The following is a 97,405-nucleotide window of genomic DNA, read 5'->3' as shown; positions in this document are numbered from 1 at the left end:
GGGAAAGTCGGGGCGTTGTCATAAAAAAAGAGGGTATGCATTTTGACACACCCTCTTTTTTTTATGCCCTGACGGGGCACAAGGAACGGTGGGTTAGGAATGATGTCCGAAGGAGTCCTTGGGCGCGGCAGCGTATAAACTTGCGGCATTTGTTGGTCAAGCATAAGTTTTAACCGGCCGGAATAGGAAGGATACGGCCTCCGGCTCAGGAAAGGCCATTTCGCCACGGTGTTCCTTTCGCTTTCTTCTTTCTATGTGGTACACTCCGGAAATGCTGTCTTCTTCGTGGCGGAAGGAGCCTCCGCTGGAGATTCTCGGATGTGGATTCTTTTTTAGCTGGCATTAGATACTTCCTGTATGTTTTGCAGACGCGATTTCTTGCTGATGGGTGAAAATAGGGAAACTCGTGTCTCTTTTATCCAGCTTCTAAAGCTTATATTATCTCCAAACACTATTTTAAAGCCTTCTCGGCAATCTTTTGACGCTTCTGAGGACTGGTATGGAATGTGCAGAAATCTTGGGTCTGAGAGGAAATAAAAGGTATAAAAAAAGCCGGAATGAAAAATCCCGGCTTCTAATAGTGTATGTGGTAGCTTATTTTTCTGCTTCACTCTTGGCTGCATGTGGATAATCAATCGTGTAATGGAGTCCTCTACTCTCTTTTCTTTCCATGGCCTGACGAGTAATCAGGTAGCCCACGTTAATCATGTTACGAAGCTCGCAAATTTCTCTGGAGGCCTTTACACGCTTGAACAGGCGTTCTGTTTCTTCGTACAGAATGTCCAGACGGTTCCAGGCACGTACCAGTCGCAGATTGCTTCGAACGATACCTACGTAGGCTTCCATGATTTGGTTGACCTCTTTCATACTTTGGGTAATTAGGACGCGTTCTTCATTACTGATGGTACCTTCTGCATCCCATTCCGGAATGTCCTCGTTAAAATCGTAACGGTCGAGTACGCTCAGGGCATGTTTGGCAGCTGAATCCGCATATACGATGGCTTCTATCAGTGAATTGGATGCCAAACGGTTTCCTCCATGCAGTCCGGTGCAGGAGCACTCTCCAAGGGCATACAGCCGCTTGATGCTGGACTGTCCGTCCAAATCCACCTTGATACCTCCACACAGATAATGTGCAGCCGGCGCTACCGGAATGTAATCCTTGGTTATATCGATACCCAGGCTCAGGCACTTCTTGTAAATGTTCGGGAAATGTTTCTTGGTTTCTTCCGGATCTTTGTGAGTGACATCCAGATATACATGATCTTCTCCACGTTGTTTCATTTCACTATCGATAGCGCGGGCTACAATGTCACGTGGTGCCAGAGACAAACGCGGATCGTATTTCTGCATGAATTCTTCACCGGCGAGGTTTCTCAATACCGCACCGTATCCACGCATGGCTTCTGTAATCAGGAAGCTGGGACGGTCGCCCGGGTGATACAGGGCGGTAGGATGAAATTGAATAAATTCCATGTCTTTTACCACTCCTTTGGCACGGTATACCATGGCAATGCCGTCTCCGGTAGCTACCAATGGGTTGGTGGTATGGTTGTAAACGGCTTCACATCCGCCGGTAGCCATCACCGTTACTTTAGACAGGAAGGTATCGACCTCTCCCGTAGCTTCATTCAGCACGTAAGCTCCGTAGCATTTGATGCCCGGCGTATGGCGGGTGACAATGATACCTAAATGATGTTGAGTGATGATTTCTACGGCATAGAAGTTGGTGAATACCGTAATGTTGGGATGACGTTTTACTTCTTCAATCAGGCTGGTCTGGATTTCTGCTCCCGTATTGTCTTTGTGATGAAGAATACGGAATTCGGAATGTCCGCCTTCTTTGTGCAAGTCAAATTCTCCGTTTTCTTTTTTATCGAAATTTACTCCCCATTTTATGAGTTCCTCTATTTGAGAGGGTGCGTTGCAGATTACTTTTCTGACAGCGGCAGGGTCGCTGATCCAGTCTCCTGCAACCATAGTGTCGTGGATATGTTTTTCAAAATTATCCACCTTCAGATTGGTCACTGAAGCGATGCCACCTTGTGCATAGTAGGTATTCGCTTCTTCCAGTCCGGCCTTGCAGATCAGTGCAACCGAACCTTTATGCGCTACTTTCAGCGCAAAGCTCATTCCGGCAATTCCTGAACCGATAACGAGAAAATCGAATTTTCTTATCATAACGTTGGATATTATGACACAAAACTACAAAAAAGTCAGTTAGATGATGCTTAAAAGCATCCTTTTTTATAAATGCTTTGTAAGTGGACTTTTAAAATATTTAAAGTTGCATTTGAGATGTTTTATTTTCAAGCAGAATTTCTTATCTTCACGGGAAATTAATATAAAAATCAGACAATGAACCGTACTTTTCAATCAAAAGTGGGTTGGTGGTATTGGATTGTCATAGGAATAACTTCCGTATTGTTGTTCTTTTTCTTTTGGGAACACTATTTGCTATGTACAATTCTGTGTGCAACCCTTGTGATTTTTGAAATCGAGATGCTTATTCATACACAGTATATCCTAACGGGAGACGGTTGGCTGAAAGTGGAGACCGGACGCTTTGTACCCAATGCTTCGGTAGAGATAGCAGAGATTCTTCGAATACGGAAAGTCCGTTCCATGGCTTTCTGGGAACCTGCATTGTCGTTTGAACGCCTGGAGGTGGTGTTTAAGAAGCATGGAAAAGTACATTCTATATGCCTTTCTCCCAAAAATCCGGAGGATTTTGTCCGTTGCTTGCTGAAACAGAACGAGACAATCCAATTTTACGACTGAAACTATTTATTAACTGAAGAAAAATACTATGGTACGTGAGTTTAAAATCCGCAGAACCCCTTTTAAAGTGTGGCTAGGGGTTATCATTTTGATTGTGGCCATCGTGTTGGTGGCGTTGCACACTGAAAATTACTGGAGTCTATTGCCGATTGTGTTTCCTATCCTTTTGTTGATTGACGAGCAGATGACTCATATTTTAGTACAGGAAAACGGTGATATTTGGTTGAAAAGAGGGTTTAGTGGAAGTGTCAAAGCATACGGTGTCATGCGGATTGTATTGCGTAAAAAAGATTCTTTGTTGAAAGGCCGGGTGACGGTGTATTATACCAAAGGATTCCTTAATTTTGATCCGGCGGATTTGAAAGGTTTTCTGGCATGTGCGAAAGAACGTAATCCTCATGCAGATTATCGTGAAGAATAATCACTCTGTAAATTAAAGACATATGAAATATCAACTGGCGATTATTGGTGGAGGTCCAGCGGGATATACTGCCGCAGAAGTGGCAGGAAAAGCGGGACTGAGTGTCGTGTTGTTTGAAAAGAATAACGTGGGAGGTGTTTGTTTGAATGAAGGGTGCATCCCCACCAAAACTTTATTATATTCGGCAAAAGTGCATGATACGGCACTGCATGCCTCCAAGTACGGGGTCAACGTAAAAGAAGTCTCTGTCGACTTGGGAAAGATCATTGCCCGAAAGACTAAGGTGGTGAGAAAGCTGGTACTGGGTATCAAGGCAAAGCTGACTGCACAGCATGTGACACTGGTACAGGGAGAAGCCTATGTGCAGGATGCACACACTATCCGTTGTGGAGAAGAAACCTATACTTGTGAACATCTGCTACTTTGTACAGGTAGTGCAGCTTTTGTACCTCCGATTCCTGGTCTTGATACAGTGAATTACTGGACGCATCGGGAAGCGTTGGATAATAAGGAATTGCCTGCTTCGCTGGTGATTGTGGGTGGCGGTGTCATCGGTATGGAATTTGCTTCATTCTTCCACAGCTTGGGAACACAGGTTACTGTCATCGAAATGATGGATGAGATTTTAGGAGGATTGGATAAGGAACTGTCCGGACTTTTGCGGGCAGACTATGCCAAGAGAGGAGTGAAATTCCTGTTGGGAACTCAGGTAACCGGAATTCATCAGTCAGGAGAGGAAATAGAAGTCAGTTATGTATATGAGGGGCAGGAAGGAACGGTCTGCGCACAGAAACTGTTGATGAGCGTCGGACGTCGGCCTGTAATGAAAGGATTCGGTCTTGAGAATCTGAACCTGGAACTGACTCCACGAGGCACTGTAAAGGTAGATGAGTTCTTGCAGTCTTCTATACTGGGTGTTTACGTCTGTGGCGATTTGAATGGAGTCTCTTTGCTGGCTCATACGGCTGTGAGGGAGGCAGAAGTGGCAGTACATCATATTTTGGGCGAAAAAGACGCCATGAGTTATCGGGCAATTCCGGGAGTAGTCTATACCAATCCGGAAGTTGCTTCGGTGGGCTTTACGGAAGAAGCTTTGAAGCGTGAAGGTCGTGCTTATCGTGTGGTTAGCTTGCCGGCAGCCTATTCGGGACGTTTCGTAGCCGAAAATGAAGGAGTAAACGGTGTTTGTAAGGTTCTGGTAGGAGAGGATGAAGAAATTTTGGGCGTACATCTGCTTGGAAATCCGGCTTCTGAATTGATTATTCAGGCAGGAATGATGATAGAGGACAGACGCAAGCTGTCAGATTGGAAAAAGTATGTTTTTCCACATCCTACGGTGGGCGAGCTGTTTCGTGAGTTATAAATAGAGATTTTAGATGAAACGGATAAACGGATTATTGTTTTTTTTATGCTTTTGGGTAGGAAGTATCTATGCACAGGCTTCATTGACAGATAAGCTGGATGAGTTGATAACTTCCGACCCCTTGTTGAAAACTTCGGAAGTGGGTATTGTAGTCCACGATTTAACCACTGGAAAAGAGCTTTATAGCCACCAGGCAGATAAATTGTATCGCCCGGCTTCCATTGAAAAAGTGGTAACGGCGGTAACAGCACTGGATGTGTTGGGCAGCAAGTATCAGTTTCAGACCACACTTTCGTATGATGGAGTCATAAAAAACGGTATTCTGAAAGGGAACCTATATGTAAAAGGAGGTTTCGATCCGGAATTTATGGATTTGGACATGGATTTTCTGGTCCGGGCCATTCAGGAGGCAGGCATACGTACTATTTCCGGGAAACTGGTGGGAGATGTATCCTTGATGGATTCGCTGTACTGGGGAGCCGGATGGTCGTGGGACGACACACCGGAGTCTTTTCAACCCTACTTGTCACCGTTGATGCTGAACAGGGGATGTGTGGATGTCAAGGTTTCTCCTTCGTCCAAAGGACGGGCCGGAAAGGTGGAAATCACGCCTGAATCCGATTATTATCAGGTGAACAACCGTTCCGTCAGTTTGCGTCCGGATGCCGGAAGTTTGAAAATTACACGTGATTGGCTGGTGAACGGCAATACGATTGATATTTCCGGTTGTGTGTCTTCTGTCCGGAAAAAAACGCTGAATATGTACGATTCCAAGCGTTTCTTCATGGATACATTCTGCTATAAACTCAAGAAAGAAGGGCTTTCTGTGTCGAAAGACAGCATTTTCTTTATGGAAGCTCCAGACAGTACAAAATGGATTTATACTTGTCAGCGTCCGTTGGAGATAGTCTTGAAACGTGCCCTGAAAGAAAGCGATAACCTGTCGGCCGAGGCCTTGTTTCGTCAGTTGGGTCGGATGAATGGTAAACATACGTCACACCTTTCTTTTGAGGACTGCCAAAAAGTCGTCAAACGGTTTATGCGTCATTCGCTTGGATATGATCCGGAAGATTATCAGATTGTAGACGGAAGTGGAGTTTCCCTGTATAATTATGTCTCTCCCCGTTTGATTTTAGCTTATTTGAATTATGCCTATCGGCATCCGGCTATTTTCCAGCCTTTTTACGAGTGTCTTCCCATAGCAGGAGTAGATGGTACGCTGAGAGGAAGGATGCGGATGGGAAAGGCTTTCCGGAATGTAAGGGCAAAAACTGGTACCGTGACGGGGGTTTCTTCGTTGGCCGGTTATGTGACATCGGTAAAGGGACATAAGATTTCGTTCGTCATCATCAATCAGAACGTGTTGAAGGCCCGTCAGGCCCGCAACCTGCAAGATAAAATCTGTGAATTATTAGTCCGGATGAATTGAGTAAAAAAAGAGCTTCAAACGTATTTCAGATAAAAAGGAGGATGAAAATTCCAAAAGTCGTACGATTTTGTAGATTTTGTGAACGAATATTGTATCTCAAATTCTGATGGCTTTTGTATTTTTGTTTGCGTAAGAGAGAAAGAATTTGAAGTAATAACATAAATGTTGTTTCCTGTGTGGCAGGAAATGACGGGTGCATTTAAAATTATAATGATTATGGTAAACTTTTCACTTGAAGGTAAGGTAGCCCTTGTGACAGGTGCTTCTTACGGGATTGGCTTTGCAATTGCTACAGCCTTTGCACAAGCTGGTGCAACCATCGTATTTAATGATATCAAACAAGAACTGGTGGACAAAGGTCTGGCCGCTTATAAGGAAAAAGGCATTGAGGCACATGGTTATGTATGTGACGTGACCGATGAAGCAGCGGTCAATGCTTTTATTGCACAGGTTGAAAAAGAAGTGGGTGTAATTGATATTCTGGTCAACAATGCCGGTATTATCAAACGTATCCCGATGTGCGAAATGACGGCAGAACAGTTCCGTCAGGTAGTGGATGTAGACTTGAACGCTCCGTTCATCGTGTCAAAGGCCGTGATTCCCGGCATGATTAAGAAAGGTCACGGAAAGATTATCAATATCTGCTCCATGATGAGCGAATTGGGGCGTGAAACCGTTTCTGCTTACGCAGCTGCCAAAGGTGGTTTGAAGATGCTGACTCGTAACATCGCTTCCGAATATGGTGAATACAACATCCAGTGCAATGGTATCGGCCCGGGGTATATCGCGACTCCACAGACCGCTCCGTTGCGTGAACGTCAGCCTGACGGTTCTCGTCATCCGTTCGATGCGTTCATTGTGGCCAAGACTCCAGCTGCCCGTTGGGGAACTCCGGAAGATTTGATGGGTCCAGCCGTGTTCCTGGCTTCCGATGCTTCCAATTTCGTAAACGGTCACGTATTGTATGTCGACGGTGGTATCTTGGCGTACATTGGCAAACAGCCTAAATAAATAATGGTGTAGAGGTAGAAATAAAAAAATCATCCTGAGAGGGAAGATTCTTTCTCAGGATGATTTTTTGTGAAACAAGAAAAGATAATATTATGAGAAAGACTTTATTGGCTGTCGCCGCTTTTTCCACTGCCTTGTTAGTAGGATGTGGTAACTCAGAATCGGTCACCGTGACGATATCGAATCCTTTGGACATGGAACGGACGGGAGAGATGGTAGAAGTCCCTGTAGACGATATTTATGAGCAGTTGAACCTGGCCGATACGGCCCAGTTTGTCATTTACGATGAAAAAGCCCAGGAAGTTCCTTATCAGCTCACTTACGATGACAAAGTGGTATTTCCGGTTTCTATAGCCTCCAATGCTTCTGTGAACTATACCATACAGCAGGGTACTCCCGGTATCGTCAATACGGTGGTATATGGACGTTATTATCCGGAACGCTTGGACGACATTGCCTGGGAGAATGACCGTGCCGCCTATCGGGCATACGGTCCGGCCTTGCAAAGAAGTGGGGAAAAAGCCTATGGATACGATGTCTTTACCAAAAATACAGAAGACTTGGTGGTAGAAGACCGTTATGCCATGGAACTGGATTCTATGGCATGGGTGCAAATCAATGCACTACGTGATGCGGGCAAGAAGGAAGCAGCCGACAGCCTGGTGCGCACGATTTCCTATCATGTGGACCATGGTAACGGAATGGACTGCTATGCGGTAGGTCCTACGTTGGGAGGTGGCACGTCTGCCTTGATGCCGGATTCTACGATTGTCTATCCGTATTGCTACAAGGATTATGAGATTCTGGACAACGGACCGCTGCGTTTCACGGTCAAGTTAGTGTTCAATCCGCTGGTGGTGAAGAATGATTCGAATGTGATAGAAACCCGTATTATCCAGTTGGATAAAGGTTCTCAGCTGAATAAGACTACGGTGACTTATGATTATTTGACACAAATTACTCCCGTGGCCGCCGGGCTGGTGTTGCATGCTGCCAATCCGAAAGGTTATGCGTATGATGCTTCAGCGGGATATATTGCTTATGCCGATCCTACCACAGAACCCCATTCAGACAATGGGATTGTATATGTAGGTGCCGTGTTCCCTGAAGCAGTACAGACTCGCGTACAGCTGTTCGATAAACCCGTGGGCGATGCCTTAGGGCATGTGTTGGGAATATGTGACTATGAAGCAGGCAATGAGTTTGTCTATTACTGGGGTTCCGGATGGAGCAAATACGGTTTCCCGAAAGCCGACGACTGGAACAAGTACCTGAAAGACTATGCGCAGAAGGTGCGCAATCCACTGACGGTGACTATTCAGAAGTAACAGACTGTCCTTCTTAGGAAGAAACAAATATAAAAAAGCGCAGGGTAAACGTGGAGGTTTGCCTTGCGCTTTTTCTGTATTCAGGGAAATACCTTGAATTCGTATCCTTGCTTCAAGAGCCATTCAATGGAACGGGGAAGGGCATATTTCAGGTTGTTTTCCGACTTCAGGGAATCGTGAAACGTGATAATGGAACCGTTTCGGACGTACTTTTTGACTTTCTCAAACACCTGCGGACCGTTGAGCCGCTTGCTGTAATCGCGCGTCACCAAATCCCACATCACAATCTGGTATTTCTTTTTCAGCACGTGATACTGCATCCAGCGCATGTGTCCGTGAGGAGGGCGGAAAAGGTTCGTGTGCAGGTAAGCGTCGGCCTTGTCCGTATTGGCCAGGTAATTCTGGCTCAGAAATTCAAATCCCCGGATGTGATTGAAGGTATGATTGCCGATGCGGTGTCCCCGTTCCACCACCATCTGGTATTCCTTCGGGTGTTTCCGTACGTTGTCGCCTACCATGAAGAAAGTCGCTTTTATGTGGTATTTGTCCAACAAGTCGAGCACCCAGGGTGTGATGTCGGGTATCGGACCGTCGTCAAACGTCAGATACACCGCTTTCTCGGTCTTGTCCATGCGCCATAGAGCCTTTGGGTACAGCAGACGGATGAATTGGGGAGGTTGTTCGATGAACATGCTTTCGTTCTTTTTTAAAAGGTTGTGTAATATCCAGAAGCCAGCCGAAAAAAATGTCATCCTGAACCCGCAGAAAGTAATTTTGCTTTTGCTGCGTTCAGAATGACATTTTGTATCTGAAGTGACACAGCGGTCAGTAACGGTTACTGAGCCTGTCTACTGGTTCCTACCCGTTGTTCCAACAGTTTGTACAGCTGGTCGAATTTCTGTGCATAATGCACGGCAGAATCGATTTCCTTTCCTGTCTTGCTGTCTTTAATGGTAGCCAGCGTCTTGCATACATCATCCAAAATGTAGAAATAACGCATGCAGTTCTCGTAAGAGCTGGTAAAGCGGGCATCATCCAGACTCAGGTACCAGGTGGCATATTCTACCGCATTGTTGGCCAGTTCGTTGAGAATCTTTTCCGCCTTCTGAGTCTGTCCCAATGCCAGGTAGTTGTCGGCCATCTCCTTGGAGCTGCTCATCACGTAATCGTGAGGAACGGTAGTAGACGGAATGACCTTCTCGCAATAGTCGAGGGCTTTCAAAGCCTTATCCTTCTTGCCTTCCTTGATCAGCTGGCTGGTCAGCTGCACGAACATGCGGCGGTGTGTGTCGCACATGCGCAGTACCGTTTCATCCAGATAGATGTTTGGATTGTCGATGCCGCCGAACTTGAACTTGTGCATCAGGTTGTCGTACATCTTTTCGCTGTCCAGACGTCTGCCCAGTTGCGTATTGTTGAACGGAGTAATGCGGTAGGCCAGACCTTCCTGCAAGAAGTTGTCGGTCAGGTTCAGGTGGTTTTCAGAGCCTACGGTGATGGCCATGTACATCGGGCGTTCCCAGTTGGTATTGGCCAGCATTTCCAGCATCATCAGTTCACTCTTGTACAGCACCCGTTTGCCTTTCAGCGAAATGTGCATATAGTCTGGAATGGAATCAGGCGTCAGCATGCCCGAGCGTTTGATGGCTTCCTTGTCCAGCTTGATGACGATGCTGTCGGTCGGAATCATCTGCAAGTCTTCTTTCGGTGAGCGTACCCAGTGTTCCAGAATGTTCTTCAGTTCGTACGGGTTGTCTCCGAACTCCTTGGCAGCTTCTTCCGGGTTCTTTTTGTAGAATTCCAATACCGTAGGCATGGCATCCGGGCGTATATACACGGCTTCGTTGTGGCCGGATACATAGTCGATTCGTTCCCAGTTGATAGGTACTGATGGAGAATCGTAGGCCGGACGGCGCATCTGGTCGATGTACCAGTCGGTCTGCAGGTAACTCAGGTTGCAGACACGTACATCCGTGCGCACGCCTTCTGTTTCCTGGTTGTACCACAAGGGGAAAGTATCGTTGTCACCGTTGGTGAAGAGAATCGGATTTCCTTTGTCCGGTACTGAGTTCAGGTAGTTCTGTCCGAAGTCACGGCAAGTATAGCGGCCGCTGCGGTCGTGGTCGTCCCAAGTCTGGCTGACCATCTGTATCGGTACCAGCAGGCATACCACGCTGGCCAGGATGGCCGCAGGCTTTTCGTTGATTTTCTTGCTCAGATATTCCGCGATAGCCGCTACTCCTAATCCAATCCAGATGGCGAACGCATAGAAGGAGCCTGCATACGCATAATCTCGTTCACGCGGCTGTTGCGGTGTCTGGTTCAGGTAAAGCACGATGGCCAGTCCGGTCATGAAGAAGAGGAAGAATACCACCCAGAATTGCTGGATACCTTTTTCGCCTCTGTAAGCCTGCCAGAACAGACCGATAAGTCCCAAAATTAACGGCAGACAGTAGAACACGTTGTGACCCTTGTTGTTCTTCAGCTCGCTCGGAAGCAGAGACTGGTCGCCTATCAGCATGTTGTCGATGAACGGGATACCAGTAATCCAGTTGCCATGTTCAATTTCTCCCTGGCCCTGGATGTCGTTCTGACGTCCGGCAAAGTTCCACATGAAGTAACGCCAGTACATGTAGTTCAGCTGGTAGATGAAGAAGAACTTGATGTTGTCCCACTGCGTCGGAATCTTGACCATAATCATCTCGCCGCACTGGTCGTAAGGCACCTGACGTCCTTCCACGCCGCCCAGCCAGTCTTCGTAAGCCTGTGCGTGTACATCACTGTACATACGTGGGAACAGCATGTTCTGCGCATATTTGTATTCCGTCTTGTGACGTACGATTTCGTAGCTGTCTTTTTCGTCCGGACGTTCTTTTTCTTTCCGCTGGTAAACCGGAGCCCCTTCTTCCACGTCGTACACGCAGCCCCCTTCCGTCGGTTTCAAAGCCGGTTTGGAAGCATAAGTCTGTCCGTAGAACAACGGGCGGGTACCATACTGCTCACGTCCCAGGTATTCACCCAGTGTGAAGATATCCTCCGGAGAGTTCTGGTCCATCGGCGTGTTGGCCGAAGAACGGATTACGATAACGGCATACGAAGAATAGCCCACTACAATCATCATCATGGCCAGCAGGCTGGTGTTCAGTGTACGGGCACTGACGCGGTATTTCTCGCTGAGGTTGGCAAAGAGGTAAATGGCCAGAATCGCCAGCACGATTACACCGATGAATACACTGCTCCATCCGTGTCCGTAGAACGGAATACCCAACAGGCCTACCGTAGTGAGGAAGGAGATGTTCATCCGCTTGCGGCTTTTCACCGTGTAGCTTTCGTATACGCCCCAGATGATGCTTGCGGCCAGGACAATCATGTAGATGATGACACCCGTGTTGAAAGGCATGCCGAAGTCGTTGACAAACAGCAGTTCAAACCATCCGCCTACTTTCACGATGCCCGGTACGATGCCGTAGAGTACTACCGCAACCAATATCATGGAGCCAATCAGGGCAATCAGGCTGCCCTTCAGGTTGGCATTGGGGTTTTTCTTGTAGTAATATACCAGTACAATGGCCGGAATACAAAGCAGATTCAGCAAGTGTACGCCGATAGACAATCCTGTGAGATAGGCAATCAGAATCAGCCAGCGGTCGCTGTGAGGTTCGGTAGCCCGGTTCTCCCATTTCAGAATCAGCCAGAATACGAGGGCCGTGAACAGGCTGGAGTACGCATAAACTTCTCCTTCCACGGCACTGAACCAGAAGGTGTCGCTCCACGTATAAGCCAGGGCACCTACCACTCCCGAACCCATGATGGCAATCAGTTTACCCGTTGTCATCTGGTTTTCATCGGGGCAAATCAGTTTCTTGGCCAGGCAAGTGATGCTCCAGAACAAGAACAGGATACACGCGGCGCTCATCAGGGCACTCATGGTGTTGACCATACGGGCCACTTGCGTGGCATCACTGGCAAACTGACTGAACAAATTAGCGGTCAGCATGAAGAAAGGTGCGCCGGGCGGGTGTCCCACCTCCAGCTTATATCCGGTAGTAATGAATTCCGGACAGTCCCAGAAGCTGGCTGTCGGTTCGATGGTCATGCAGTAAGTGAATGCGGCCACCGCAAAAGTGAGCCAGCCAACCAGGTTGTTAATCTTGTTGTACTGTTTCATGAATTATTTTAGTTTCTCGTTAAAATTCAATGCGGCAAAGATAGCAAACATTTACTAATCAAGTCCCAAAAGTAAATGATAATGTTGCAAAAGGCGTTAAAAGCGGTCCATTACTCCTCATGGTGATGGCATTTCAGGATGCGATGAGGCAGATTGCCATGCCCTAACAGTTCGATGGGGCATTCAAAATGCGTTTCCAGCCATTCGGCGGAGACCTCCGTATCCGGATGATAGTCGAGTGTGCCGTTCACGCACGCCACACTTTTCACGTTTTGCAGGATGGTGCCGATGTCGTGGCTCACCAGTACGATGGCCCGTTCCTTGTTGATTTCCTCCAACAGGGAGTAAAGCCGTGCTTCGAATCGCTTGTCGATGTACGTGTTGGGTTCGTCCAGAATCACTACTTTGGGGTTGGAAACCAGTGCGCGGCCCAGCAATGCCCGTTGCAGCTGTCCGCCGCTCAGTTGGCCGATGGCCCTTTGCTCCAGTCCTTCCAGTCCCATGCGGGCAATGATGCGTCGTACCTCCTCGTGCTGTGCCTTGGTGAAAGAACGGAACAATGATTTCTGTTTGTTCAGTCCGGACAGCACCACTTCGTAGACCGAAATCGGGAATTTCTTGTCGATGCGGTTGTATTGGGGCAGGTAGCCCATGGCGATTTCGTCCACCTCTTTTCCGTCCTCAAAAAACTGGATGCGGCCGGCAGTGGGTTTCAGCAGGCCCAGTATGATTTTCATCAACGTGGTTTTTCCTCCTCCGTTGGGTCCGATTACTCCCAAGAAGTCTTTTTCGGCAATTTCCAGGTTCACATTTTCCAAGACCTTCTTTTGGTCGTAGGCGGCGGATATTCCGGTCAGTCTGATAAGCGGTTGGTTCATGGGCGGATCGTGTTATTGCTCGTTTTTGCTCAGTGATTGGGCAATGTGAATCATTTCCTTGGCCCAGTCGTAGGTGAGCGGGTTGATAGGCACGATTTTCAGGTGGAGCTGCTGTGCGATGACCTCGGCGTTGCGCTGGTCAAACTCCTGCTGCACGAACACCACCCGTACCTGTTTCTGCCGGCAGAGGTTCATCAGTTCCTGTAGATGCGTGGGCGAAGGTTCTTTTCCCCCTTCCTCGATGCTGATTTGCTGCAGGCTGTAGTCGCGGGCAAAATAGCTCAGTGCCGGATGGTAAATCAAGAAACTCGGGTCGGCATTCGACAGGTAGCGCTGCATTTCCCGCTCCGTACGGTCAATCATCCGCTGCACACTGTCCAGCCGGTGGCGGTAATATTCCTGGTTGTCCGGGTCAATTTCTGAAAGCGCTTTGCAGATATTGGCAGAGATGATGTGGGCATTCGGTATGGAATTCCAGATATGCGGTTCCACTCCATCGTGGTTTCCCTGCGTGTGGGCATGCGGATGTATTTCATGAATGAGGTCTACCCCTTGCGACATGTCGTAGAATGGCAGCTGGGGGGTATTGGCTTGTAGCCTTTCTATCCAGGCCTGCTCAAATCCGATGTGGCCGATGCGCAGGTAGGCTTTGCTCCGTGCCAGGTCGACCAGCTGTTGTGGGGTAGGGTCGTATGTTTCCGGGTTCCCCCCCTTGGGCACGATGCTTACCACCTGAAACTTGTCGCCAGCAATGGCTTCCGTGAAGTAGCGCAGCGGTTCGATGGTGACGGTGAGGGTTTGTGTCCGGTTGTTTTCCCCGTTTCCTGCGCAGGCTGCGAGTGTCAGCGTTGTCAGCAGCAGGAAGATATATTTTTTGATGTCCATATATTCAAATGTTGGATAAGTATTCTTCGCAAAGCTACAAAATCTTTCCGAAGTCTGGAAACAAGGGTTGAAGTTTCACACTATTAAAACTTAAGCCCTAATTTGTGGGTTGGAACCAGATGTCGGGCTGTTTACGGTTCAGAGAGTGAGGTGAAGAGGCGGTAATGAATAAATCTATCTGTGTAGATGGGAAGAGGTTCCTTTGTTTTCTATGTTTCTCACGGCGGAAACGTAGGTTTTCCTTACGCGAAACGTACGTTTCTCATGAGGGAAACATACGTTTTCCGCAAGGAAAACATAAAAAATGACAAGGAATTTTGCTTTTGAACGTACGGCGTTTTCAGATTCAGGCCGGTTTGCTGGCACGAAGAATCTCCCGTTTGCCTCCCGGAGGGCCTGGAAGCCGTTCTACGGTGAATCCGGCCGTCTGAAGCATTCTCCGCACCACGCCTTTAGCACAGTAGGTGGTAAGGATGCCACCGGGCGCTGTTTGCCGGTACAGACTGTCGAAAAGGGGCTGGCTCCACATTTCCGGTTGTTTCTCTGGGGCGAAGGCATCAAAATAAATCACGTCGTAGTGCGACTGGAAGTCGAAGTGGGTGAAGTCGCCTTCTATCTTGTGCAGGGTGAACCAGGGAGAGAGACGGACGGGCTGATTCCAGGGAGCAGCATGCAGGGCATAGAATTTTTCGCTGGCTTCCGGGGCAATGGTTTCCGGATAGCCCAGTTGGTGCACGATGTCTTCGGCCAGTGGATAGCGTTCGATGCTGGTAAAACAGACTTCTCTTTGCTGTTTTTCTGCCTCCAACAGGGTGAGGAAGGCATTCAGTCCGGTGCCGAAGCCGATTTCTAATACGCGGGGGCTTTCAGCCTGTGAGTGGTTGAGGCCCATCTGAATAAAGATGTGTTGCGATTCTGTCAAGGCTCCTTTCACGGAGTGGTAATGCTCATTCAGTTCCGGCACAAACAGGGTGTTGCTTCCGTCGGCGGTAGGTTCAAGTGTAATCATGTGATAACTGTCGGTTGTGTGGGAGCAAAGATACGCATATCTTTCAAGCGGGGAAAGCGGAAAGTGATTTCTTAGTGGAGATATTGGAATACGCCTAGCGCCGTAGCCACAATAATGGCATAGCGCGCTAACTTGCCGACGGTCATGGCCACGGTGGTAATCCAGAAGTTGCCCCGCATGAAGCCCAAGGCGATGAGCAGGGCATCGCCGATGACGGGCAGGAAGGAGAAGAAGGCCATCCACGAGCCTCGTCCGTGGATGAAGCGGATGGCCCGGTCCATCTGTTTCTTGTCTACCTTGAAATATTTCTCAATCCATTCGGTCTTGCCCATCCGGCCTATCCAGTAGCAGGTTACGCCTCCCAAGGCATTGCCGGCCGTGGTGAAAAGGGTAGACCACACCGGGTCCAGTCCCAGCCCCACGCAGGCCAGCAGGACCACTTCCGAGCTGAAGGGCAGGATGGTACCGGCCAGGAAAGCCGAGAGAAACATTCCCCAGTATCCCCAGTCTATTAGAAATTGAATAAATGCATCCATACATTAAATATACATACGCCCGTCCAGAGGGCAAGGGCTGCCCACAGGAAGATACGGGTAAAACGGTTGAAAGTCAGTGCCAACAGGTGTCCTCCTAAGATGGAGCCTACAATGAGGGTCATGGTGAAGAAGGTGTTGAAATGTGAAGGGATAAGTGCCATGCACAGCAGGGTGGCCACTCCTGTGATGAGGAGGATACGCAGCATGACACGGGTCTGCACCTTGTCCTGATAGATGTGCCACAGGCTTTCTACACCGCAGATGGCGATAATCAGAAGGGCGGCTCCACCGGATACCAGCTGTGATAGCGACAACACGGAATAGTCTATCGGGGGAAAGCTGGACAATTGCAGGAACGGTTCGCCGATTTTTTCGGGCGTACCTGTGTACAGGTGGTAACAGAGCATAATCCAGTAGGGGGTAAAGATGCCTGTGAGGCCTGCAAAGAAGGTGCGGAGTGTGAACGCACGGAGCCCCACCATGTAAAAATAAATCAGCGGAATGAAATAGAGGGTCTGGGGCAGCAGGAAACTGCTGATGCCGAGGCAGAGGAAAGCATGAAAGATGGGAGTGGACGCGTAGGGTGATTCATAACTCCGGAACAGGTAGCCGAAGCTGATGACAAACAGCAACGGAATCCACTGTTCGTGCGAGTAGGTGTGCAGAAAGGGAAGCCCTCCAAAGAAAAAAAGGAATAGTGCCGCATGAAATGTGGTACGGGTGCGGATGAGTGAGAACGTGGTGTTCAACTCAATCAGTAAGTAGGTAATCAGGCCGTAAATGGCCAAAGAAATGAAATCCGTCTGTTCCTGGTAGGTGATGCCGAACAGGAGCAGACAGAAAACTACGGCAACAGGAAGAGTGATTCTTCCCGTTGCCAGTTCATATTGAAATTTGTTTCGTGCAAGCATGTTTATAGGTCGAACCCGATGTCAGAACGGAAATATTTCTTCTCGAAATGGATTTTTCCAGCATTGCGGAAAGACTGTGCCAAGGCTTCGTCTTTGTTGGCACCGTAAGAGCTGACCGCAATGACACGTCCGCCTGAGGTGGCTACCTGTCCGTCTTTCAGGGTTGTACCGGCATGGAACACGATGCTTCCGCCTGCTTTGGCTTCGTCAATGCCCGTAATCGGGAATCCTTTCTCGTAGGCTTCCGGGTAACCGCCGGATACCAGCATGACGCAGACAGCCGAACGCGGGTCGATTTCCAGCGTCTTTTCGTTCAGGTTGCCCTGAGCTACTCCCTCGAAGAGGTCTACCAGGTCGCTCTTGATACGAAGCATCACGCTTTCTGTTTCAGGGTCGCCCATGCGGACATTGTATTCAATGACCATCGGGTCACCTTTCACGTTGATGAGTCCGAAGAAGATAAAGCCTTTGTAGTCGATGCCTTCTTCTGCTAAGCCTTCTACTGTAGGACGGATGATGCGGTCTTCCACCTTTTTCATCCATTCCGCATCTGCAAACGGAACGGGAGAAACAGAACCCATACCGCCGGTGTTCAGGCCCTTGTCGCCTTCGCCAATACGCTTGTAGTCTTTGGCTTCCGGCAGAATCTTGTAACTCTTTCCGTCGGTCAGCACGAATACCGAGCATTCAATGCCACTCAGGAATTCTTCAATTACCACGGTAGCTGAGGCGTTGCCGAACATACCGCCCAGCATTTCCTTCAGTTCTTTCTTGGCTTCTTCCAGGGTAGGAAGAATCAACACGCCTTTTCCGGCGCAAAGTCCGTCGGCCTTCAGCACGTAAGGAGCCTCCAGCGTTTCCAAGAAGGCCAGTCCTTCTTCCAAGTTGGCTGCGGTAATGCTCTTGTATCCGGCTGTCGGGATGTGGTGACGCTGCATGAATCCTTTGGCAAATTCCTTGCTGCCTTCCAGTACGGCTCCGGCTTTCGACGGTCCGATGACCGGAATCTGCTTCAAGGCTTCGTCGTGCTTGAAGAAATCATATACCCCCTTTACCAGCGGGTCTTCCGGACCTACCACTACCATGTCGATGCCGTTGTCGATGACAAACTGTTTGATACCTTCAAAGTCGTCGGCCTTGATGGCTACATTTTCGCCCACTTCGCGTGTGCCGGCATTTCCCGGAGCGATGTACAACTTTTCAATTTTCGGGCTTTGTGCGATTTTCCATGCCAATGCATGTTCGCGTCCTCCTGAACCTAACAGTAAAAGTTTCATATATGTATCTGTTTTTTAGTCGATTATTTCAAATGATCTTCAAAATAGCGGGTGATGTGTTCGTGCAGGTGTACACGGTCGCGCCCCATCATGTTGTGTCCGTCTTCCGGATAGATGAAGAGGTCGGGATGTGCGCCTGCCTCGATGCACGCTCTCAGGAACGTGTAGGTGTGCTGCGGCACACAGGTCGGGTCTGTTCCGCCGATGATGATTTCCAGACGGCCTTTCAGGTTGCCGGCTTTCTGTTTCAGGTCGGAGCCTTTGTAGCCTTCTGGATTCGTCTGTGGCGTGTCCATGTAACGCTCGCCGTACATCACTTCATAGAACTTCCAGTCGATGACCGGTCCGCCAGCCACACCTACCTTGAAGATGTCAGGATAGGAGAGCATCAGGTTGGTGGTCATGAAACCACCGAAGCTCCAGCCATGTACGCCGATGCGGTTGCCATCCACATACGAAAGTGATTTCAGGAATTCCACTCCCTTCACCTGGTCTTTCATTTCTTCTACTCCCAAGTGGCGGAAGGTGCAGTTTTCAAACGCCAGTCCCCGGTTGTCGCTTCCCCGGCTGTCTACCGTCAGCATGACATAGCCTTTCTGTGCCATGTACAGGTCCCATCCTCTGGCATCGTAGAAACGGGAGTTGTGGATGAGCTGGGCGTGCGGTCCTCCATACACATAGATGATGGCCGGATATTTCTTGTTCGGGTCGAAGTTTACCGGTTTGACCAGACGATAGTACAAGTCGGTCTTTCCGTCGGCAGCCTTGAGGGTACCGATGGTGATTTCCGGCAAGTTGAACTGACTGCGCATCGGGTCGTCCGCTTTCAACAAAACGGTTCCCTTCTTGCCGTTGGTAGGCAGCAAGGTGATTTCCCGCCCTACGGTGAAAGATGAGAAGTTATCTATCAAATACGTACCGCTGGCAGAGAGAGAAGCCCGGTGCATACCGTCTTTTTCTCCTAATAACGTACGTTTCCCGGTTTTCACGTTGAGGCAGAACAGGTTGGTCTGCAACGGAGAGATTTCCGTGCTGCCGATAATGATTTCCTTCTTTCCGGCATTGAATCCTAAAATATCCTGTACCAGCCAGTCGCCCTGAGCCAGCGGAGTGACTTTCAGATGCTCCAAGTAAGTACTGCCTTCCAGTTTGCCGTTTTTCCAAACTCCTTCTCCTTTGGCTTTCGTATCCATCAGGTACAGATGGTTGAAACCGTCGCGCTGGCTTTGGTAGATGAATTGAGTTTCATCCCACGGCAGGAATACCAGCGGGTGTTGAGGCTCTACGTATTTCGGATGCTTTTCTTCATACAGGATGCCTTCCTTTTCGCCGGTAGCAGCCTGGTAGCTGACCAGCTGTGCATGGTTCTGGTCGCGGTTCAACTCGATGACGTAGATGTGCTGCTCATCGGGTGACCAGCTGACGTTGGTGAAATAACGGTCGGTAGGGTCACCTGCCTGCAAGTAAATGACTTTTCCGGTTTTTACCTCATATACGCCTACGGTCACTTTATGGCTGGTCATGCCCGCCATCGGATATTTGTCCGGTTCAAGAGTGGCGATGCGGGTAGAGGTATTTACCTGCGGATAATCGGTCACCATGCTCTGGTCCATGCGGTAGAAAGCCAGGTAGCTTCCCTTCGGGCTCCAGAACGTACCTTTATAAATACCGAATTCGTTGCGGTGTACGGCCTGACCGTAAACCACTCCTTCTTCGGTCTGTGACGGATTGATTTGTCGGCTTTCTTCTCCCTTGTCGGCCACAAACAGACCATTGCCGACGGTGTAGGCCACTTTGTCATTGGCCTTGCAGAAATCTAAGTTGGCTGCCTTTTCGTTCAACCGGAACAGGTTGGTAATCTTTTTCTGTCCGAAATCGTATTCCACCCAGTAGTTGCTTTGTGTGAATGCTATCACTTTCTTTCCGGCCCAAGGCAGGGATGCGGACATCAGGCTGCGGAGTGGTTTCAGTTCATGAGAAAGCTGGAAAGGCTTTTCTCCTTTTTCAAGGGCCTGGTTCACTTCATCCGGGGTAACCAGTACGGTTTCCTTGCCGTCTTTCAACTGGATGCTGCGGATGTTCTCCACATCTGCCCGTACGCATACGTCGCCCCACCATTGCAGTCCCGGAATGTTTTTGGGGACCAAGTTGAAATAATTGTTTCCGCCCGGAATGACATCTTCCAGCGTAAACGCTTTCTTTTCCTGGGCAAAGGTGGTAGAGACGGTCATACTACATAATAAAAAGAATAACAAAAATAGACGTTTCATGTGTGACTTGTCTTTAATCTTGTGAATTTTCTTCTTCCTCGCTACGGCGTTTGTGCATGTAGCGTGGAGCTGGAGCAGCTTTTGGACGTCCGTCGTCTGTAGAAGGACGCGGGTTACGCGGCTTCGGTTCCTCTTTGTATTTGAATTCCTTACGGCGTTCGCGGGTAAATTCTTTTCCGTCGCCGGCTTTCCGTCCGCGGAATACTTCTTTGGAATCGGAATCCCTGCGGAAACCTTCTTTCCGGTCATTGCGGAAGCCTTCTTTCCGGTCTCCCCGAACACCCTCTTTGCGTTCCTTGCGCGCGTATTCCACTTTTTCTCCGTGGTGACGCGGACGGGCCGGTTTTTCTTCGTGCTTCGGCTTGAACTCCTTGTCACTGTTTTCTGAGCGGAATTCCTTATATTTCCCGTCAAAAATCTGGTATTTGCGGAACTGGCATTCCAACGCACCGTTAAACAACGGAATCTTTACGGAAGCCTTCAGTCCGATTTGGTCGAAACATTCGTCGCGGTAGCTCAGAATCCAGGCATCGTTTCCGGCAAACGCATGTTTCAAGCGCTCTCCAATCATCTGGTAAAGTCCTAACAGGTCATCGGAAGAAATACGTTCGCCATACGGCGGATTGGTAATGATGATGCTTTTCTGTTCCGGCTTTTCAAACTGCTGGAACGGTTGGATTTTCAGGATGACATCTTTGCTGACTCCGGCTGCCTTCACGTTGTGCTGGGCAATTTCGTTGGCTTTCGGATTGTTGTCGTATCCGTAAATCTTATGTGTGAATTCACGCTCTTGTGAATCATCGTTATAAATGGCATCGAAAAGTTCCTGGTCGAAATCTTTCCATTTTTCGAATCCGAACTCTTTGCGGAATACTCCCGGGGCGATGTTGCGGGCAATCAGGACTGCTTCGATGGGGATGGTACCTGAACCGCACATCGGGTCAATCAGGTCGCATTCGCCTCGCCAGCCGGTCATCAGAATCATGCCGGCAGCCAATACCTCGTTCAGCGGTGCTTCTACCTGTTCCTGACGGTAGCCTCTGCGATGAAGTGATTCGCCGGAGCTGTCGAGTGCTAGTGTACATTCTTCTTCTGCAATATGGATATGGATGGCCAGGTCCGGATTGCTGATGCGTACAGAAGGACGGTTACCGGTCTTTTCACGGAAGTAGTCAACCACTGCATCTTTCACCTTGTAGGCCACAAACTTGGAGTGGCGGAATTCGCTGGAATAAACCACGGCATCCACGGAAAAACTGCTCATGTTGTCGAGGTATTTCTCCCATTCGATGCTTTTTACGGCATCGTATACCTCATCGGCAGTCTTGGCAGTGAAATGTTTGATGGGTTTTAAAATACGGATGGCGGTGCGCAGGCAGAAGTTTGCCTTATACATCATGGCCTTGTCGCCGGTGAAAGAAACCATGCGTCGACCGATTTCAATGTTGCTGGCTCCCAGCTCAGTGAGTTCTTGTGCCAGAACTTCTTCCAGTCCCTGGAAGGTCTTGGCGATAAGCTCGAATTCTTGATTCATCTTGATAAAATTACGTAATTTCAATTGATAGGGGCAAAATTACGAAATTTCGGTTTGCTAATCAACTGTTTGACTTTGTTTTCTGCGGAAATGTCTTTTTGTTCTGTGGACGATATTTTAGAAAGGGCTTTGAAGGGAGCTTGTGGAATTCTGCTTTTAATGAAAAAATAGAGCCCCTCTCAAGGTACATCTGAGAGAGGCTCTATAATAAATTATTTTACGATATCTTTCAGTTTGATGCTTTGGAATGTCATGTGAGCCACGCTGCTCTCATACAATATACCGATGGTTTCTTTATCAATCATAGTCAGGCAGGAATAGCCCCAGTTGTATCCTTCGTCCAGCAGAAGCTGATGTTCCGGACTCCAGGTATTTCCACCATCCAAACTGATCTTAATAGTCATGTCCTTCCGGGCATTGGTGGAATTAGGATTGGAGAAAATCAGCAGGTCTTTTCCTAACACGTTGTCTTTGGCTTTCACGCTGATCAGGCTGGCCATACATACAGGTTCTATCAGGGCCGTACGGGAAGATTCATGCTCTTTCCACGTCTTGCCTAAATCTTGTGTGGTATATACCGCCCGGCTTCCTCCCCGGTTGTCACGCATGTTCAGCATGAGGGTACCAGGTTCAACTTCGGCCACTTGTGCTTCTGTGGTATTGGTGCGTGCATGGTGATGGATGGTCCAGGTCTTTCCATGGTCCTTGCTGTACATGATGCCTGCATTCGGGATACGGGTCTTGTCGATAAACTGGATAGGGAATACTAAGGTACCATCCTCCATGGTGATGCCTCGTCCCGGTCCCTGAAGCAGGAAGTACCATTCCGGAAGCTTCACCTGCTCGGTGATGTTGATGGGTTCAGACCAGGTCTTTCCGTCATCCGTACTTTTGGCAAGTACCAGCTGGGCCGTATGGTTCATGTCCATGCCCGGGTGGGAACTCCACCAGGCTCGTTGGTTACCCATTCCGTGTGTCCAGGCTGCCACAATCCATACCGTATTGGTTTGGGTGTCTACCAATATAGAAGGGTCGCCGACTCCATTTTGTGCGGCAGGCAGTCCTCCATATTCTTTAAAGGCCAGTGGCAGACGCATCTTTTCCCATGTCTTTCCACCGTCGGTACTACGGCTGAGGCCGATATCGATGTGTTCCTGCAGGTCTACACTGCTGTTGTAGCGTACATCGTATACACCCAAAAGAGTACCTTTGTTCGTAGTAACCAGGCCAGGAATACGGAAAGCGGCAGAACCGTCATCACCTGCGTGACGTACACCGACTCCCATTCTTTGAACCACTTTCTGTTGTGCTACGTTTTTGGTGGGGAGGACTTTTCCGTCTGCTTTCACTTGCGTGATTTCTGCACTGATTTTGGTTTGCAGTGAGGCGTTGGGCTGCATCTCGATGCTGACCCAGAAGAAATTGTATCCGGGGAACAGGTTCTGCTTGCCCTCCAAAGTAAGAGTGTTGGTTTTAGGTGTTACTTCCGATTTCTTGATGGAATAAGAAGGATTTGCCGATAATGTCTGGCCAGGAGTCTGGCTGGAGATGTATTCTACCGGGGCAAACCGTTTTTTCTCTCTGTCTTGGGAAGCATCCGTACCACTATAATAGAGTTTGACTGCTTTTATTTGTGAAAGAGGTACATCTTTGTCAAAGGTCAGTGTGACATTTTCCAGTGTCTGAGTCTCTTTGGCGTCAAGACGCAGGTAAGCCAGCACATTGTCGTGTCGTTCTATCAGGATGGGCACTTGTGGGGTTTTCACGAATACCGTGTCTGCTGCCTGCAGCCCGATAGCAATCATTCCGATACATAGGGAAAGTAATTTTCTCATAATTGGTCGGTGGTTAGGTTAGATTTTTACTTTAGCGATTAGTTTTCTAATGTTTCCTTCTCCGATGATGGGAGCATGAGGGTCTTCCGGATAGACAATCATGAACTGTCCCGGAAGCAAGTCTACGAAGGAGGTTGGAGTGTCTGCATAGAGGGCGCAATCTCCTTCTTTTTGGTAGGCTTGTTTCAATTGACTGACATCTTCAAGGGCTTTCCAGCCGATACGTTCTTTTCCCTCCAGCAGGATGTGTACATCAATATAGTCACGGTGTACTTCGAGTACCTGCTCAGACGCTTTTATACAAGTCGGGTTCACATTGTTGATGAACAGGTTGCTGCCGTCCAGTTCGATTCTTCCACATGGAGTATGCAGCAGGTCGTGATTTTTTACATAGTCAAACAACTGTTTGAATAAAGGGTGAAGTGCTTCGATTCGGGCACTGTTTTGTAGGTTGGATACAATCATATCTTCAAATTTTTATTATTCCATATTGTCTGTCTTGGGCCGCAGGAAGTATAACTGCACGAAGAGTGCAACGGCCACTACGATGGCGAGCATGGCGAAACCAATTCCTAAATTACCATTGTCGCCCCATCGGCCTAACAGGTGCGTAATAAAGGCACCGGCAGCAACTCCTATCATGTTCATCACCCCGTAGGCAGTAGCTCTTTGTTTGCGTGACACAAACTGGCAGAGAATAGGCATGTTGTTGGTGTCGAAGATGCCATAGCCGATACCAAACAATAATCCGGCTGCTACTACGGCAATCAAGTTATGTCCGAATCCCAATAAAAGCAAGGAAGGGATAGTCAGTCCCAGACCGATTGCTCCGGTATATACACGTCCGCGCAGATTTTTCTGAACCCATCTGTCGGATAACGGTCCCCCGATAATGACACCGATAAAGGAAGAGACCGCAATCGTAATGGTAGAGAGGGGACCTGCCTGTGACATTGGTAAATTAAGGTTTTCGGCAAACAAGGTTGGGAGCCAGTTCTTTGTTGCCCATCCGGGAAGGCTGGGGGCAGCAAAATAAAGCAGGATGACCCAGAAGGCTACGTTGGTCAGCAAGGATTTCAGACTGATGAGTACGCCTTCTTTTTCATGTGGCTTGGCTTGGAGCTTTTCTGTCGGAATTGTTTCTATCTTCTTGTCATGCAGGAATAACATCAAAATCACGGCATATGCTATTCCGATGATTCCGAACCAATGGAAAGTGGTGTGCCAGGAGAAGGCAGCAGCGACAGTGGCTCCAAATCCACCGATGGCTTGTCCCATATAAAGTCCTGTCATGTGGATACCCACAGCCAGAGAACGAGATTTTCCCGTGTGGTAGTCTGCAATGAGGGAAAGTCCGGCAGGGATGTAGAGTGCTTCACTCACTCCCATTAAGGCACGCAGCCAAACAATCTGATTGAAGGTGTCGGCAATTCCCATCAGGTAAGTTACGGAAGACCATACGAACAGACTTCCAACAATCAGCCATTTACGGCTCAAACGATCGGCGATGATACCTGAAACTGGACTCATGAGGGCATAAATCCAGAGAAAGATTGCCATCAGATATCCGAAATTAGTGGCTGATTGTAGTTCCGTGATGTCCACTTGCATGGCTTCCTTCATGGTGCTGAGCATTTGCCGGTCCATATAGTTGAGCAATGCCACGCCCCAAAGCAGTCCTACTACAACCCAAGGATAAATCTTAGAGTTTTTCATAATATTATTATGGTTATTCAGTTTGCGATGAAACTTGCCGGATTATTCTCCGGCAAGTATTTCTTTACATAAAGTGTATCCTTTGACCATCATTCTTGGAATATGGAAAGGACCTTTGAACAAGTTACCTTTTGCGGGTTGGGCTACTGTACCGTCGCGGTGCAGGTATCCATACCATTCGCCAAACTCGTTATCCGGGAAATGGGCATACGTCCATTCACTGATTTGTTTGTGGCGTTTCAGGTACTTCTCATCCTTGGTCAGCTTATAAGCATACAGGTTGGCGATGATGGCTTCGGTTTGCGGCCACCAGAACTTCATATCCTGTGAATAATCTTGTGGCGGATAGTTCTTGCAGTCCTTGAAGTTGATGATACCGCCGTACTGCTCGTCCCATCCCCAGTCCCATGACCAGTCGAGGATAGTCAATGCCATGTCAATGAGTTCTTTGTTGCCACCCATGCTACGTGCCACATCAAACAGGAACCAGGATGTTTCGATGCAATGTCCCGGGTTAATGGTACGTCCGCTCATGGTATCGATGAATTCTCCCTTAGGGCCAACCATTTCTAACAGTGCCTTGAATTCCGGATGCATGAAATAGTGTTTCAGGGCATAGATGGATTCTTCTATCTGGGCATCCAGTTCCGGGTCGGAAATCACTTTCTTGATGCAGGAAGCCACGTTGACCATAATCATGGTGATGGAATGGCCCTGTGCCTGGAGAGTCGGAAGGTATTTCGGCTCCAAAATGCCGGGAGTATTCAGGAAATGACGCATCCGCTTGAACAAATCAAGTGCTTTCTTTGCATATTCCTGGTTGCCAGTAGCCAGTGCATATTCCGACATGGCAATGGCGGCGAAGCTTTCAGAAAAGACATATCTTCTTTTCCGGAGCGGAGTGCCGTCGGCCATGACTTCGAAATACATTCTTCCATCCGTATCGAAGCAGTGGTTTTCAATGAAATCCAGCGTCAGTTTGGCTGCTTCCAACCATTCCGGATTCTTTTCCACATGGTTGTAAGCAAAAGAGCAGATGAAGGCAAAACGTCCCTGGAACCACACCGATTTGGTGGTGTCGAACAGCTGTCCGTCGCGGGCTACACAGGTATATACGCCTCCGTGTTTCTTGTCAAGACCATATTTCAGCCAGAAAGGCATGATGTTGTGGGTAAGATCTTCCTTGTAGTTCTCAGCCCAGTACTTTGCGTAGGTATCTATGCACATCATAAGGCCGACGATTAGAATTTGTTGCAACGGTCAAAGAAATGGATAGCTTCCAGTTCCGCTTTCATGCGGGCCTCTTCTTCATCAGTCATATTTTGGAACGGAGTACGGTTCTTGCCCAGATCCAGTCCGATCAGTTTCATGATACGCTTTCCGGCTACGATGTTGCCGCGGTAGTGACAAATTACATTGATGACATCTTGTGAGAAATTTTGCAGTTCACGTGCCTTTTCAATGTCACCAGCTTTCCAGGCATCGAGAATACCTACCAGATTGATGCCGTTATAGTTTGTGGTTCCACCGATACCACCCTGTGCACCGCCCATGGCCAGTGAAGGAAGAATGGTTTCATCCTGGCCGTGCAGCATGTCGAACTTGCCGTTCTTGTACAGGCGGCACTGGTTGTATTCATAAATGCTTTCGTACGTATATTTGATGCCGGCAAAGTTAGGGATACGTCCGTCTACCGCTTTCAGCAATTCCACCATCGGCAGGTAGGCACCGTTGAATGCCGGAATGTGGTAATAATAGAATGGAAGATTTGGCGCTCCAGCTGCGATTTCTTCGCAGTATTTCACCAGTTCTTCGATGCGGCCGATTTTCGGGAAGGGAGGAGCCATGGCACCGATACCCCATGCCCCGATTTTCTGTGCATGTTCGGCCAGCATCTTACTTGCCTTTACGCAGCAGCTTCCTACGTGGACAATCACTTTGAAGCCTTTGGGGGCTACTTCAATCCAACGTTCAGCCAGTTTCATACGTTCTTCTTCCGTCAGCATGTAGCCTTCACCAGATGAACCATTGATGAACACACCTTTCAGGCCGTTTTTTGCCAGCATAGCCGCATATGCAGCAATCGGTTCATAGTTTACCTCGCCATTTTCATAAAATGGGGTAAACGGAGCATCAATTAAGCCAATGATTTTTTCCATAATATTGAATTTAGTAAATTGATTTATTTAATAACTACAAAAATAGCGATATAATTTTTATATTACAAAGATTTTCCGCCTATTTCAGAAAATATTTTCTTATTTAAGAGGATAAACCGTAATCTTTGGTGTGCGTATTCCCGGCTTTATTTCTCCACAGACCATGTATAAGCAATGTTGGTGTTGGAGGAGGATACCTCCTGCGCGGGCCATGCCGGAAACTTGAGGGTCCACTGTCCATTTCTGGCTGGTAAAGTCAAAATAGAGGATGTCGTCATTGAACTGATACCAGGAAGGGGCATGGGTCATGTAATCTTTTCCAGCTTTTCCATCCAAAGCTTTTTTGAAGATGGTATAATTGACTCCTCCCGTAAGAATGAGGTGGGTAGATGTTTGTGTGCCACTTCCTCCTGCCATGCAGCGCTTCTCTCCATTGGCTTCTGCGGGTATATCTGCTTCGTATTTCCAAGTGTTTGTTTCGGGGAGATAGCATAAGATGTCATGCGACAGGATGCTTTCCGAGGCTTTAGCTGGAGCCTGATATCCCCCTATCAGATAAAGCTTGTGTCCGTCGTGAAGCAGAATGGGTTGCACCCGTTGAGGCCCAGGGTAGCTGGATAGTTTCTGCCAGGCGGTTCCCTGTTTCAAATCGAGTTTGTATAAGGCGTTCTGCTGGTGCTGCTGGTTTCCTCCGGTGAGGTAAATAGCCCCGTTGAGCAAGGTAGCTGCAGCATTGTCTATGGCCTCAGGTAATGAAGGAAGTTGTTTGACGGCAAACCTTTGTGAAGAGTCGACGAGTTGAATACAGAATACATTGGTTAGGCAGGAATCTGCATTGGCCCCTCCGATGCAGACCAGTCCCTGCGGAGTTTCTACACTACAGCCATAAGCCACTGGATAGGGAAAATCTGACAAGGAAATCCATCGTGGGGATGCAGACTGAAGGTTGAGTGCATAGCATTGATTATAAAACACTTTCTTGCCCCCTTCTGCCGCGGGTTTGCCTGGAAAATTGCATCCTCCACCTACTACCAGCCAGTCATTGATAAAGCCGGCAAAAGGAGCAGATACCCCTTGAGCTACTGGATAATCAGGAAGCTGTTGTGGGTATGAGGGAGTGGATTGGGCCAGGATTACTGTGTATTGTAATACAAGGATTCCCCATATCAGGAGTTGTTTTTTCATACGTTTTTTATTTGGTTAAAATGATAGTGAAGTTTCTTTTGCTAAAATAAGCATAAAATTTAAATCATGCATAGTTTAATGAATAATTTTCCTGATTTTCGCATTGATAATTAATATTTTGATTTTGTTGTTTTGTATGATTAAATTTATTATCTTAGCAAACGCTTGACTGGACTATGTGTTTTAGTAAATAAAATACGTTCTATAGGTTATCAAACATAAAATTTTCAAATGATTTGTTGGAAAAGAAAAGGGTTGTTTGTTATTTTAGCATGCTGTTTTAGGTTTAATTAAAGAGTTTTGTCATGATAGTGCAAAGATTAATCGAAGGATTAGGAAATGGTACGAAAAATATGCTGACTCAAAAAAGGATTCTGACTTATTTGATGCATAATCATTCTTCTACTATTCCTGATCTGGCGAAAGACATTGATTTGAGCATTCCTACCGTCACTAAGTTTGTGATGGAATTGGTGGAAGAAGGATATATTATCAATTACGGAAAGCAAGAGACAAGCGAGGGGCGGCCTCCCAATCTGTATGGTTTGAATCCAGATTCGGCTTATATGGTGGGGGTGGATATTAAGTCTTTTTGTTTGAATATCGGTTTGATGAATTTTACAGGTGATATGGTTGATATTCAAATGGGGACAGAATGTCATCTCGACAATACGTTGGAAAGTCTGGATGTGCTGATTCATCATATTTCCACATTCATTGAGAAACATAAGAATGTCAGGGAAAAGATTCTTCAGGTTGGGGTGAACATCTCCGGGCGGGTCAATCCGGAGGAAGGTTACAGTTTCAGCATGTTTAATTTCGAGGAACGTCCGCTGGCTGAGATTCTGACCGAAAAAATCGGCATTCCGGTGAGCATTGACAATGATACCCGTGCCATGGCTTATGGCGAGCTGCTGAAAGGGGTGGTCAAAGGAGAAAAAGATGTGGTGTTCATCAATCTTAGCTGGGGACTTGGTTCGGCCTTTATCATTGATGGAAAAATCTATACGGGACGTTCGGGTTTCTCGGGAGAATTCGGTCATTTCAATGTGTTCGACAATGAAATCATCTGCCGTTGCGGAAAAAAAGGATGTCTGGAAACCGAAGTTTCCGGTTCGGCGCTGCATCGGATTCTTTGCGAGCGGGTGAAGAGCGGACAGACTTCCATCCTTTCTAAGCGAATTCTTACGGGGGATTCTCCGCTTACCTTGGAAGAGATTGTGGAGGCCACCAATAAAGAAGATATCCTGTGTATTGAACTGGTAGAAGAAATCGGTCGCAAGCTGGGACGTTATCTTGCAGGACTGATCAACCTGTTCAACCCGGAACTGGTGGTCATCGGCGGAACGCTGGCGTTGACGGAAGATTATATCTTGCAACCCATCAAGACCGCCATCCGCAAATATTCTTTGAATCTGGTAAGTAAGGATTCGGCTGTGGTCTTGTCGAAGTTGCAGGCAAAAGCAGGAGTGGTAGGTGCTTGTCTGCTGTCCAGAAGCAAATTGTTTGAATGGTAAATCATAGAAAATAGGTGAGCCTGTCTGGAATGATTCATTTCAGACAGGCCTGTTTTTTGTGTATACATTTGTTGTTTTTCTATTCTTCCGCCCGATATTCCAGTATGTCCCCCGGCTGGCAGTCCAGTTCCTTACAGATGGCCTCCAGGGTAGAGAAGCGTATGGCCTTGGCTTTTCCTGTTTTCAGGATAGAGAGGTTTGCCGGTGTCAGGTCAATCCGTTCGGCAAGCTCTCCCAGCGAAACTTTCCGTTTCGCCATCATCACATCGAGATTTACGATAATCGGCATAAATTATTCAGTTTAGTTTTCTTTTTTCTTCAGTCAATACCTTCCACCAGCAAGTGTAGCGTCTTATCAATACGTGGTGCAGGTACATTCCACCATAAATCATTCCCATCATGACTAATACACGATGGGAACGTGTCTCTATCAGTCGCTCGATGAATAACCAGTAAATGACGGTCAATAGCATCAAGGTGAGTATCTAAAATTAAATCGTCAAATCGTTTTCTTGTTTCAAGCGTACGGCAACTACGAAGACCTCCGTGAGAAGTATCAGGAGTATGAGGCTCATCCAGCTGAATTCAAAGGGAGAAGCAGGCTGAATGACATACCCCGGAACGGTGAGTTGGGTCATGGCATCGTGAGATTCACACCATGACTGGAAATATTTGGCCAAAGTGTAGGCGGTGGGAGGATAGACTCCCCATCGGATACGCCGGATATTGGCGGGTGTGAATATCTCTTTACGGATGACGGAGATAAATAAGCGGATAAGGCTGTAGAATCCATATAGGGTAAACAATCCCGTAATTGCCAGCAGCACATAAGCGAAAGTCGTAAGACCACTGGGAGTGATATATGCATGGCATTGTATGAATCCGGCCGGTACACGAGTGCCGGTTTGCAGGTTGGTTACTTGTTGGGCTGACTGTGGCAGTACATCAAAGGTCACCGCAGTCACTTTGTCGAAAGCGGGATGGGTACGTTCTATGCGAATGGGAGCCAGTTGGTCGGGTTCATTCCAGCCGTCGATGAACCCTCCTATCGATTCGAACAAGATGCCAAGGAGGGCGATTAATGCAATGATTTTAAATGTTTTCATCGTGTGAATGTGTTTGTGTGGATAATGTCTGGTCTTCTATTTCAATCGTTTCTGCCTGGGCAGGCTGATACCATGAAGCCGGTTGCGGAACCAGCTTCTTTTGGATGAACAGTATGCAGAGGACGGTGAGGACAAATCCTCCGGCTGCCATGAGTGCTGCTCCGGTGGCTCCATAAGTAGAAACCATGGTTGCATTCGGGTCGTCTGCCGATAAGAAAGCAATCACAGCCGCACTGTTATTGACAAAGTGCATCAAGATGCCGGGTAGCAGGCTACCCGTGCGGTAATACATCCATCCCAGTGCCAGTCCGGTGACAAAGGCGAAAGGTGCCTGTACCCAGTTGCCGTGTACCAGTCCGAAAATCAATGAAGAAAGTACGATGGCCCCTGCCGGATGTTTCCATTTGCGGAGCAGATGTCCCTGAATGGCACCACGGAACAGCAGTTCCTCTACGAGGGGAGCCATGATGACGATGGCCACGATACCTAAGGGATGGTGCATCATCATGTCAAAGGCAGCTTCCATATTGTTGGGTAGGTCGGCCAGCTCGTTGAAGTAATTGGTCCAAAAGCCCATCGCTAAAATGAATATCACCGATGTAACTAACAGTTTGGGGGAGCAGTGATATCCCCAAGTCTTCCGGTCCAGTTCCACATATTTACCTGCCAGCAGATGGATGCCTACTGCGGCGGTAGAGAGTACCTGTGCCAGCATAATCAGGTTTGTATACAGACTGTCGGGTGTCTTCGGCAATTCGAAGGTGTGGCGATACAGCATGTATCCACAGATGGTTACCCCCATGAAAGCCAGTTGGTAGGCAAAGAAATACAGTAATAATTTGATGGCGCGTCCCATAATCGTGTACGTTTTAAAAAGTTTGTTTACTTGTTGGTTGAAAGTTTCTGAAGAGCCGGACCTTCAGCGCCCCAGGTCAGCAGATAAGCCGGATTCCAGGTTTTTCGGTCCGCATCCCAGCGGTAAGCCTTTTTTTCGGTCAGGGTTCCCTGTGTGTCGTATCGGTATTCGTACTTCCACTTGGGAGTGAGTGTTTTGCCGTCTTCATTCAGGGTAGATACCGTCAAGCTTTGGTGGTTTTGTCCGTAAATGAAGGTTTCTTTTGCGTTTGCGTGTGTGGCTGTCAATGTCATCAGTGCAGCGGCGATTCCTGCTGCCAGTGTTTTTTTTGTGAATGTCTTTTTCATAACTGTACGTGTTTGTGTGTAAATAGTGTGTGTCGTTTGTTTTCGATAAATATTTATCGTTTTTCGATATGCAAATGTAGGTATTATTTTTGAACTCCAAAAGAAAAACAGAAATATTTTATCGAAAAACGATAAATTTTTCTGTTTTTACGGGAAAAATGAGGCTTAAAGGCCTGGAAAAGGAGAAAAGAGGACTTTGCAGGCTTTAAGGAGCATAGGTGTATGGTAAGGTCTGAATTTTGGAAAACCTAAGGATATGGATGGAGAAATGCAGTGGCTTATTTTACGTTTCCATTACGGAAAACATACGTTTCTCAGTGCGGAAACGTACGTTTCACGGTAGGAAAACGTATGTTTCCGTATAGGGAAATATAAAAAATGCCCTGTTTCTTAGGAAATAGTGTATTGTGGTTTTATAGTTATTGCTTTTGCGTCGTATATAACTGAGAGCTTTGTCGGTTTGTTTTATTGTGTAAAAAGAATTGACTGATTGTGTTTGGAAACCTTATAGTATAAGAATAATTGTAAGGAGAATTCCTGAAAATAAGAAGAAAATCTTTAATTTTGCTCGCTACGAATTGAATTTGGAATCATAATGGAAAAACAGCTGATAGAAGGTCTTAGGCGTGGAGATGAATCTGTATTCAGATGCATTTACGATCGCCACTATGAATCTCTATGTCGTTTTGCAGATTTGTTTCTGCACGATACGGCGTTGGCGGAAGAGATAGTAGATGACGCCATTTTCTATCTGTGGGAACACCGTGCGGAGGTGGAAATTGTGTATTCTTTGAGGGCATATCTGATGAAGTCTGTTCGCAATCGTTGCCTGAATGAGTTGAATTCTCTTTCCCATCGTGAAGAACTCCGTTTTTCTTCTTTTTCGCTTCCGGAAAATGTGGAATTTCTGGATACCTTATTTGTAGAAAAAGACCATCCGCTGGGATATTTGCTGGAGCAGGAACTGGAGGATGAACTGGCACGCAGCATTGAGGCTTTACCAGAAGAATGCAGGACCGTATTCAAGAAAAGCCGTTATGAACAAAAGAAATACGAAGAAATTGCTCAGGAGCTGAATATTTCTATCAATACGGTTAAATATCACATAAAGAATGCATTGTCATTTCTTCAGAAGCACATGTCTGGCTATCTGAAACTTCTTTTATGCTATATTTTTTGGGGAAATTGAAAAAAGTTCTTTTTTGACTACCCTGCTTTTCCTCTTTTTTGTCTTACTTATAAACACAGCAAATTATGCAGCACGAAAAAATGAAAAATGAACGGATTGATGGGTTGATTGCGGAATACCTTTCCGGCCATCTGACGGCAGACGCTTTTCAGGAATTGAAAAGTTGGAGCCGGGAGTCGGAAGAAAACCGTAGGTATGTCCGTGACAAGATTGAAGTTTGGTTTTCTTCAGGTGCTGCCGCCGATGAAAAAAAGATGTTTGATAAGGAAGAGGCTTTTGCCCGCTTCCAGAAGAGAGTGGCAAATGAACGTCCAAGAGTTTATCGGATTCCGTGGAAGATTGTCTATCGGGTAGCAGCTGTAATCTTGATATTGCTGCTTCCGTTAGCAGGTTACTGGAAAGGACAAGAAACCCTCCGTCAGACCTTCTCGGATATGGTAGTGGAAGCTCCGCTGGGAGCACGAACCAAGTTGTATTTGCCCGACGGCACATTGGTATGGCTAAATGCGGGTTCTAAAATTACCTATTCGCAGGGATTTGGCATGGACAACCGGCAATTGAATTTGGAAGGAGAAGGATATTTTGAGGTAATTCATAATCAGGAACTGCCTTTTGAGATTCATACACGTGAAGTGGATTTGCGGGTAATGGGTACCAAGTTTAATTTCAAGAACTATTCGGACGATGAGGAAGTGACGGTAAACCTGCTGGAAGGGAAAGTAGCCTTGCACAATGGTATGAAATCCATGCCGGAATTGTATCTTTCGCCTAATGAGAAGATGGTGATGAATAAGCGTACGGGAGAAATGAGGAAACTGAAGAGCTGTGCCGAAAATTCCAGGTTGTGGACGAACGATGAATTGTTTTTTGATGAAGAATTGTTGCAGGATATAGCCAAGAAGCTGATGCGTAGTTATGACGTGAAAATAGAGATTGCCGACAGTCTGAAGAACCGTCGTTTTTACGGTAGTTTCAGGGTGATGGGCAATACCATAGAAGAAGTGTTGGAAACTATTGCTTCGACCAATCGCATGAAGTATCGATACGAAAATGAGAAATACATTCTTTATTAACTGATTTGTCAAACCTTAAAAAGAGAAACACCATGAAAATGAAACCTTCCAGCTGACAGAGCTACAAGGCGAAGACATAAAAAACAAGGAAGATGCGGGCACATCCTCCTTGCAAGTTTACAAGTCTTTTGCATATAGGGCATAATAACTTGAATCAAAGATACTGCAAAGATAGGTATTCTTCGATTCTTACAATTCCAACTTTTAGTTATTTAATTAAAAATCAACAGAATTATGAGATATTTCAGTAAGGCTATGTTAATAGCCTCGGCAGCGCTTTGCCTGAACTTATCGGCTTTTTCTCAGAATATTACGTTGAAAACCGGTAATGTGACAGTAAAAGAGGCAATGGAACAATTGAAGAAGTCGTCGGGTTACTCGTTTGTATTTTCATCGGTCGATGTGAACACGCAGAAACGGGTGTCTGTATCGGTACAGAATGCCAGTATCGAGGAAGCGGTGAAACAAATCCTGGCCGGACAGAAAGGCTTGAATTATGAAGTAAAAGGAAAAAAGATTATTATTCAGAAAAAAGAAGTAGGCTCTTCTTCGAAGGTAAGAAAAGTTTCCGGACGTGTAGTAGATGTAAATAATGAACCTGTTATTGGTGCAAGTATCCAAGTTGAAGGTACTGGTGTGGGGACGATTTCTGATTTTGATGGAAATTTTACACTGGAAGCGGCAGAAGGTAATACTTTGGTATTTTCTTTTATTGGTTATAAGAAACAATATATTCCTGTAAAAGGACAGAAGAAATTGTCGGTAGTTATGCGCGAGGATTCTGAGATGCTGGACGATGTGGTAGTGATTGGTTATGGAACCGTGTCCAAAAAAGAACTGACCAGTGCGGTATCACATGTATCCAGTAAAGACATGTTACAAATAGGAAGCGGCAATCCAGCCATGCAGATACAAGGAAAGGTATCAGGCCTTGCCATTGAAAATTCAACACCTTCTGATCCGAACTCTTCGCCAAGTATTCAGGTACGTGGAGTGTCTTCCCGTTCTGCCGGATTAGGTCCGTTGATTGTGATTGACGGTGTACCAGGGGGAAGTTTGGATAATGTGAACGAGAACGATGTGGAATCTATTGATGTATTGAAAGATGGAGCTGCCTCTGCCATTTATGGGACACGTGGATCGAATGGAGTGATTGTAATTACTACGAAAAAAGGGAGTACAGATGGAAAGATACATACTTCTTATTCAGGTTTTGTCAATATTTCTACACCTATCAGAGAGCTGGACGTACTGTCGGCTGATGAATTCCGTGAATATAAGCGTGGAGAAGATTATGGGGCAAACACTAATTGGTTTGATGAACTGACTAAAGTGGCAGTTTCACACAGTCATACCTTGCAGGTGATGGGGGGTAATTCGAAGAACAATTATAAAGCTACAGTGGACTATAAAAATACGGAAGGTATAGATTTGCGCTCCGAAAAGAAACAGCTTGGAGCACGTCTTTCTTTAAATCATACCGGAAAGAATGATTTGTATAATGTGGTTTTAAATGTAGCTCCTCGCGTTATCAATTACCAGGATGCAGATTATGATACTTTCCGTTCGGCCTTGATGATAAATCCTACGATTCCGGTGATGGACCCGAACAATCCTGGATATTATACCAAAATAACCACGTACTCAACAAATAATCCAGTAGAAATATTAAAGCTGGAACAGAGTGGAGGTGAGCAGACTATTTTAAGCTGGGATGGGACATTCAAATTGAACTTGTTGCCATTGTTTAGTGCTAATAAAAGCCATTATTTGAGTACCCAGGTTACATTGGCACAACAAATTATAGAAACAGATTATAGCTGGTTTCGTCCGTCGGTGTCCACAATTGAACAAGATAATGGCTTTTCGGGTGAGGCGAGCAGAAGTTATAGTAAGAATAAGCAAGAATCGTTGGAATGGCTTGTGAATTATGGATACGATACAGGTAGTCATCATCTTAAATTTATGGGAGGATATTCTTATCAGTACTTTGTAAACGATGGACTGAGTGCGGAGAACAAGAATTTTGCATCCGATCTTTTGGGAGCAAATAATCTGGGCTCTGGTACATACAATAGTGATGAGATTGGACGCTTGGGTATGGGTTCCTATAAGAATGATTCTAAGTTGATTGCCTTTTTCGGGCGTTTAACTTATAATTATGGAGATAAATATTTTGCTACTTTTTCATTACGTCATGAAGGTTCGTCAAAGTTTGGGGTAAATCATAAATGGGGTTCTTTCCCGGCTGTATCTGCCGGATGGCGTATTAGTGAAGAAAGTTTTATGAAAGATATAAAGTGGATCAGTGATTTAAAATTGCGTGGAGATTTTGGAGTGACTGGAAACCAAGATTTTAGTAGTTATCAATCATTGGCCTTGATGTCATCGTATGATTTGATTTACTATCAGGGGTCTTATATAAAAGGATGGGGTTCAAGTTCAAACCCTAATCCAGATCTTCGTTGGGAAAAAGGAAAAAATTGGAACGTCGGTCTTGATTTCAGCTTGTTTGATTATCGGTTAAGTGGTAGCATCAACTATTATCACCGTAAACAGCAGGACTTGTTAGGTACATACGATGTTCCGCAGCCTCCTTATGCACATCCTACTACATTTGTAAATGTAGGAACCATGAAAAATACTGGTGTGGAAATTGAACTCAACTGGAATGCTGTGCATACCAAAGATTTTGATTATACGGTAGGCTTTGTGGGTTCTACTTCCAATAATAAGTTCGTTTCCTTCTCAAATGATACCTATGAAGGACAGTCTTTCTATTGGCTGAGTGGTTTCCCATTGTATCCAGGTAACCCAGGATCATTGCAACGAATTGAAGAAGGAGAGCGTATCGGTAATTTTTATACATTTGAATATGCCGGTTTAGATGAAGATGGAGGATGGCTGGTTTATTCTAAAGATGGAAAGAAGATTCCTATTACAGAAGGTACTGATGCAGATAAAAAAGTTGTAGGGAATGGCTTGCCTAAGTTTTCGATGTCCATGACTCATTCATTCCGGTATAAGGATTTTGATTTGAATTTGTATTTCCGTGGAAACTTCGGCTATCAGATTTATGATGCTCAAGATTTGTATTATGGTTTGCAGAATGCAGCTCCTAATACTAATGTGCTGGAATCTGCTTATAACGAAAATAAGGATATAACTGGAACAAATGTGCATAGTAGCTATTTTGTACACAATGGCAATTTCTTGAAATTGGATGTGGCTACATTGGGATATACCTGGAATTGTGGAAGTAAATGGTTGGAAAAGGCTCGCTTCTATATAACAGGGCGTAACCTGTTTACTATTAGCGGGTATCATCGTGGGTTGGATAAAGATGCTTATTGTATAAACGGAATGGAACCTGGAGTACCTTATAGTAAAAATGGATATTATCCGTCTTCTCGTCAGTTCTTGTTTGGTGTTCAACTTAATTTTTAATTTGGTATATTATGAAAACATCTAAGATAAAAAATATTTTCTGTGCACTAGGTTTGTTGGCTTCTGTGGGATGTACAGATTTGACTGAAACTACATATGATATAATTCCTCAGGACCAGTTCTATCAGACGAAAGAAAATGTGCTTCAGGGGTTTGTACGTCCTTTTGGACACGGTTACTGGCTATGTAGAGGGGCGATGTATTGGATTGGAGAGTTATCAGCCGACCATTACATGACCGTACAACGGGAGGAACATTGGTATAATGGAGGAGAATTTTTTCGTTATCACTATCATACTTGGACAATTGATGATTCTGCTGTAAGTGCTATTTGGGAAGATACTTATAGGGGGATTATGCAGTGCAATGCCAGTATTTATGACTTAAACCGCCTGAATCCGGAGGATTATGGTTTTACACAGCAGGATTTTAATGATTTTATTGCACAGACCCGGGTATTACGTGCCTGGATGTATATGACACTGTTTGATTTGGTACATAATATACCTGTTGTGACAGATTATCCCTCTACAGAATTGCCTCTTCAGTCTACTCCTCAAGAAACCTTTGCTTTTCTTGAAAAAGAACTTACGGAATCTTTACCTTTACTAAAGAAAAAGGAAGGTTCGGAAGGAAATGGCCTCAATCAGGGACAATGGACGCAAGGGGGATGTGCCGCTTTGCTGGCAAGATTGTATATGAATGCCAGTTGGTGGATTGACGAGGACAAGACTGCGGAGGCTGAGAAATATTGTGAAGATATCATTAATGGGGAATATGGTTTCTATGACATTGATACTCGTTGGGACGCTCCTTTTGATTGGGATAATGACAAATCAAATGAATTGTTGTTTGGATATCCTTCTTCATTTGGGGGTATGCATTGGTTGTATGATACAGAAATGTTCTGGCAGGTGGCTCCTTTCTTGTCGCCTAAATATTTTAGATTTACCGATTGGGGAAATTGTAACCCGAAATATGCTTTGCAGCCGGGACTGGATTTGCAGGGTAATGAGTATACATTTGCCAATGGGAAGCCTGTTCGTAAATTTATGAAATATCCGGATGACGTCCGTTTGAAAAAATATGTAAATTTGGCTGATGGAACTCGTGAAGGTATGTTTTTGTATGGATATTTACCTTATACAGAGAATGGAGAAACAAAGTATGTGACGTCGGATAATGGGGCTTATACTTTGTATATTCGTGACCAAGTAGGTGTATTCCGTGATACAGATCCGGATAATCCTTCCCCAAATCCCTCCAATGGTACCAAGACGACTGAGTCGACCATGGCAACAGGTGATCAGAATTCGGGTTGGTGTTTGATTAAATATCCGATTTATGCGTCAGACAATCCTCACAAGATTGAGTCAGACTATGCTTTAATCCGTTTGGCTGAAATTTACTATTATTTGGCTGAGATCCGGTTTCATCAAGGAGAAAAAGCTGAAGCTGAAAGGTTGTTGAACAAAGTTCGTAAACGCTATTATCCGGCGGGGTCTTCCAGTTTATACCCGGAAGACGGAAGCGCACTGACGGAGCAAGAGCTTTTGGATGAATGGGGACGTGAATTTCTGGGTGAAGGTTTGCGGCGTCAGACGTTATGTCGTTTTGGAGTGTTTACCACAGGTACCTGGTGGGATAAACAGCCGGATGAAGATGATCATACAATGTGGTTGCCTATCTCGCGAAAAGCCTTGAATACAAATCCGAACCTAAAACAGAATCCGGGTTATCCGTCTATTTAATTGGTGAAAAATATCCTTTATACCCGTTGACAGACTTGCTGTAGAGATTAGTCTGTCAGCGGGTAGTAACAAAATAGATTCAACTAAAATCTGTACTTACCATGAAAACTCGATTAAGAATGTATTGTGTAAGTTGTCTGGTAACCTTAGGGGCCGTACAACTTTCTGCACAAACTTATCACTGGATACATAGCAGTGAGAATGAAACTTGGCAACAATCCACTGTCCGCTTGAAAAGCGAAGTAAATACCCTTCCGGATGTGTCTGTGGACGAAAAGACTAAAATTGCTACGTTTAAGACCTGGGGAGTCACTTTCAATGAGCTTTGTTGGGATGCACTGGGTGTGCTGACCCGCGAAGAGCAGGATGAAATCTTGAAGAAGGTATTTGCTCCGGATGGTGATTTACGTGTCGGGCGGGGACGGATTTCATTGGGTGCCAATGACTATGCCCGTTCCTGGTACAGCTGCGATGAAGTGGAAGGAGATTTTGAATTACGCTATTTCAATATCGACCGGGATAAACAGGCGATTATTCCTTTCATCCGGGCAGCACAGAAGTATAATCCGGCACTTACCTTTTGGATTTCTCCCTGGTCTCCCCCCAGCTGGTTGAAAATAAATGGAGATTATCCGGTGTTGAGTAGTCCGGCCAACCATCTGTCGCCGAAGTTGGATTACCTGCTGTATGGAAATGTAGGCGGAACAACCGATCCGGACGAGATGAAGCTGGTAGGAGAACGCAAAGGAAAATTCCCCCGTCAGCTGGCTACTACCGACTATATGATACAAGATCCTCGTTATTTGCGGACGTATGCCAATTACTTCTGTAAGTTCATCGATGCCTACAAGGCAGAAGGTATCCCTATTGATATGGTGATGTATCAGAATGAGGCGTACAGCTATACGCCCTATCCCGGATGTGCATGGACGGCAGAAGGGACTATTCTCTTTAATCGGGATTACCTGGCTCCGGCATTGAAAAAGGCGCATCCCGAGGTGAAGTTGTATTTAGGCACACTGAATACGAACCGACAGGATCATGTGGAGACGATTCTTTCGGACAAACAGTTGCAGGCTTGTATTTCCGGAATGGGTTTTCAGTGGGAAGGACGCGAGATTCTGTCAGCCATCCGGCAGCAGCATCCCGACTGGAGTTACATTTGTTCCGAGAGTGAATGTGGTTGGGGAAGCTTCGACTGGAAGTCGGGCGAACACACTTTTGAACTGATCAATCATTATTTGGGGAATGGATGCAACGAGTATAACCTTTGGAATTTCATTCTCTCGGATGAGGGAACAAGCACCTGGGGATGGAAACAGAATGCCTTGATTCGGGTTGATTCAAAGACACGTACGTTTACGTATACACCTGAATACTTTGCGGTGAAGCATTATGCCCACTACATTGTCTCCGGTTCGGAAGTACTGGCTTATAAGCCGGAAGGAGACGACAAGAAACCGGTGCTGGTGGTAAAGACTCCGGCACAGAAATATGTGGTGATAGCTGGAAATTTCAAGGAAGAGTCACAAAAGCTGACCGTAAAGTTGGGCAAGCGGTATTTGGAGGTGGTGCTGGCTCCTCATTCCATGAATACGTTTGAAATGAAATAATACAGAAAGGCATTGAAAATTTGGAAGCAAGATCATGAAACAGGCTATGGTGGGGAAGCACTTATTTATCGCAATTTTGTTGGGAATCATATTGTCGAGCAATACATATAAAAAAGAGTCTCCTTCTTTGGCAGGGATGACCGTAGAATTAGCTGAGACTCCTCTTGGTGTAGACACTCCCGCTCCGAGGTTTGGCTGGCAGCTGACGGCCACTCCGCAGGAAAGGGGAATCTATCAGACGGCCTATCAGCTGATTGTGCAGGATGAGGCTGGAAAGCGGGTATGGGATTCCGGAAAGGTGGCAGGAGATGCGTCCCAGCAGGTGGTGTACCAAGGAGAAGCTTTGCAGTCGATTACCCGTTATACGTGGAAGGTAAAGGTATGGAACAATCAGGGAAAGGTGCAGGAAGGAACGTCCTGGTTTGAAACCAGTCTGCTGACGGACCATGAGGCAAATGGCTGGCACGGAGCCCGCTGGATTGGGGGAGACGATGAGGATATGGTGCTTTATTCTCCCTATCTGCCTGTGTTCCGCTTGGATTTCTCTTTCCAGATGAAGGAGCAGGCCGAGTCTCGGAAGATTGCTTTTGTGTATGGGGCGAATGACGAGCGCTTAATGGATGCAAACAAGAACCTGTATCATCTTTCCAACGGGAAGGATGCTTCTTATATAAAGGTAGAGTTTGACTTGACGCCGCTGAAAGGAGGCGGAAACGCATGGATACATCTTTATCGTGCAGGTTATCAGCCCGATGACAAACCCTCCGTACCGTTGAAATCTTTTTTGATACCGAGTGAGGTATTGAATGCCGGGAACCAGTATCGGGCGCATACTTTCTCTCTGTATTCCAACTTGGGCTTTACGGTCTTGAAAAAAGGAGACGTGCAGTTAGGGGAAGTGAATGTGAATCCCTTGGGACAAGGAGGTGATTTCATTGCCTTTCCTGTAGTGGGTGAGGTAGGCTTTGCCTTGGAGGATGCGAAGGCCTTTTCGAGGGTGAAGACGGATATCCGTAATTTCCGGAGTCCGGAAAACCGACTGACTTCCGTGAAGCTGGATGCGTCCCGATTGAAAGGGGGGAGGAAATGGTATGTGCAAGACCCGAGCCGCAATTCCATGCCGATGTTGCGTACGGAGTTTGCGACTTCCTCCAATAAAATCAAGAAAGCACGGCTGTATGTCACCTCCCGTGGTATTTATGAGATGTATCTCAACGGGCAACGGGTAGGAAAGGATTATTTCAATCCGGGCGTGACACAGTACAACAAAACGCATCTGTATCAGGTGTACGACGTGACGCAGCTAATACAAGCCGGGAAGAATGCATTGGGTGCGGTGCTGGCTGAAGGATGGTGGAGCGGAGGTGCCACTTATGCCGGAGAAAACTGGAACTTCTTCGGCGACCGTCAGTCGTTGCTGGCCCAGCTGGTAGTGACGTACGAGGATGGACAGCAGCAGGCGGTGGTCACTTCGCCGGACACATGGAAGTATTTCAACCAGGGGCCGGTGGTGTATGGCAGTTTCTTTCAGGGAGAAGTCTATGATGCCCGGAAGGAACAGGCAATCGCCGGATGGTCTCGCCCGGGTTACGACGACTCGGCGTGGAAACCGGCGGTGGAAGTGACGCTGGAAAATCATGTCAGTCAGGTGGGAGGAGGAAACGTGCCGAAAGTGAACGATTATTCGGCTTTTCACCTGAAAGCCCAGTATGGTCAGACGGTACGGGCCATTCAGCAACTGACGGCGCGGTCGGTGGAAGAAGTACGGCCGGGTATCTTCGTGTACGACATGGGACAAAACATGGTGGGAGTGCCTGAAATCACACTTCGCGGCATGGAAGCGGATCGGGAAATCAACCTGCGTTATGCCGAGGTGAAATATCCGGACCTGCCGCGTTATGCCGGCAACGAGGGAATGATTATGCTGGAGAATATCCGTGCGGCGATGGCGCAGGATAAATACATCACCAAGGGAGGGGAGGAAACAATTGCACCGAGGTTCACCTATCACGGCTATCGGTATGTCGAGATTACGGGCATTGACAAGGCTTTGCCTTTGGAAAGTGTGAAGGGTACGGTGCTGAGCTCGATTGACGGGCTTGCTTCTCAGTATGAAACCTCGAATGAGAAAGTGAATCAGCTGTGGCACAACATCGTGTGGTCTACCTATGCTAACTTCTTCTCTATCCCGACCGACTGTCCGCAGCGGAACGAACGCTTGGGTTGGGCGGGAGATATCTCGGTCTTCTCCCGGACGGCGACTTACTTGGCCGATGTGCCGCAATTCCTTCGCCGTTATTTGCAGGCCATGCGTGATGTGCAGCGGGAAGACGGACGTTTCCCCGACGTGGCTCCGCTGGGTGTAGGCTTTGGGGGCCTGTTGTGGGGTAGTGCGGGTATCACGGTGCCTTGGGAAGTGTACCAGCAGTACGGCGACAAGACCTTGCTGGCGGAACACTATGCGGCGATGGGCCGTTACATCGATTATATACTGGCAAAGACCATCAACCCGGAAACAGGTATCTTGGAGCAGGAGAAGGTGTGGGGGAATCTGGGCGACTGGCTGGGGCCGGAGGACAACAAGAACGACAAGACATTGATGTGGGAGGCTTATTTCTTGTACGACTTGGATATCATGGTGAAAGTGTCCAGGATATTGGGAAAGGAAAGTGAGGCACGGAGGTATGCGGATTTGTATCAGAAGCGGAAGGATTTCTTCCTGCGTACGTATGTAGATAAGGCGACGGCCTAGACGATTTCTTCCGGAGCCGACGGACCCGAAAAAGGGAAGCGGGTAGACATACAGACTTCGTACGTGCTTCCGCTGGCGTTCGGCCTGGTTCCGCCGGAGCTTCGGGAAGAGTTTGCAGCCCATCTCGCCCAAACGGTTCGGCGGGAAAATGTGGGTGACGACAGAAAGACGTATCCGGCGTATTCTCTGATGACGGGATTCATCGGGACGGCCTGGATTAGCAAGGCGCTTTCGGACAATGGCTACGACGACGTGGCCTACAAGTTGTTGCAGCAGACCACCTATCCTTCGTGGTTGTATTCTGTGGAACAGGGAGCTACGACCATCTGGGAGCGGTTGAATTCGTATACCCATGTGGATGGATTTGGGGAAAACAACCGGATGAACTCGTTCAATCATTATTCATTCGGGGCCGTAGGGGCTTGGATGTATGCCTATTCCCTGGGGATTATGCGGGATGAGAATCATCCGGGATTCAAGCATTTTGTGTTGTCGCCGCGGGTGGACCCGACTGGACAGATGACATTTGCCCGTGGGCATTATGATTCTTTGTACGGACGGATAGAAAGTGCGTGGGAAGTGAAAGACGGGGAAGTGAGGTATTCATTCACTGTTCCGGCCAATACGAGTGCCACACTTTATTTACCGGCTGCTTCAGCAGACAAGGTGACGGAAAACGGTCGTGTCTTGCAGGCTGGAAAAAATGGGGTGAAGGAAGTGGTGTGGCAGGAGGGTATGCTCCGGGCAGAAGTGTTGTCGGGTACTTATCAGTGGGTGGTTCAGGTTATACCATGAATTCTATTAAGAAGATGGGCTTGAGTGTATCAGATGAAAAAGAAAAGGAAAAACTGTGAAAACCTTTGCCTTTACCAAGGGAATTTTTGTAGCTTTATGGCCGATTTAAACATTTATATTTCTGGTATAAGTTTGGAATTTAACTAAGGTCCCAGGCTTCCGGATAAATTTCAGTTTAACCTTTTAAACCGTAAATCTATGTACAGAATGATTTTGAACGAGACCTCTTATTTTGGAGCCGGATGTCGTGAAGCAATTGCCACAGAAGCTGCTCGCAGAGGTTTTAAGAAAGCTTTTTTTGTGACAGACAAAGACCTGATTCGTTTTCATGTAGCCGATAAGGTGATTGAAGTGTTCGAAAAGGCAGGTATTCCTTACGAAATATACAATGATGTGAAGGCGAATCCGACCATTGCCAATGTGCAGCATGGGGTGACCGCTTTTAAAGCTTCCGGAGCTGATTTCATTGTGGCACTGGGTGGCGGTTCTTCCATTGATACTGCCAAAGGTATCGGTATCGTAGTAAATAATCCGGATTTTGCGGATGTACGTTCGTTGGAAGGAGTAGCCAATACGCGTCACAAAGCAGTGCCGACTTTTGCTCTTCCTACTACAGCTGGAACGGCTGCCGAGGTAACGATTAATTATGTGATTATCGATGAGGCGGCTACCAAGAAAATGGTGTGTGTAGACCCGAATGATATTCCATCGGTAGCTATCGTTGACCCTGAACTGATGTATTCCATGCCGAAGGGACTGACGGCAGCTACAGGGATGGATGCTTTGACTCATGCTATCGAAAGTTATATCACTCCGGGAGCTTGGGTCATGTCGGATATGTTCGAACTGAAGGCCATTGAGATGATTGCCAAACATTTAAAGGCCGCGGTTGACAATGGTAGTGATCCGGTGGCTCGTGAGGCCATGTCGCAGGCACAGTACATTGCCGGAATGGGGTTCAGCAATGTCGGACTGGGAATTGTTCATTCTATGGCACATCCCTTGGGGGCACATTATGACACTCCGCATGGAGTAGCTAATGCGTTGCTGTTGCCTTATGTCATGGAATACAATGCGGAATCTCCGGCTGCACCTAAATACATGGATATTGCCAAGGCTATGGGAGTGGATACCACCGGCATGAGCGAAGCGGAAGGGGTAAAAGCTGCTGTAGAGGCGGTCCGTCGGCTTTCTTTGAGTATTGGTATTCCACAGAAGTTGCATGAGATTGGAGTGAAAGAGGGTGATTTGCACCAGCTGGCCATCGATGCGTTCAATGATGTCTGCACGGGAGGTAATCCGCGTCCGACTTCGGTAGAAGAAATTGAAGCGCTTTATCACAAGGCTTTCTAAGTATCACTATAATTTTATATACAAAAACGTCCGCTGTTTCCGGTGAGTTTTCCGGGACTGCGGACGTTATTTTTTTGAAGATTCCTTCCAAGTAAAAAACGCCTTTACGTTTGGATTGAAACGCAAGGGCGTTTTAGATGAAATGTACTTGCGTTTTGTTTCAAACGTTCTTGTGTTTTGGAGTAAACGTAAGTGCGTTTTTGAGCAGGCATTTTTTCCTTAATTTTCCTTGCTCTTCCGCTGTACGATGCGGGCACCGGCAGGTACACTTTCTGTTACCCAGATGTTACCGCCGATGGTAGCTCCTTCACCAATAGTGATGCGTCCAAGGATGGTGGCGTTGGAATAGACAATCACATTATCTTCCAGTATTGGGTGGCGGGGAATACCTTTGATGGGGTTCCCTTGTTCATCGCAGGGGAAACTTTTGGCTCCCAAGGTTACTCCTTGATACAGCTTTACGTGGTTACCGATAATACAGGTAGCCCCGATGACCACACCCGTGCCGTGGTCAATGGTGAAGTGGTGTCCGATTTGGGCGCCCGGATGGATGTCGATACCTGTTTCGGAATGGGCCATCTCGGTGATGATGCGTGGGATAAGCGGCACGTTAAGCCGGTAAAGTTCGTGGGCAATCCGGTAGTTGGTTACGGCCCGGATGACCGGATAGCAGCAGATGATTTCCCCAAAGCACGTAGCGGCGGGGTCACGGTAGTGGGCAGCCTCTACGTCGGTGGCCAGGATGCGGCGGATTTCCGGCAGATGGCTGATGAATTCTGCCGCCAGTTGGGTAGCTGTAGCTCGGCAGGGAGACTGACAATTGCATTGTCCTTCGTTTTCCACGCCGAAGCACAATCCGGCCTGTATTTGTTCAATCAGTAGGGAAAACAGCTCTTCGATGTTCACCCCGATGTGATAGTTGATGGTCTGGCTGTTGATGGTCGAGTTACCGAAATAGCCGGGAAACAGGATGGCGCGTGCCAGTTCCACAATCCGTTCCAGTGATTTTCCCGAAGGGAGTGGTTCTCCTTCCCGGTGCTGATGGAACAGTCCCCGGTAGGATTGGTTGTCGGAAAGTTCGTCAACAGCCTTTGTCAGTATATGCGTGTAATCAGTTGGGCTCATGGAGTTTTCATTTTGATAATGGACAAAAGTAGCGATATTTTGTGATGAATCCAATAAAATCCTATTTTTGTAGAAAAATCAGTGCAGCATGGTAGTGAACAAGAAGAATCCTTTTGCTTTCAAAGCGAAGCAAAACAATAAGAAAAAGGCGAGTGGGAAACGGGTAGGAAAATCCCGTCCGGAAAAAGCAAATAACCAGTTGAACCGAAGGGTGAAATAAAAATTTTTATATGAAATTAATGAAAAACACAGTCATAGCTATAATCTATTTTCTCTTGCTTAGTATTATCCCTGGGATGTCTCAGGATATTTTGTCCAGTCCGATGCCTTTCTATTCAGATTTGGTTTCCAATGAAATTTGGGATATATATCAAGATAAATGGGGATATTTATGGATTGGAACCTCTAATGGGTTAGCCAGATATGACGGACATCAGGTTCGCTCATTTAAGAATGACTATCGTTTTCCCCATTTATTAACTGATAATAGAATTACAAGTTTTGCGGAAAGTACGGATTTTTTGTGGATTGGTACTCATAAAGGAGTAAATTTATTTGAGAAGTATACAGGTAAGATTTTCCCTATTCCAGAAAAGAGTTTGCAAGACAAGGATATATCTTTCATGCTTACCACAAAAAACGGGCAGGTTTGGATAGCATCCGAGGAGACTCTTTATCGTTGTAAGGAGGATGGAAGCCTGGCTCGTAAATATGACATGCGGCATATTCTTAAAATTGATGGCCAGCAAGCGATTATACTTAATAGCTTATATGAAGATAAATCAGGAGTATTATGGGTGTTAATGGGAAAGGGGGGAATATGTCGTTATGATTCTCAGTCAGATATGTTTTCTTATTATCCTTATATGATTGATGTAGATTATTATACAATGTATCAAGATAGAGCTGGTAATTATTGGATTGGTACATGGGGAAATGGATTATGGAAATTTCAACCTGATTCACCCGAAAAAGTTTATTTTGTAAATTGTTCTTTTTTGATGGGGGAAGCTGGAGATATAGCTGCGGTATATAGTATAGTTCAAGATGATGTGTACCATTATTTATGGTTTTTGTCATATAATAAACTCTATGCATTGGATATATCTCATGATGATATGAAGTTAGTCGACATAGAAGGTTGTGTGGATACTCAAAAGATGTATACTCGTATTGTAAAAGATAGAGAAGGGAATTTGTGGCTGAGTTCTTACGATTTGGCGAATATCGTTCGTTTTGACAAATCGGGCATTAAATATTATTCATTGCCTCAAGTAAAAAGTGATTGGGGATGGGATACAAATATTTTGCATTTGTGCGTAGATGAAGATAACGTGGCATGGGTAAACCAAGATCGATTAGGCTTGTGCCTGTATGAATTGGATACAGACCAGTTTCATTATGCGAATTTGAGTGGACGCATTAAAGAAATTAATTTGATGGTTAAAGCTCAACAGCCTTTGTCTGTGTGGGTGAATGGAAGAGGAGATTCTCGTCTTATGAAGATAATTAGAAATGGTAGCAGATTGTATGTGTCAAAGGAAATCAATTTGTCTTTATATGCGGATGATTGTGGAGGTGTGCTTCAAATGATGGAAGATTCAAATTTAAATTTGTGGGTATTAACCACCAGTCATTTATTTGTCATACCAGCGAATGAACACTTGACTGTTATTTGTGAACCGCTGGAAAAAAGAAGTATCACTCATTTATGTGTAGATACCCATAGAGAAATTTGGGGAATTTCTACTTCTAATAATGTATTCTTCCTGAAATATGATGAGGGGGAAATTGTGGCAGTGCCCAAAAATATTTGTTTTACTTCCAATATGGAAGATGCTCCAAAATTTTCTTGTATAGATTATTCTGATTGCATGTGGATTGTATCTTCTTTAGGATATGTGTATCGGTCAACTCCTAAAAAAGATAAGTTTGAACTGGTGGAACTTAATGAAACATTGAGTGACTGCATTGTATTAAGGTTATTGGTCGACCGTAGGAATCTGTGGGTTATTACAAATAAAAAGATTTTGAAATATAATCTGCAAACGAAGCTTTATACGGAGTACTCTACTCGAGACAGTAATGTACGAGTTCATTTGTTTAGAGGGCAGGCGGCTTGTCCGGATAATTCGGGAGGAATTTATGCTGGTGGACACAATGGGTTTATTCGTTTGCTTCAGTCAGGTAATCAGTGGGGGGAGAATGGTAATTTTGCTCCTATGGTGACAGATATTAAAGTAGATGGGAATAGTGTGTTTTTTGACAAGGCAGAAATGGAGAATACCATGTCCCATGTGTTTTTGACAAATCATGACAGGAATATAGAACTATCGTTTTCTACATTGGAATATGGACTTCAGAGAGAAAAGCAAATAGCCTTTAAACTGGAAGGGATAGATAAGGACTGGGTTTATCCTGAAATAAATAAATTTACTGCATTTTATAATGAATTGCCTAAGGGTGAATTTCACTTTAAATTGAAATACATAGATAATGGAAAGTGGGTAGAAAGTAAATACAGATTGACTATCACTCGACTTCCTGCATGGTATGAAACATGGTGGGCATATTCTTTTTATGTTATTTTGGGGATAGTGCTATTATATCTGGCACAGTTTTTTTACCTACGAAAAGTCAAAAGGAGAAATCAGATAAAGCTTAAGGAAGAATTGGCAAGGACCAAGATTGATTATTTCACTAATATTTCTCATGAGATATTAACTCCTTTGACGGTCATCTCTACGGTGGTTGGATCTCTTGACAAAGAGTCTTTTCATGACCGATATGGGAAACAGGCTGATATATTGAAAAGAAATGTGCTAAAAGTGCGTCATTTAATTCAACAAGCATTAGACTTCCGTAAAATTAATATGCAAACTATGCCTTTGCATATTAGTTACGGCCGGATAGATTCATATATTAAGAATGTTTGTGTTGCCTCTTTTATGGCTTTAGCTAATAAGAAACAGCAACAATTTGATGTGGAAACTTCTGTATCTATTGAAGGCTATGTGGATTTTGAGAAATTGGATCAGATTTTATATAATTTGCTTTCTAATGCCATAAAATATACTCCTGAGGGGAAAAGAATTGAATTGCAAGTTTCTGAGAAAACAGATCATAGCAGAAGATTTCTGATAATAAGGGTATCGGATCAGGGAATAGGGATAAAGTCGAAAGACTTGAATTTTATTTTTGATCAGTTTTATACAGGTAAAAATACGTTTGATAATGAATCGAATGGAATAGGTTTGTTTCTGACAAAGTCACTGGTTCAACTTCATCATGGAGAGATTTCGGTAGAGAGTGTTTATGGAGAAGGCTCTGTGTTTACAGTTTCTCTTCCGTTGGATAGAGATGCTTATGCTTTGGAAGAGATGGTTAGTCCTTCTGATGGGAATAAACAAATAATAGATATTTCAGCCGATACAGCTCCCGTGGTGGAAACTGAAGATATGGTGACAGAAAAAAGTAAGGTTTTGTTCATTGATGATGACAAAGAGTTGCTTTATGTATTGCAGCAAACTTTTTCAAGTAAATATGGCGTATTGTTAGCAGAAACGGCCAAGTGTGCTTTGGCGCAATTGTCGCACAACGATATTGACATAATTGTGTGCGATATTACGTTGCCTGATATGATTGGATGGGATTTATGTAAAAAAATAAAAACAGATTATCGATATATGCATATACCTATTATTATTCTTACGGCCAAACAAGGAGTGGAAAATCAGGTGGTAAGTTATAATATTGGTACTGACGGTTTCTTGACCAAACCATTTGAAATAAAAGTTCTCGAGGCGCGTATTGATAATTTGATTTTAACTTATAAGCGATTGCAATACATGTTTCGTAAAGAGCAAAGTATGGATTTTTCAATACTTCCTTATCGGATTGCAGACAAGAAATGGCTGGAGAAAATAACATCTATTATTAGGGAACATTTAGAAGAGACAGAATTTGATTTGGAAATGTTATCAAAAGAACTAGGCATGTCGAAATCTACCCTGCATAGAAAAATAAAAGCTATGACAGGGCTTACGCCATTGGATTTTATCCGGAATATAAAAATGAAGGAGGCCTGTGCTATGCTTAATTCCCGTCAGTTATCCGTTTCCGAGATTGCATATGCATTAGGATTTACAAATCCTAAATATTTTACCAAGTGCTTTAAGGATGAGTTTGGTGTAACGCCGACTGAATTTCAACAAAAAAGTATAACAAAAATGTCAAGAAAGGTATAAAATTCTCGCATGCAATAATATTTTCTCCTTTCAGGCAGTATTTAGATACGTCTTGAGGTGAGTTTTAATTTTCCTTTGTCATTGTAGAACAATAATATGATTCAAAAATGACAAAGGAAATTTTTTTTATTAGAAGAGAATGTAAGAATGATACAATAAAATGTTCTTGTAGAGCTAGCTACTTATTGTATCATTCCCTGATTTTATAATTGTTATGTATTTCTTTGGTTCGTTCTAATAGTTAATCATTAATTCTTTACTTAATCTAAATCGTATGAAAAATATAAGCTTTTTTGATATAAGTAATCGAGACTACAGACTACAAAAATGTCTCTTACTTATTTTCTTATTTTCTTTTGTTGTACTTCTGCAATTAAAAGCGGATAATTGGGTTGTTAAAGGAAAAGTTCTTGATGAAAGAACAAAAGAGGCCCTAATCGGCGTTTCTATATTAGAGAAGAACACCACTAATGGTACTGTTACGGACTTCGAAGGAAATTTTTCTTTAACAGTAAGTAGTCGGAATGCTATTTTGAATATATCTTATATTGGTTATGTGACCCAGCAAGTGTCTATTGATAATAATAGTCAAATTTTGGAAGTCTTATTGAAAGAAGATAGTGAGCAGTTAGATGAAATTGTCGTAGTGGGATATGGAGCGCAGAAAAAAGCTACCTTGTCGGGGTCTGTAACAAGTGTCGGAGGAGAAAAACTTGCGAGGACTCCTGTTGTTAATTTAAGTCAAGGTATAGCTGGTCGTCTCCCTGGGGTCGTTGCAGTATCTAATACTTCAGAACCAGGATATGATGGTGCTACGATTACGATTCGTGGAGTAAATACATTTGGTAAATCCGATCCTTTGATAGTGGTAGACGGAGTGCCTGGTCGTTCTCTTGAACGTATTGATCCGGCTACGATTGAAACGATGTCGGTGCTAAAAGATGCTTCTGCTGCTATTTATGGTGCACAAGCTGCGAATGGGGTTATTCTTATTACTACGAAGCGAGGTAAATTAGGCAAACCTAAGGTAAGCATGTCTTATAACTATGGAATTTCGGCTCCGACTGTTATTCCAGAGATGACAAACGCGTACGAATATGCCACGTTAATGAATGAGATTGATGTGTATGCAGGCAATGAGCCTCGTTATTCGGAGTCAGACTTAAGGCAATATGTGGATGGAAGTGATCCTTGGGGGCACCCTAATACCGATTGGTTTGGAGAAACGTTAAAAAAATGGTCTGCACAAACTTATGCCAATGCGACTGTTGAGGGAGGAACTGAAAATGTAAAGTATTTTGCTAGTCTATCAGCTAAAGGTCAGGATGCTTTCTATAGAAATAGTGGAGCAAATTATAATCAATATGATTTGCGAATGAATTTGGATACAAAGATTAATAAGTATATAGATGCATATATCAATGTAGCCGCTCGTATGGAAGACAGAAAATATCCGACTCGTTCTGCTGAAAATATTTTTCGGATGTTAATGCGTTCTAAACCAAATTCTCCTGCATATTGGCCAAATGGCTTGCCAGGCCCAGATATTGAGTTTGGTGATAATCCTGTAGTTATTTGTACAAATCAAACAGGATATGATAGAGATAAGCAGTATGTATTGAACGGTGATTTTGGAGTGAATATTAAGATTCCTCATGTGGAAGGATTATCAATAAAAGCTACAGCCTCCTTGGATAAAGGGTTTCGTTTCAGAAAGATCTGGCAGAAACCATGGTATTTGTATTCGTGGGACGGAACATCTGTAGACTCAAATGGACAACCTATATTGATGGAAGGAAAGAAAGGGTTTAGTGATCCAAGATTGACGGAATCTATGGAGGATAATTTGGGAATACTTTTAAGTGGAATTGCTTCCTATTCTCGTACTTTTATGGATGACCATTCGGTAAATGTATTAGCTGGTGTAGAACGTATTACAGATGAAGGTGATTCTTTTGAAGCTTTTAGACGGTATTTTTTATCTTCATCTATAGATCAGTTGTTTGCAGGGGGACAGGATGAAATAAATAATACCGGTACTGGTTATAAGGAAGCTCGATTGAATTATTTTGGGCGTTTGAATTATGCTTATAAATCAAAGTATTTAGCTGAATTTGTCTGGAGATATCAAGGTTCATATATTTTTGCTACAAAGAATAAATTTGGCTTCTTTCCAGGAATTTCTTTAGGTTATGTAATTTCTGAAGAAAATTTCTGGAAAAAGCATGTTCCTTTTATTTCTTTTGCAAAAATTAGAGCGTCTTGGGGGCAAACGGGAAATGACTTAATAGATCCTTATCAATATATGTCTTCATATTTATTTAATAGTTTGATGTATGTGACAAATAATGGGACTACGATGAATCAAGCCTTAATGGAAAGTGTGGCTCCTAATCAAAATGTAACTTGGGAAACTGCAACTCAAAAAAATATAGGTCTTGATTTGCAGTTTTTGCAGGGAGATTTAGCTTTAACAGTCGATTATTTTCATAATAAACGTTCTGATATTTTATGGAAAAGAAATGCCTCTGTTCCTGCTACATCTGGGTTAGAACTGCCAGATGAAAATTTAGGTAAAGTTTTAAATCAGGGGATAGATTTTAATATTGATTATCGGAAAATATTTAATGAGTGGAGTTTAGGAATAAATTTAAATGGAGTTTATGCCAAAAATAAGATTTTATTTTGGGATGAAGCTCCAGGAGTTCCTGATTATCAAAAATCAACAGGTAGACCAATTGATGCAGGTTTATATTATCAGGCAATAGGTATTTTTAAAAGTGAAGAAGAGGTTGAGACTTATCCTCATTGGGCTGGAGCTCGTCCTGGAGATATTATATTTAAAGATGTAAATGAAGATGGAGTTATTGATGGAAATGACCGTGTAAGGGATAATCGTAGCCGTACTCCTAGATTTACAGGTGGATTAACTATTGATGTGGCATATAAAGGCTTTGATTTCTCTTGTATGTTCCAAGGAGCTTTGGGGGGTATTTTTTATCAGACTACAGAGTCTGGAGATTTTGCAAATTTCTTAAAAAGTTTTTATGATAATCGTTGGACAGAAGATAATCCGACAGCTTCTTTCCCACGTACTTATAATCGAAGTAATGAATATTATGTGAATCAACAGAATACGTTCTGGTTACACAAAACAGATTATGTTCGAATGAAGAATATAGAATTGGGTTATACTATTCCTTCTATATTGACGAAAAAAGCAGGTATTGAACATTTACGTATATATATAAATGCTTATAATCTTTTGACCTTTAGCCCAGATATGAAGGATTATGATCCAGAAAACACAAGTGGATCTGGTTATAATTATCCTTTGAATAAGGTTATAAATTTTGGTATTAATCTTACTTTTTAAATTTGAGAAATATGAAAAAGATATATTCTTTAGCATTGCTTTTAGGGTTAACATTTGCATCGTGTAATGATAATTTTCTTGATATAACTCCTATAGATCGTTATTCTGATGCGATTGTGTGGACAGATGAATCGCTAGTGACTGCATTTGTAAATAATATTTATGAAGGACAAAAATGGGGATTTCATACAGTAATGTTATCTTCACTTTGTGATGAGTCTATGGAAGTATGGTCGTGGGAAAGTCAGCCTGTAGTTCAGAGTGAATTGAGTCCAAGCTATCAAGGCATATTAGCTCCTAATTTTTGGATTATGACATTTCAAAATATTACATGGAATAGTTTGTACAAAAATATTAGAGCTTGTAATATGTTTTTAGAAAATGTCAAAAAGTATGAGTTACAAGGGGAAGCTATAGAACGTTTACATGGTGAAGTGTTATATCTTAGAGGGTATTTTTATTATTGGTTGTTAATTCAATGGGGAGGTGTTCCGTTAATTGATAAGACTTTTACTCCCGAGGATGAACTGAAAGTTTCACGTAATACTTTCAAGGAAACTGTAGATTTTATAGTGAAAGATTTGGATGATGCAGCCTCTCTTCTTCCTTTGAGTGGAGATAAGGCACGTGCGACAAAAGGAGCTGCATTAGCTTTAAAATCTCGTGTTTTGTTGTATGCTGCAAGTGATTTATATGTCTCTCAATCTCAGTGGGCTGTAGGATATGAACATCCTGAGTTAGTAGGTTATGTGGATGGTGATCAGAGAGAACGTTGGGAGAATGCAAAAAAAGCAGCAAAAGATGTGATAGATTTAGGTATTTATCATCTTTATGGAGAAGGTCAGCAGTGGGCTACTCCAGATGAAGCTGTAGCTAATTATGTTAATATCTTTTTGTGCCATAATTCGGATGAAGATATAATGCTTCAATATTATGATTTGGTTAATCATAATAGCGATGATTTTCAACTTCCTCGTGTTGGTTTATTTAATAGCCCTAATGGTTTTCATGGTTGGGGTGGAAATACTCCTACAGGCCAATTAGTTGATTCTTATGAAATGAGTGATGGAACAAAATTTAGTTGGAGCAATCCTGTCCAAGCAATGCATCCATATGAAAATAGGGACCCTCGTTTTTATGCATGTATTTTGTACGATGGAGCTCATTGGCGGGAAAGACCAGATGATACAGCTGATGCTGATCCTGATGGAATTGTACAGACTGGATTTTATCAACAGGCAGATGGCTCTTATACAGCAGGTCTAGATACCAGGCAAGGTCCGATTGAAGATTGGAATGGTACATATACAGGATATTATATGCGCAAATTCTTAGATCCTTCAGTTAACCATCAATATGATAAACAACTTTTTCCTTGGAGACAAATTCGTTATGCAGAAATTTTGTTGAATTATGCTGAGGCTTGTTTGGAATTAGGAGAGGAAGAAGAAGCTAGAAAATATATTAATATGATTCGAAAACGTGCAGGTATGCCTGATATCCCATCTACTGAAACAGGGAAAGAATTAATGGATCATTATCGGAATGAAAGAAAAATAGAACTGGCTTATGAACAACATCGTTATTTTGATATTCGTAGATGGATGATTGCACCAGAGGTTATACGACCAGCTCAAGGTATAGATATTCGTTATCCTTATGGTTCACAGGATCCTGTTTATTCTGTAATAGACGTGCAAGAACGTAAATGGAACAATAAGGCTTATTTCCTGCCTATTTACTTGGATGAAATAAATAAGAATGATTTGTTAATTCAGAATCCTGGGTATTAATAACAGTGGAAAGTCAAATTTAGGCAGATTTGGAAGTAGGATAAAATGAGTTCCTTGAAATGTTTCTTAATACATGCGGTTTTGGTTTAATAGATACGCGAATAAATTATTTAATATATACACATTGTGTATCTGATCGGACTTAAATCTTAATGCTTAACCATTTGTTTTTGATAACATTTCAATGAACTCATTTTTTGAATCTTGTAAGGAATTATTGAAACTCTTAATTTAATGAGAATGTATTCAGAAACTTATCATTTTTAACATGAACAAACTTAAAACAACTTTATTCATCACCTCCTTATCATTTTATTTATGGGGAAACGCAACAGTTCGTGATTTTCTTTTCAATGATGGATGGAGGTTTCATTTAGGGCCAGTTGCTAATGCTGAACAGCCGACTTTTGATGATAATAGCTGGCGGGTACTTGATCTTCCGCATGATTGGAGTATTGAACCTGTAGCTTATCAGTGTGAAGGTATTACTATAGGACCTTTCAGCCGTCTAAGCGAAAAACGTTATCCTGTTAATCAACAGATGGGAGGAGGTGCGTGGGATGTGGGACAGACACTTGGTGGGGAAGGATGGTATCGTAAGGAATTTATTATTCCTCAACAAGATTCAGAAAAATGTATCACGTTATATATTGAAGCAGCTTCTTCACAGTCAGAAGTATGGGTCAACGGGAAAAAGGTTTACTTTAATGCATATAGTTATACGCCATATAAAATAGATATTACTTCCTATCTGAATGCACCAGGTAAGTCAAATGTAATTGCTGTGAAGGCGATAAATAATGGGAACAATAGTCGATGGTATATCGGTTCAGGAATGTTCCGAAACGTGTGGCTGATTACTACTGACAAATTACATCTGGAGAAGTGGGATACCTACATTGATGCTTCCCGCTTGGAGAAAAAGGAAGCACTAATTAATTTTTCTACACTTATTAGTAATAAAGGTATATCAGCTGGTGAAGGGAAAATACATCTGCGTATCCTTGCTCCAACTGGAGAAGAGGTTTATACAGCAATACTTCCGATATCGCTTACGGACCAATCTCCGGTAAAAACTAGTTTTTCATTAGCCAAACCGCAATTATGGTCCGTGGATACGCCGTTCCTTTATAAGGCGGAAGTTACTTTGGAGGCTGAAGGGAAGGAACGTGATAGGTTGGAAATACCATTTGGTATTCGTACCTTAGAATTTAGTGCTCAAAAAGGATTCTTGCTTAATGGAAAGTCTCTCAAGCTAAGGGGGGCATGCGTACACCATGATAATGGATTGCTTGGTTCGGCAGCTATTGCTCGTGCCGAAGAACGTAAGGTTGAATTGCTGAAGGCAAACGGATTTAATGCTGTAAGATGTTCGCATAACTTGGCCTCAGAGAATTTTCTTGATGCTTGTGATCGACTCGGTATGCTTGTAATTCACGAAACTTTCGATCAATGGATGTCTCCCAAACGTCCAGATGATTATCATCAATATTTTAATGAATGGAGTGTAAATGACTTATCTGCCGGATTGCGTCGCGACCGTAATCATCCTTGTATTATGATGTGGAGTATTGGTAATGAGATTCCAGATAGGGCTGATGACATTGGTATTAAAGCTGCTCAACAACTGATTGAAACTGTACACCAATATGATACAACCCGTGTCATTACTGCCGGAGTTAATTGGTTTTGGGACAGGCCATATAAATGGGAAGATTTTTCGCCACGAGTATTTGCCTATTTGGATGTGGCTGGGTACAATTATTTGTGGAACCGCTATGAAAGTGATCATGCGGCTTATCCCGAACGAATTATCTACGGAAGCGAGTCGTATCCGAAAGATGTTGCTCGTAACTGGAATATGGTAGAAAAATACCCTTATCTTATCGGTGATTTCGTATGGACTGCTATTGATTATTTAGGGGAAGCTGGACTGGGGCATGCCCTCGAGCTTGCACCTGGAGAACGCAATCCACAGTTTATGGATTGGCCCTGGTATAATTCATGGTGTGGGGATCTTGATTTTTGCGGTGATAAAAAACCTCAGTCATATTATCGTGATGTGGTATGGCGTTTGCGTGATATTTCTATGGCAGTACACGCTCCTATAGCTGAAGGGAGAAAGGAAGTTGTCAATGGATGGGGATGGACAAACGAACTTTTAAGTTGGAACTGGGAAGGAATGGAAGGAAAAATAATGACAGTTAACGTGTATAGTCGCTCACCTAAGGTAAGGTTATATTTAAACGATAAACTGATTGGTGAAAAAGAAACTGATAAGGAACTTTATACAGCATCCTTTGAGGTCCCTTATGAATCAGGTAGATTGATGGCACAGAATGTAGGAAAAAACAAGTCATCAGTTATCTTGCAAACTACTGGGAAACCTGCTGCTATTCGGCTTATTCCCGATCGGGTCAAATTGAAGGCTTCTAAAGAAGATCTTTCGTTTGTAAAAATTGAGATTGTTGATAAAGATGGTAATGTCGTTCCAAATGCTGAGTTGCCAGTAAAGATTAGCTGTGAAGGAAAAGGGAGGATTATTGCAGCTGGTAATGGTGCTTATGCTGACATGGAAAGCTTTCGATCGCTTATTCCAAAAACGTTTCGTGGGCGAGCTATTGCTGTTATCCAGCCAATCGAAGAGTTGGGTAAAATTGCATTAAAGGCTTTTGCGCCTGAACTTGGGGAAACGAAAATAACATTATCTGTCAATGAGCATGGTAAAGTTTTAGACTGAGATATGCAGTTTACTTCTTGTCTTCAGTTGTGCAGTATGAACAGGCCTATTTTAATGGTGCTTATAGTTGTATTAGAGGATATACCTTTGTAAATAATCCTATCAAAAGTACCGGATATCACAATCTTATTATTTTTGTGATATCCGGTATCTTTTGTGATAAACTTCTATATGCTTTCAGCCAATACAAAATCCAATTGTTTCTTGGCCAGGTTGGCACGGGCCACTTTAATCTTAATCGGGTCGCCGAGACTGAATTTCTGATGATGGCGGCGTCCGATGAGGCAGTAGTTCTTTTCGTCAAACTCGTAGAAGTCGTTGCCCAAATCACGCATGGCAATCATGCCTTCGCATTTGTTTTCGTTGATTTCCACATAGAGCCCCCATTCCGTAACTCCAGAAATGACTCCATCGTAAACCTGTCCGATGCGGTCGCCCATGAATTCCACTTGCTTGTATTTCACGGAAGCACGTTCCGCACTGGCGGCTGTCTGTTCCATAGCTGAACTATGTTCACACAAAGTTTCATATTTGTCGGCTTGGGCACTTCGTCCTCCTGCCAGGTAACGGGTGAGCAGACGGTGTACCATCAGGTCCGGGTAACGACGGATAGGAGAGGTGAAATGGGTGTAATAATCAAATCCCAGTCCGTAGTGTCCGATGTTGTAGATGGAGTAACGAGCCTTCTGCATGGCACGCAGAGACACCGTTTCAATCAGATTCTGTTCCTTCTTTCCGTTGATTTCTGTGAGCAGGTGGTTGAGTGACTTGGAAACTTCCACCTTACTGCCTCCCGTACGGATCTTGTAACCGAAGCGGGCGATGAACTGGTTCAGGTTGTCCAGCTTGTCGGGGTCCGGAAGGTCATGGATACGATAAGGGAATACCTTCGGCTTTTTGTTCTTAGGTACCTTCCCGACGTATTCGGCTACGGTACGGTTGGCCAGTAACATGAATTCCTCAATCAGCTTGTTGGCCTCTTTGGAAACCTTGAAATATACGCTGAGCGGTTTGCCGTTCTCGTCAATCTCGAATTTCACCTCACAGCGGTCGAAGTTGATGGAGCCGGCACTCATTCGTTTTTCCCGTAGGATTTGCGCCAGGCGGTTCAGTTCCAGAATCTCTTCCTTGTAATCGCCTTCTCCCGTTTCAATAATCTGCTGTGCCTCTTCGTATGTGAAACGACGGTTGGACTTGATGACGGTGTGGCGGATACGGAAGTTCTTCACTTCAGCCTTGTCATTCATGTCGAAGATGACAGAGTAAGCTAACTTTTCCTCGTCCGGTCGCAGGGAACAGATAAAGTTACACAACCGCTCCGGCAGCATCGGGATGGTGCGGTCGACCAGATAGACAGAGGTGGCACGCTTCACCGCTTCCTTGTCGATGATGCTTCCTTCTTTCACATAATGCGATACGTCGGCAATGTGTACGCCTACCTCCCACAATCCCGGTTTCAGGTTACGGATAGACAGGGCATCGTCGAAGTCCTTGGCGTCTTTCGGGTCGATGGTAAAGGTCACTACATCGCGGAAATCTTCACGTTCGGCATAGTCTTCTGGCGTGATTTCAGCCGACAATTTTTCGGCAGCCGCTTCTACAGCCTGCGGATAGGTGTAAGGCAATCCGTATTCGGCCAGGATGGCATGCATTTCAGTTGTATTGTCGCCAGCCTTTCCCAGAATGTCGATGACTTCTCCAAACGGGTTCTTTGCCTCTTCCGGCCATTCCGTGATGCGGACTACTGCTTTGTCGCCATCTTTCCCGCCTTTCAGTTTGTCTTTCGGGATAAAGATGTCGTTGGCCAGTGTATTGGCTTCCGTCAGCAGGAAGGCATAGTTCTTCGAAACCTTCAGTACACCGACAAATGTTTCGTTGGCACGTTCCAGGATTTCGATGACTTGCCCTTCAACCTGACGTTTCTTACATTTGGCACACAAGGAGATTTTGACCTTGTCATTATTCATGGCATGCGCAGAATTGCGTTCTGCAATGAAAATCGGTTCTCCACCGTCGTCAGGAATAAAGGAGTTCTTTCCGTTGCTTTTCCGCTGGAAAGTACCCGTCAGAATTTGTCCTTTGTCATTGATTTTATAGCGCCCTTTTTCGATTTCAATTAGGAAATTGTCTTCCACCATCTCCTCTACGACATCGATGCAGAGCATTTTACCCGGATGGGTTGTGAGTTTTAGAGCTTGAAACAACTGCTTGAGGCTGAATGCTTCATTCGGCTTTGTGCGGAAATAACTGAGCAGCATTTCTACGAGCTCTTTTTTCTTCAGGTGTTTTCCGCCTTTTTTTTCTTTTTTCTTCTTAGCCATGTTGTTTAGATTTTAGAAACCGGCACTCTCTCAGTGACCGGTATGTTTGATATACAAAGAAAGCAAATTCCGTGGAATAAACGAGGATTTTTCTGTTAAGATGCTGAAAAACTATTATCTTTGCCGCGTTCTTATTACAAAGTCTGATATGAATGAAGTTGAATCATCCGTTCGCGAACGTGAGATTTACAAAGTGACCCTGGTAGGGAGCTTGGTGAATATTCTTTTGGTGGCCTGTAAGTTTGCGGCAGGTTTCTGGGGCAGGAGTGCGGCCATGATTGCCGATGCAGTCCATTCTTTGTCGGATTTGATTACCGATTTGATTGTAATCGTGTTTGTCCGCATTTCCAGCAAGCCGGAAGACAAGGACCATGATTATGGACATGGCAAGTATGAAACGCTGGCTACCTTATTGATTGGAGCGGCTCTGCTGGCTGTGGGAGTAGGCATCTGCTGGAGTGGTGTGGAGTCTATTGTACTCTTTTTCAGAGGAGGAACATTGCAGTCTCCTGGCTGGATTGCCTTGGTAGCAGCTATCATCTCCATTGTATCCAAGGAAATCTTGTTTCATTATACCCGTATTGTCGGGAAACGTTATAACAGTCCGGCGGTCATTGCCAATGCATGGCATCACCGGAGTGATGCGTTTTCATCCATTGGTACGGCCATTGGTATTGGAGGAGCCATTCTGTTGGGTGATAACTGGCGTGTGCTCGACCCGTTGGCTGCGGTAATTGTCAGTGTCTTTATTGTACAGGTGGCTGTCAAGCAGCTCAAATCGTGTGTGGATGAACTGCTGGAACGCTCGCTTCCGGACGATATTGAACAAGAAATAACCAAGATAGTCTTGTCGGAAGAAGGGGTGTCACAACCGCATCATCTGCGTACTCGTCGGATAGGAAGCCATTATGCGATGGATTTGCATGTACGCATGGATGGGAATATTTCTTTGCGCGAGGCGCATGAAAAGGTGACGGCTATTGAAAGAAAATTGCGGGAGGCCTTTGGGGCGAATACGTATATCAGTATCCATGCAGAACCTGAAAAGTAAAAGTATGGAGAAGAAAGTTTTAGTGACAGGGGCCAGTGGGTTTATTGGCAGTTTCCTGGTGGAAGGAGCCTTGGAACGAGGTTATCAGGTGTGGGCCGGTGTGCGAAAAACCAGTAGCCGGAAATATTTGCAGGATGCACGTATTCGTTTTGCCGTTTTGGATTTTACCGATTCCGACCGGTTGGCCGGTCAGCTGGAGGAACAGAAGCGCCTGCATGGGAAGTGGGATTACATCATTCATTGTGCCGGCGTGACGAAATGCTTGGACAAGGCCGATTTTGAAATTGGAAATTACTGGGCCACGCGGCATTTTATTGAGACTTTGAAGCGATTGGACATGCTTCCCGTGAACTTTATTTACATAAGTTCGTTAAGTATATTTGGACCGATACGTGAAAAAGATTACACTTCCATTTGTGAGGAAGATACGCCTCGTCCGAATACGGCGTATGGATTGAGCAAGCTTCATACGGAGGAATACCTGAAATCCTTGTCAGGCTTTCCGTATGTGATATTTCGTCCGACAGGTGTGTACGGGCCTCGGGAACACGATTATTTCCTGATGGCCAAATCCATTCAGCAGCATGTGGATTTTGCGGCAGGCTTCAAGCGTCAGGACATCACGTTTGTCTTTGTAAAAGATTTGGTGCAGGCCATTTACCTGGCCATTGAAAAACAGGTCACAGGCCGGGCTTATTTCGTGAGTGACGGCCGCGTATACAACAGCCGTACGTTTTCCGATTTGATTCGGAAGGAGTTGGGCAATCCATGGATGGTCCGTTTTGTATGTCCGTTGTTTCTGCTGAAAGCCATTTCTTTCGTGGCGGAGAATATCGGACGGCTGACTCGGAAAGCCAGTACATTAAACTGTGACAAGTATCGTATCATGAAACAGCGGAACTGGAGATGTGACATTTCCCCGCTGGAAAAAGAATTGGGATATGTACCTCAATATCCTTTGGAAAGAGGTGTAAAAGAAATAATTGCCTGGTATAAGAAAGAAGGATGGCTATAGAACTGAAGTTATTTGAACGAGTAGAAAGTGGGAAGGGATTGTTTGCAGTAGAAAGCATCAGCTTGATTTATAATGCCCTGACTACCATTTTGATTTTGTTGCTCTATCCCCGGATGGATCATCCAGGGACGATGTTGCTGGAACGTCTGGGTATTGTGGTACTGACGTTCGTACTGATTCATTTGTATCAGGCGTTTCCCTGTCGGCTGACGGCCTTCGTCCGCATGGTGGTGCAGATGTCGCTATTGGCTTACTGGTATCCGGATACGTTTGAGTTCAACCGTTTGTTTCCGAACCTGGACTATCTGTTTGCCTCTGCCGAGCAGGCTATTTTCCATTGCCAGCCCTCCGTGGAATTCAGCAAGCTGTGCCCCTCGGTATGGTTCAGTGAGCCGTTCAATATGGGTTACTTCTTTTATTATCCCATGATGCTGATTGTGGTGGTGTATTACTTTTTGACCCGGTTTGAGTGGTTTGAGAAAATCTGTTTTGTGTTGGTCACCTCTTTCTTCATTTACTACCTGTTCTATATTCTGGTGCCGGTGGCCGGACCGCAATTCTATTTCCCAGCCATTGGAATGGATAAAGTAAACGCTTGTGATTTTCCTGCAATAGGAGATTATTTTAATGACAATACTTTCTTGCTTCCTGGGCCGGGATATGAACACGGATTCTTCTATAATCTGGTAGAAGCCTCACAGGAAGTGGGTGAACGTCCTACGGCCGCTTTCCCCAGTTCACATGTGGGAATCTCAACGATTGTGATGATTATGGCCTGGCGCGTAAACCGGAAATTAGCCTACATTCTGTTCCCGTTCTATGTGTTGCTGTGCTGCGCCACAGTCTACATTCAGGCGCACTACCTGATTGATTCCCTCGTGGGATTGATTACAGCATTTTTTGTGTATCAGTTAGCGACGCTGATGTACAAGCGCTGGTTCATTTCGCCCGTTTTCAAGCGTATTATGTATTAAGGAAAGGTCGGTAAGGAGTTTATTCTTCCTTACCGAATGTATTTTCAATGTGATCCAGAATGGCGTTCAGTTCCTGAAGTGTTTCTGCACGTAGCATGGCGATGCGGGTATCCTTGAAATTAGGAATTCCTTTGAACAGGGGAGAAGCGGCCAGGTGACGGCGCACGTGCAGGATGCCTCTGCGTTCATCCAGCAGGTTCACACTGTCGAGTACTTCCTGACGCAAGACATCCATCCGCCATTTGAACGAAAGGGGCGGAAGTTCTTCTCCAGTCTCCAGATAATGTTTTACTTCCTTGAAAATCCAGGGACGTCCGAAACTGGCCCGTCCAATCATGATGGCATCCACTCCGTAGCGGTCGAAACATTCTTTGGCACGTTGAGGCGTGGTGATGTCGCCGTTGCCAATGATAGGGATGCGCATTCTCGGATTCTTCTTGACTTCACCGATGAGTGTCCAGTCGGCTTCTCCCGTATACATTTGGGCGCGGGTACGTCCATGAATGGTCAGCGCCTCGATGCCGCAATCCTGCAACTGTTCCGCCAGTTCCACGATAATCTTGTGCTCCGCATCCCAGCCCAAACGGGTTTTGACGGTGACTGGAATCTTGACGGCATCGACCACGGCACGGGTAATCTCCAGCATCTTGGGTACGTTCTGCAACAGTCCCGAACCGGCTCCCTTGCCGGCTACCCGTTTCACCGGACATCCGAAGTTCAAGTCCAGAATATCAGGCTGTGCCTGTTCCACGATGCGGGCGGCTTCTACCATGGTTTCTGTATCTTTTCCGTAAATCTGGATGGCCACCGGGCGTTCCTTTTCGCTGATGTTCAGTTTCAGCATCGTTTTTCCGACCGAACGGATCAACGCATCGCTCGATACAAACTCCGTGTACACCATGTCGGCACCGAACTGCTTGCACATGAGGCGGAAAGCAGGGTCGGTGACATCTTCCATCGGGGCCAGCAACACTGGCTTTTCTCCTAAATCTATGTTCCTAATTTTCATTGGCTTGATATTGTCGCGCAAAGGTAGTGAAATTTTATTATATCCCGAAAAAACGCTACCTTTGCGCGGTAATATCATAATAGTGGAAATGAGTTATACAATCAAAGATTTTGAAATCATGGCACCTGTAGGCTCGCGCGAGTCGTTGGCAGCTGCCCTTCATGCCGGAGCCGATTCCATCTATTTCGGCATTGAGAGTTTGAACATGCGTGCGCGTTCGGCGAGCACTTTTACCATAGAAGATTTGCGTGAAATCGCCAAGGTGTGCGAGGAACATGGGGTGAAGAGTTACCTGACCATCAATACCATCATCTACGACGAGGACATTGCACTGATGCGTAAGATTGTGGATGCAGCCAAGGAAGCCGGTATCAGCGCCGTCATTGCAGCCGATGTGGCTGTGATGGCTTACTGTAACGAGGTAGGGCAGGAGGTACATCTTTCTACCCAGCTGAATATCAGCAATGCGGAGGCGCTGAAGTTTTATTCCCGCTTTGCCGACGTGGTGGTGCTGGCGCGCGAGTTGAACCTCAAGCAGGTGCGCAAGATATACGATGCCATCCAGGAACAGCAGATCAAGGGACCGATGGGCAACCTGGTCCGTATTGAAATGTTCTGTCACGGTGCTTTGTGCATGGCGGTTTCCGGAAAATGCTACCTGAGCTTGAACGAGCAGAATGCCTCGGCCAACCGGGGTGCCTGCATGCAGGTATGTCGCCGGGCTTATATTGTAAAGGATAAGGAAAGCGATATTGAACTGGAAGTAGACAACCAGTACATCATGTCGCCGAAAGATTTGAAGACCATTCATTTCATGGACGAGATGATTGAAGCCGGTGTCCGGGTGTTCAAGATTGAAGGCCGTGCCCGTGGTCCTGAGTACGTGCGCACCGTGGTGGAATGTTACAAGGAAGCCATCCAGTCGTATCTCGACGGTACGTTCTCCGACGAGAAGGTGGCCGACTGGGATACACGCCTGAAAACCGTGTTTAACCGGGGTTTCTGGAATGGTTATTATTTGGGACAGCGTCTGGGCGAATGGAGTAAGAACTACGGTTCGGAAGCTACGGAGCGCAAGGTATATGCCGGACGCGGTATCAAATATTTCTCTAATATCGGGGTAGCTGAGTTCCTGATTGAAGCGGCTGAAATCAAGGTGGGCGACAAGCTTCTGATTACCGGTCCGACTACCGGAGCCATGTATGTCACGCTGGAAGAAGCCCGGGTAGACCTGAAGCCGGTGGATGTAGTGAAGAAAGGGGTACACGTATCGTTTAAGGTACCTGGCCGTATCCGTCCCAGCGACCGTCTGTATCGCATGGTGCCGGCAGAGGAACTGAAAGCAAAACGGAAAGAATAATTTAATTCTTACGAATAGAATAAGGGAGAATCCTGTCAGAGCAGTTGAAGTGCTTTGACAGGATTTTTTTGTGCATATATAGATATGAACAGGGTGGTTGATTTCTTGTTGAAATCCATGTGGAAAGATTTTCTGTAACTTTCTCTTTTTGTTAGTTTTCAGTGTATTATAGTTATTCACATGCTGTGAATAACTTGTGGATTACAAATAAGTTCAGTGGAAAGGATTTGTGCATTCTCATAATTATTTTACTTTTGTGTCCTGGAGTTTAAATCCTAATCTAATATGAAGAAGATATATGTAAAAGAATGGATGTTGTTTCAGCCCTACGAGCGGCAAGATGAAATCGACATATATTATGTAAAAGTAGCTAACAACATTGCCGAATGTTTGGTGGGTATGGTAGGAGAACGTTACCCCGAGCATTCATTACATGGCATTGCCATTTATTTGACCCTTTGGTTTCAGGATGTCATTTCACAGACCGGAATCTGGGAGGCATTTACCGAAGAATGTCGTAAGCGGTATGGCCAGCCGGTACCTTTTATGACGCCGGAAGAAGAAAAGGAATATTATCCGGGAGAAGTGAATCCGGAAGAGTTGCGGTTCCTGTTGTGGCATTATTTCCAGTCCTTAGAGAAACTGAAAGGTGGTGTACTGAATCCAGAGAATCCAGGCATAGCGGAAGTGGCTCAACAGCTCTACGATTATTTGTCGGAAGAGTATGAGGTGGCACCGGAGAATACCCGTTTGCAGGAAATGCTGTATGGGGAACCTTTTGGAGCAAATGATTACCAGCGTTATCACAATGTACTGGAGTGGTTCCACTTCTGCAGCTATACCGGATTTGAGAACCGGAGTGAATTCCAGCAAGTGGTAGCTACGGTGACGCGTATGGGAAATGTGAATCCCGGAATTCTGGAGTATGATGTCAAACAGAACATCTTGTTCGAAGGAAGAAAACATTTGCTTTCGTTGACTTCTGTAGATTGGTTGGCATTGATCGGGAAGAAGCATCCCGAAACGGCATCTTGGGCAGAAGTAAAAGTTACCCCTCAAGGCTTGTTCCTGTATGAAGGAGAAGACGAGGATTCTCTTTTTGTAAAAGACTTGTCAGGAAAAGAAGAAGGGCAATTGCGTATTCGCAAAGATTCTTTGAATCTGAATTCTTTGAAAAATCGCAAGGAAGGAATGACGGTGCTTGGTTGTCGGCTGGTACAATATGGCGGTACGTGGTGGCAGGACGGCACATTGGTGATTTCTGATTATGAGGACAAGATGAAGGAAGAAATTGCACAGAGAGCTGCGAAACGTGAAGATATCCAGCAAACCTACGATGCTTTTATGAAAGCATCCGGGGGCAAACAGTTTGTGTTCTGCCAGTCGGAGGAAGAAGTGCGGGATTTCCTTTTCCAAAAAATGGAGTACAAGGAAAAAGAAGGAATACAGATGCCGAAGATGGATGCACAGCACGGACTGGTACTGATGGTTTCTTCACATACCGGTATTCATATCCAGATGCGTTTGTGCGAATGTATCTCTTCACCGGAAAACAAGTTTTATGATTTGAAGGAGGCACAGAAGAAGGCCATTTTGTTCCTCTTGAATCCGGAGGTGATTCCGTATGACTTGAGTTGTGCCCTGCAAGATGCCGGTATGTTGCCGGATGCCGGTCTGAATAGTCTGCAAGGCGAGGAGCAGGGGCGGGAACTGGTCAAGAAGAATGCCCGTTTCCTGACCGACTATTTCTTTGGAAAATGCAGGGAGAAGGATGCCTGACTATTCAATAATTCCTCCTCCTAACACCACATCTCCTCGGTAGAATGCAGCTGCCTGTCCGCTGGCGATGGAAGCCAGCGGCTCGTGCAGCTGGATATGTAATCTTCCGTCGTCCAGCTGGCTGACGGTGCACCGGTTGGCTTGTTTCCGGTAACGTATCTTGACAATGACGTCATCGTGCCCAAGTACAGTTTCAGCGTTCACAAGATTCCAGTGCGTGAGAAACATCTCGTTCTTTTCCAGTGCCAGCAGGTTGTCGCTGATAATCAACTTATTTTCTGGAGGGATAATCTCTTTCACAAAGAGTGCTTTGTTCAGATGGATGCCCAGTCCCCTCCGTTGTCCGATGGTGTAGAAAGGATATCCCTCGTGTTTTCCGAGGTAGTGCCCCTGTTCATCGTAAAAATGACCGGGAGAAATGCTCCCTTCCGGTACATGTGTCTTGAGAAAAGAGCGGTAATCCATGGGGCAGAAACATACGCCCAGACTGTCGCGCTTCCGGGCGGCTTTCAGGAATCCGCGTGCGGCAGCAATTTCACGTACACGGGTTTTTGTCAGTTCGCCCATGGGTAGGCACATCCGTTTCAGAATAGATTGTGGGAGGCCCCACAGGAAGAAAGACTGGTCTTTGTCGGTATCTTTCCCACAGGTGATGTGCCAGTAACCGTTTATTTCCCGTTTATTGACGTAATGTCCTGTGGCCAGGTGATAAATGCCTCGTTCGTCGGCCACTTGTGCCAGTAACGGCCATTTCAGGTAGTTGTTGCACAACGTACAGGGAACCGGTGTCCGTCCGGCCATATATTCTTGAATGAAATAGCGTATGATTTTTTCCTGGAAGATGTCTCGTGCGTCGTATACCAGGTGAGGAATTCCTAAAGTTTGGCATAGTTCGCGTGCATCGTCCAGGTATTCCGTGTTCCCGTCTTTCTCATAAAAACGGAACGTGATACCGGTCACTTCATATCCGGCATCCTGCAAAAGCAAGGCAGCTACCGAGCTGTCGGTACCGCCACTCATTCCCAATAAGACTTTCTTGTTTTCTTCCATAGGGTGACAAAGTTACGCTTTTCTTTGGTTTGCAGACTCTTTCTTCTTGTGATTTAGTGGTGGAAATTGTTTATCGGAAGGTGATTGGTATGGTAAGAAAAAGAATGTGGTGGGGTATGGACATAAAAAAAGGAGTTCCGCTGAACTCCAACCTTTTGTTAACCTTAAATCTAATACTATGAAAAACACATTGCAAAGGTAAGGCTTTTGGAGAAATCTGCAAGCAGAAAATGTGTTTTATAACATGTATTAAGAAAAAAACTTGTTTCTTCGGGGCTTTTATACAAATTTTTCAAGTGATCATATTCTTTTATTATCCTGTGAGAAAAAGCGGTAAGGAGGCATAAATACAGACAACGGAAAGAATAATCTATTTTCTGCTGACGCATACGGGTTTCTGTCCCGATAATTTCTCTGTACCACAGTGTGGGATACAAAAACCACAGTGTGAAATACATATCCCACACTGTGAAATATAAATCTCGCAGTGTGAAACAGAGAATGGATAGAGGCCCCCGAAAGAATGTGCAGGTGTAATTTCAGAAATCGTTTTTTAGGCTTCCTTTGTGGGATTTCTCGGGGTGATTTAGTAGATTTGTTTATCTTTTAACCATGAGTAAGAATCATAGTATGAGAAAATCATTTTGGGCCTTAATGGGTTTGGTGAGTCTGATGGAGGGGTGTGCGTCTTCGGTCGTTTCTACGGAAGAAGATTTGACACAGTATGTGAATCCTTTTATCGGGACTGATTTTACGGGAAATACCTACCCGGGAGCACAGGTGCCGTTCGGTATGGTACAGCTGAGTCCGGACAACGGCTTGCCGGGATGGGACCGGATTGCGGGGTATTATTATCCGGACAGCACGATTGCCGGGTTCAGTCATACGCACCTTTCGGGCACCGGTGCAGGCGATTTGTATGACATTTCTTTTATGCCTGTCACTTTGCCTTACGTAGAGGCGGAAGCTCCGTTGGGTATCCATTCAAAGTTCTCGCACGGGCAGGAAAGTGCGTCGGCGGGTTATTATCAGGTTTTTCTGGAAGATTACGGAATCAAGGTGGAACTGACGGCCACGGAGCGTTGCGGCATCCAGCGTTACACGTTTCCGGAAGCTCAGTCGGCCATTATCCTGAACCTGAAAAAAGCGATGAACTGGGATGCTACGCAGGACAGTTATGTGGAGGTGGTGGATTCTGTGACCATTCGGGGGTATCGTTTCTCCGACGGGTGGGCCCGCAACCAGAAAGTGTTTTTCCAGACTCGTTTTTCAGTGCCTTTTGAGAAGGTGCAACTGGATACCACGCCTATTTTGCACGACGACTGCAAGATGGGGACGGCCTATGTGGCGCGTTTCGATTTTTCCACGCGGAAAGGAGAGCAGGTGGTGGTGACCACAGCTCTTTCGGGAGTGAGCATGGAAGGGGCTGCAAAGAACCTGCAGACGGAAGCTCCGGAAAATGATTTTGAGAAATACCGGTTGCAAGCCCGGGAGAAATGGAATCAGGAGCTGTCGAAAATCCGGGTACAGTCGGACAATAAAAAGGATAAGGCCATCTTCTATACGGCGCTTTATCACAGCATGCTGGCGCCTACCATTTATTCGGATGTAGACGGAAAATACTACGGGCCGGACGGTCAGGTGCATCAGGCCGTGGGGTGGACCAATTACAGCACGTTTTCCCTGTGGGATACGTTTCGGGCGTCTCATCCGCTGTTCACTTATACCCAGCCGGAACGGACGAACGACATGATTAAATCGTTCTTGGCGTTTTATGAGCAGAACGGGCGTCTGCCGGTGTGGAATTTTTATGGGAGCGAGACCGACATGATGATTGGTTATCACGCGGTGCCGGTCATTGTGGATGCGTATCTGAAAGGAATCGGCGATTTTGATGCGGAAAAGGCGTTGGAGGCTTGTGTACGTACGGCCAATCTGGATGAATACCGGGGTATCGGCCTTTATAAGCAGCTGGGGTATGTGCCTTATAATGTGACGGATAAATATAATTCGGACGACTGGTCGTTGTCGCGGACACTGGAGTATGCGTTCGATGATTTCTGCATCGCGGAGATGGCGGCCAAGATGGGCCACAAGGACGTGGCCGATACATTCTATGCCCGTTCGCAGAATTATCGGAACCTGTATAACCCGGCCACTTCGTTCATGCAGCCGAAAGATGACAAGGGGAATTTTATCCCGGATTTTCGGGCGGAGGACTATACCCCGCATATTTGTGAAAGCAATGCTTGGCATTATTTCTGGTCCGTGCAGCACGATATTGACGGACTTATCTCGTTGGTAGGTGGGAAAGAGCGTTTTGCCGAGAAGCTGGACAGCATGTTTACTTTCCATCCTACGGAGGGGGAGAATCTGCCGATTTTCAGTACGGGGATGATTGGGCAGTATGCGCATGGCAACGAGCCGAGTCATCATGTGGCTTATCTATTTAATAAGGTGAACCAACCTTGGAAGACACAGCAATATGTGTCGCAGATTATGGAGGAGTTGTATTTGGATACGCCGGCAGGTCTGTGTGGTAACGAAGACTGCGGACAGATGTCGGCATGGTATGTGTTCAGTGCCATGGGATTTTATCCGGTGAATCCGGTATCTGGTCAGTACGAGATAGGCAAACAAAAATTCAAGAAAATGGAGTTGAGGCTTTCAAGCGGAAAAACTTTTACGGTAGTGGCAGAGAACTTGAGCAGGGAAAACCAGTATATCCGGTCGGTCAAGTTGAACGGCAAGCCTTATCATCAGAGTTTCATCACGCACGAGCAGATTATGTCGGGGGCTACGCTGGAGTTGGAAATGTGCAAGGAACCCGGACATCTTTGGTATTAACTGATCATCTTAAACAGGGAACTCGTTATGAAGAAATTGGCTTTGTTAATGATAATAATCTGCTTTGTCCTCCAAGGTAGGGCTACGGATTATGCGGATTATGTGAATCCGTTGATGGGTACACAATCCACTTATGAATTTTCTGCCGGAAATACCTATCCGGCCATTGCTCGTCCGTGGGGAATGAATTTCTGGACTCCGCAAATCGGGAAAATGGGGGATGGATGGCAGTATATGTACACGGCCACCAAAATTCGGGGATTCAAACAAACGCACCAGCCCAGTCCGTGGATCAATGACTACGGCCAGTTTGCCCTTATGCCGGTGGTCGGAAAACCGGTGTTTGAGGAAAACCAGCGTGCCAGTTGGTTCTCGCATAAGGGGGAGGAAGCCAAACCCTATTATTATAAAGTATATCTGGCCGAGCATGATGTGGTGACGGAACTGGTGCCCACGGAGCGAGCCGCGATGTTCCGCTTTACTTTTCCGGAAAACGAGCACTCGTATGTGGTGATTGATGCGTTTGACCAGGGTTCATACGTAAAGATTGAGGCGGCGGAGAATCGTATCATCGGGTATTCCACCAAAAACAGTGGGGGTGTACCGGAGAATTTCAAAAATTATTTCGTGATTGAATTTGACAAACCTTTCACTTACCAGGCTACGGTGGCCGATACCTGTCTGGAGGTAGGGCGCACCGAATTGCAGGCAGACCATGTACTTGCCCTTATTGGTTTCTCTACTCGAAAAGGAGAACAAGTACATGCGCGGGTAGCTTCTTCGTTTATCAGTGCGGAGCAAGCCTTGGAAAACCTGAAGGAACTGGGTGATGACAGTCTGGAGGTACTGGCAGAAAAAGGAAAATCAGCCTGGAATGAGGTCTTGGGCAGAATCGAAGTGGATGGAGGAAATTTGGATCAGTACCGCACCTTCTATTCCTGCCTGTATCGTTCACTGCTGTTCCCTCGCAAGTTTTATGAGATAGATGCCCACGGACAGGTGGTGCACTATAGTCCGTACAACGGCCAGGTATTGCCAGGATATATGTACACGGATACTGGCTTTTGGGATACGTTCCGTTGTTTGTTTCCGTTGCTGAATTTGGTTTATCCTTCTGTAAACAAGGAAATGCAGGAAGGCTTGATTAATACTTATAAGGAAAGCGGTTTCTTTCCGGAGTGGGCCAGTCCCGGACACCGCGGTTGCATGGTAGGCAATAATTCGGCTTCGGTATTGGTAGATGCGTATATGAAAGGGGTCAGGGTGGACGACTTGCAGACCTTGTACGAGGGATTGTTGCATGGCACTCAAAACGTGCATCCGGAAGTTTCTTCTACCGGACGGCTGGGATATGAATATTACAACCAGTTAGGCTATGTGCCTTGTGATGTGCACATTCACGAGAACGCGGCCCGTACGTTGGAATATGCGTATGATGACTGGTGTATTTATCAGTTGGCCAAGGAATTGAAACGTCCAAAAGCAGAAATCGACTTGTTTGCCCGTCGGTCCCTGAACTATAAAAATCTGTTTGACCCGGAAACCAAGCTGATGCGGGGAAAGAAAAAAGACGGTACGTTCATGACGCCTTTCTCTCCGCTCAAATGGGGAGAGGCTTTTACGGAAGGCAACAGCTGGCATTATACCTGGTCGGTGTTTCATGATCCCCAAGGACTGATTGACCTGATGGGAGGAGATAAGATATTTGTGGAGATGCTCGACTCGGTGTTTGCTGTTCCGCCCGTATTCGATTCAAGTTATTATGGGTCCGTCATTCACGAGATTCGAGAAATGACCGTGATGAACATGGGAAATTATGCCCATGGCAATCAACCTATCCAGCACATGATTTATTTGTATAATTATGCCAAGCAGCCTTGGAAGGCCCAGTATTGGTTGCGGCAGGTGATGAACCGGATGTACTCGCCTACACCGGACGGGTATTGTGGGGATGAAGACAATGGTCAGACTTCAGCCTGGTATGTGTTTACGGCTTTGGGATTCTATCCGGTATGTCCGGGCAGTAACCAGTATGTGGTGGGAGCTCCTTTGTTCCGGAAAGCTACGGTACATTTGGAGAACGGGAAGGACCTTACCATAGAAGCACCGTTAAACAGTAAGGCGAATTTTTACATTAAACACATGAAAATGAATGGAAAAACCTATACACACAATTATTTTTCTCATAAAGATTTGATAAAAGGTGCGAAAATACAAATAGAAATGTGTAACTTTCCCAACGAAAAACGAGGAATCGCGGGGGAAGATGCTCCTTATTCTTTTTCGAGAGTAGAAAATGATTTACCTTGAATTATATTAAATTTAAAACCATGAATAAAAAATCATTCTTGTTTGTTTCAGTCCTGTCTTTGTGTCTGTGCGCCTGTGAAAAACATCAGGAAACGCCGGAAATGGAAGACTTGACACAGTTTGTAGACCCTCGCATCGGTACCGGTGGACACGGACATGTGTTTTTCGGGGCGAATGTGCCTTATGGTTTCGTACAGTTGGGGCCGACCAGTATCCCTCAGTCGTGGGACTGGGTGTCGGGGTATCATGAATCGGACTCTACGGTCATCGGTTTCCCTCATACACATTTGAGTGGTACGGGTATTGGCGATTTGCACGATATCAACGTGATGCCGGTGGTGGGCGAGGTGACCTATGCGCGTGGTGATACCACGTCGTATGAAACCGGTCTCTGGTCCTATTCCGACCGTTCGAAAGAAGTGGTCACCCCGGGTTACTATCGCACGCATCTGTCAAGATACAATGTGGATGTGGAACTGACCGCCACCAAACGGGTCGGTTTCCATAAATATACTTTTCCTGAAAAGGAAAGTCCAGCTGTTGTGTTCGATATGGTGAACGGAGGCTGCTGGGACAAGACTACGGATGCGGTGATCCGGGTAGTCAACGACAGCACACTGAGCGGTTACCGCTATTCGAAGGGATGGGCCGATGACCAGCGTATTTTCTTCCGCGCCGAGTTTTCGCGGAAGTTCGACAGTGTAGCTTTCATTGTCAATGATTCAGTCAAGGAAGGCAATATGGCTCAAGGAGCCCAGTTGTTTGCCCGAGTAAATTTCCCGGCAGGAAATCCGGCACCTCTCTATTTGAAAGTGGCACTTTCACCAACTTCGGAAGAAGGAGCCCAGCTGAACATGGAGGCAGAACTCAAGGGCTGGAATTTCGACCAGACCGTGGCCGATGCGAAAGCAGCCTGGAACAAGGAACTGAACAAAGTCAAGGTCTCTACACAGGATGCAGTGTCCAAGAAGATTTTCTATACCAGCCTTTATCATACGTTGTTCGCTCCCTCGGAATTTTGTGACGTGAACGGTGATTATTACGGAGCCGACAAGAAAGTGCACCATGAAAAAGGGTTCAAGAACTACACCACTTTCTCACTTTGGGATATTTATCGGGCTGCACAGCCGTTGATGACGATTCTCCAGCCGGAACGAATGAGTGACATCATCAATACGATGCTGCATATTTATGAACAGCAGGGCAAGCTTCCGGTATGGCACCTGATGGGTTGTGAGACCAACTGTATGGTGGGCAATCCAGGTGTACCGGTAGTGGCAGATGCTATTCTGAAGGATATCAAGGGGTTCAATTCAGAACTGGCGTTCAAGGCGTTGAAAGAATCGTCCATGTTGCCGGAACGTGGAATGGAGTATCGAATTAAATATGGATTCATCCCTGCCGATAAGATGACGGAAGCCATCGCTTATGATATGGAATATGCCATTGCCGACTGGGCAGTGGCACAGGCTGCCCGTCGTTTGGGTAAGCAGGAAGATTATACTTATTTCCTGGAGCGTAGTAAGTCGTATAAGAACTATTTTGACGCTTCTACTGGCTTTATGAGGGGCAAGATGACCGATGGTTCTTGGCGCACGCCTTTCAGTCCGTATGCGTCGGCACACAGAGACGATGATTATTGTGAAGGAAATGCCTGGCAGTACACTTGGCTGGTGCCGCAGGATGTAGAGGGACTGGTGGAATGCTTCGGCAGCAAGGAGGCGTTTGTGCAAAAACTGGATTCTTTGTTCCTGGCTGAGGGTGAATTAGGAGAAGCCTCTTCTCCGGATATCAGCGGCCTGATTGGCCAGTATGCGCATGGCAACGAACCGAGTCACCACATCACTTATTTATATACAATGGTAGGACAGCCGTGGAAGACCGCTGAACGGGTAAAAGAAATTTTGCATACCATGTACACCGACCAGCCGGACGGATTGTCGGGTAATGAAGACGTAGGCCAGATGTCGGCATGGTATGTGCTTTCTTCTTTCGGTTTCTATCAGGTGGAACCTGCGGGAGGTAAGTTTGTGTTTGGTTATCCGAACTTTGAGAAAGTTGAAATCACGGTACCGGCAGGCAAGTTTGTTATCAAACGGGAAGATAAGGGACAGAAGAACGACTACATACAGGGTGTGCTTCTGAACGGAAAGGAATATAAAAAAGCTTGGATAGATTATGCGGATATCATGAAAGGGGGCGAGTTGACCTTCCTGATGGGCGATAAGCAGACGGTATGGTATTAAGATTCTGAGTAAAACGAAGCATAGATAGTATATCCGCCGCTGAACGAGTTTCAGTGGCGGATATTTTTTAATTACCCAATAATAAATTAAAATTTATGAAGAAATTTAAGATGAATATAGAATATTCTTCTTAACTTGCGGCCAGAAAATTATTAACCTTAAAAAGGACAGATGGACAGAAATCTTACCCTCGCAATCAAAACTTTTTGCTGTACATTGACGGGTGTGCTGACTATCAGCGGTACTCCTCAGCAGTTGTATGCAGAAAATGCCTCTTTACCTTATTGGAAAGACATTCAGACCGTGTCGGTCAACCGAGAAGCGCCCAGATCGGCTTTTATGACGTATGCGGACAAGACGCAGGCCTTGACCGGAAAGTATGAAAACAGTCCCTATTATGAACTGTTGAACGGAACCTGGAAATTTTATTACACGGATTCCTACTTGGATCTTCCGGCTGACATCACTTCACCGGAAACAAGTACTACGGGATGGCATGACATCAAGGTGCCGGGCAACTGGGAAGTACAGGGCTTCGGTACAGCCATTTATACCAATCACGGTTACGAGTTTCAGCCGCGTAATCCGCAGCCTCCGTTGTTGCCGGAGAAGAACCCGGTGGGTGTGTACCGTCGCGACATTACGGTGCCTTCAGATTGGAAAGGACGTGACATCTATCTGCACATTGCCGGTGCTAAATCGGGCTGTTATGTATACCTGAACGGAAAAGAAGTGGGCTACAACGAGGATTCCAAGAATCCGGCAGAATATTTAATCAACGATTATCTGAAGGATGGCAATAATGTGCTGACCTTGAAGATTTTCCGCTGGAGCACAGGTTCGTATCTGGAATGTCAGGACTTCTGGCGTATCAGCGGTATTGAACGCGATGTGTTCCTTTATTCACAGCCGAAGGCTTCGGTACAGGATTTCCGTATTACTTCCACTTTGGATGATTCTTATACCAACGGTATCTTCCGCTTGGATATGGAGTTGAAAAACCATCGTACACAAACAGCGGGACTGAGCGTGAGCTATGAATTGCTGGACAGCAAAGGCAAGGTGGTAGCCAACGGAGAACAAGCAGCACAAGTGTTGCCGGGAAAAGAAGGGAACGTCACTTTCAGTCAGAACCTGCCGGAGGTACAGACTTGGACCTCGGAAGCACCGAATCTGTATAAGCTGTTGATGACGGTAAAGGAAAATGGTAAGGTGACCGAAGTCATTCCGTATCACGTAGGTTTCCGCCGTATCGAAATCAAGGAAATAGACCAGAAGGGGGCCAACGGCAAGAATTATCATGTGTTGTTCATCAACGGGCAGCCGTTGAAACTGAAAGGAGTGAACATGCACGAACACAACCCGCTGACAGGTCATTACGTGAGCGAAGAACTGATGCGCAAGGACTTGGAGCTGATGAAGCGCAACAATATCAACACGGTACGTCTGTGCCATTATCCGCAAGACCGCCGTTTCTATGAGCTGTGTGATGAATACGGTCTGTACATTTACGATGAGGCCAACATCGAGAGCCACGGTATGTATTACAGCCTGAGCAAGGGGGGTACGCTGGGAAACAACCCGGAATGGCTGAAACCGCATTTGTATCGCGTGGAAAACATGTTTGAACGTAACAAGAACTATCCTTCTGTGACTTTCTGGTCATTGGGTAACGAGGCCGGTAACGGATATAACTTCTATGAGGCGTACTTGTGGGTGAAACAGGCCGACAAGGGACTGATGGACCGTCCGGTGAACTACGAGCGTGCACAGTGGGAATGGAACTCAGATATGTATGTACCTCAATATCCAAGTGCATCTTGGCTGGAAAGTATCGGCCGTCAGGGTAGTGACCGTCCGGTGGTGCCGTCGGAATATGCGCATGCCATGGGTAACTCTACCGGAGGCTTGTGGGACCAGTGGAAAGCGATTTACAGCTATCCGAACCTGCAGGGTGGTTATATCTGGGACTGGGTAGACCAGGGTATCTTGGTAAAGGATGAGAATGGAAGAGACTATTGGGCTTATGGAGGTGACTTCGGTACCAACATGCCGAGCGACGGTAACTTCTGCTGCAACGGTATCGTAAATCCGGACCGTAACCCTCATCCGGCTATGAGTGAAGTGAAATATGCGCACCAGAATGTGGCCTTTGAGGCTACAGACCTGGCAAACGGCAAATTCAATGTACTCAACCGTTTCTATTTCACCAACCTGAAGAAATATCAGATTGCATATGAGGTGAAAGAAAACAACAAGGTAGTACGCCGTGGCAAAGTATCGCTGGACGTAGCACCTCAGGCCAAGAAAGAACTGACGGTAAACGTCGGCGGATTGAAAGCCAAGGCCGGTACAGAATATTTCGTGAACTTCTCGGTGACTACTTTGGAACCGGAACCGCTGATTCCGGCCGGTTACGAAATTGCGCATGAACAGTTCCGTCTGCCGGTAGAGGCACTCGACCGTTCGTTCGCCGTACAAGGTCCGGCTTTGCAATGCAGTGAAAACGGCAACCTGTTGACGGTACAGTCGTCACGTGTTTCGTTTGTGTTCGACAAATCAACGGGGCTGGTGACTTCGTATAAAGTAAAAGGAACCGAATATTTCCACGATGGATTCGGCTTGCAGCCTAACTTCTGGCGCGGACCGAATGACAACGATTATGGAAGCCAGATGCCGAAACGTCTGCAAATCTGGAAGCAGTCGAGCAAGAACTTCAATGTAGTGGATGCCTCACTCGCTTTGGACGGAAAAGATGCTGTGCTGAAGGTGAGCTATCTGCTGGCGGCAGGTAATCTCTATATTGCTACCTACCGCATCCATCCGTCGGGAGTGGTGAAGGCTGATTACACCTTTACTTCTACCGAAATGCAGGCCGCTCAGACCGAAGCTTCGGAAGCTACTCTGACGGCTACCTTTACACCGGGTAATGAAGCACGCCGCAAGGAAAGTTCCAAGCTGGTAGTGCCGCGCATCGGAGTACGTTTCCGTTTGCCGGCCGACATGGAGCAGGTGACCTATTTCGGACGTGGACCAGAAGAGAACTACTGTGACCGCAACAACGGTACGCTGGTAGGTGAATACCGGAGCACGGCTGAACAGATGTATTACCCGTATATCCGTCCGCAGGAAAATGGACATCACACCGATACCCGCTGGCTGACCTTGAAGCAGAAAAACGGCAAGGGATTGACAGTATATGCCGACAGTACGCTGGAATTTAATTCTCTCCGTAATTCTGTAGAGGATTTTGACGGTGAAGAAGCTACGAACCGCGATTACCAGTGGAACAACCGGGATGCGGAAGAGCTGAAGCACGATATCAGTACGGCCAAGGATATCAAGCCGCGTCAGACTCATATCAATGACATTACTCCGCGTGATTTTGTGGAAGTCTGCCTGGATATGCGTCAGATGGGAGTAGGTGGTTTTGATAGCTGGGGTTCTATCCCAGATCCACAGTACCTGATTCCGGCCAATAAGGAATACCGTTGGGGATTCACCATCGTCCCGATGTAAAAATGGCCTTTGGCGGAAAATAGAAATTCCGGGCTTGAGCAAAACGGATGCTCAGGCTCGGAATTTTTTTTGTGCTTACATATGGGCATAAAAAAAGGAGTTCCGCTGAACTCCAACCTTTGTTAACCTTAAATCTAATACTATGAAAAACACGTTGCAAAGGTAAGGACTTTCTGGAAACTTGCAAAGGAATATCCATTAATGATATGCTTTATAACATAATTTTATTCTTCCAACTTGTTTGAAAGAATTATTAAGGAATTTAGGTGTAATGGAATCTGGAAAACATTTTCACACAAAAGTCACTTTGTTTACATGATTTTGTAATATATTTTCACGATATTTGTTACAGAATAAATGGAGGACTTTGGTATGGAACTAAGTTTAAAGGAGCGTCAGAAAGCCCTGAAGGTGACACTGACCATGGTACTGGTGGCATGTACTTGTTTATTTTATTTAGGATATAGGTTGTGTATGTATTATTAAAGCGAAAAAAAAGTGCGTCCGGGCAATCCAGACGCACCTTTTTAGCAATAAACCGATGACTTATTTGCTTTCTTTCTTGAATTTGTAGACGGCAAATGTCATGGCACCTATTTCGGTATTGAGCGTATTTCCTTCGATAGCTACGGCACTTTCCTGAGGGGTAATCAGGTTCGGATTGTCGAGTGTATTTTCTGCATCCGGATTTTCTGTATGCAGGGTAATACATTTTCCGTCGCCCAAAGTAACGGATTTCTTCAATCCCTTGAATTCCAGTGTGAGAGGCTGTGCCTTGTCGGAGGTGTTGGCCACTTTTACGATATAGGTCTGAGTGGGTTCATCCCAAACAGCGCTGGCAAACAATCCATTCTGACCTTCTTGTCCGCTGACCGGTTTCTTGTCCATCGTCAGAGGCACTACGTTGGTACCCTTATTGTGACCGTAGAGTGATTGTACATACCAGCTGCAAGTGCGTACGGAGCGCAGGTTGTCGAACCAGATTAAGTCCGGACGCCATTGCCATCCTTCTACATGAGCCAACAGCGGAGCATAGGTTGCCATGTGTACTACATCGGCATTTCTTTCTACTCCTGTCAGGAACGCAGCTTCGAGCAGAGAAGCGTGGAAGTGATTCCATTTCTTGCCTTTTCCGTGGCAGGCATATTCTCCGGCAAATACTTTCGGGCCTTTCCGGTCGTAGTTGTCGTAACGGTTACCTGATTTCAGGAACCAGTCTTCCGGACGGTAGAAGTGTTCGTCTACCAAGTCCACTTTCAGTTTCTTCATTTCCGGCCACAAGTAGTCGAAATCCTTTCCTTCAGACTGCGGACCAGATGAACCGATAATCTTGATTTCTGGATGAGCTTTGCGCAGAGCTTCTACAAAGTGTTTCAGTCGTTCCGGATATTCCGGTCCCCACTGTTCGTTTCCAATGGCCATGAATTTCAGGTTGAACGGAGCCGGATGGCCCATATCGGCGCGAAGTTTTCCCCATTTGGTATTGGTGTCGCCGTTGGCGAATTCAACCAAGTCGAGCGCATCCTGGATGTAGCTGTCCAGTTGGTCTACGGGAACGTGTGCTTTCGGGTCATCGTTCTGGTACTGGCAAGCCAATCCGCAGTTCAGCACCGGAAGCGGTTCGGCCCCCATGTCTTCAGCCAGCAGGAATAGTTCATAGAATCCCATGCCGTAGCTCTGGAAGTAGTCCGGGAAGAAACGGTAGGGGAAGGTATACTCCCAGCGGTTGCTGTTGAGCGGACGGTTTTCTACCGGTCCTACAGAGTTTTTCCAGTTGTAGCGGTCGGTGATTTCAGTTCCTTCTACAATACATCCTCCCGGGAAACGGAAGATGCCCGGTTTGGTATCGGCCAATGCCTGTACAAGGTCTTTCCGCAGTCCGTTTTCACGTCCTTTCCACGTATCTACCGGGAACAGAGATACATGTTCCAGGTCGACTGTACCCGGAGAAGCCAGGAAGATTCTCAGATGAGCCTTGGCTTGTGTCTGGGTAGGAGTCAGGATGACTTCATATTTTTTCCAGTCTTTGGAGTTGATGTTGACGTCTTGTGAAGTGATGACCTGTGATTCTCCCATGGACGCATTGTCAATCAGTTCCACCTGTATTTTCTGGTTTTCTCCTCTGGCCCATACGGTAAAGCGATATTTTTCATTAGCCTTGATGCCGATACCGAAGAAGCCTTCATTTTCAATACCGGTCCGTTTGTGCGGATGGCTGGGAGCTCCGAGACGTACATAATGTGGGTTCTTTTCAAACGGTCCGTCGTCTTGAAGGGTGACGTTACCGAAAACATCCCATCCCATCAGGTGTTGTGGGAACTCAAACGAACGGTTTTTAATCAGTTCTGCATACAGACCGCCGTCTGCTCCGTAGTTGATGTCTTCGAAGAAATGTCCGTACATGGTCGGTTGTATTTCTGCCCCAATTTTGTTGGCTTGAATCACCATTTGATTGGTGTTTTGCGCTTGCAGGCTGAGGCCTGCGCTGAGTGCGAGCGCAGAGATAAAGGCTAAGTGTTTGTTCATGGTTTTATAGTTAAATTAATGTGATACAAACTTACATAAAAACTGAGAATCTTTTATAGAAAAACAGCAAAATATCTGTCTGTTTGTTTTTTAGATATAAAATTAGGCTCAATTGCTTTTCGAGGGGTGGACGATTCTTTCAATTAGGTGGATATTTGTGTTTTGGGCAGATTTTTATCGCTTTTTTCAGAAAAAGACTATAAAAAACGGTTTACCTTTGTCTGAAAAGTGAAAAAAATCTCATGAGAAAAAGAAGTGTACTACTTTGCCTGTGGCTGATATTCTGTCTGTGTTATCCTGCAGTATGGCTTTGTGCTGTTCAAACCTCGAGCCGTTTTTCGTTTGCTTCTATTACGATGAACGAAGGTTTACCGTATAATTTTGTGGACGATATCATCAAATCAAGTGATGGTTATTTGTGGGTGACTACATACGGAGGAGGAGTGGCACGTTATGATGGACATGAATTTGTGACTTTTCAGACGAATGTAACCGATAAAAAAAGAGTCTTGAAAAGTAACTTTGTAGAAAAATTGGCGGAAGATTCTTTTCATCGTATCTGGATGGCGGGAGAAGCCGGTATCGAATTGCTTTCTACGGAAAATCTGCAACTGTTGTCGGCAGAGTCTTTACAGTCGCAGCAGATGACGGAATTGATGAAGCAGCCTGCCAATTTCTTGTTAACCAGCAAAGCCGGAAACTTGTGGATTTGTAGCCGCGGACAGATATACAAGGTGATATTTAATTCTACAGGTACTGTTAAGAAGGTCATTCTTGTTTCAGAAACCTCCTTGAATGAGCGTGGTTGTGTGCTGGCTGAAGTAGATGGATATATATGGTTTTTTCATAAAGGGAAGCTTTGTCGGGTAAATGAAGGGATGGAAGGAGTACAAGAGCCGCAGCCAGTTTCTGTCTCCTTGAAAATCTCACCGCGTGATGCATTGTTTTGTATTTACCATTGTCAGAATAAGGTTTGGATTGGCACGAGCAATGGCTTATTTTGTTATGACCTGACAACAGACACTAGCTCCCATTACTTGTATAATCCACAAAATCCCAAGTCTTTGTCACAAAATTATGTGACGGCAATCACTTCCACGCGCGATAATCAGGTTATTATCGGTACTTTAATGGGCTTGAATATTTTCAATGCGTCAACCTCTGATTTTACTCGTATTCACGCCACTGAGGTGATGGGTATGCATGGCCTTTCTTGTAATTTCATCAACTCTTTGTATACGGATGAGGAGAATGATATTGTGTGGATTGGTACAGAAATTGGAGGGTTGGACAAGATGTTTCCTTCTCGTTTGTCTGTTGTCAATTATTATTATGAGCCAAACAAGCCGGGGACTCTTTCTCAGAATCCGGTCAATGCAATTGTGGAAGATGAATACCATACATTATGGGTGGGTACGGTGGAAGGAGGCTTGAATTGTCGCCTGAAAGGAAGTGACCGCTTTTTGCATTATACCACCGATGCTCCTGCCTACCTGGGCCACAATACGGTAAGTGTATTGGCGTTGGATGACAAAGACCGTTTGTATATCGGTACTTGGGGAGGAGGATTGGGGTGGATAGACCGTCGGCCTTCAACTCCAAAACGTTATGTTCCTCTGCCATTAAAGGATGCTTTTATATCGAGTCTGGCATTTGATTCCATCAACCGGTTGGTGTGGATTGGTACGATGGGAAATCTGTATGTATATAATCCGGCCGACGGCAGTATCGTGGAACCTTTTTTAAACGAGAAAAAAGAAGTTGTCAATCAAAACGCACTGGGCATGTGCATCACCCGGGAGAAAGAACTGTGGGCATCATCTCCTTTCGGTTTGTTACGCATAGACCTTGTTGCCTATGGAAAGGGACAATTGAAATATAAAAAATATATATGTAAACTGGATGAGCCTACATCGGGGAAGAAAGAACGTATCACTTCTATTTTCCAGTCGAAGGATGGAACAATCTGGCTGGGTAGCAATGGAAACGGTTTTTATAAGGCATTGAAAAAAGGGACAGATTATCAATTCATAGCCTTTACAAAGAATGACGGTTTGGTGAGCAACAGTGTACGAGGTATTTTGGAAGACTGGTATGGTAATATCTGGGTATCTACCGACAACGGTTTGTCGTGTTTCAATGTAAAAGAAGAATCTTTTCGCAATTATAGTCAGATTGACGGTTTGGTTTCAGATTTGTTTTATTGGAATGCCGATGCGTTGTCGTTTGATAAGGAACACTTGTTCTTTGGCAGTCAGAAAGGATTGACAGAGATACATCCGGTGCTCGAGGCGGGGCATGTACATACTTTCCCTCTGGCGTTTACCCATTGTAAAGTGTTTGGACAGGAAGTATTTCCGCAAGAAGGAAAAATTATCATGCATGAGCGAGATAAATCGCTCTCCATTGAATTTTCTGCGTTGGATTATGCCTTGGGGTCACAAGCGCAGTATTCCTATCGGTTAAAGGGTTTCGATGAGGAATGGGTAACGGTACCAGCAAACCGGAACAGCGCGACTTATACCAATCTTTATCCGGGAGAATATACCTTTCAGCTTCGTTATGCGCCTGATGGAAAACATTGGCTGGAACAGACGGAAGAGTTGTCTATAGTAGTCCGTCCGTATTTTTATAAAACTCCCTGGTTTTTGGTTTCCGTATTGTTCCTTTTGCTGTTTGGAGGATACCGTTTGCTGTTATGGCGTTATAAAGCGATGAAACATCAGCAGGATTTGTTGCATCAGATGGTGGAAGAGCGTACTGCAAAACTGGAAGGACAGAAAAAATTACTTTCCAATCAGACGGAGGAACTTTCTGAACAAAACAATTTGTTGAAAGACCAGAATGAAAAAATAACGGCACAAAAAAATCAGATTCTGGAGATGTCGCACAAGGTAGAAGAACTGACCATTGATAAGTTGGCATTTTTTACCAATATTACTCATGAATTCCGCACACCGCTCACCTTGATTATAGGACCGATTGAGCGAGCTTTAAAGTTGAGCTGTAATCCGCAGGTTATTGAGCAGCTGCATTTGGTGGAACGGAACTCCAAATACTTGCTTTCCTTGGTCAATCAGCTGATGGATTTCCGGAAAGTGGAAGAGGGTCATATCAAGATAGCGATGAATTATGGGAATCTGAAAGCTTTTATGTGTGAACTGGTGCCTCCTTTTGCCGATTATGCCGCAAGCCGTGGCATTGGGTTTCAGTTGTACCTTCATCTTCCGGATCCGTTCCTGATGTTCGATGAGGATGTGATGCGCAAGATTATGACCAATCTTGTCAGCAATGCCTTAAAGTTTACCCCGAAAGGAGGATACATCGGGGTTTATGTGGGCGTAGTAGGTCTCGAAACGGAGAGAAAATTGTTTATCAGTGTCCGTGATACGGGCAAAGGTATTCCAGAACAGGATATGGAACGTATTTTTTCACAGTTCTATCAGTCGGATAATCAGAGTCAGGAATCGGTGAGCGGTCAGAGTGGAACGGGAATTGGTCTTTATTTGTGTCGGGAACTGATTGGTTTGTTGCATGGAACAATCTATGCCAAGAACAATCCGGTGAAAGGAGTTTCTTTCCGTATTCTTTTGCCGGCCATTCATGGTACGTCGCAGGTACAGCGGGATTCGGATGCCGATAAGGAAGATGTGGTAGTAGATATTCCACGGAATGGAAAAATGACCGTGCTGGTAGTGGAAGACAATAAAGATATGCGTGATTACATACGTTCTATCTTGGTAGAATATTATAATGTTTTAGAAGCTTCACAGGGTGAAGAAGCGTTGGCGATACTGCGTACCAGTAACGTGGATTTTATTATCAGCGACCTGATGATGCCCGTGATGGACGGAATGGAATTGTCTCGCAGGGTGAAGAGTAATTTTGCGATTTCGCACATCCCCTTCCTGATGCTGACAGCTAAGACCTCCGATGAGGCTCGTTTGGAAAGTTATAAGATGGGAGTCGATGCCTTTCTGTTGAAACCTTTTGATGAAAACATGCTGTTGACTCGTATTGCCAATATTCTGGAGAACCGGAAGCGTTTCCAGCAGAAATTCTCGATTGACATGAACATGGATTCGTTGGAGATTGAAGAAAATTCCGGAGATAAGAAATTTTTGAACAAAGTCATGGCGGTCGTAAAAGAAAACTACAAGAACCCTGATTTTGAAGTCAGCGATTTCATCGAAGCGGTAGGAATCAGCAAGAGTCTGTTGAACAAAAAAATGCAGAGCCTGACGGGGCAGTCTTCTGGTCAGTTTATCCGTAATTATCGTTTGAACTTAGCTCATGAATTGTTGCTAAAGAACAAAGTGAGCCGTGCGATGAACATTTCGGAGATAGCTTATGAGGTAGGATTCAATGATCCGAAATACTTTACCCGTTGCTTTACGAAGCATTTTAATGTAACGCCAAGTAGTATTTTGGAGAGTTAGTTCATATTATACAATAAGGATGTATTGTTGCAGATTCTGACTCAATTGTGGTAGGAGGGTAAAAGGGGTGTCCTTTTATCCTCCTCTTTGTTGGGTTTTGTCCTCCTGTTTCCAATCGGCTTTTTACGCTTTTTTAGGATAAAGGAACTAATTTTGTCGCGTATTGAATTAATAGACCTTATTATTAACTTTAAAATGTAGTATTTATGAACAACAAGACAATGATTAGTTCAATTTATCGGACTTTCAGTTTGATTTGGCTCTTGCTGTTTGTTTTTTGTTCGGTAACATTTGCCCAAACGATGCAAGTAAAAGGTAAGGTTGTCGACTCAAAACAAGAGCCACTCATTGGTGTGAATGTCGTTGTAAAGGGGACAACGAATGGTACTATTACTGATTTTGATGGTAATTTTATCCTTACGGTCTCTAAGGGGGAAACCCTTCAATTCAGTTACATTGGTTTTACTTCTAAAGATGTGGTGGTCACTTCTTCTGATTTGGTAGTAGAGATGAAAGAAGACACCGAGACATTGGATGAGGTGATAGTCGTAGGTTATGGTACACAGAAAAAGGGTTCGTTAACCGGTGCGATTACCGCAGTGAAATCTGAGGAATTGGTGAAAACTACCACTCCGACTACTGCAGGTGCCTTGGTGGGTAAAGCTCCAGGTATTTCTGCCCGTCAGGCGGATGGACGTCCGGGTGCCAGTGCTTCTATTCAGATTCGTAACATGGGTACTCCGTTGTATGTCATCGATGGAATTCAATGTGAGGAAGGACAGTTCAACAATATTGACGTGAACGATATTGAAAGTATTACTGTCTTGAAGGATGCTTCAGCTGCCATTTATGGTTTGCGGGCTGCGAATGGTGTTGTATTGGTTACGACCAAATCCGGAAGAAGAAATGAGAAGAGTTCCGTCTCTGCTAACTTCTATTATGGTATGCAGAACTTCATGCGTTATCCGGAAGTGGCAGATGCCGCTACTTTCTATGAAGGACGTATGCAGGCTGATTTGAACACGTATGGTTCTACCGCACGCACGATGGACGAATTGAATCTTTGGCGGCAGGGGCAGGGAAAATATTCAAGCTTCGACTGGCAGGATTTCATTGTCAATGAGAATGCGCCCATGTGGTATGGCAATGTAAGCATTGACGGAGGTTCTGAAGCAATCAATTATCACGTAGGTATTTCACATACAGATCAGGATGCCATGATTAATGGCTTTAACTTCCAGCGTACAAATATCCAGAGTAATGTAGAAGCAAACATTACTCCTAAATTTAAGGTGGGTGTGCGTGTGAGTGGACGTATCGAGTCACGTCATAATGTCGGTGTGCCGGGATTGGATGACTACTGGCAGCCGTATTATGCTATGTTCCAGAACTGGCCGACACAGCATGCGTATGCCAACGATAATCCCAATTATGTGAACGAAACTCGTAACAATGCCACTGGCGCTGCTATTTTTGATGAAAACATTACGGGTTATACAGATGATGTATGGAAATCAGGAACGGTCAATGCCTATGCAGAATGGCAGACTCCGCTGGAAGGTTTGAAAGCACGTGTAGCCTATAACTATTGGATTGCTCAGAATGACCAGGAACAGTTTGAATATACATACGATGTATATCGTTATGATGAAGCGACAGACACGTATACGGCAGTGGCCGGAAACTTGAATCCATGGCGTCGTCGTATCAAAGAGCAGCGTCAGGAAAAAACCTTCCAGGCTCAGTTGAATTATGACCATACTTTCGACAATTCACACCATGTGTCTGGCGTATTGGGTATAGAAACATTTGAAAAGGATGGCGACTGGACCCAGTACAACACACTACCTTCCAATAATTATATTGCTGTAACCAACGGTATTAGTAATATGCAGTCATTGGATAATACAGTGACGATGTCTCGCCGTGCGGGTTTGGTATTCCGTGCTGCTTATGATTATCGCAGTAAGTATTTTGCTGAATTTAGTGGACGTTATGATGGTTCTTACTTGTTTGCGGAAGGGCATCGTTGGGGATTCTTCCCTTCTGTATCGGCTGGTTGGAGACTTTCTGAAGAATCTTTTATGGAAAATGTGAGAGAAGTGACCAAGCTGTCTAACTTGAAAATCAGAGCATCATGGGGACGGATGGGAGATGACCAATACAATAATGCTGATATTGTAACTCCTTATGCATTCTTGGATGGTTACACTTATGGTAACACGGCAGATGGTGCAGTGTTGAACGGCACTGCGGTTTCAAGAGTGGAATATCGTGGAGTACCAGTTACTAACTTGAGCTGGATTAAATCTACCTTGGTGAACGTGGGATTGGATTTTGGTTTCTTTGATGACCGTTTGAGCGGTACATTCGAATTGTTCCAACGTAAGCGTACCGGTCTTCCTGCCATGCGTTATGATGTATTGGTGCCGGTAGAAGTAGGGTTTGACCTTTCCAATGAAAACCTGAATTCAGATTATCATAAAGGACTGGAATTTGGTATTAACTGGAGAGATCAGGTAAATGACTTCAGATATTCTATTGGTGGTAACTTCACATTGGCTCGCCGCATGATGGGTGAATCTTATAAACCACGTTTCGGTTCAAGCTGGGATGAATACCGTAATTCAACCGAAAATCGTTGGGCTTCTACTTTCTGGGGTTATGAAATTGCCGGTCGTTTTGAAAACTACGAACAGATTCAGAATTACCCAGTAGATAATGATGGAGAAGGTAACTCTACCATGTTGCCAGGAGACTTTATTTACAAAGACCAAAATGGTGATGGTGTCATCAACGAATTGGATGAACGTCCGATTGCGTATGGTGCCGGAGAGCTTCCTTATATGAACTTCAGTTTGAATTCTTCATTTGAATGGAAGGGATTTGATTTACAGATGGACTGGAATGGAGCTGCCGGACAGTCTTACGAAATGTGTTGGGAAGTAGCTTATCCATTCCAAGGGGATGGTAACTCTACCGAATATTTGTTGACTGATAGCTGGCATCGTGTAGATCCGACTGATCCGACTTCCGACTGGGTTGCTGGAGAATTCCCTGCTACCCGCTATGCCGGTGCCAATGTAAGTTTCACTCGTCGTAGTGACTTCTGGGTAAAGAAAGTATGGTATCTGAAACTTCGTACATTGGAATTGGGTTACACTTTACCGAAGTCTGTCACTCACAAGATGCGTCTGAACCGTTTGCGTTTCTATGTAAATGCCTATAACTTGTTTAGCATTGATAACATGCACCGTTACCAGCTGGATCCGGAAATCACTTCTAACAGTGCTTTGGTAACTCCGAACTTGCGTACCATTTCCTTTGGTTTGAATCTTAACTTTTAAATAGTGGATAATTATGAAAAAAGAAATATTATATATTTTATGTTCAGCGATGCTCAGTGGTTCTTTGACCTCTTGTGATTCGTGGTTAGGAGATACTGAGCCGACGGATTTCTTGACCTCAGAGCAAGTCTGGAATGATAATTCGTTGATTGAAGGTGTTTTGGCTGAATTATATAACGATGTAGCCACGAACGGTAATTTGGATAATGACGTGAACTTCTCCTTGATAGATGACTTTATGTGGTGCGGACTGATGAACCAGGATGTGGAATCGGCTCGTAACCAAATGGTAGAATATAGTTATGACGAGTTCCGTTATTACGATTACAAATATATTTATAAATGCAATCAGGCCATAGAGTCATTAGCTACTGTGTCAACCAAAATATCCGATCAGGAGAAAGCACTGTATACTGCAGAGTTCCGTTTCCTGAGAGCCTATGCCTATTTTCAGATGTGTATCCGTATGGGAGGAGTTCCTTTGATTACTCAAACTCAGGAATATACTCCAGGTATGGACGTAACCGAGCTTCAGGTGCCTCGTTCTTCAGAAGCTGAGATATACAATTTTGTGTACAATGAATGTATGGATATTGAAGCTGATCTGGCAGGTAATAACAATGTGACCAACAAATCACGGGCAAACCAATGGGCTGCCTTGGCCTTGGCAAGCCGGAGTATGCTGTATGCAGGTTCTATCGCTAAATATAACATCCCTGAGATTAACCAGCCTTTGCAGCCTGGAGTAGTGGGTATGACCGGCGAAGATCCCCGTCCGTATTATGAGAAATCATTTGCTGCTTCCAAACGTATCATTGATGAATTTGCCAACAATACCTTGCAGGGTATCAGCAGTCCTTCTGCCGATAATTTCTACAACGCCATTTGTTCAAAGGATAACAATTCAGAAGTGCTTTGGACAAAAGATTACAATGCGAGCAAATTCCATACGTTCTCATTTGCCAATATCGCTCATTCCATGAACGAGGATAATGATAACGGTTCCGACCTTTGTCCGACACTACAGTTGGTGGAAACTTACGGTGAAATCAAGGATAAAGATGCGTCAGGCAATTACATTGTATATGAGAAACGTGGGGATATATTCTCCAGTATTGCAGATGTACGTCTGAAAGGAACTTGTCTGGTGCCTGATCAGGAATTTAAGGGAAAGACACTTGACATACAGGCTGGTGTAGCTATCTATCAGGGAAATGGAACTTATGAACTGAGAGAAGGAGCCGATCCTAATTCCAAGTTTGAAGTAGCCGATGGCGGTGATGGCGGTACGTTGGTCGGAAATGACGGTCCGTTGAGCCGTGCTACTTATACCAATACCGGTTTTAATCTTCGTAAGTATGTAGATTCTACCATCGGTTCTTCTGCGCGTGGTCAAGGTTCTTATATCTGGTATGTGTATTTCCGTATGGGTGAAATTTATTTGAATGCGGCAGAAGCTGGTATGGAACTGGGAGGAACTTATGCTGAACAGGCATTGAAATATGTGAATCTGGTTCGTCAGCGTGCTGGATTGGGAGCTAATTCCTGGACAGCTGCAGATCTGACCATTGATAACTTGTTGAATGAACGTCGCCGTGAACTGGCCTTGGAAGACCATCGTCTGTGGGATTTGAAACGCTTGCGTAAGGCCGATAAATTGTGGAATGGTGTTCAGTCTACCACTACCATGCTTTATGCTCTTTATCCTTATCGTATCGTAGGTGGTCCTGACAATAACAAGTTTATCTTCGACCGTAAGATTGCTCCGCGTTTCAAAGCTCCACGTAATTTCCGTATCGGTAATTATTACACTGCTTTTGAACAGGATGCGTTGGATAAGAATCCGAAATTGGTACAGAATCCGAATATGTAATTAGAAAATTGAGTTCGTATGAAAAAGATATATTATTTATTATCCTTATTGCTGGTTGTCTGCTTCACTTCCTGTGAGCTGGATAACTATGAGGCTCCTAATATTAATCTGGTGGGCAAAGTGGTTTACAATGGAAGACCGATTTATGTAAGAAACAATCAGGTGACTTTCCGTTTGTATGAGCCGGGATGGGAGCTTTCTTCAAGTACGTATATGAATGTACAGGTGGCCCAAGACGGTACGTTCAGCGCAGGTGTATATGGAGGCAAGACTTATAAACTGATTCGTCAGAATAACCTGGGTCCGTGGGTGAATCCGACTGTCAATGATACGATTACCGTGAATAACTACCATGGAGAGGTTATTGAGATGCCGGTTACTCCTTATTATCTGTTGGACGATGCCACAGCTGACTGTAACGGTCGATTGGTTACTGCCTCTTGTAAGATTACGGAAGTCACTCCGGGACAGAGCATTGAGAAAGTTGGTTTGTATGTAGGCCGTAACATTATCGTGGATGATATACGTAACTTGGGTGCGGGCGGATATTCCGAAGTAACCGGAGTACAGGCCGGTCAGACGGTTTCTTTGCAGGTGGACCTGAGTGGATTCTCCATCAATTCCACTAATGCTTCATTGCCGCAAACAGGTTTCATTTATGCAAGAATGGGCTTGAAGATTTCAGGCATTGATGCGATGATTTTTACAGAGCCATTTAAATTGGCCTTTTCTGAATAATGATTTAGTTATAGATTATTAGATTTAAAGACGTCTTGTGAGCAAGGAATTTCTTGTTTGCAGGGCGTCTTTTTTTATATAAGATGCAAATGTCCTCTTTTTGGAAACTATTTTCTACCTGATGAGATGGTGAAGATAGTATTTTTGTTTCAGTAAAAAACCTCAGCTAAAGCATTTGTAAATCTTATGAGACATACCCTCTTTTCATTTTTCTTACTGGCCGTAACAAGTATGGCCTACGCATCTTCGCCGGAGAAAAGTTTATCCGTCATTCCTATCAGTAAGGTAATGACCCATGATCCGGTGTTGGCTAAGCAGGGCGATACCTATTATCTATTCGCTACCGGGCAGGGGATTTCGGTCATGTCCTCCAAGGACAGGGAAAACTGGAAATTCGAGAAACCGGTATTCGACAAGGCACCCCAATGGGCAGTAGAAGCCATCAAGGGCTATAACGGACATACCTGGGCACCGGATATTATTTTTCATGACGGACTTTATCACTTGTTTTACTCCTGTTCGGCATTTGGGAAGAATACCTCGGCCATCGGGCATGCCACGAATCCTACCCTCGACCCTTCCAGTCCGGATTTCAAGTGGACCGACCACGGCAAGGTGATTCAGTCGGTCCCTAACCGAGATATGTGGAATGCCATTGACCCGAATATCATCATTGATGAGGAAGGTACTCCTTGGATGACCTTTGGTTCCTTTTGGGACGGAATCAAGCTGGTCAAGCTGACGCCGGACCTGAACGGGGTGGCCCAGCCCGAAGAATGGCATTCGCTTTGCCGCCGTCCGCGTACGTTCGACTTGCCGGAGGAAGAGGCAGGCGATGGAGCAGTAGAAGCCCCTTTTATCATGAAGCACGAGGATTATTATTACCTCTTCGTGTCGTTCGACTATTGCTGTAAGGGATTGCAAAGTGACTACAAAGTAATGGTGGGCCGTGCGAAAACGGTGACAGGTCCTTACTTGGATAAAGAAGGAAAAGCTTTGGACCGGGGAGGCGGTTCGTTGGTCATTCAGGGCAACGAGGATTATGCCGGAGTGGGGCACAATGCCGCCTATCACCTTGACGGGAAGGATTATTTCATTTGCCATGCCTATTCGGTTTCGGAAGAAGGAGCGCCGAAATTGATTATACGGGAAATGACGTGGACATCCGACGGATGGCCGATCGTAGATTTTTAAAAGGTGATTTGTAGAGATGCCGCAAGGAGTATGGTACTTCCGGGCGGCATCTTTTTTATATCGATATTGCATAATTTGTGATAACTTTTTGCCGGAATATTTATTGTTGATTTCACACTTAATCGCTATTTTTGCCTTGATTAGTAATTATCTGAAAAACACCTATGAAGAAACAAGTACTTTTTAGCACATTGGCATTATTGGCCTCTCAGGCATTTGCCCAGCAGGCGGCAGTAACGGGGCCGGATGCGCGGTTAAAACTCGATTTTCAGTTACAGGACGGTAAACCCGTTTATTCGGTAACTTACGACGGCAAGACCGTATTGGAGAACTCTCCGTTGGGCTTCGTGTCCAATATCGGTGACTTCAGTCGGCAGATGACGTTTGTGGACCAGCAGGCAGATAAGGTGGACAAGACCTACACACAGACCCGTATCAAACGTTCTACGGTGCACTATACGGCTAACAAGCTGACCGTGACCCTTGAAAATGCGGACAAGAAGAAAGTGGATATCGTGTTCCAGTTGAGCAACAATGACATCGCGTTCCGCTATGAGATGCCTCAGTATGGCGAAACAGCCTGTATGGTAGTAGAGAAGGAAGCGACCGGATTTGATTTCCCCTCTTCTACTACTACCTTCCTTTCCCCGCAGAGTGACCCGATGATTGGCTGGATGCGGACCAAACCGAGTTACGAAGAAGAATACGTGCCCGATGAACCGGTGGCTACGCCGTCTAAATACGGTGAAGGCTATACTTTCCCGGCACTTTTCCACGTAGGCGACAACTGGGCACTGGTATCCGAAACCGGTGTGCGCAGCTTGTACTGTGCGTCTCACCTGAGTGATGCTACGAAGGACGGATTGTATAGCATTGCCTTCCCGAATCCGGGCGAGATGAACGGACTGGGTTCTTCCACTCCGGGACTGGCTCTGCCGGGTGTGACTCCTTGGCGTACCATTACGGTGGGCAACGGCCTGAAGCCGATTGTGGAAACCACCGTGCCGTTTGACGTGGTAGATCCGTTGTATGAACCTTCACAGGACTACAAGTTCGGGCGTTCCACCTGGAGCTGGATTATGTGGCAGGACCCGAGCATCAACTACGACGACCAGGTACGTTTCATCGATCTGGCCAGTGAGATGGGCTATGAATATACGCTGATTGACGGAGGATGGGAGAAGAACATCGGCCGCGACAAGATGGAGAAACTCTTTCAGTATGCACACCAGAAGAAGGTGGACGTATTTGTGTGGTACAACTCCAACGGCTACTGGAACGATGCGCCGCAGGATGCCAAGCAGTGCATGAGTAATTCTGTAGCTCGTAAGAAAGAAATGAAATGGTTGCAGAAATGCGGTGTGAAGGGACTGAAGGTGGATTTCTTCGGCAGTGACAAGCAGCAGATGATGGGTTTGTACGAAGACATTCTGACCGATGCCAACGAATACGGACTGATGATTATCTTCCATGGCTGTACCATTCCGCGCGGATGGGAACGGATGTATCCCAACTACGTGGGCAGCGAGGCGGTACTGGCTTCAGAGAATCTGATATTCAACCAGCATTTTGACGACATGGAGGCCTACAATGCTTGTCTGCATCCGTTTATCCGTAACACCATCGGCTGTATGGAGTTCGGAGGTACCTTGTTGAACAAACGTTACAACCGGACAAACGACGGGGGAACTATCCGCAAGACCACCGATGTGTTCCAGCTGGCTACGGCAGTGCTGTATCAGAACCCGATTCAGAACTTTGCCCTGGCTCCGAATAACCTGACCGATGCGCCGGCTTTGGCTATCGACTTCATGAAGCAGGTGCCGACTACTTGGGATGAAACGATGTTCCTAGACGGCTATCCCGGTAAATATTGTGTGCTGGCTCGCCGTCATGGCGACCGCTGGTATGTGGTAGGCGTGAATGCCCAGAAAGAGCCGTTGAAACTGACGCTGAACCTGCCGATGTGGCAGAAAGGTGAAACGGGTTCTTATTACCTGGACGACAAGAAACGTCAGCCGCAGCTGGAGG

60 protein-coding genes and 1 pseudogene are annotated in these 97,405 nt (G+C 45.4%); 34 read left to right on the top strand and 27 right to left on the bottom strand.

The features are described from left to right. Positions 1–594 precede the first annotated feature (594 nt). Positions 595–2,181 (bottom strand): L-aspartate oxidase, encoded by a 1,587-nt coding sequence (gene nadB, locus RDP42_RS02700; protein ID WP_303916748.1) that lies wholly within the window; start codon positions 2,179–2,181, stop codon positions 595–597. A 177-nt stretch (positions 2,182–2,358) separates the two neighbouring features. On the opposite strand from nadB, the gene RDP42_RS02695 reads away from it, so the two are divergent. The 6 genes from RDP42_RS02695 to RDP42_RS02670 all read left to right on the top strand — a co-directional run bounded on the left by RDP42_RS02695 (position 2,359) and on the right by RDP42_RS02670 (position 8,333). Further along, positions 2,359–2,781: a PH domain-containing protein gene (locus tag RDP42_RS02695; RefSeq protein WP_308762423.1), complete on the top strand. Its 423-nt coding sequence runs from the start codon at positions 2,359–2,361 to the stop codon at positions 2,779–2,781. A gap of 28 nt (positions 2,782–2,809) precedes the next feature. Further along, positions 2,810–3,202, top strand: a complete 393-nt coding sequence (locus RDP42_RS02690) for a hypothetical protein (RefSeq protein WP_308762422.1) — start codon at positions 2,810–2,812, stop codon at positions 3,200–3,202. Between the two features lie 22 nt (positions 3,203–3,224). Further along, the gene (gene lpdA, locus RDP42_RS02685; RefSeq protein WP_308762421.1) at positions 3,225–4,565 is read left to right on the top strand and encodes a dihydrolipoyl dehydrogenase; all 1,341 of its coding nucleotides are present in this window, start codon (positions 3,225–3,227) and stop codon (positions 4,563–4,565) included. Positions 4,566–4,578: 13 nt separating this feature from the next. Next, complete coding sequence (gene dacB / locus RDP42_RS02680) at positions 4,579–5,994, top strand: D-alanyl-D-alanine carboxypeptidase/D-alanyl-D-alanine-endopeptidase (RefSeq protein WP_308762420.1); 1,416 nt, start codon at positions 4,579–4,581, stop codon at positions 5,992–5,994. Between the two features lie 216 nt (positions 5,995–6,210). Beyond that, positions 6,211–7,005 (top strand): gluconate 5-dehydrogenase, encoded by a 795-nt coding sequence (locus tag RDP42_RS02675; protein ID WP_308762419.1) that lies wholly within the window; start codon positions 6,211–6,213, stop codon positions 7,003–7,005. A 92-nt stretch (positions 7,006–7,097) separates the two neighbouring features. Further along, positions 7,098–8,333: a DUF4861 domain-containing protein gene (locus RDP42_RS02670; RefSeq protein WP_308762418.1), complete on the top strand. Its 1,236-nt coding sequence runs from the start codon at positions 7,098–7,100 to the stop codon at positions 8,331–8,333. Between the two features lie 80 nt (positions 8,334–8,413). Here the strand turns inward: RDP42_RS02670 and RDP42_RS02665 are convergent, their stop codons facing one another. The 16 genes from RDP42_RS02665 to RDP42_RS02590 form a co-directional block, all read right to left on the bottom strand. Continuing rightward, a complete protein-coding gene (locus tag RDP42_RS02665; RefSeq protein WP_204476689.1) occupies positions 8,414–9,025 on the bottom strand; it encodes a polysaccharide deacetylase family protein in 612 nt (203 codons plus the stop codon). Positions 9,026–9,168: 143 nt separating this feature from the next. Next, a complete protein-coding gene (locus RDP42_RS02660) occupies positions 9,169–12,501 on the bottom strand; it encodes a protein O-mannosyl-transferase family (protein ID WP_308762417.1) in 3,333 nt (1,110 codons plus the stop codon). 110 nt (positions 12,502–12,611) lie between these two features. Beyond that, positions 12,612–13,379, bottom strand: coding sequence for a metal ABC transporter ATP-binding protein (locus RDP42_RS02655; protein ID WP_308762416.1), 768 nt, complete (start codon positions 13,377–13,379; stop codon positions 12,612–12,614). A 12-nt stretch (positions 13,380–13,391) separates the two neighbouring features. Beyond that, positions 13,392–14,264 carry a metal ABC transporter solute-binding protein, Zn/Mn family gene (locus RDP42_RS02650; RefSeq protein WP_308762415.1) on the bottom strand — a complete coding sequence of 291 codons (873 nt, stop codon included), beginning with the start codon at positions 14,262–14,264 and terminating at the stop codon, positions 13,392–13,394. Between the two features lie 346 nt (positions 14,265–14,610). Continuing rightward, a complete protein-coding gene (gene mnmD, locus RDP42_RS02645; RefSeq protein WP_308762425.1) occupies positions 14,611–15,270 on the bottom strand; it encodes a tRNA (5-methylaminomethyl-2-thiouridine)(34)-methyltransferase MnmD in 660 nt (219 codons plus the stop codon). 74 nt (positions 15,271–15,344) lie between these two features. Beyond that, entirely contained in the window at positions 15,345–15,809 is a 465-nt protein-coding gene (locus RDP42_RS02640; protein WP_308762414.1) for a YqaA family protein, read from the bottom strand. Further along, a complete protein-coding gene (locus RDP42_RS02635) occupies positions 15,785–16,720 on the bottom strand; it encodes a hypothetical protein (RefSeq protein ID WP_308762413.1) in 936 nt (311 codons plus the stop codon). The genes RDP42_RS02640 and RDP42_RS02635 overlap by 25 nt, the downstream gene beginning before the upstream one ends. A 2-nt stretch (positions 16,721–16,722) precedes the next feature. After that, entirely contained in the window at positions 16,723–17,997 is a 1,275-nt protein-coding gene (gene purD / locus RDP42_RS02630) for a phosphoribosylamine--glycine ligase (protein WP_308762412.1), read from the bottom strand. 23 nt (positions 17,998–18,020) lie between these two features. After that, positions 18,021–20,267: a DPP IV N-terminal domain-containing protein gene (locus tag RDP42_RS02625; RefSeq protein ID WP_308762411.1), complete on the bottom strand. Its 2,247-nt coding sequence runs from the start codon at positions 20,265–20,267 to the stop codon at positions 18,021–18,023. Positions 20,268–20,280: 13 nt separating this feature from the next. Next, positions 20,281–21,801 (bottom strand): THUMP domain-containing protein, encoded by a 1,521-nt coding sequence (locus RDP42_RS02620; RefSeq protein ID WP_308762410.1) that lies wholly within the window; start codon positions 21,799–21,801, stop codon positions 20,281–20,283. A 212-nt stretch (positions 21,802–22,013) separates the two neighbouring features. Continuing rightward, entirely contained in the window at positions 22,014–23,636 is a 1,623-nt protein-coding gene (locus RDP42_RS02615; protein ID WP_308762409.1) for a sialidase family protein, read from the bottom strand. Positions 23,637–23,654: 18 nt separating this feature from the next. Continuing rightward, positions 23,655–24,101, bottom strand: a complete 447-nt coding sequence (locus RDP42_RS02610) for a YhcH/YjgK/YiaL family protein (RefSeq protein WP_204476308.1) — start codon at positions 24,099–24,101, stop codon at positions 23,655–23,657. Between the two features lie 15 nt (positions 24,102–24,116). After that, the gene (locus RDP42_RS02605) at positions 24,117–25,352 is read right to left on the bottom strand and encodes an MFS transporter (protein ID WP_308762408.1); all 1,236 of its coding nucleotides are present in this window, start codon (positions 25,350–25,352) and stop codon (positions 24,117–24,119) included. Between the two features lie 42 nt (positions 25,353–25,394). After that, positions 25,395–26,582 carry an AGE family epimerase/isomerase gene (locus RDP42_RS02600; RefSeq protein ID WP_308762407.1) on the bottom strand — a complete coding sequence of 396 codons (1,188 nt, stop codon included), beginning with the start codon at positions 26,580–26,582 and terminating at the stop codon, positions 25,395–25,397. A gap of 11 nt (positions 26,583–26,593) precedes the next feature. After that, positions 26,594–27,511 carry a dihydrodipicolinate synthase family protein gene (locus RDP42_RS02595; RefSeq protein WP_204476305.1) on the bottom strand — a complete coding sequence of 306 codons (918 nt, stop codon included), beginning with the start codon at positions 27,509–27,511 and terminating at the stop codon, positions 26,594–26,596. Positions 27,512–27,610: 99 nt separating this feature from the next. Then, a complete protein-coding gene (locus RDP42_RS02590) occupies positions 27,611–28,696 on the bottom strand; it encodes a cyclically-permuted mutarotase family protein (protein ID WP_308762406.1) in 1,086 nt (361 codons plus the stop codon). Between the two features lie 305 nt (positions 28,697–29,001). Here RDP42_RS02590 and RDP42_RS02585 point away from each other — a divergent pair, with 305 nt between their 5' ends. Next, positions 29,002–30,213 (top strand): ROK family transcriptional regulator, encoded by a 1,212-nt coding sequence (locus tag RDP42_RS02585; protein WP_374046899.1) that lies wholly within the window; start codon positions 29,002–29,004, stop codon positions 30,211–30,213. A 79-nt stretch (positions 30,214–30,292) separates the two neighbouring features. Here RDP42_RS02585 and RDP42_RS02580 read toward each other — a convergent pair whose 3' ends face one another. Genes RDP42_RS02580 through RDP42_RS02560 form a run of 5 tightly spaced genes read right to left on the bottom strand, consistent with a single transcriptional unit; the run spans position 30,293 to position 32,522 of the window. Continuing rightward, the gene (locus tag RDP42_RS02580; RefSeq protein ID WP_022353539.1) at positions 30,293–30,502 is read right to left on the bottom strand and encodes a helix-turn-helix transcriptional regulator; all 210 of its coding nucleotides are present in this window, start codon (positions 30,500–30,502) and stop codon (positions 30,293–30,295) included. Between the two features lie 7 nt (positions 30,503–30,509). Then, complete coding sequence (locus RDP42_RS02575; protein WP_308762405.1) at positions 30,510–30,686, bottom strand: hypothetical protein; 177 nt, start codon at positions 30,684–30,686, stop codon at positions 30,510–30,512. Between the two features lie 18 nt (positions 30,687–30,704). After that, on the bottom strand, positions 30,705–31,319 hold the full coding sequence (locus tag RDP42_RS02570; protein WP_308762404.1) for a DUF2975 domain-containing protein: 615 nt from the start codon (positions 31,317–31,319) through the stop codon (positions 30,705–30,707). Continuing rightward, positions 31,306–32,175 (bottom strand): CPBP family intramembrane glutamic endopeptidase, encoded by an 870-nt coding sequence (locus tag RDP42_RS02565; RefSeq protein ID WP_308762403.1) that lies wholly within the window; start codon positions 32,173–32,175, stop codon positions 31,306–31,308. Before RDP42_RS02565 ends, RDP42_RS02570 begins: the two co-directional genes overlap by 14 nt. Positions 32,176–32,201: 26 nt before the next feature. Further along, positions 32,202–32,522, bottom strand: a complete 321-nt coding sequence (locus RDP42_RS02560) for a DUF3836 domain-containing protein (RefSeq protein WP_308762402.1) — start codon at positions 32,520–32,522, stop codon at positions 32,202–32,204. 595 nt (positions 32,523–33,117) lie between these two features. Between RDP42_RS02560 and RDP42_RS02555 the strand changes: the two genes are divergently transcribed. From RDP42_RS02555 to fucO, 7 genes and pseudogenes are all read left to right on the top strand, one after another. Beyond that, complete coding sequence (locus RDP42_RS02555; protein ID WP_308762401.1) at positions 33,118–33,711, top strand: RNA polymerase sigma-70 factor; 594 nt, start codon at positions 33,118–33,120, stop codon at positions 33,709–33,711. Positions 33,712–33,776: 65 nt separating this feature from the next. Further along, positions 33,777–34,784, top strand: coding sequence for a FecR domain-containing protein (locus tag RDP42_RS02550; RefSeq protein WP_308762400.1), 1,008 nt, complete (start codon positions 33,777–33,779; stop codon positions 34,782–34,784). Between the two features lie 234 nt (positions 34,785–35,018). Then, positions 35,019–38,231 carry a SusC/RagA family TonB-linked outer membrane protein gene (locus tag RDP42_RS02545; RefSeq protein WP_308762399.1) on the top strand — a complete coding sequence of 1,071 codons (3,213 nt, stop codon included), beginning with the start codon at positions 35,019–35,021 and terminating at the stop codon, positions 38,229–38,231. 11 nt (positions 38,232–38,242) lie between these two features. After that, positions 38,243–39,982 (top strand): RagB/SusD family nutrient uptake outer membrane protein, encoded by a 1,740-nt coding sequence (locus tag RDP42_RS02540; protein WP_308762398.1) that lies wholly within the window; start codon positions 38,243–38,245, stop codon positions 39,980–39,982. 101 nt (positions 39,983–40,083) lie between these two features. After that, entirely contained in the window at positions 40,084–41,595 is a 1,512-nt protein-coding gene (locus RDP42_RS02535) for a beta-glycosidase (protein ID WP_308762397.1), read from the top strand. A gap of 136 nt (positions 41,596–41,731) precedes the next feature. Further along, positions 41,732–45,142, top strand: a pseudogene (locus tag RDP42_RS02530) (family 78 glycoside hydrolase catalytic domain). A gap of 198 nt (positions 45,143–45,340) precedes the next feature. After that, positions 45,341–46,495 (top strand): lactaldehyde reductase, encoded by a 1,155-nt coding sequence (gene fucO, locus RDP42_RS02525; RefSeq protein ID WP_308762396.1) that lies wholly within the window; start codon positions 45,341–45,343, stop codon positions 46,493–46,495. 219 nt (positions 46,496–46,714) lie between these two features. Here the strand turns inward: fucO and RDP42_RS02520 are convergent, their stop codons facing one another. After that, complete coding sequence (locus RDP42_RS02520; protein ID WP_308762395.1) at positions 46,715–47,620, bottom strand: serine acetyltransferase; 906 nt, start codon at positions 47,618–47,620, stop codon at positions 46,715–46,717. Positions 47,621–47,708: 88 nt separating this feature from the next. Between RDP42_RS02520 and RDP42_RS02515 the strand changes: the two genes are divergently transcribed. The 5 genes from RDP42_RS02515 (at position 47,709) to RDP42_RS02495 (ending at position 59,776) form a co-directional block, all read left to right on the top strand. Then, a complete protein-coding gene (locus RDP42_RS02515; protein ID WP_308762394.1) occupies positions 47,709–47,840 on the top strand; it encodes a hypothetical protein in 132 nt (43 codons plus the stop codon). A gap of 10 nt (positions 47,841–47,850) precedes the next feature. Next, complete coding sequence (locus RDP42_RS02510; protein WP_308762393.1) at positions 47,851–51,867, top strand: ATP-binding protein; 4,017 nt, start codon at positions 47,851–47,853, stop codon at positions 51,865–51,867. A 340-nt stretch (positions 51,868–52,207) separates the two neighbouring features. Continuing rightward, positions 52,208–55,243, top strand: a complete 3,036-nt coding sequence (locus RDP42_RS02505) for a SusC/RagA family TonB-linked outer membrane protein (protein ID WP_374046900.1) — start codon at positions 52,208–52,210, stop codon at positions 55,241–55,243. Between the two features lie 11 nt (positions 55,244–55,254). After that, on the top strand, positions 55,255–57,036 hold the full coding sequence (locus RDP42_RS02500) for a RagB/SusD family nutrient uptake outer membrane protein (RefSeq protein WP_308762391.1): 1,782 nt from the start codon (positions 55,255–55,257) through the stop codon (positions 57,034–57,036). Between the two features lie 268 nt (positions 57,037–57,304). After that, positions 57,305–59,776: a glycoside hydrolase family 2 TIM barrel-domain containing protein gene (locus RDP42_RS02495; RefSeq protein WP_308762390.1), complete on the top strand. Its 2,472-nt coding sequence runs from the start codon at positions 57,305–57,307 to the stop codon at positions 59,774–59,776. A 167-nt stretch (positions 59,777–59,943) separates the two neighbouring features. On the opposite strand, the gene rnr is transcribed toward RDP42_RS02495, so the two are convergent. Further along, the gene (gene rnr / locus RDP42_RS02490; RefSeq protein WP_308762389.1) at positions 59,944–62,097 is read right to left on the bottom strand and encodes a ribonuclease R; all 2,154 of its coding nucleotides are present in this window, start codon (positions 62,095–62,097) and stop codon (positions 59,944–59,946) included. A gap of 148 nt (positions 62,098–62,245) precedes the next feature. Between rnr and RDP42_RS02485 the strand changes: the two genes are divergently transcribed. Genes RDP42_RS02485 through RDP42_RS02475 form a run of 3 tightly spaced genes read left to right on the top strand, consistent with a single transcriptional unit; the run spans position 62,246 to position 65,137 of the window. Further along, positions 62,246–63,148, top strand: a complete 903-nt coding sequence (locus tag RDP42_RS02485) for a cation diffusion facilitator family transporter (protein WP_308762388.1) — start codon at positions 62,246–62,248, stop codon at positions 63,146–63,148. A 4-nt stretch (positions 63,149–63,152) separates the two neighbouring features. Further along, positions 63,153–64,163: an NAD(P)-dependent oxidoreductase gene (locus RDP42_RS02480; RefSeq protein ID WP_308762387.1), complete on the top strand. Its 1,011-nt coding sequence runs from the start codon at positions 63,153–63,155 to the stop codon at positions 64,161–64,163. Next, positions 64,160–65,137: a phosphatase PAP2 family protein gene (locus tag RDP42_RS02475; RefSeq protein ID WP_204476310.1), complete on the top strand. Its 978-nt coding sequence runs from the start codon at positions 64,160–64,162 to the stop codon at positions 65,135–65,137. The genes RDP42_RS02480 and RDP42_RS02475 overlap by 4 nt, the downstream gene beginning before the upstream one ends. A 19-nt stretch (positions 65,138–65,156) precedes the next feature. Here the strand turns inward: RDP42_RS02475 and dusB are convergent, their stop codons facing one another. Next, entirely contained in the window at positions 65,157–66,146 is a 990-nt protein-coding gene (gene dusB, locus RDP42_RS02470) for a tRNA dihydrouridine synthase DusB (RefSeq protein WP_204476286.1), read from the bottom strand. 88 nt (positions 66,147–66,234) lie between these two features. Between dusB and RDP42_RS02465 the strand changes: the two genes are divergently transcribed. Further along, entirely contained in the window at positions 66,235–67,506 is a 1,272-nt protein-coding gene (locus RDP42_RS02465) for a peptidase U32 family protein (RefSeq protein WP_204476285.1), read from the top strand. 285 nt (positions 67,507–67,791) lie between these two features. Continuing rightward, positions 67,792–69,285, top strand: a complete 1,494-nt coding sequence (locus RDP42_RS02460) for a DUF3843 family protein (RefSeq protein WP_308762386.1) — start codon at positions 67,792–67,794, stop codon at positions 69,283–69,285. On the opposite strand, the gene mnmA is transcribed toward RDP42_RS02460, so the two are convergent. Continuing rightward, positions 69,286–70,335, bottom strand: coding sequence for a tRNA 2-thiouridine(34) synthase MnmA (gene mnmA / locus RDP42_RS02455; RefSeq protein ID WP_308762385.1), 1,050 nt, complete (start codon positions 70,333–70,335; stop codon positions 69,286–69,288). A 630-nt stretch (positions 70,336–70,965) separates the two neighbouring features. On the opposite strand from mnmA, the gene RDP42_RS02450 reads away from it, so the two are divergent. The 4 genes from RDP42_RS02450 (at position 70,966) to RDP42_RS02435 (ending at position 81,257) form a co-directional block, all read left to right on the top strand. Beyond that, complete coding sequence (locus tag RDP42_RS02450) at positions 70,966–73,182, top strand: GH92 family glycosyl hydrolase (protein ID WP_308762384.1); 2,217 nt, start codon at positions 70,966–70,968, stop codon at positions 73,180–73,182. Between the two features lie 27 nt (positions 73,183–73,209). Beyond that, positions 73,210–75,492 (top strand): GH92 family glycosyl hydrolase, encoded by a 2,283-nt coding sequence (locus RDP42_RS02445; protein WP_308762383.1) that lies wholly within the window; start codon positions 73,210–73,212, stop codon positions 75,490–75,492. A gap of 20 nt (positions 75,493–75,512) precedes the next feature. Further along, on the top strand, positions 75,513–77,738 hold the full coding sequence (locus RDP42_RS02440) for a GH92 family glycosyl hydrolase (RefSeq protein ID WP_308762382.1): 2,226 nt from the start codon (positions 75,513–75,515) through the stop codon (positions 77,736–77,738). Positions 77,739–77,909: 171 nt separating this feature from the next. Continuing rightward, complete coding sequence (locus tag RDP42_RS02435) at positions 77,910–81,257, top strand: glycoside hydrolase family 2 TIM barrel-domain containing protein (RefSeq protein ID WP_308762381.1); 3,348 nt, start codon at positions 77,910–77,912, stop codon at positions 81,255–81,257. Between the two features lie 546 nt (positions 81,258–81,803). Here the strand turns inward: RDP42_RS02435 and RDP42_RS02430 are convergent. Beyond that, complete coding sequence (locus tag RDP42_RS02430) at positions 81,804–83,783, bottom strand: alpha-L-arabinofuranosidase C-terminal domain-containing protein (RefSeq protein ID WP_308762380.1); 1,980 nt, start codon at positions 83,781–83,783, stop codon at positions 81,804–81,806. A 242-nt stretch (positions 83,784–84,025) separates the two neighbouring features. Here RDP42_RS02430 and RDP42_RS02425 point away from each other — a divergent pair, with 242 nt between their 5' ends. From RDP42_RS02425 to RDP42_RS02400, 6 genes are all read left to right on the top strand, one after another. Continuing rightward, the gene (locus RDP42_RS02425; RefSeq protein ID WP_308762379.1) at positions 84,026–88,222 is read left to right on the top strand and encodes a two-component regulator propeller domain-containing protein; all 4,197 of its coding nucleotides are present in this window, start codon (positions 84,026–84,028) and stop codon (positions 88,220–88,222) included. A gap of 206 nt (positions 88,223–88,428) precedes the next feature. Then, on the top strand, positions 88,429–91,569 hold the full coding sequence (locus RDP42_RS02420) for a TonB-dependent receptor (protein WP_308762378.1): 3,141 nt from the start codon (positions 88,429–88,431) through the stop codon (positions 91,567–91,569). 13 nt (positions 91,570–91,582) lie between these two features. Continuing rightward, positions 91,583–93,442, top strand: a complete 1,860-nt coding sequence (locus tag RDP42_RS02415; protein ID WP_308762377.1) for a RagB/SusD family nutrient uptake outer membrane protein — start codon at positions 91,583–91,585, stop codon at positions 93,440–93,442. Between the two features lie 18 nt (positions 93,443–93,460). Further along, the gene (locus RDP42_RS02410; RefSeq protein ID WP_303914059.1) at positions 93,461–94,180 is read left to right on the top strand and encodes a DUF3823 domain-containing protein; all 720 of its coding nucleotides are present in this window, start codon (positions 93,461–93,463) and stop codon (positions 94,178–94,180) included. Between the two features lie 186 nt (positions 94,181–94,366). Beyond that, positions 94,367–95,374 (top strand): arabinan endo-1,5-alpha-L-arabinosidase, encoded by a 1,008-nt coding sequence (locus tag RDP42_RS02405; protein ID WP_308762376.1) that lies wholly within the window; start codon positions 94,367–94,369, stop codon positions 95,372–95,374. 164 nt (positions 95,375–95,538) lie between these two features. Then, positions 95,539–97,405 (top strand): glycoside hydrolase family 97 catalytic domain-containing protein (locus RDP42_RS02400; RefSeq protein ID WP_308762375.1); only part of this gene is annotated, 1,867 nt, incomplete at its 3' end.

It is taken from the genome of uncultured Bacteroides sp., assembly GCF_902472605.1.
GTDB lineage: Bacteria > Bacteroidota > Bacteroidia > Bacteroidales > Bacteroidaceae > Phocaeicola.
This window is presented reverse-complemented; position numbering and strand designations above follow the sequence as displayed.

Coding starts and splice junctions, on each gene's coding strand:
- nadB (WP_303916748.1), bottom strand. CDS start 2,181: ATGATAAGAAAATTCGATTTTCTCGTTATCGGTTCAGGAATTGCCGGA.
- RDP42_RS02695 (WP_308762423.1), top strand. CDS start 2,359: ATGAACCGTACTTTTCAATCAAAAGTGGGTTGGTGGTATTGGATTGTC.
- RDP42_RS02690 (WP_308762422.1), top strand. CDS start 2,810: ATGGTACGTGAGTTTAAAATCCGCAGAACCCCTTTTAAAGTGTGGCTA.
- lpdA (WP_308762421.1), top strand. CDS start 3,225: ATGAAATATCAACTGGCGATTATTGGTGGAGGTCCAGCGGGATATACT.
- dacB (WP_308762420.1), top strand. CDS start 4,579: ATGAAACGGATAAACGGATTATTGTTTTTTTTATGCTTTTGGGTAGGA.
- RDP42_RS02675 (WP_308762419.1), top strand. CDS start 6,211: ATGGTAAACTTTTCACTTGAAGGTAAGGTAGCCCTTGTGACAGGTGCT.
- RDP42_RS02670 (WP_308762418.1), top strand. CDS start 7,098: ATGAGAAAGACTTTATTGGCTGTCGCCGCTTTTTCCACTGCCTTGTTA.
- RDP42_RS02665 (WP_204476689.1), bottom strand. CDS start 9,025: ATGTTCATCGAACAACCTCCCCAATTCATCCGTCTGCTGTACCCAAAG.
- RDP42_RS02660 (WP_308762417.1), bottom strand. CDS start 12,501: ATGAAACAGTACAACAAGATTAACAACCTGGTTGGCTGGCTCACTTTT.
- RDP42_RS02655 (WP_308762416.1), bottom strand. CDS start 13,379: ATGAACCAACCGCTTATCAGACTGACCGGAATATCCGCCGCCTACGAC.
- RDP42_RS02650 (WP_308762415.1), bottom strand. CDS start 14,264: ATGGACATCAAAAAATATATCTTCCTGCTGCTGACAACGCTGACACTC.
- RDP42_RS02640 (WP_308762414.1), bottom strand. CDS start 15,809: ATGGATGCATTTATTCAATTTCTAATAGACTGGGGATACTGGGGAATG.
- RDP42_RS02635 (WP_308762413.1), bottom strand. CDS start 16,720: ATGCTTGCACGAAACAAATTTCAATATGAACTGGCAACGGGAAGAATC.
- purD (WP_308762412.1), bottom strand. CDS start 17,997: ATGAAACTTTTACTGTTAGGTTCAGGAGGACGCGAACATGCATTGGCA.
- RDP42_RS02625 (WP_308762411.1), bottom strand. CDS start 20,267: ATGAAACGTCTATTTTTGTTATTCTTTTTATTATGTAGTATGACCGTC.
- RDP42_RS02620 (WP_308762410.1), bottom strand. CDS start 21,801: ATGAATCAAGAATTCGAGCTTATCGCCAAGACCTTCCAGGGACTGGAA.
- RDP42_RS02615 (WP_308762409.1), bottom strand. CDS start 23,636: ATGAGAAAATTACTTTCCCTATGTATCGGAATGATTGCTATCGGGCTG.
- RDP42_RS02610 (WP_204476308.1), bottom strand. CDS start 24,101: ATGATTGTATCCAACCTACAAAACAGTGCCCGAATCGAAGCACTTCAC.
- RDP42_RS02605 (WP_308762408.1), bottom strand. CDS start 25,352: ATGAAAAACTCTAAGATTTATCCTTGGGTTGTAGTAGGACTGCTTTGG.
- RDP42_RS02600 (WP_308762407.1), bottom strand. CDS start 26,582: ATGATGTGCATAGATACCTACGCAAAGTACTGGGCTGAGAACTACAAG.
- RDP42_RS02595 (WP_204476305.1), bottom strand. CDS start 27,511: ATGGAAAAAATCATTGGCTTAATTGATGCTCCGTTTACCCCATTTTAT.
- RDP42_RS02590 (WP_308762406.1), bottom strand. CDS start 28,696: ATGAAAAAACAACTCCTGATATGGGGAATCCTTGTATTACAATACACA.
- RDP42_RS02585 (WP_374046899.1), top strand. CDS start 29,002: ATGATAGTGCAAAGATTAATCGAAGGATTAGGAAATGGTACGAAAAAT.
- RDP42_RS02580 (WP_022353539.1), bottom strand. CDS start 30,502: ATGCCGATTATCGTAAATCTCGATGTGATGATGGCGAAACGGAAAGTT.
- RDP42_RS02575 (WP_308762405.1), bottom strand. CDS start 30,686: ATGCTATTGACCGTCATTTACTGGTTATTCATCGAGCGACTGATAGAG.
- RDP42_RS02570 (WP_308762404.1), bottom strand. CDS start 31,319: ATGAAAACATTTAAAATCATTGCATTAATCGCCCTCCTTGGCATCTTG.
- RDP42_RS02565 (WP_308762403.1), bottom strand. CDS start 32,175: ATGGGACGCGCCATCAAATTATTACTGTATTTCTTTGCCTACCAACTG.
- RDP42_RS02560 (WP_308762402.1), bottom strand. CDS start 32,522: ATGAAAAAGACATTCACAAAAAAAACACTGGCAGCAGGAATCGCCGCT.
- RDP42_RS02555 (WP_308762401.1), top strand. CDS start 33,118: ATGGAAAAACAGCTGATAGAAGGTCTTAGGCGTGGAGATGAATCTGTA.
- RDP42_RS02550 (WP_308762400.1), top strand. CDS start 33,777: ATGCAGCACGAAAAAATGAAAAATGAACGGATTGATGGGTTGATTGCG.
- RDP42_RS02545 (WP_308762399.1), top strand. CDS start 35,019: ATGAGATATTTCAGTAAGGCTATGTTAATAGCCTCGGCAGCGCTTTGC.
- RDP42_RS02540 (WP_308762398.1), top strand. CDS start 38,243: ATGAAAACATCTAAGATAAAAAATATTTTCTGTGCACTAGGTTTGTTG.
- RDP42_RS02535 (WP_308762397.1), top strand. CDS start 40,084: ATGAAAACTCGATTAAGAATGTATTGTGTAAGTTGTCTGGTAACCTTA.
- fucO (WP_308762396.1), top strand. CDS start 45,341: ATGTACAGAATGATTTTGAACGAGACCTCTTATTTTGGAGCCGGATGT.
- RDP42_RS02520 (WP_308762395.1), bottom strand. CDS start 47,620: ATGAGCCCAACTGATTACACGCATATACTGACAAAGGCTGTTGACGAA.
- RDP42_RS02515 (WP_308762394.1), top strand. CDS start 47,709: ATGGTAGTGAACAAGAAGAATCCTTTTGCTTTCAAAGCGAAGCAAAAC.
- RDP42_RS02510 (WP_308762393.1), top strand. CDS start 47,851: ATGAAATTAATGAAAAACACAGTCATAGCTATAATCTATTTTCTCTTG.
- RDP42_RS02500 (WP_308762391.1), top strand. CDS start 55,255: ATGAAAAAGATATATTCTTTAGCATTGCTTTTAGGGTTAACATTTGCA.
- RDP42_RS02495 (WP_308762390.1), top strand. CDS start 57,305: ATGAACAAACTTAAAACAACTTTATTCATCACCTCCTTATCATTTTAT.
- rnr (WP_308762389.1), bottom strand. CDS start 62,097: ATGGCTAAGAAGAAAAAAGAAAAAAAAGGCGGAAAACACCTGAAGAAA.
- RDP42_RS02485 (WP_308762388.1), top strand. CDS start 62,246: ATGAATGAAGTTGAATCATCCGTTCGCGAACGTGAGATTTACAAAGTG.
- RDP42_RS02480 (WP_308762387.1), top strand. CDS start 63,153: ATGGAGAAGAAAGTTTTAGTGACAGGGGCCAGTGGGTTTATTGGCAGT.
- dusB (WP_204476286.1), bottom strand. CDS start 66,146: ATGAAAATTAGGAACATAGATTTAGGAGAAAAGCCAGTGTTGCTGGCC.
- RDP42_RS02465 (WP_204476285.1), top strand. CDS start 66,235: ATGAGTTATACAATCAAAGATTTTGAAATCATGGCACCTGTAGGCTCG.
- RDP42_RS02460 (WP_308762386.1), top strand. CDS start 67,792: ATGAAGAAGATATATGTAAAAGAATGGATGTTGTTTCAGCCCTACGAG.
- mnmA (WP_308762385.1), bottom strand. CDS start 70,335: ATGGAAGAAAACAAGAAAGTCTTATTGGGAATGAGTGGCGGTACCGAC.
- RDP42_RS02450 (WP_308762384.1), top strand. CDS start 70,966: ATGAGAAAATCATTTTGGGCCTTAATGGGTTTGGTGAGTCTGATGGAG.
- RDP42_RS02445 (WP_308762383.1), top strand. CDS start 73,210: ATGAAGAAATTGGCTTTGTTAATGATAATAATCTGCTTTGTCCTCCAA.
- RDP42_RS02440 (WP_308762382.1), top strand. CDS start 75,513: ATGAATAAAAAATCATTCTTGTTTGTTTCAGTCCTGTCTTTGTGTCTG.
- RDP42_RS02435 (WP_308762381.1), top strand. CDS start 77,910: ATGGACAGAAATCTTACCCTCGCAATCAAAACTTTTTGCTGTACATTG.
- RDP42_RS02430 (WP_308762380.1), bottom strand. CDS start 83,783: ATGAACAAACACTTAGCCTTTATCTCTGCGCTCGCACTCAGCGCAGGC.
- RDP42_RS02425 (WP_308762379.1), top strand. CDS start 84,026: ATGAGAAAAAGAAGTGTACTACTTTGCCTGTGGCTGATATTCTGTCTG.
- RDP42_RS02420 (WP_308762378.1), top strand. CDS start 88,429: ATGAACAACAAGACAATGATTAGTTCAATTTATCGGACTTTCAGTTTG.
- RDP42_RS02415 (WP_308762377.1), top strand. CDS start 91,583: ATGAAAAAAGAAATATTATATATTTTATGTTCAGCGATGCTCAGTGGT.
- RDP42_RS02410 (WP_303914059.1), top strand. CDS start 93,461: ATGAAAAAGATATATTATTTATTATCCTTATTGCTGGTTGTCTGCTTC.
- RDP42_RS02405 (WP_308762376.1), top strand. CDS start 94,367: ATGAGACATACCCTCTTTTCATTTTTCTTACTGGCCGTAACAAGTATG.